The organism is Bradyrhizobium sp. SZCCHNR1015, from assembly GCF_032489875.1.
Taxonomy (GTDB): Bacteria; Pseudomonadota; Alphaproteobacteria; order Rhizobiales; family Xanthobacteraceae; genus Bradyrhizobium.
In genome coordinates, this window is sequence record NZ_JAUEYW010000007.1 from 169893 (window position 1) to 285235 (window position 115343).

Consider the following 115343-nt stretch of genomic DNA (forward strand, 5'->3'; position numbering starts at 1 on the left):
GCTCACTATTCCGGCCTTACCGTGGCTCAGATGCAGAAACTGCGGATGCAGATGAAGCAGGCTGGCGCCTCGGTGAAGGTCTCGAAGAACCGTCTCGCCAAAATTGCTCTTGAAGGCACGGACGTCGTCGGCATCGGTTCCCTGTTGAAGGGGCCGACCGTGATCGCAACTTCGAACGATCCTGTCGCGGCGCCCAAGGTTGCCATCGAATTCGCCAAGGCGAACGAAAAGTTCGTCATCCTCGGCGGCTCGATGGGCTCAACCGTCCTGAATGTCGACAGCGTCAAGGCTCTGGCCTCGCTGCCGTCGCTGGACGAACTGCGCGGCAAGCTCGTCGGCCTGATCCAGGCTCCGGCGACCAAGCTCGCCCAGCTCGCCAATGCACCCGCGGCCAAGGTCGCGCGCGTCATTCAGGCTCATGCCTCAAAGGGCGAAGCGGCCTGACGCCCTTCGCAAACACTCACAACCTGGTTTCGAACCGAACCAAATCAAGGAACTACTTCAATGGCTGACCTGCAGAAGATCGTCGACGACCTCTCGGCCCTCACCGTTCTCGAGGCCGCTGAGCTCGCCAAGCTCTTGGAAGAGAAGTGGGGCGTGTCCGCCGCGGCCGCCGTGGCCGTCGCTGCTCCGGGTGCCGGTGGCGCCGCTGCCGCTCCGGCGGAAGAGAAGACCGAGTTCACCGTTGTCCTGGCTTCGGCTGGCGACAAGAAGATCGAGGTCATCAAGGAAGTCCGCGCCATCACCGGCCTGGGCCTGAAGGAAGCCAAGGACCTCGTCGAGGGCGCTCCGAAGCCGGTCAAGGAAGGCGTCAACAAGGACGAGGCCGAGAAGATCAAGGCTCAGCTCGAGAAGGCTGGCGCCAAGATCGAGCTCAAGTAATCGCTTCGATTACGCGAACGAAGTCCCCGGGCTGCCATGGGCAGGTCCGGGGCTTTCGAGAGATTATGATGGCCGGGTGGTAACATCGCCCGGTCATCATGTGGACAAGGAGTTTTGCAGGGGTATTGGGCGCGGCTCGGAATCACTGCAAAAGGCGTGCAACGGAACCGTCTGTTGTGGGCTGAACACGGAAAAGTGTGGAGATTTGGGGGCTTCGCTCTCGAATCTCGATTATTGTCAACCCATATTGGGTCGGCAGCACGAAAAGCCGGTTGATCGGTGGAGTGGCGTCTCCGTCCGTAAGCCGCTGGGAGATAGGCAATTTCGGGCTTTTGCAGTCCGTGACGAGATGGTTGTGACGAGCGGGTGCGTCCTCGCGCCTCGCGCGTCGTTTTGCGTTTTGCTGGTCTGAAGAACAGATCTGGGACGTTTCCGTTCCGGCTTTGAGCCTCAGATCCTCGAAATGGATCGAAATTCAACCCGAAGGGGCGGTGGCAGCCGCTGTTTCGGAAGGTTCGCCCCTCCGGGCGACGAAATGAGAGGCCACGATGGCGCAGCAGACATTCACCGGTCGCAAACGCGTTCGCAAGTTCTTTGGACACATCAAGGAAGTCGCGGAGATGCCGAACCTCATCGAGGTTCAGAAGGCGTCCTACGACCAGTTCCTGATGGTGGACGAGCCCACGGGCGGGCGGCCGGATGAGGGCCTGCAGGCGGTGTTCCGCTCGGTGTTCCCGATCTCCGACTTCTCCGGCACCTCGATGCTGGAGTTCGTCCGCTACGAGTTCGAGCCGCCGAAATATGACGTCGACGAGTGCCGTCAGCGTGGCATGACCTTCGCTGCGCCGCTCAAGGTGACCTTGCGCCTCATCGTGTTCGATATCGACGAGGAGACCGGCGCGAAGTCGGTCAAGGACATCAAGGAGCAGGACGTGTACATGGGCGACATCCCGCTCATGACCATGAACGGCACCTTCATCGTCAACGGCACCGAGCGCGTCATCGTCTCGCAGATGCACCGCTCGCCGGGCGTGTTCTTCGACCACGACAAGGGCAAGACCCATTCGTCGGGCAAGCTGCTGTTCGCCGCGCGCGTCATTCCGTATCGCGGCTCCTGGCTCGACATCGAGTTCGACGCCAAGGACATCGTGTTCGCGCGCATCGACCGTCGCCGCAAGCTGCCGGTGACGTCGCTGATGTTCGCGCTCGGCCTCGACGGCGAGACCATCCTGTCGACCTTCTACAAGAAGCTGATCTACAAGCGCATCAAGGAAGGCTGGCGCGTTCCGTTCGACGCCAACCGCTTCCGCGGCTATTCGACCGTCAACGACCTGATCGACGCCGACACCGGCAAGGTCGTGCTCGAAGCCGGCAAGAAGCTCACCGTCCGCGCCGCCCGCCAGCTCCAGGAGAAGGGGCTGAAGGCGCTGCGCATGTCGGACGAGGAGCTGCTCGGCAACTACATCGCCGAGGATCTCGTCAACCCGAAGACCGGCGAAATCTACGCCGAGGCGGGCGAGGAGATCACCGACAAGCTGTTCAAGGTGCTGAACGAGCAGGGCTACAAGGACCTGCCGCTGCTCGACATCGACCACGTCAATGTCGGCCCCTACATCCGCAACACGCTCTCGGCGGACAAGAACATGACGCGTGAGGACGCGCTGTTCGATATCTACCGCGTGATGCGTCCGGGTGAGCCGCCGACGCTCGATTCCGCGCAGGCGATGTTCCAGTCGCTGTTCTTCGATGCCGAGCGCTACGACCTCTCCGCGGTCGGCCGCGTCAAGATGAACATGCGCCTCGAGCTGGATGCGCCGGACACCCAGCGCACGCTGCGCAAGGAAGACATCCTGGCGGTCATCAAGACCCTGGTCGACCTGCGCGATGGCAAGGGCGAGATCGACGACATCGACCATCTCGGCAATCGCCGCGTCCGCTCGGTCGGCGAGCTGATGGAGAACCAGTACCGCATCGGTCTCTTGCGCATGGAGCGCGCCATCAAGGAGCGCATGTCGAGCGTCGACATCGACACCGTGATGCCGCAGGACCTGATCAACGCCAAGCCGGCCGCGGCCGCGGTGCGCGAGTTCTTCGGCTCGTCGCAGCTGTCGCAGTTCATGGACCAGACCAATCCGCTGTCGGAGATCACCCACAAGCGCCGCCTGTCGGCGCTTGGACCGGGCGGTCTGACCCGCGAGCGCGCCGGCTTCGAGGTGCGCGACGTGCATCCGACGCATTACGGCCGCATCTGCCCGATCGAGACGCCGGAAGGTCCGAACATCGGCCTGATCAACTCGCTGGCGACATTCGCCCGCGTCAACAAGTATGGCTTCGTCGAGACGCCGTACCGCAAGGTCAAGGACGGCCGCGTTACCGACGAGGTGGTGTATCTGTCCGCCATGGAGGAAGGGCGCTACCGCGTCGCGCAGGCCAACGTGCCGCTCGATGCCAAGGGCCGCTTCACCGAGGACCTCGTGGTCTGCCGTCATGCCGGCGAAGTCGTGCCGATGACGCCCGACAAGGTCGACTACATGGACGTGTCGCCGAAGCAGCTGGTTTCGGTGGCCGCGGCGCTGATCCCGTTCCTCGAGAACGACGACGCCAACCGCGCGCTGATGGGCTCGAACATGCAGCGCCAGGCGGTGCCGCTGGTTCGCGCCGAGGCGCCGTTCGTCGGCACCGGCATGGAAGGCGTGGTCGCCCGTGACTCGGGCGCCGCCATCGCGGCGCGCCGCTCGGGCGTGATCGACCAGATCGACGCCACCCGCGTCGTCATCCGCGCCACCGAGGATCTCGATCCGACCAAGTCGGGCGTCGATATCTATCGGCTGATGAAGTATCAGCGCTCGAACCAGTCGACCTGCATCAACCAGCGCCCGCTGGTGAAGGTGGGCGACATCGTCAAGAAGGGCGACATCATCGCTGACGGTCCGTCGACCGATCTCGGCGAGCTCGCGCTCGGCCGCAACGTGCTGGTCGCGTTCATGCCGTGGAACGGCTACAACTTCGAGGACTCCATCCTGCTCTCCGAGCGGATCGTGAAGGAGGACGTCTTCACCTCGATCCACATCGAGGAATTCGAGGTGATGGCCCGCGACACCAAGCTGGGTCCGGAGGAAATCACGCGCGACATTCCGAACGTGTCGGAGGAGGCGCTGAAGAACCTCGACGAAGCCGGCATCGTCTACATCGGCGCGGAAGTGCGCGCCGGCGACATCCTGGTCGGCAAGATCACGCCGAAGGGCGAGAGCCCGATGACGCCGGAAGAGAAGCTGCTGCGCGCCATCTTCGGCGAAAAGGCCTCGGACGTCCGCGACACGTCGCTGCGGGTGCCGCCGGGCGTGCAGGGCACGATCGTCGAAGTCCGCGTGTTCAACCGCCACGGCGTCGACAAGGACGAGCGTGCGCTGGCGATCGAGCGGGAAGAGATCGAGCGTCTGGCCAAGGACCGCGACGACGAGCAGGCGATCCTGGACCGCAACGTCTACAGCCGTCTCGCCGACATGCTGGATGGCCGCCAGGGCATTTCCGGTCCGAAGGGCTTCAAGAAGGACACCAAGATCACCCGCGCGGTGCTCGACGAGTATCCGAAGTCGCAGTGGTGGCTGTTCGCATCGCCGAACGACAAGCTGATGGCCGAGATCGAGGCCATGCGGAAGCAGTACGACGAGTCGAAGAAGGGGCTGGAACAGCGCTTCCTCGACAAGGTCGAGAAGCTGCAGCGTGGCGACGAGCTGCCGCCCGGCGTGATGAAGATGGTCAAGGTCTTCGTCGCCGTGAAGCGCAAGATCCAGCCGGGCGACAAGATGGCCGGCCGTCACGGCAACAAGGGCGTCGTGTCCAAGATCGTGCCGATCGAGGACATGCCGTTCCTCGAGGACGGCACCCATGCGGACATCGTGCTGAACCCGCTCGGCGTGCCCTCGCGCATGAACGTCGGGCAGATCCTCGAGACCCATCTGGGCTGGGCTTGCGCCGGCCTCGGCAAGCGTATCGCCCAGACGGTCGATGCCTACCTGTCGAAGCAGGACGTCAAGCCGCTGAAGGAGACCTTGAAGCGGATCTACGGCGACGACGAGACCATCAAGTCGCTCAACGACAACGAGTTGATCGAGCTTGGTCACAATCTGAGCCGCGGCGTGCCGATCGCCACGCCGGTGTTCGACGGCGCCAAGGAGGCCGACATCGAGGAGATGTTGAAGCTCGCCGGCCTCGACGCATCCGGTCAGTCGACGGTCTATGACGGCCGCACCGGCGATGCATTCGATCGCAAGGTGACGGTCGGCTACATCTACATGCTGAAGCTGCACCATCTCGTCGACGACAAGATCCATGCGCGCTCGATCGGCCCGTACTCGCTGGTCACCCAGCAGCCGCTGGGCGGCAAGGCCCAGTTCGGCGGCCAGCGTTTCGGCGAAATGGAGGTGTGGGCGCTCGAAGCCTATGGCGCCGCCTACACGCTGCAGGAGATGCTGACGGTGAAGTCGGACGACGTCGCCGGCCGCACCAAGGTCTACGAGGCGATCGTGCGCGGCGACGACACGTTCGAGGCCGGTATTCCGGAATCGTTCAACGTGCTGGTCAAGGAAATGCGCTCGCTCGGCCTCAACGTCGACCTGCACAACTCCAAGCTCGGACCGGCGCCGACGTCGGAAGCTGCCGAGTAGGTCAAGAGGTCAGGCCCGGCCGTCTCGGACGGCCGGGTGCCGGCGCCTTCCCCCGCGGGTCAGGACAAGGCGCCCGTTGAGAGATTTTCGAATTTGCGGCCGACCCCCGATCGGCCCGCGAGGAGAATACGATGAACCAAGAAATTATGAATCTCTTCAATCCGACGACGCCGGCTCAGGTCTTCGACCAGATCCGGATCTCGATTGCGTCTCCGGAGAAGATTCTGTCCTGGTCCTACGGCGAGATCAAGAAGCCGGAAACGATCAACTACCGTACCTTCAAGCCCGAGCGCGACGGCCTGTTCTGCGCCCGCATCTTCGGGCCGATCAAGGACTACGAGTGCTTGTGCGGCAAGTACAAGCGGATGAAGTACAAGGGCATCATCTGCGAGAAGTGCTCGGTCGAGGTGACCTTGTCGCGTGTCCGGCGCGAGCGCATGGGCCATATCGAGCTCGCCGCTCCGGTCGCGCACATCTGGTTCCTGAAGTCGCTGCCGTCGCGCATCGGCCTGCTGCTCGACATGACGCTGAAGGATCTCGAGCGGATCCTGTACTTCGAATACTACGTCGTCCTCGAGCCGGGTCTGACCGCGCTCAAGGACCGTCAGCTGCTGTCGGAGGACGAGTACCTCAAGGCGCAGGACGAATACGGCCAGGACAGCTTCACCGCCATGATCGGCGCCGAGGCCATCCGTGAGCTGCTGCGCGGCCTCGAGCTCGAGAAGCTCGAGCAGACGCTGCGTGCCGAGATGCAGGAGACCGACTCCGACATCAAGCACAAGAAGCTCGCCAAGCGTCTGAAGATCGTCGAGGCGTTCCGCCACTCCGGCAACAAGCCGGAATGGATGATCATGACCGTTGTTCCGGTGATCCCGCCGGATCTGCGGCCGCTGGTGCCGCTCGACGGCGGCCGCTTCGCGACCTCGGACCTCAACGACCTCTACCGCCGCGTCATCAACCGCAACAACCGCCTGAAGCGGTTGATGGAGCTGCGCGCGCCGGACATCATCATCCGCAACGAGAAGCGCATGCTTCAGGAGGCGGTCGATGCGCTGTTCGACAACGGCCGCCGCGGCCGCGTCATCACCGGCGCCAACAAGCGTCCGCTGAAGTCGCTCGCGGACATGCTGAAGGGCAAGCAGGGCCGCTTCCGTCAGAACCTGCTCGGCAAGCGCGTCGACTATTCCGGCCGCTCGGTCATCGTGGTGGGTCCCGAGCTGCGCCTGCATCAGTGCGGCCTGCCGAAGAAGATGGCGCTCGAGCTGTTCAAGCCGTTCATCTACTCGCGGCTCGACGCCAAGGGCCTGTCGACGACCGTCAAGCAGGCCAAGAAGCTGGTCGAGAAGGAGCGTCCCGAGGTCTGGGACATCCTGGACGAGGTCATCCGCGAGCATCCGGTGCTGCTGAACCGCGCGCCGACGCTGCATCGCCTCGGCATCCAGGCGTTCGAGCCGGTGCTGATCGAGGGCAAGGCGATCCAGCTGCATCCGCTGGTCTGCTCGGCGTTCAACGCCGACTTCGACGGCGACCAGATGGCCGTGCACGTTCCGCTGTCGCTCGAAGCGCAGCTGGAAGCGCGCGTCCTGATGATGTCGACCAACAACATCCTGCATCCGGCCAATGGTCAGCCGATCATCGTGCCGTCGCAGGACATCGTGCTCGGTCTCTACTACGTCTCGATCATGCGCGAAGGCATGCCCGGCCAGGGCATGGCGTTCGGCAACATGGCCGAGCTCGAGCATGCGCTGCACGCCAAGGCCATCCATCTCCACAGCAAGATCAAGTACCGCTGGGAGGGGATGAACGAGGAAGGCAAGATCGCCAAGCGCTGGATCGAGACCACCGCGGGCCGCGTGATGCTCGGCAACCTGCTGCCGAAGCATCCGCGCGTGACGTTCGAGGTCATCAACAAGCTGATGACCAAGCGCGAGATCTCGGGCGTGATCGATCAGGTCTATCGTCACTGCGGCCAGAAGGAGACGGTGATCTTCTGCGACCGCATCATGGCGCTCGGCTTCTACAACGCCTTCAAGGCGGGCATCTCGTTCGGCAAGGACGACATGGTCGTGCCGGCGGGCAAGTGGAAGATCGTCGACACCACCCGTACGCTGGCGAAGGATTTCGAGCAGCAGTACAATGACGGTCTGATCACCCATGGCGAGAAGTACAACAAGGTCGTCGACGCCTGGTCGAAGGCCTCGGAAGAGATCGCCAAGGAGATGATGAAGGAGATCTCCGTCACCAAGAAGACGGCGACGGGGGCGGATGCCGACATCAACTCGATCTACATGATGTCGCATTCCGGTGCCCGCGGTTCGCCGGCCCAGATGCGTCAGCTCGCCGGCATGCGCGGCCTGATGGCCAAGCCGTCGGGTGAGATCATCGAGACGCCGATCATCTCGAACTTCAAGGAAGGTCTCTCGGTTCTCGAGTACTTCAACTCGACCCACGGCGCCCGCAAGGGCCTCGCGGACACCGCGTTGAAGACCGCGAACTCGGGCTACCTGACCCGCCGTCTGGTCGACGTGGCGCAGGACTGCATCATCACGCAGGACGATTGCGGCACCCATCTCGGCATCAAGATGCGCGCCATCGTCGATGCCGGCACGGTCGTGGCCTCGCTCGGCTCGCGCATCCTGGGCCGCGTGCCCTGCGACGACGTGCGCGATCCCGCGACCAACGCGGTGCTGGTCAAGGCCGGCACCTTGATGGAGGAAAGCCACATCGACGCCATCCAGCAGGCTGGCGTGCAGGAGGTGAAGATCCGCTCGGCGCTGACCTGCGAGCTGGTCAACGGCATCTGCAAGATGTGCTACGGCCGCGATCTGGCGCGCGGTACGCCGGTCAACCACGGTGAGGCCGTCGGCGTCATCGCCGCGCAGTCGATCGGTGAGCCCGGCACCCAGCTGACGATGCGCACGTTCCACATCGGTGGTGCGGCGCAGCTGAACGAGCAGTCCTTCGTGGAATCGAACTTCGAAGGCAAGGTGGTCATCAAGAACAAGGCGATCGCCCGCAACAGCGAGGGTCACCTGATCGCGATGGTCCGCAACATGGTCGTGACGATCGTCGACCCCGACGGCACCGAGCGTGCGACGCACCGCATCCAGTACGGCGCGCGCATGCATGTCGACGACGGCGACATGATCAAGCGCGGCCAGCGCATCGCCGAGTGGGATCCTTATACCCGTCCGATCCTCACGGAAGCCGAGGGTACGATCGGGTTCGAGGATCTGACCGAGGGTCTGTCGATCTCGGAAACGCTCGACGAATCCACCGGTATCGCCAAGCGCGTGGTCATCGACTGGCGTGGAACGCGCGGTGGCGCGGATCTGCGTCCGGCAATCGTGATCAAGGGCAAGGACGGCAAGGTGCTCAAGCTCGCCCGCGGCGGCGATGCCCGCTACATGCTGTCGGTCGACGCGATTCTGTCGGTGGACGTCGGTTCGACGGTGAAGCCGGGCGACATCCTGGCGCGTATCTCGACGGAAAGCGCCAAGACGCGCGACATCACCGGCGGTCTGCCGCGGGTGGCGGAGCTGTTCGAAGCGCGCAAGCCGAAGGATGCCGCGATCATCGCCGAGATCGCCGGCACCATCCGGTTCGGTCGCGACTACAAGAACAAGCGTCGCATCTCGATCGAGCCGGTCGACAAGACCGAGGAGCCGCGCGAGTACCTGATCCCGAAGGGCAAGCACATCCATCTGCAGGATGGCGACATCGTCGAGAAGGGCGACTTCATCGTCGAAGGCAACCCGGCGCCGCACGACATCCTGGCGATCAAGGGCATCGAGGAGCTCGCGGCCTATCTGGTCAACGAGATCCAGGAGGTCTACCGGCTGCAGGGCGTGCTCATCAACGACAAGCACATCGAGGTGATTGTCCGTCAGATGCTGCAGAAGGTGGAGATCACCGACCAGGGCGATACCGACATGATCTCGGGCGAACAGGTCGACAAGATCGAGTTCGACCTGCTCAACGCGAAGGCCGTGGAGGAGGCGAAGAAGCCGGCCACGGGCACTCCGGTTCTGCTCGGCATCACCAAGGCGAGCCTGCAGACCCGGTCGTTCTTCTCGGCGGCCTCGTTCCAGGAGACCACCCGCGTCCTCACCGAGGCGGCGGTCAACGGCAAGATCGATCCGCTCGAGGGTCTCAAGGAGAACGTCATCGTCGGCCGTCTGATCCCGGCCGGCACCGGCGCCTCGATGGCCCGCATCCGCGAGGTCGCCTTGAAGCGCGACAAGCTGATTCTCGACGAGCGCGAGAAGCAGGCGGCGATCGTGCCGGCGCAGCCCGAGCCTCAGCCGCTCGCGCTGCCGCCGGCAGAGTAACGGACGGTTGCGGCATGACCCTGACGGTGTCGGGGTCTGCCGTGCGTTCATCACGCGTAGAAAAGGCCGGCGTTTGCCGGCCTTTTTTTGACATTTTCTTCTCCTGTTGCCGCGCTGCTGCCCCGTTGTTCATCTTCCCTTCAGGGACAGAGGCGCTTTTGGAAGCATCAGATCCGCTGAGCTGATTTCCGTCGACTCCCGTGGCGATGCGCCGATTTGCTCCGGCGCAAACCTTCTGCGGGCCGGGTACGCTATGGCCGATCGAGCCCCGAGGGTGGCAGGACCCCTGATATGGACGACCGGCAACGTCGCTGACAGCCGGAGATGGCGGAACTTCGATGCTTGACCTTGCGATTGTTGGTGGCGGTCCGGGTGGCCTGATGAGCGCCTGGTATCTGAGGCGCAAACTCGGCGATCTCTGCAAGGTGACGATCTACGAGGCATCCGACCGGCTCGGCGGCAAGATCGTGACGCGCAAGTTCGATACCGCTCCGGCGATGTACGAGGCTGGTGTCGCAGAAATCTACGACTACTCGATGACCGGCCCTGATCCGCTGCGCGAGCTGATCCAGCATTTCGGGCTGCAGACGATTCCGATGGATGCGCTGCAGGTCCAGCTCGACGGCGAGCTGCTCGACGACGTGCCGGGGCTGCGCCGCAAATACGGGCCGAAGACGGCCGCCGCGGTCGAGGCGTTCCGCAAGCGCTGCACCGACGTGATGTCGCCGGTCGAATATTACGAGGGCGTCGGCGCCCACGACAACGAGCACCCCTGGGCCTACAAGACCTGCGAGGAGCTGCTCGATGAGGAGGTCGAGGATCCCACCGCCAAGCGCTTCTTCAAGGTGATGTCGCGCTCCGACCTCGCGACCGAGGCCCACAACACCAACGGCCTCAATGCGCTCAAGAACTTCGTGATGGATATCGACGACTATATCGGCCTGTACTCGATTCAGAACGGCAACGAGCAACTGATCGAGTGCCTGCGCTCCGAGGTCGATGCCGACATCCAGCTCAATCATCGCGTGCTCCGCATCGGCAAGACGGAGGCGGGCCGCTACCGGCTCAACATGATGAACGGCAAGGGGCCGGAGACGCGCGAGTTCGATCTCGTGCTGGTGTGCCTGCCGCATTCCTGGCTGTCGACGGTCGGCTGGGAGGGCGAGAAGCTGCGCCAGTCGATGATCAAGCACATCGCCTATTTCGATCGTCCCGCGCACTACCTGCGCGTCTCGATCCTGTTCGACGAGCCGTTCTGGGGCGAGAAGATTCCGGGCTCCTGGTTCATGTCGGAGGCGTTCGGCGGCTGCTGCATCTACAACGAGGGCTCGCGCCACGATGTCGGCAAGCACGGCGTGCTCAACTGGCTGATCGCAGGCTCGGATGCGCTCGCCTTCGCCAACCTGTCGGACCAGGAACTGATCGATGCCGCGCTGAAGTCGCTCCCGGCGGCGCTCGGCGACGCGCGCGCGCACTTCATGGAAGGCAAGATCCATCGCTGGCTGTCGTCCGTCAACGCGCTGCCCGGCGGTCTGCCGGTACGCGACGTCATGACCAATCACCGGCCTGAGCCGAAGGAGCACCCCGGCATCGTCGTGGTCGGTGACTACCTGTTCGATTCGACCTTGAACGGACTGCTCGATTCCTCGGACGCCGCCACCGACATCATCCTGACCGAAATGATGCGGCTGCGCCGCGTCCGCTCGCAGGCCGAGATGCCGCTGTCGGACAAGATCGACCGGGACTATTTCGACAAATATCGCGGGCAGGGGCCGTACAGCGAAGCGTGGTCGCAGTTCACCGATCCGGACTATCTGACCAGCCTGATCAAGATCGTCTGGAACCGGGCCGGCAAGGGCAAAGGCTACAAGCTCCTGGTCGCCGGCTCCGCGAGCGGTGAACTGGTGGGAGCGCTCCGCGAGCGCGGCATCGATGCCTGGGGCATCGAAAACAACCGCTACATCCACGGCAAGACGCCGAAGGCGCTCAAGAAGTACAACAAGCTCGGCTCGATCACGGACATGCCGTTCAAGACCGGCGAGTTCGATTTCGTGTTCGAGACCAGCCTCTGCCACCTCGGTGACAAGCAGGTTGCGCGCGCGATTCGCGAACTGAACCGCGTCGTCAAGACCGGCCTCGTGTTCGGCTCGATCACCTCGGACATGGCTCCGGCGCTCGTCGACCGCTACGACCTGCTGCGCGGGGTCAAGAAGCTCGGCACCTGGTGGGAGTGGTCGGAGCTGTTCTTCGGCAACGGCTTCGATCTTGCCATGCATCGCCGCGACTGCACCGACGAGGTGTGGGCCGCGACGCTCGCGGCCAACAAAGGCCCGGGCCAATGGTACGCCGACGCGGACAGCCTGCGTTACTCGTTCTTCGACAAGGTCGAGGACGAAGACTGAGGACGCTGGCCGCGGCGCCGTGCAGATGTTAAAGGCCTGACGCGCAAGGCTGGCGCGTCGTCGGCCACGCTGCTTCGGTTGGTTGCATGGCGCCCAAGAAACCAGAGTCCAAGTCAGGGTCGGGTCCGGCCTCCAAATCAGGCTCGAAGCGAGGCTCGAAATCCGGTTCGGCCTCGGCTGCGCCCGGTCAGACCGAAGACGATCGGATCGCTGGCGAACGAATTGCGGCTGCCGCCGGCGCCGCTGCCGAGATCGCAAAGCGGCTTTCCGGAACCGCCGCGACGCCAACGACACCCGAATCGCCGCCGGCAACTCAAGCACCGGCCGCCGCCCTGCCGCCGACCACCGAAGCGCTGCAGCCCTCCGAGCCGTTACTGGCCGGCACGCCGCCGGAGGCGACCAAGGCGGCACAGCCGCCAGAGCCGGCGCCGCCTTCAAAGCCGGCGCAGCCCTCAAAGCCGCCACAGGCCAGCAAGCCTGCGCCGTCGCCTTCCGACGATGATGGCGACGAGGACGGCGAGGACGAGGACGACGATCTCGACGACGACGATGACGACGAGGATCTCGTCGTCTACACCGCGCGGGAGGCCGCCGGCGCGCTCGCGACCATCTACGGCTTCGTCTCGCCGCTGCTCGCGAAATACAAGAAGATGCTGGCCTTCGTGTCGATCGGCGTGCTGATCGAGACCCTGTTCAACGTCATCATGCCGCTCAGCCTCAAGTTCCTGATCGACGATGCGCTCGGCGAAGAGGATTTCGAGGCGCTCTATCGCATCCTCGGCGTGCTGGCGGTTGCAGGCATCGTCACCTCGATCATTGCCGTGCTCTACGAGCGCTGGGATGCGCGGCTGGCGGCCTGCGTCATCTCGGATGTCCGCACCCGGCTGTTCGACCACGTGCAGAACCTGCCGGCGGCCTATTTCCAGCGCACCAAGCGCGGCGAGATCCTGTCGCGCTTCTCGGTCGACATGTCGGCGTTCGAGAACGTCGTGAAGAGCTTCGCCAACAGCGCCGTGCTGCCGTTCCTCGAGCTGATTGCGGGCATCATTCTGATGCTGTTCCTGAACTGGCAGCTCGCTGCGATCGCGCTCCTGGTGTTTCCGATCACCCTGATCGGCCCGCGCATCCTGACTCCGAAGGCGGTTCAGGCCAATTACGAGCAGAAACTGAACGAAGCGTCGCTGCTCGGCGTGATCCAGGAGAACATCGCGGCGCAAGCCGTCATCAAGGCCTTCAGCCTGCACCGCAAGGTGTTCGGCTGGTTCAGCTTCCGCAACGACGCGGCGCGGCGCAAGATGGCCGATGCGATGTTCCTGTCGACCATGGTCGAGCGCACCGTCACGATCTCGGTGCTGCTGCTGCATCTCGTCGTGCTCGCTCTCGGCGCCTATCTCGCCACCAAGGGCCAGATCACGATCGGCACCTTCGTTACCTTCGAAAGCGCATTCTGGGAGGTGTCCTACAACATCGCCCATGTGATGCACTTCGTGCCGGTGTCGATCTCGTCGGCGGCCGCGATCCGGCACATGCAGGAGTTGTTGGACGAGCCGACCCGCGGTGCCGACCGGCCCGGCGCGCCGGATCTGCCCCGCATCAGCCACGACATCACCTTCGAGCGCGTGACCTTCCAGTACGAGGGCAGCCAGACGCCGGTGCTCGACAATCTGAGCCTCAAGCTCGACGTCGGCAAGCGGATCGCGATCGTCGGTCCGTCGGGCTCGGGCAAGAGCACGCTGCTCAACCTGATCCTGCGGCTCTATGTGCCCGATGAAGGCCGCGTCACCATCGACGGCGTCGACATCCGCAAGGTGACGCGCGATTCGTTGCGCGGCAGCATGGCCGTGGTGTTCCAGGAGAACATGCTGTTCAACATGTCGCTGCGGGAAAACATCCGGCTCGGCAAGGAGGGCGCCACCGACGCGGAGGTGGAGGAGGCGGCCAAGAAGGCCGAGATCCACCGCTACATCATGAGCCTGCCGCAGAAATACGACACCATCGTCGGCGAGCGCGGCGACACGCTGTCCGGTGGCCAGCGCCAGCGCATCGCGATCGCCCGCGCCATCATCCGCAACCCGTCCGTGCTGCTGCTCGACGAGGCGACCTCGGCGCTGGACCAGACCACGGAAGCCGCGATCAACCGCACCCTGCTGAAGGTCGCCAAGGGCCGTACCATGATCTGGTCGACCCACCGCCTGACCTCGGTGGTCGAGATGGACGAGATCATCGTCATCTCCGGCGGCCGGGCGATCGAGCGCGGTAGCCACGCCGAGCTCCTGGCGAAGAATGGGACCTATCGCAAGCTCTGGGACGACCAGGGCCATCAGCCGAGCCGGCTCGATCAGGCCGACGACGACAGCGATGATGAGGAGGATGACGACGATGATGAGGAATAGACGTTGAGCGGCGCATTGGTCTTCGTCAGCCGCTGCTGAATCCCGCGGCCGAGCGAGACCGCAAAGCGCGCCCAGCGTTGTGCCTGCCAATAGGGGCTGGCCCCGATCGAGACCGATCGGAAATTCCAGGCCTTGTCGAGCGACCACGCATCGCAGGCGATCTTGACCGGGTCGGCATAGAAGGCCGCGATCTTGGCCTCGCCCATGCCGTCAGTCGCCAGCCAGCGCGGAATGTGGACGTTGCAGAGGCGCTCGACGTCGGTGAACACCTTGTCGGAGCCGGTGCCGGTGACGGGGCAGGTGGTGCAGAAGGCATCGCCGACGAGCACGACGCCCGGCATGCGGTATCCAGTGTTGATGGTGAGGTCGGCGGGGCGGACCTTCACTTCCCCCCTCACGGCGTATGGGCCGGTGATCCGCCGCAGGCCGGGCAGGGCGGCCATCAGCGTTTCGACCGGGGCGCGCCGGATCGCCCGCAGCCAGGGGTCGTCCACCTCGCGATAGGCGAACAGGTTCGCCCGCATGCGCTCGCCGATCGGGAACAGGGTGATGTAGGGCACCCGCGCGTCGGCCCGCTCCTGGAAGTAGGTCATGGCCGGGAACGGGAAGGCGGCGCGGCCGGCCGGCGTCAGGTCGAACCCGATCGAGATCGAATGGGCGGGGCTGGTGATCTTGCGGGTGATTCCCAGCATGTGCCGCAGCCCAACGTTCAGCCCGTTGGCGAGCACGACGAGACGGGCGGAGATCGTCTGCCCGTTGGACAGCACGACCGACTGGCGATCCTCGCCTGGCGTGATCGCCACGGCCTTGGCGACGATTCGCGTCACGCGGCCGCGGATCTCGTCGCGCACGGCCGTCACCAGCGTGTCGTAAAGGATGCCGTATTGCGGGACCGGAGCCCGTTCGAGCACGTAGCCGAATCGGGCGATCCAGTTCTCCGGGGTCAGGGTGGCTTGGGTTAACGCCTTGTCGGCGATCCCGGTGCGACGGAATCGGCCGATCTGCCCGGCACCGGAGATCTTCTCGATTCGAAAGTCGGGCGGGGAGATCGCGTGGGGATCGACCAGAATCGCCGGGATGCCAGCACGCCCGAGCATGGCGGCCGTGATCGAGCCGGCCAAGCCGCCGCCAATGATCGCAATATCGGTATAGTCTGTCACGGGGCGCCTCGTCGTGGGCGCCATCCTTGTCGGCCAAAGCCAAAAAAAGCCTTATCTTCAATGTCTCTGGATATGTCCCTGGGTTGGAGAGGGGCTGGGCCGGCGCGGGCAGGGCTCTGCGGTCTACAGATACCTTAGGATGTAGGGGCGCGGTCGGAGCGGAAACTGCAGCGGCCAGAAGCGCTTCTTTGCGCGTCCTGCGGCGTCGTTTTGCTTGACTTGGATATTCACCGCTTATAAAAGGCCCGCACTCAACGACAGGCGGTGAGCTTCGCCAACGTCGGTACGGATCACCCAGACCACCCGGAACAGGGCGGGACGGGCACCACCCTCGACGAATGCCGCTCAAACGCTGTCGATCATAGCTAGGCAATGCCAAAACGATATTAGATCTCTCGAGCTCGTTCTCCTGAGACCAATTTCGGATGCATGACCTCGGTAGGCCGCAAGCCAGCGCAAGCTGACTGGTGGTGATCGCGGTCCTCTGTGGCGTCAAGCGCTTTCCGTTCAGCGATGAACGGTTGGCGCGATTTCGTTTTGCGTGGGTTTTGATCGCGCGAAACGGCCCGGTGAGGCGGGGAACCTCGAACAGAATTTGCGGAAGCCGGTCGCGGTCTCCGTGCGAACGTTGAGAAGGGTGAAGGCCAAGATGCCGACGATCAACCAGCTGATCGCAAATCCGCGCGAAGTGCAGAAGTCGCGCAAGAAGGTGCCGGCGCTGCAGCAGTCGCCGCAGAAGCGTGGCGTTTGCACGCGCGTCTACACCACGACCCCGAAGAAGCCGAACTCGGCGCTTCGTAAGGTCGCCAAGGTGCGCCTGACCAACGGCTTCGAGGTGATCGGCTACATCCCGGGTGAAGGCCATAACCTGCAGGAGCACTCGGTGGTCATGATCCGTGGCGGCCGCGTCAAGGACTTGCCGGGCGTGCGCTACCACATCCTCCGCGGCGTGCTGGATACCCAGGGCGTCAAGAACCGTAAGCAGCGCCGTTCGAAGTACGGCGCGAAGCGTCCGAAGTAAGACGTTCGAGAGAAGCGGGAACAAGATCACATGTCGCGTCGCCATTCAGCCGAAAAGCGTGAAGTGCTTCCGGATCCGAAGTTCGGGAACATCATCGTCACCAAGTTCATGAACTCGGTGATGTACGCCGGCAAGAAGTCGGTCGCCGAAGGTATCGTCTACGGCGCGTTCGGCATCATCGAGGCCAAGACCAAGCAGAGCCCGCTGACGGTGTTCGAGCAGGCCCTCGAAAACGTCATGCCGACCATCGAGGTCCGCTCCCGCCGCGTCGGCGGCGCGACCTACCAGGTGCCGGTCGAGGTTCGTTCGACCCGCCGGCAGGCGCTGGGCATCCGCTGGCTGATCTCGGCCGCGCGCGACCGCAACGAGAAGACGATGACCGAGCGGCTTTCGGCGGAGCTGCTCGACGCCTCGAACAATCGGGGTAACGCCGTGAAGAAGCGTGAAGACGTGCACCGGATGGCGGAAGCCAACCGCGCCTTCTCGCACTACCGCTGGTAACAGCGGCCCGAACGGAAATCAGGGAACACCTTCATGCCCCGCCAACATGCCATCGAGGACTACCGTAACTTCGGTATCATGGCGCATATCGACGCCGGTAAGACCACGACGACCGAGCGCATCCTCTATTACACCGGCAAGAGCCACAAGATCGGCGAAGTGCACGAAGGTGCCGCGACGATGGACTGGATGGAGCAGGAGCAGGAGCGTGGCATCACGATCACCTCGGCTGCCACCACCGCGTTCTGGAACGGCAAGCGCCTGAACATCATCGACACCCCTGGCCACGTCGACTTCACCATCGAGGTCGAGCGTTCGCTTCGCGTGCTCGACGGCGCCGTGTGCGTGCTCGACTCCAACCAGGGCGTCGAGCCGCAGACCGAGACCGTCTGGCGCCAGGGCGACAAGTACAAGGTGCCGCGCATCGTCTTCGCCAACAAGATGGACAAGACCGGCGCCGACTTCTTCAAGTGCCTGGCCGACATCGTCGACCGCCTGGGCGCGAAGCCGGTTGCGATCCAGCTGCCGATCGGTGCTGAGAACAACTTCAAGGGCTGCATCGACCTCGTGACCATGAAGGCGATCGTCTGGAACGACGAGGCGCTCGGCGCGAAGTTCGACTACGCCGAGATCCCGGCTGATCTGGCCGATCAGGCCAAGGAATATCGCGAGAAGCTGGTGGAAGCCGCCGTCGAGCTCGATGACGACGCGCTCACCGCGTTCCTGGACGGCAAGGAGCCGGACGAGGCGACCCTGAAGCGCCTGATCCGCAAGGCCGTGCTGACCGGTGCGTTCTATCCGGTGCTGTGTGGCTCGGCCTTCAAGAACAAGGGCGTGCAGCCCCTGCTCGACGCCGTCGTCGACTATCTGCCGTCGCCGCTCGACGTGCCCGCGATCAAGGGCACCGACGACAAGGGCAACGAGGTCGTGCGCAAGGCGGACGACAAGGAGCCGCTGGCGCTGCTCGCGTTCAAGATCATGGACGACCCGTTCGTCGGCACCATCACCTTCTGCCGCATCTATTCGGGCATCCTGACCTCGGGTACCGGCGTCGTGAACTCGACCCGCGAGAAGAAGGAGCGCATCGGCCGCATGCTGCTGATGCATGCGAACAATCGCGAGGACATCAAGGAAGCCTATGCCGGCGACATCGTCGCCCTCGCAGGCCTCAAGGAAGCCCGCACCGGTGACACGCTGTGCGATCCGTCCAACCAGGTGATCCTGGAAAAGATGGAATTCCCGGAGCCGGTCATCGAGATCGCGATCGAGCCGAAGTCGAAGGCCGACCAGGAGAAGCTCGGCGTCGCCTTGGCGAAGCTGGCCGCGGAAGATCCGTCCTTCCGCGTCTCGACCGATCACGAGTCGGGCCAGACCATCCTCAAGGGCATGGGCGAGCTCCATCTCGACATCAAGGTCGACATTCTGAAGCGTACCTACAAGGTCGATGCGAACATCGGCGCGCCGCAGGTGGCGTTCCGTGAGCGCATCACCAAGCCGGCCAATGTGGACTACACCCACAAGAAGCAGACCGGCGGCACCGGCCAGTTCGCGGCCGTGAGCCTCGTGGTCGAGCCGAACGAGCCGGGTGGCGGCTACGTGTTCGAGTCCAAAATCGTCGGCGGTGCGGTTCCGAAGGAATACATCCCGGGCGTCGAGAAGGGCATCGAGAGCGTGCTCGGCGCGGGCGTGGTCGCCGGCTTCCCGGTGGTCGACGTCAAGGTGGCGCTGGTCGACGGCAAGTATCACGACGTCGACTCGTCGGCGCTGGCCTTCGAAATCGCCTCTCGCGCGGCTTTCCGCGAGGCGCTGCAGAAGGGCAAGTCGGTTCTGCTCGAGCCGATCATGAAGGTCGAGGTGGTGACCCCGGAAGACTACACCGGCTCGGTCATCGGCGACCTGAACTCGCGTCGTGGCCAGATCCAGGGCCAGGACATGCGCGGCAATGCCAACGTCATCAACGCGATGGTGCCGCTCATGAACATGTTCGGTTACGTGAACAACCTGCGCTCCATGAGCCAGGGCCGCGCGACCTTCACGATGCAGTTCTCGCACTACGCTGAAGCGCCGGCCAACGTGTCGGCCGAAGTCCAGAAGAAGTTTGCCTGATTGTCGTTAGCTCAAGTTAGCGACTGAACGGAGAGTCAAATGGCCAAAGCTAAGTTTGAACGTAACAAGCCCCACTGCAACATCGGCACCATCGGTCACGTCGACCACGGCAAGACCTCGCTGACGGCTGCAATCACCAAGATCCTGGCCGAGACGGGCGGTGCGACGTTCACTGCCTACGACCAGATCGACAAGGCGCCGGAAGAGAAGGCTCGCGGCATCACCATCTCGACCGCTCACGTCGAGTACGAGACCAAGAACCGCCACTACGCGCACGTCGACTGCCCCGGCCACGCCGACTACGTGAAGAACATGATCACCGGCGCCGCGCAGATGGACGGCGCGATCCTGGTCGTGTCGGCTGCTGACGGCCCGATGCCGCAGACCCGCGAGCACATCCTGCTCGCCCGCCAGGTCGGCGTGCCGGCGCTGGTCGTGTTCCTCAACAAGTGCGACATGGTCGACGATCCGGAGCTGCTCGAGCTCGTCGAGCTCGAGGTCCGCGAGCTGCTCTCGAAGTACGAGTTCCCGGGCGACAAGATCCCGATCATCAAGGGCTCGGCGCTCGCCGCTCTGGAAGATTCGGACAAGAAGCTCGGCCACGACGCCATCCTCGAGCTGATGCGCAATGTCGACGAGTACATTCCGCAGCCGGAGCGTCCGATCGATCAGCCCTTCCTGATGCCGGTCGAAGACGTGTTCTCGATCTCGGGCCGCGGCACCGTCGTGACCGGCCGTGTCGAGCGCGGCATCATCAAGGTCGGTGAGGAAATCGAGATCGTCGGCATCCGTCCGACGCAGAAGACCACCGTCACCGGCGTTGAAATGTTCCGCAAGCTGCTCGATCAGGGCCAGGCGGGCGACAACATCGGTGCGCTGCTCCGCGGCACCAAGCGCGAGGACGTCGAGCGCGGCCAGGTGCTGTGCAAGCCGGGTTCGGTCAAGCCGCACACCAAGTTCAAGGCTGAGGCGTACATCCTCACCAAGGAAGAGGGCGGCCGTCACACTCCGTTCTTCACCAACTATCGTCCGCAGTTCTACTTCCGCACGACCGACGTGACCGGCGTCGTTCACCTGCCGGAAGGCACCGAGATGGTGATGCCGGGCGACAACATCGCGATGGAAGTGCACCTGATCGTGCCGATCGCGATGGAGGAGAAGCTGCGCTTCGCCATCCGCGAGGGCGGCCGCACCGTCGGCGCCGGCGTCGTCGCCTCGATCATCGAGTAACAACAGCGAATAGGGAATGGCGGGTGGCGAATGGAGATATCCATTCGCCGTTCGCTACTCGCCACTCACTACTCAAAGAAAGATACGGCAATGAACGGCCAAAATATCCGCATCCGTCTCAAGGCGTTTGACCATCGTATCCTCGATACGTCGACGCGAGAGATCGTCAACACGGCGAAACGGACCGGCGCGCAGGTTCGCGGACCCATTCCGCTGCCGACCCGCATCGAGAAGTTCACCGTGAACCGTTCGCCGCACGTCGACAAGAAGAGCCGCGAGCAGTTCGAGATGCGTACCCACAAGCGCCTGCTCGACATCGTCGATCCGACCCCGCAGACCGTCGATGCTCTCATGAAGCTCGACCTGGCCGCCGGCGTCGACGTCGAGATCAAGCTCTAAGTTTTTGGATTCACGTTCGCCCCATCGCGGACATAGAGAAGAACAGGAAGCACGCCGATGCGCTCCGGAGTGATCGCACAAAAGGTCGGGATGACGCGGGTCTTCACGGAGACCGGCGAACATATCCCCGTGACCGTGCTGAAGCTCGGCAATTGCCAGGTGGTCGGTCACCGCACCACCGAGAAGAACGGCTATGTCGCGCTGCAGCTCGGCAGCGGCAGCCGCAAGACGGTCTACATGCCGAAGGCGGAGCGCGGCCAGTTCGCGGTCGCCAAGGTCGAGCCGAAGCGCAAGCTTGCCGAATTCCGTGTCAGCGAGGATTCGCTGATCCCGGTCGGCGCCGAGATCCAGGCCGACCACTTCGTCGTCGGCCAGTTCGTCGACGTTACCGGCACCTCGGTCGGTAAGGGCTTCGCCGGCGGCATGAAGCGCTGGAACTTCGGCGGTCTTCGCGCCACGCACGGTGTGTCGATCTCGCATCGTTCGATCGGTTCGACCGGTGGTCGTCAGGACCCCGGCAAGACCTGGAAGAACAAGAAGATGCCCGGTCACATGGGCGTCGACCGCATCACCACGCTGAACCTGCGTGTGGTGCAGACGGACGTCGAGCGCGGCCTGATCCTGGTCGAAGGCGCGGTGCCCGGCTCCAAGGGTGGCTGGATCTCGGTGCGCGACGCCGTCAAGAAGCCGCTGCCGAAGGAAGCGCCGAAGCCCGGCAAGTTCAAGGTCGCGGGTGAGCAGGCTGCCGAAGCGCCGGCCGTGCAGGAGGGCGCATAAATGGAACTGAAAGTCACCACGCTTGAGGGCAAGGAAGCCGGCTCCGTCCAGCTGTCCGACGCCATCTTCGGTCTGGAGCCGCGCGCTGACATCATCCAGCGTTGCGTCCAGTGGCAGCTGAACAAGCGCCAGGCCGGCACTCACAAGGCCAAGGGGCGCGCCGAGATCTGGCGCACCGGCAAGAAGATGTACAAGCAGAAGGGCACCGGCGGTGCTCGTCACGGCTCGGCTCGCGTGCCGCAGTTCCGTGGCGGCGGCCGCGCCTTCGGTCCGGTCGTGCGCTCGCATGCGACCGACCTGCCGAAGAAGGTCCGTGCGCTCGCTCTGAAGCATGCGCTGTCGGCCAAGGCCAAGGACGGTGATCTGGTCGTCTTGGAGAACGCCACCCTCGAGGCGGCGAAGACCAAGGCGCTGATCGGCCACTTCTCGGGTCTCGGCCTGACCAACGCGCTGATCATCGACGGCGCCGAGCTGCACAACGGCTTCGCCGCTGCGGCCCGCAACATCCCGAACCTGGACGTGCTGCCGATCCAGGGCATCAACGTCTACGACATCCTGCGCCGTCAGAAGCTCGTGCTGACCAAGGCGGCGATCGATGCGCTGGAGGCGCGCTTCAAATGAAGACCATCGATCCGCGCCACTACGACATCATCATCGCGCCGGTCGTGACCGAGAAGGCGACGTTCGCCTCGGAGCACAACAAGGTTCTGTTCAAGGTGGCCGCAAAGGCGACCAAGCCGCAGATCAAGGAAGCGATCGAGAAGCTGTTCGACGTCAAGGTCAAGAGCGTCAACACGCTCGTCCGCAAGGGCAAGACCAAGGTGTTCCGCGGCAATTTCGGTTCGCAATCGGACAGCAAGCGCGCGATCGTGACCCTCGAAGAGGGCCACCGTATCGACGTGACCACCGGACTGTAAGGCTGAGCTGCCATGGCACTGAAGACATTCAATCCCACGACGCCCGGCCAGCGCCAGCTGGTGATGGTCGATCGTTCGGCCCTGTACAAGGGCAAGCCGGTCAAGGCGCTGACCGAAGGCAAGCAGTCGAGCGGCGGTCGCAACAACACCGGCCGCATCACGGTTCGCTTCCTCGGCGGCGGCCACAAGCAGTCGTACCGCACGGTAGACTTCAAGCGCGACAAGGTCGACGTTCCCGCGACCGTCGAGCGCCTGGAGTATGATCCGAACCGGACCGCCTTCATCGCCCTGGTCAAGTATCAGGACGGCGAGCTCGCCTACATCCTGGCGCCGCAGCGCCTGGCGGTCGGTGACACCATCGTCGCCGGCAACTATGTCGACGTGAAGCCGGGCAACGTCATGCCGCTGGGCAACATGCCGGTCGGCACGATCGTGCACAACATCGAGGTCAAGATCGGGAAGGGCGGCCAGCTCGCGCGTTCGGCCGGCACCTACGCCCAGATCGTCGGCCGCGACCAGGACTACGTGATCGTCCGCCTGAACTCGGGCGAGCAGCGCCTGGTGCATGGCCGCTGCCGCGGCACCATCGGTGCGGTGTCGAACCCGGACCACATGAACACCTCGATCGGCAAGGCCGGCCGCAAGCGTTGGATGGGCCGCAGGCCCCACAACCGCGGTGTCGCGATGAACCCGATCGACCATCCGCACGGCGGCGGCGAAGGCCGTACCTCGGGCGGTCGTCACCCGGTCACTCCGTGGGGCAAGCCTACCAAGGGCAAGAAGACCCGCACCAACAAGTCGACCGATAAATTCATTCTCTTGAGCCGCCACAAGCGGAAGAAGTAAGGAACGACGGACATGGTTCGTTCAGTCTGGAAAGGCCCGTTCGTCGAGGCGTCGCTGCTCAAGAAGGCAGATGCGGCGCGCGCGTCCGGCCGTCACGACGTCATCAAGATCTGGAGCCGCCGCTCGACCATCCTGCCGCAGTTCGTCGGCCTGACGTTCGGCGTCTACAACGGCCAGAAGCACGTGCCGGTGGCGATCAACGAAGAGATGGTCGGCCACAAGTTCGGCGAGTTCTCGCCGACCCGCACCTTCCACGGCCATTCGGGCGATAAGAAAGCCAAGAAGGCTTGAGGATTAAGCGATGAGCAAACCAAAGCGCGAACGGAGCCTCCCCGAAAACGAGGCCAAGGCTGTGGCCCGGATGCTTCGGGTGAGCCCGCAGAAGCTGAACCTGGTGGCGCAGATGATCCGCGGCCGCAAGGCGTCGGCCGCCCTCGCCGACCTGCAGTTCTCGCGCAAGCGGATTGCGGTCGACGTCAAGAAGTGCCTGGAATCGGCGATCGCCAATGCCGAGAACAATCACGAGCTCGAGGTCGACGATCTCGTCGTCTCGCAGGCTTTCGTCGGCAAGGGAATCGTGATGAAGCGTTTCTCGCCGCGCGGCCGTGGCCGTTCGGGCCGAGTTTTCAAACCGTTTTCGCAGCTGACGATCATTGTGCGTCAGGTCGAGGCGAGCGCTTAAAGCAGGCGCTGGGAGAATACGATGGGTCAAAAGATCAATCCGATCGGTCTGCGTCTCGGCATCAACCGGACCTGGGATTCGCGCTGGTTCGCCGGCAAGGCCGAGTACGGCAAGCTGCTGCATGAAGACGTCAAGATCCGTGAGATCCTGCACAAGGAGCTCAAGCAGGCGGCCGTTGCCCGCATCGTGATCGAGCGTCCGCACAAGAAGTGCCGCGTCACGATCCACTCGGCACGTCCGGGCGTCGTGATCGGCAAGAAGGGCGCCGACATCGACAAGCTGCGCAAGCGCGTCGCCGACATCACCTCGTCGGACGTCGTCATCAACATCGTCGAGATCCGCAAGCCGGAGCTCGATGCCACGCTGGTCGCCGAATCGATCGCGCAGCAGCTCGAGCGTCGCGTTGCGTTCCGCCGCGCCATGAAGCGCGCCGTGCAGTCGGCGATGCGTCTCGGCGCCGAGGGCATCCGCATCAACTGCTCGGGTCGTCTGGGCGGCGCGGAAATCGCCCGCATGGAGTGGTATCGTGAGGGCCGGGTGCCGCTGCACACGCTGCGCGCCGACATCGACTACGGTGTGGCCACCGCGTTCACCACCTTCGGCACCTGCGGCGTGAAGGTCTGGATCTTCAAGGGCGAGATCCTCGAGCACGATCCGATGGCACAGGACAAGCGGATGAACGAAGGCGGCGGCGAGAGCTCGCAGCCCCGGTCGCGCCGCGACGCGGCCTGATCGATCAGCCGCGACAAGACAGGTTTGAGGGCTCAAAGCCATGATGCAACCAAAGAAGACCAAGTTCCGAAAGGCGCATAAGGGCCGTATCCACGGCGTTGCGTCCTCGGGCGCGACGCTGGCCTTCGGCCAGTTCGGGCTGAAGGCGATGGAGCCGGATCGCGTCACCGCGCGCCAGATCGAGGCCGCTCGTCGTGCCTTGACCCGTCACATGAAGCGCGCCGGCCGCGTCTGGATTCGCGTGTTCCCGGATCTTCCGGTGTCGAAGAAGCCGGCCGAGGTCCGCATGGGCTCCGGCAAGGGCTCGCCGGAATTGTGGGTGGCCCGCGTCAAGCCGGGCCGGGTGATGTTCGAGATCGACGGCGTGAGCAACCAGATCGCGCGCGAGGCGCTGCTGCTGGCGGCCGCCAAGCTGCCGATCAAGACGCGCTTCGTCGAACGCATTGCGGAGTAATGGTCATGGCCGAGATGAAGATTGCCGACATTCGCGCGATGAGCCCCGATCAGATGGACGATGCGATCGTCAACCTGAAGAAGGAGCGCTTCAACCTGCGCTTCCAGCGTGCCACCGGGCAGCTGGAGAACACCGCGCGGCTGCGTGAGGCGCGCCGCGACATCGCCCGTATCAAGACCATCGCCGCGCAGCAGCGCGCCAAGACGAAGTAAGAGGCTCGACATGCCGAAACGGACCCTTCAGGGCGTCGTCGTCAGCGACAAGCAGGCCAAGACGATCGTTGTGCGCGTCGACCGGCGCTTCACCCATCCGATCTACAAGAAGACCATCCGCCGCTCGAAGAACTACCACGCGCACGACGAGAACAATGAGTTCAAGCCGGGCGACATGGTGTGGATCGAGGAGAGCAAGCCGATCTCGAAGCTCAAGCGCTGGACCGTGATCCGGGGCGAGCACAAGAAAACCGCCTGAGGCGCGAGACGCGGCCCTGTCAAAGGGGCCGGTTTCGCTTTCGGGATCAAACAAGGCGCAGCTTTCCTGCGCAGCAGATGAAGAGGACGAGGTGCATCAATGATTCAGATGCAGACCAACCTCGACGTGGCCGATAATTCCGGCGCACGCCGTGTCATGTGTATCAAGGTGCTGGGCGGCTCGAAGCGCCGCTATGCCACCGTCGGCGACATCATCGTGGTGTCGATCAAGGAAGCCATTCCGCGTGGCAAGGTGAAGAAGGGCGACGTCATGAAGGCCGTCGTGGTGCGCGTCCGCAAGGACATCCGCCGCGCCGACGGCTCGGTGATCCGCTTCGACCGCAACGCGGCCGTCCTGATCAACAACCAGTCGGAGCCGGTCGGCACCCGCATCTTCGGGCCGGTGCCGCGCGAGCTGCGCGCCAAGAACCACATGAAGATCATTTCGCTTGCGCCGGAGGTGCTGTGATGGCTGCCAAGATCCGCAAGGGCGACAAGGTGATCGTCCTGACCGGCCGCGACAAGGGTCGCACCGGCGAGGTGTTCGAGGTGCGTCCCGACGAGGGGACGGCGCTGGTGCGGGGCATCAACCTGGTGAAGCGTCACCAGAAGCAGACCCAGAACCAGGAGGGCGGCATCATCAGCAAGGAGTCGCCGATCCAGCTGTCGAACGTCGCTTATGTCGGCAAGGACGGCAAGCCGACGCGCATCGGATTCAAGATTCAGGCGGACGGCAAGAAGGTCCGCGTTGCCAAGAGCTCGGGAGTAGAGATCGATGGCTGAGACCGCTTACACCCCGCGCCTGCGCGAGGAATATGATCGCAAGATCAAGAGCCAGCTGACCGAGAAGTTCGGCTACGCCAACGTCATGCAGGTGCCGCGGCTCGACAAGGTCGTGCTCAACATGGGCATCGGCGAGGCGGTCAACGACCGCAAGAAGGCGGAGACGGCAGCGGCCGACCTGTCGCTGATCGCCGGCCAGAAGGCGGTCGTGACCTATTCGCGCGTCGCCATCGCGACCTTCAAGCTGCGCGAGAACCAGCCGATCGGCTGCAAGGTCACCTTGCGCAAGACCAAGATGTACGAGTTCATCGACCGCCTGATCAACGTCGCGCTGCCGCGCGTCCGCGACTTCCGCGGCCTGAACCCGAAGAGCTTCGACGGCCGCGGCAACTATTCGCTCGGCATCAAGGAGCACATCATTTTCCCCGAGATCGACTTTGACAAGGCCGGGGAGAGCTGGGGCATGGACATCACGGTGTGCACCACCGCGACGACCGACGACGAGGCCCGTGCCCTTCTGACCGCATTCAATTTCCCGTTCCGGCAGTGAGACGCTGAACAGCCTCTCAAACGCGGATACCCAGGAGCCAAGCATGGCAAAGAAGAGTTCAGTCGAGAAGAACAACCGGCGCAAGCGGATGGCCAAGAACGCCGCCCCGAAGCGCGCCCGGTTGAAGGCGATCATCGCCGACAAGGAAAAGCCGATGGAGGAGCGCTTTGCCGCGACCCTGAAGCTGGCCGAGATGCCGCGCAATTCGTCGGCGACCCGCATCCGCAACCGGTGCGAGCTGACCGGCCGTCCGCGGTCGAACTATCGCAAGAACAAGCTGAGCCGCATCGCGTTGCGCGAGCTCGGGTCCAAGGGCCTGGTTCCGGGCCTCGTGAAGTCGAGCTGGTAAGGAGGATCGCACCATGTCAACGCACGATCCCATCAGCGATCTGATCACCCGCATCCGCAACGCGCAGATGCGCTCGAAGTCGAAGGTCTCGACTCCCGGCTCCAAGATGCGCGCCAGCGTGCTCGAGGTGCTGAAGTCCGAAGGCTACATCCGCGGCTATGCCACGCTGGAGCATCCGTCGGGCCGCAGCGAGATCGAGATCGAGCTGAAATATTTCGACGGCGAGCCCGTGATCCGCGAGATCGAGCGCGTCTCCAAGCCCGGCCGCCGCGTCTACACCTCGGTGAAGAACCTGCCGCGCGTGAACAACGGGCTCGGAATTTCTGTTTTGTCGACGCCGAAGGGAATCATGGCCGACCATAGCGCGCGTGACGCGAATGTCGGCGGTGAAGTTCTCTTCACGGTGTTCTAAGAAGGATTGAGCCATGTCACGTATTGGCAAGAAGCCTGTGGCGGTGCCGTCCGGAGTGACGGCCTCCGTCGACGGACAGACCGTCAAGATGAAGGGGCCGAAGGGCCAGCTTCAGTTCATCGTCCATGACGACGTGGACGTGAAGTTCGAGAACGGCCAGGTCAAGGTTGCCCCGCGCGCCGAGACCAAGCGCGCCCGGTCGCTGTACGGCACCGCGCGCGCCCAGATCGCCAACCTGGTCGAAGGCGTGACCAAGGGCTTCGAGAAGAAGCTCGAGATCACCGGCGTCGGCTACCGCGCCGCGATGCAGGGCAAGAACCTGCAGCTCGCGCTCGGCTACAGCCATGACGTCGTCTACCAGATCCCGGAGGGCATCACGATCGCGGTGCCGAAGCCGACCGAGATCACGGTCACGGGCATCGACCCGCAGCGCGTCGGCCAGGTGGCCGCCGAAATCCGCGCCTACCGGCCGCCGGAGCCCTACAAGGGCAAGGGCGTGAAGTACGCGGGTGAATTCATCTTCCGCAAGGAAGGCAAGAAGAAGTAACGGAGCCGGACATGTCGAGAGCAAAGGTTACGAATGCCCGGCGCAAGCAGCGCGTGAGGCTGTCGCTGCGCCGCTCCGCCGGCGGCCGTCCGCGTCTGTCGGTGTTCCGTTCGTCGAAGCACATCTACGCTCAGGTCATCGACGATCAGAAGGGCGAGACGCTCGCCTCCGCGTCGTCGATGGAGAAGGAGATGCGCTCGGCCGGCAACACCGGTGCCGACATCGATGCGGCGAAGGCGGTGGGCAAGCTGCTCGCCGAGCGCGCGGTGAAGGCGGGGATCAAGGAAGTCGTGTTCGATCGCGGCGGCTATCTCTATCACGGTCGTGTCAAGGCCCTGGCCGACGCGGCGCGCGAGAGCGGGCTGAGCTTCTAACATCAATGGATATGGGCGCGAGAGCCCCTCAGAAGATTGGATAGCACCATGGCAGGTGAACGGGAACGAGGCGGTCGCGATCGCAAGGAGCGCGAGGAGCGCGACAGCGAGTTCGTCGACAAGCTCGTCCACATCAACCGAGTCGCGAAGGTCGTGAAGGGCGGTAAGCGCTTCGGCTTTGCGGCGCTCGTCGTGATCGGCGATCAGAAGGGCCGGGTCGGCTTCGGCCACGGCAAGGCGCGCGAAGTGCCGGAGGCGATCCGCAAGGCGACGGACTCCGCCAAGCGCAACCTGACCCGCGTCGCGCTGCGCGAGGGCCGGACCCTGCACCACGACATCTTCGGTCGTCACGGTGCGGGCCGCGTCTATCTGCGTGCGGCTCCGGCCGGTACCGGCATCATCGCCGGCGGCCCGATGCGCGCCGTGTTCGAGACGCTGGGCATCCAGGACGTGGTGGCGAAGTCGATCGGCTCGTCCAACCCGTACAACATGGTGCGCGCGACCTTCAACGCGCTGAAGCACCAGGATTCACCGCGCTCGGTTGCCGCGCGCCGCAACATCAAGGTGTCGACCCTGCAGGCCCGCCGCGTCGGTGGCGATGCCGAGGCAGCTGCCGACTAACGAACGCGCGCCGCCTCTGGCCGGCGCATCTCGGAGTGAAGACCATGGCTAGCGCCAAGACGATCAAGATCGAGCAGATCGGCAGCCCGATCCGCCGGCATCACTCGCAGCGCGAGACGCTGATCGGGTTGAAGCTCAACAAGATCGGCCGCGTGACCGAGCTGCCGGATACGCCGGCGGTCCGCGGCATGATCACCAAGGTTCATCATCTCGTCCGCATCGTCGACGAGAAGTAAGGAGAAGGGCGATGAAGCTCAGCGATATCGCCGACAACGCCGGCGCGCGCAAGAAGCGCATGCGCGTCGGGCGCGGCATCGGCTCCGGCAAGGGCAAGACCTCGGGCCGTGGCGGCAAGGGCCAGACCGCGCGCTCCGGCGTGCGCATCAAGGGCTTCGAAGGCGGTCAGATGCCGATGCATCGCCGTCTGCCGAAGCGCGGCTTCAACAACATCTTCGCGCTCGATTTCGTCGAGATCAATCTCGACCGGATCCAGCAGGCGATCGATGCCAAGAAGCTCGATGCCGGCAGCGTGATCAACGCCGAGTCCCTCGTGAAGTCCGGTGCGCTGCGCCGCGCCAAGGACGGCGTGCGTCTGCTCGGCCGCGGCGAGCTCAAGGCCAAGATCAACATCGAGGTGCATGGTGCCTCGAAGTCGGCGATCGCGGCGGTCGAGAAGGCCGGCGGCACCGTCAAGCTCCTGGCGCCAGCCAAGGACGAAGGCGAGGCGGCGTAACATCTGCGTCATTGCCCTGCTGCCGGCTTGTGCTGGAGAGGGCAGGGCAATGGACAGAACGCGCTCGCGTACCAGATAATATCCGACGTCTGCCCAAGCCTCGCGAGCCCTCGCGGGGCTGATGCGGTCAAGAAGGGCGGCGGGAGAAAGCTAGACATGGCCTCAGCAGCGGAACAACTGGCGGCAAACCTCAATTTCGGCGCGCTCGCGAAGGCCGATGAGCTGAAGAAGCGCATCTGGTTCACCCTCGGCGCGCTGCTGGTCTACCGCCTCGGCACCTACATTCCGCTGCCCGGCATCGACCCGAACATCTGGGACTCGGTGTTCCGCACCCAGGCCGGCGGCATTCTCGGCATGTTCAACATGTTCGCCGGCGGCGGCATTCACCGCATGGCGATCTTCGCGCTGAACATCATGCCGTACATCTCGGCATCGATCATCATTCAGCTGCTCACCACCGTCTCGCCCCAGCTCGAGGCCCTCAAGAAAGAGGGTGAGGCTGGCCGCAAGATGCTGAACCAGTACACCCGCTATCTGACGGTGATCCTGGCTGCCGTGCAGTCCTACGGCATCGCCGTCGGCCTCGAAGGCGCCGGCAACGTCGTCGCCGATCCCGGCCTGTTCTTCCGCCTCTCGACCGCGATCACGCTGACCGGCGGCACCATGTTCCTGATGTGGCTCGGCGAGCAGATCACCTCGCGCGGCATCGGCAACGGCATCTCGCTGATCATCCTGTCCGGCATCGTCGCGGAGCTGCCCTCTGCACTCGCCAACATGCTGGAACTCGGCCGCCAGGGCGCGCTGTCGACCGGCCTGATCCTGATCGTCATCGTGATGGCGGTTGCCGTGATCGCCTTCATCGTGTTCGTGGAGCGCGCCCAGCGCCGGCTCCTGATCCAGTATCCGAAGCGCCAGGTCGGCAACAAGATGTTCGAAGGCCAGTCCTCGCATCTGCCGCTGAAGCTGAACACCTCGGGCGTGATCCCGCCGATCTTCGCCTCGTCGCTGCTGCTGCTGCCGACCACGGTCGCCAATTTCAACGCCGGCAAGGGACCGGAGTGGTTCCAGTGGATCACCACCCAGCTCGGTCACGGCCGGCCGCTGTTCCTGGTGCTGTATCTGGCGCTGATTCTGTTCTTCGCTTTCTTCTACACCGCGATCGTGTTCAACCCGACCGAGACCGCCGACAATCTGAAGAAGCATGGCGGCTTTATCCCGGGCATCAGGCCGGGCGAGCGCACCGCGGAATATATCGATTACGTGCTGTCGCGGATCACCGTGCTCGGCGCCATCTATCTGGCGATCGTGTGTCTGATCCCGGAAATTCTGATTTCCTACGCTTCCGTCCCGTTCTACTTTGGTGGCACTTCGCTTCTGATCGTGGTCAGCGTTACGATGGATACCGTGGCGCAGGTTCAGGGTTATCTGCTCGCCCATCAGTATGAGGGGCTGATCAGGAAGTCGAAGTTGCGGGGGCGCCGCCGCGGATAGCGGCGGATCGCGGCCCGGGAACCACCAAGCCAAGAACAAGGTGTGCGGGAGGGTCGCTCACCGTGTGCCGGGGGGCGAAATTCGATGAGACTCATTCTTCTGGGGCCGCCCGGTTCGGGCAAGGGGACGCAGGCGCAGCGCCTGGTCCAGCAATACGGCATCGTTCAGCTGTCGACCGGCGACATGCTGCGCGCCGCGGTCGCCGCTCAGACGCCGATCGGGCTCAAGGCCAAGGACATCATGGCGGCGGGCGGTCTGGTGCCTGACGAGGTCGTGGTCGGCATCATCGCGGACCGGATCGAGCAGCCGGACGCCGCCAATGGCTTCATCCTTGACGGCTTCCCGCGCACGGTGCCGCAGGCCGAGGCGCTGGATGCGCTGCTGAAGCAGAAGCAGATGAAGCTCGACGCGGTGATCGAGCTCCGGGTCAATGAGGGCGTGCTGCTTGAGCGCGTCGAGCGCCGGGCCGCCGAGACCCGCGCGCGCGGCGAGGCTGTGCGGGCCGATGATACGCCGGAGGTCCTGACCAAGCGCCTGGCCAGCTACCGCGACCAGACCGAGCCTCTGATCCACTATTATTCGGACCACCGGATGCTGGCGACCGTCGACGGCATGATGCCGATCGAGCAGGTCACCGAGGAGATCGGACGGATCCTGGCCGCCGTCGGTAACACCGGCGGCAGCCGGGCGGCGAAGAAGGCGAGCCCGGCCAAGCGCAGTGCCAAGGCTGCGGGGAAGACCGCGCCGGCCAAATCGGCCAAGAAGGTCGCTAAAAAGGCTCCGAAGGCGCCTGCGCCGACGAAAAAGGCCGCAAAGACAGCCAAAAAGGGAGCAAAGGCGGCCCCCAAGAAAGCCTCCAAGGCCTCGAAGAAGGCTCCCAAGCTCGCTGCCAAGGCGGCCAAGGGAACCCGGAAAACCTCTGCAAAGGCTGCAAAAAAGCGCGCCAAGAGGTGATCGAATCTTGTAGGGGCGGTTGACGACCGCCGTGTGAATCCATTAATAAGCCCGCATCCAAGTCGGATGGTTTTCCAAAGATGCCGGGCCCCACGAATCGAGGGGTGGGCGTCTTGTTCGCGTTTGCGGACGCCTGCCCGAGATAGCGAGAACGAAGGCCGGTCCATCCTGGGATCGGTGACAGGAGAGAAGTCCGTGGCCCGTATTGCCGGTGTCAACATCCCGACCAACAAGCGCGTTCTGATCGCGCTCCAGTATATCCATGGCATCGGCCCGAAGATCGCGGGCGAGATCATTGACAAGGTCAAGATCGCCGAGGATCGTCGCGTCAACCAGTTGAGCGACCAGGAAGTCCTGCAGATCCGCGAAATCATCGACCGCGACTACGTCGTCGAGGGCGACCTGCGGCGCGAGACCGGCATCAACATCAAGCGTCTGATGGACCTCGGCTGCTATCGCGGCCTGCGCCATCGCCGCGGTCTGCCGGTGCGCGGCCAGCGCACCCACACCAATGCGCGCACGCGCAAGGGACCGGCCAAGGCGATTGCCGGCAAGAAGAAGTAATCTGGCGAACTGCTGATGGCGGGTGGCGGATAGGGGTGATCCCTATTCGCTACTCGCTATTCACCATTCGCCTTTCTGGTGTAGCCGCTGGCACTACGGCGGCGTTGAGATCTCGAGAAAGGTACTTATATGGCCAAGGAAGCCGCACGCGTCCGCCGTCGTGAGCGCAAGAACATCGCCTCCGGCGTCGCCCACGTGAATTCGTCGTTCAACAACACCACCATCACCATCACCGATGCGCAGGGCAACACCATTGCCTGGTCGTCGGCCGGCACGATGGGGTTCAAGGGATCGCGCAAGTCGACCCCGTATGCCGCGCAGGTCGCGGCGGAGGACGTGTCCAAGAAGGCTCAGGAACACGGCATGCGCACCCTCGAGGTCGAGGTTGCCGGCCCTGGCTCCGGCCGTGAATCGGCGCTCCGTGCGCTGCAGGCTGCGGGTTTCACCGTCACCTCGATCCGCGACGTGACGACGATCCCGCACAATGGTTGCCGCCCGCGCAAGCGTCGGCGCGTCTAATCTGAAAGAGGCGGACAGCATGTCCGCCTCGTCGTGCTTTTGAGACATTTCGACTGCCGCGATCTGAAGCGCGGTTCTCCAACGCCAGTCAGTCAGATCCCATGACTGGCCCATGGGTGAAACAGTGACGATCCAGAAGAATTGGCAAGAATTGATTCGGCCGAACAAGCTCCAGGTCACGCCGGGCTCCGACGCGACCCGTTTCGCCACCGTGGTTGCCGAGCCGCTGGAGCGCGGTTTCGGCCAGACGCTCGGCAATGCGCTGCGCCGCATCCTGCTGTCGTCGCTGCAGGGCGCCGCTGTGCAGTCGGTGCACATCGACGGCGTGCTGCACGAGTTCTCCTCGATCGCCGGTGTCCGCGAGGACGTCACCGACATCGTGCTGAACATCAAGGACATCGCGATCAAGATGCAGGGCGAAGGCCCGAAGCGGATGGTCGTGAAGAAGCAGGGTCCGGGCGCGGTCACCGCCGGCGACATCCAGACCGTCGGCGATATCGTCGTTCTGAACCCCGACCTGCAGCTCTGCACTCTGGACGAGGGCGCCGAGATCCGCATGGAGTTCACGGTCGCGACCGGCAAGGGCTATGTCGCCGCCGATCGTAACCGTCCCGAGGACGCGCCGATCGGCCTGATCCCGGTCGACAGCCTGTTCTCTCCGGTCCGCAAGGTCTCCTACAAGGTCGAGAACACCCGCGAGGGCCAGATCCTCGACTACGACAAGCTGACCATGACGATCGAGACCAACGGCGCGATCTCGCCGGAGGACGCGGTGGCCTATGCCGCGCGCATCCTGCAGGATCAGCTCAACGTGTTCGTCAACTTCGAAGAGCCGCGCAAGGAAGTCGCTCAGGAGATCATCCCGGACCTCGCCTTCAACCCGGCCTTCCTCAAGAAGGTGGACGAGCTCGAGCTGTCGGTGCGTTCGGCGAACTGCCTGAAGAACGACAACATCGTCTATATCGGCGACCTCGTGCAGAAGTCGGAAGCGGAAATGCTGCGCACCCCGAACTTCGGCCGCAAATCGCTGAACGAGATCAAGGAAGTGCTGGCCCAGATGGGTCTGCATCTCGGCATGGAAGTGCCCGGCTGGCCGCCGGAGAACATCGACGAGCTGGCCAAGCGCTTCGAGGATCACTACTGAGCGGCGGGCGGGTAGGGTCCTACCCGCCACCGTAACCACCCGGGCGAACGCAGGCAGCCCACCTGAGCAACATGTCCGACGAACCGTCGCGGCAGATTGAAATGAAGGACTAACACTATGCGTCACGGCAAGGTTCATCGGAAGCTCAACCGCACCGCCGAGCACCGCAAGGCGATGTTCGCTAACATGTGCGCCGCGCTGATCAAGCACGAGCAGATCGTCACCACGCTGCCGAAGGCCAAGGAGCTGCGGCCGATCGTCGAGAAGCTCGTCACCCTCGGCAAGAAGGGCGGACTCGCGCTGCGCCGTCAGGCGATCGCCGAGATGCGCGACGTCGACCAGGTCAAGAAGCTGTTCGACGTGCTGGCGCCCCGCTACAAGGACCGCAACGGCGGCTACACCCGCATCATCAAGGCCGGCTTCCGCTACGGCGACAACGCCGCGATGGCCGTGATCGAGTTCGTCGACCGCGACGTCGATGCCAAGGGGCAGGATTCCGGCCCGGTGCAGGAGACCTCGGAAGCCGCGTAAGCGGCGATCCGACCCGAGTTTTCAGAATGGCGCCTTCGGGCGCCGTTTTCGTTTGAGGGGGGTCGCTTCTAGGGTGGGCAAAGACGGGTCGACGCCGTCGCCTCGCACGTGCTCTTGGCGGCGCCGCGCCCGCCATCTCACCGAGAATTCGTCGATCGATGGTGGGCCCGCCGCCGCCTTCGGCGGCCGCTTTGCTCACCCTACGGAGGCCGCCGGCGGCATTTGCGCGCGCCATTCACCGTTCTTCTCGAGGATCAGCTCTGCGTTGCGTTGGCGCGACGACGCCCCACATCCGTTGCTTCAGCACAACGGAGAGCTGCTCATGCACATCGACCTCTCGGGAAAGACCGCCCTCGTCACGGGTTCGACCGCCGGCATCGGTTTTGCCATCGCCAAGGGGCTTGCCGCTGCAGGCGCGGAGGTCGTCGTCAATGGTCGCAGCCAGGTCCGTGTCGATGAGGCGGTCGCGAAGCTCAAGCAGGCGGTTTCGGCCGCCAGGCTGCGCGGCGTCGCCGGCGATGTCGCTCAGATCGACGGCTGCAACGCCATCGTCACTGCGCTGCCCGAGGTCGACATCCTCGTCAACAATGCCGGCATCTTCGAGCCGAAGGACTTCTTCGACATTCCCGACGAGGATTGGAGCCGCTTCTTCGAGATCAACGTGATGTCCGGCGTGCGCATGGCGCGCGCCTACATGCAGGGCATGCTGAAGCGCGACTGGGGCCGCATCATCTTCATCTCCTCGGAGTCGGCGGTAAACATTCCGACCGAGATGATCCACTACGGCATGACCAAGACCGCGCAGCTCGCGATCTCGCGCGGCCTCGCCAAGCTGACCCGCGGCACCGGCGTCACGGTCAACGCGGTGCTGCCGGGACCGACGATGTCGGAGGGCGTCGAGACCTTCGTCAAGGATCTCGCCCGCCAGAACGGCCAGTCGGAGGAGGAGGCGGCCTCGTCCTTCGTCAAGCAGCACCGGCCGGCCTCGCTGCTGCAGCGCTTCGCCAGCGTTGACGAGATCGCCAACATGGTCGTCTACGCCGCCTCCAAGCAGGCATCCGCCACCAACGGAGCCGCGCTGCGCGCCGAGGGCGGCATCCTCGACACCATCGCCTGAGGCCGGCCATGGCGGCCTACGTCATCTCCGAGGTCGAGGTGCGCGATGCCCAGGCGATGGAGCGCTATCGCACGCTCGCGGCGCGCTCGATCGCGCAATACGGCGGGCGTTATCTGGTCCGCGGCGGGACCGCGGAGACGGTCGAGGGCAGTCCGCCGGCCAAGACCCTCATCATCGTCGAGTTCCCGTCGATGGCCCGGCTGCGCGAATGGTATGCGTCGGCCGAATACGCGGACGCCCTGGGCGAACGCGGGAAGGCGCTGGACCGCCGGCTGATTTTCGTCGAGGGTGCTGCACCTGCGTAGAGAACGGACTCCGTTGCGCCCATGCTGACCATCACCCCCCGCCGCAAGCGTTGGCTCAAGCTGACCTCGGCGCGCTGGCAGCGGCGGGTGCTGTTCGTGGCTGGCGGCCTGATGGTGGGCGCGGCGGCCGTGGCCCTGGCGGAGCTCGCCGACCTGGCCCAGCTCGCCTTCAACTGGCTGCTGTCGAAATCACGCTACGCCTCACTGATCGTGACGCCCGCCGGCTTCGCGCTGTCGGTCTATCTGACCCAGCGCTTCTTCCCGAATGCGCAAGGCAGCGGCATCCCGCAGGCGATCGCCGCTCGGCACCTGACCGACACGAGCGCGCGAAGCCCGCTGGTGTCGATCCGCATCGCCATCGGCAAGGTGCTCTTGACCCTGCTCGGGTTGTTGTGCGGCGGCTCGGTCGGCCGCGAGGGCCCGACGGTGCAGGTCGGCGCCTCCATCATGTTCGCGCTCGGCCGGCTGTCGCCGCGGCGGCAGCCGGGCTTGATCCTGGCGGGCGCCGCCGCCGGGGTCGCGGCCGCCTTCAACACGCCGCTGGCCGGCATCGTGTTCGGCATCGAGGAGATGAGCCGTGCCTTCGAGACGCGGACCTCGAGCCTCATCATCGCCACCGTGATCGCCGCGGGCCTGACCTCGCTGGCCCTGATGGGCAACTACGCCTATTTCGGCACGACGCCGATCGCGCTCGGCAAGGGCATCGACTGGCTGGCGGTGCCCGTCTGCGGGGTCCTGGGCGGCGCCGCCGGCGGCCTGTTCAGCCGCATCCTGATCACCATGGCGCGCGGACTGCCCGGCGCTGGCGGCCGCCTCATCAAACGCCACCCGCTGCCGTTCGCCCTCGCCTGCGGCTTTGCCGTCGCGCTGTGCGGGCTGGCCTCGGGCGATACGGTCTACGGCACCGGCTATGCACAGGTGAAAGGCGCGCTGGAGACCGGAACGCCGCTGCCGAGCGATTTCGGCGTGCTGAAATTCCTCGCCACCACCTTTGCCGCGATCAGCGGCATTCCCGGCGGCATCTTCGCGCCGTCGCTCGCAGTCGGGGCGGGCATCGGCGCCAACGTCGCCAGCCTGTTCCAGCAGTCGCCGCTGGCGCCGATCATGCTGCTCGGCATGGTCGCCTATTTCGCCGGCGTGGTGCAGGCGCCGATCACCGCCTTCGTCATCGTCACCGAGATGACCGACAACCACGCCATGGTGGTGCCGCTGATGATGGCGTCGCTGATCGCCTACGGCACCTCGCGCCTGATCTGCGAGGAGGGGCTCTATCACGCCCTCGCCAAGGGCTTCGTCGCCAGAGCTGAGACGAAGGCTGAGGCAGCGCAGGAGCCGAAGCAGGTTGCCGCGCCATCCTGATCCCAGCGCTCAAGCAGCGGTTCGGAGCGCGCCGATAACCGGCGTCGGTTCAATCGCTTGATGGCAGATCCTGAGATCTGCCATCGGCTCGAAACGGCAGCGGCCCCGTTGCCGGCACCGCTGCGCAAGCGTCGTCGGTCTACTTCCTGAACGGATCCGGCCGCATCAGGAGCCGGCCGGAGATCGAGTTCGGCACCTCGTAGGGCGAGCCGATCGACAGCACGTGGCTGAGCGCGATCAGCCGGTTCGGCAGCTTGGCCGGCGGCGGCGTCTGGAACGAATAGGACGTCGGGTTGTGGCACAGGAAGCAGTTCAGCACGTTCTTGATCGGCGTGTTGTCGGCGTTCTGCACGAAGGTCTCGGCGGTGGCGTTGGCGAGATTGACCGAACCGACCGCATTGGTCTGGTTGCTGTTCAGATTGTACGAGTTGGGGAGCATCCAGACGGTGCCGTCGAGGGCGTAGTTCGCGAACGTCGATTGCGGGCCCTTCAGGCCGGAGAGAAAGCCCTGGGCTTGCGCCGTGATCGCGAAGATGTTGCCGACGCCGTTGGGCTGGTTCTCGCCGCCGGTCTGGTTCTCGAGCACGACGTTGGTCACCGGCGTCAGCTTCTGGGTCGCCGGATCGAGCCGCAGTTGCGGCCGGTTGGCGCCGGGCTGCGCCGCGATGTTGACCTGCGAGAACGGCGTGCCGCCCTTGTAGAGCGTATAGCTCTTCGGATCCGAGCGGCTTGCCGAGGGCGCGAAGGTGTTGTCCGGCGTCTGCGGTGAGTTGTTCTTCAGCTCGAACGTGCCCCACAGGAATTCAGGGTGGTTCTCGGTGTAGCCGACGACGTGCAGGCCGACCAGCGCCACCGTCACCGTGACGAATTTGCCGGGCGCCGGCCGGATCGTGATCAGGCCGGGGGTGACGTTGTTCTCCAGCACCGGCACCTGTGCCTGGGTCGTATAGGCGCCCGCGGGCGGCGCCTGGCCGGGGTCGAGCCGCAGCCACGTCGCCTTGAACACCGCATCGCCCACGGCGAAGGAGGAATCTGCCGGCTGGCTCTGGTAGCCGCCGGTCGCGATCAGGTTCTTGCGGGCGGTGTTGAAATAGCTCTGGTTCATGTGAACAGAGGCGTAGACGGGATAGCCGTTCTGCGCGACCAGCATGTTGCCGTCGGCTTCGACGATGGCGCCGGCGCCTTCGGTGAAGCCGGCCATGCCGTGGAAGACCTGGGCACGGGCCGCCAAGGTCAGCGGGCGCGGCCGTGGGGCGCCGGCATTCTCGGCGTTGTTGAGCAACTCGTCGGGCGTCGCCAAGGTCATGAACCGCGGCACGGCGGCGCCGGAGCCCGAATCCTTCACCAGAGCCGTCGCCCAGACGAAGGCCTCCCACGACCATTGATGGAAATTGCAGTCCGGCGTCGGGATGGTCTTGGTGTCGGAGGTGGGGAAGGCGGCGTCCGGCTTGAGATAACTGCCAAGTCCCTCCGACCAGCCGAAGGCCGGGCAGTTCTTCGCCGGCGGAGGCGGGGCGGCGCTCGCAGGGCTGAGGGCGCCGGCAAGGCCGCTTGCGGTGACGGTCGTCGCGAAAGTGAGCATGAGCCACTGAATCGTTCTCATGGCCGGTCTCCATGGATGTGCGCGCTGGGATGAGCCGTTGGTCTCGCCGCCATGCGTCGCCAATGATTGTTAAAAATGATTCATTCAAAAGTAGTGCGCGGCGAACATGCACCCAAAGGTGAGATTTGCAAGACCGGCAGCTCACGCAACCCGCAATTTTTTGCGGAGGCCCCCGCGGCGTGACATGCGGCTCCACCCGACGATCGATCACTGCAGCATTCGTCGTCATCGGACGACACGGCCGCGTGTGAGCCCGGGCACGGTCGACACGGCCGATCGCGCGCATCCTGGCGGCCGTTCGCTGGAGCCGTGCGGACAATGACGTCTTCACGCCGGTGGACGACAACCACAGGAGAGTGAAATGAAGTCCATCATGGCCGCTGTGTTGCTGCTCGCGCTGACGTCCGGCGCAAGCCTCGCGGGCACGCCGCTGATCGATGCGCGTCAGCACAACCAGTCACATCGCATCTACAACGGCATCGCGAGCGGGCGGCTGACCTATCCGGAGGCGCAGCAGCTCGTCCGCGGCCAGATCCACGTGCAGAAGCTGGAAAACAAGGCCAAGGCCGACGGCGTGGTGACGCCGTTCGAGCGGGCCCGCATCAACGTCGCGCAATCCGTGCAGGGCGCGCGCATCTTCTGGAAGAAGCATAATTAGCCGCGCACGGCAGCTCGCTGGGGGCAGAGCGCCGCTTCGGCGGCGCTTTGCCAACCATGTGATGCGGCGGCACCGCCGCTTACACCAGCGCGGCCGCGACGCCGGCAATGGCGCTGAACGTCACCACGACGAGCGGCGGCGCGCGCCAGGCGACCAAGAGGACGAAACCGACCAGCGCGATGCCAAAATCTGCCGCGTTATGGACGGTTGTTGTCCAGACCGGGTTGTACAGGGCCGCTCCCAGCACACCGACGACCGCAGCGTTGACACCCCGCATCATGGCCTGGGCGCCGGCGCGCTTGCGGAACGAGTCCCAGAACGGCAGCGCGGCGAGCAGGACCAGCATGCCCGGAAGGAAGATTCCGAGGAGACCGAGCGCGGCCCCGATGATCCCATGCGGCTCCGGAGCGACCACGGTGCCGAGATAGGCGGCGAAGGTGAAGAGCGGGCCCGGGACGGCCTGCGCCGCACCGTAGCCGGCGAGAAAGGCGTCGTCGCTCAGCCAGCCTGGTCCGACGAAGGCTTCGCGCAACAGCGGCAGCACCACATGTCCACCGCCGAACACGAGCGCGCCGGAGCGATAGAACGCGTCGAACAAGGCAAGCGGCGTCGATCCCGTTGAGCCGCGCAGCAGCGGAAGTCCCGCCAACAGGACGACGAACAGCACGAGCGCCATGACCCCCACGCTCCGCGACACCGGGATCGCGACGTGTCCCGACGGCGCCGCCTCGCCGCGGCACAGCCAGAGGCCGGCGAGTCCGCCGAGCACGATGGCCCCGATCTGCGCGGCCGAGGCCGAACTGAGCAGAATGATCAACGTTGCGGCGACCGCGATCGAGGCGCGCGTGCGATCGGGACAGAGCGTGCGCGCCATGCCCCAGACCGCCTGTGCGACGATGGCGACTGCGGTCAGCTTCAGCCCGTGCAGCAGGCCGCTGCCGATCGGTCCACTCAATCGGCCCGCACCATAGGCGAACAGGATGAGCACGGCGGCCGACGGCAAAGTGAAGCCGGTCCAGGCCGCGAGCGCACCGAGATAGCCGGCGCGCATCAGCCCGATGGAGAAGCCGACCTGGCTGCTGGCGGGACCGGGCAGGAACTGGCACAGCCCGACCAGATCGGCATAGGCATGCTCGTCGATCCATTTTCGCCTGACGACGAACTCGTCGCGGAAATAGCCGATATGGGCAATCGGCCCGCCGAAGCAGGTGAGGCCGAGCTTGAGGAAGATGCTGAGGACCTCGAGCGGCGATCCGCTGCGCGGGCCGCGATCGGCGGACGAATGGGTCTCTTGCTCGAGGCTGCTCACGGACGCCGTTCCAGATGCGAATGTCGCGCTTCGTTAAAGGAGATCGGCCCGGCCGGCCAGTCCTCGCCCATCATGGCCTCGCAGCCCTCCGAATTATCGAATGCAGGGCGAATATGCAGCCCCTACATGCCGCGCTATGATCCATGATCAAGATCTGCCTGGAGGTTTCTTGTTTCCGGACCCTTCCATCAAATGGCGTCCTTACCCCTCGATGATCGACGGCATCGAACGACCGCCTGCGGTCTTCGATCAAGGTCTCTGGCGCGGCGTGCTCCACCTGATCGTCGTGGCATCGCCGCCCGGTTTGCGCGCCTACGGCATCGAGATCGCGTGCCAGATCTATGCCGGGTTCGAAGAGGTCGCTTACGCGGTGTCGGCGCATGGCGCCGACACCGTCGTGTACGACGGCGGCGTCTATATCAAGGAGGCCGAGCAATCGGCCTTGTTGAATGCCTATGAGGCGATCGATCCGGTCGGCCGTCGACCCCGGCATTTCAGTTTCGTCGGCAGTGAGTACTGCTACGAGGCGCTCGGCTTTTCCGAGCCGGTGATCAGGGCGTTCAGCACTCCCGATGAGGCCTACGCTTGGGGACCAGCGCGGCAATGAGCGACCGGACGCCGTTGCCGCTTCGCTCTCAATGACGGAAAGCTATGAAGCGCGGGCTTGTTAGTTGAGGGTGGCGGTGCCGTAGGTGGGCAAAGCAGCCGCCGTCAGGCGGCAGCGTGCCACCGTCCGTCAGCGAGTGCACCGGCGAGATGGTGGGCACGGCGCCACCGCGACCTCGAACGTGGAGAGACCTGAGCCACGCCTTTGCCCACCCTATGAGCGCTATTACTTAACTCCACCCCTCCAGCACGATCTTGCCGCGTGACTTATTGCTCTCGATCAGCGCATGGGCGCGCTTGAGGTTGGCGGCGTTGATGGTGCCGTAGTTGTCGCCGAGGGTGGTGCGGATCACGCCCTTGTCGATGAGATCAGAGACATCGTTGAGCAGGTTGTGCTGCGCGATGATATCGGGCGTCGTGAACGAGGAGCGCGTGAACATCGATTCCCAGTGGATCGAGATCGCCTTGCCCTTGAAGGCTGCGAGTGAGAACTCGGCGGGATCGTCGATCAGGCCGAACTTGCCCTGCGGCGCCATGAAGTCGGCGATCGCCTTGTAGTGCTGGTCGGTGTGGGTGAGGCTCGCGATGAGGCTGACCGGCGGCAGCTTCAGTGCGTCGATCTGCGCCTTCATCGGCTTGCCATGGTCGATCACGGCGTGGGCGCCGAGCTTCAGGCACCAGTCGCGCGACTCGGGCCGGGTGGCGGTGGCGAGCACGGTCAGGCCGGTGAGGCGGCGCGACAGCTGGATCAGGATCGAGCCGACGCCGCCGGCGGCGCCCGTGATCAGCAAGGTGCGGTCATCGAGGCTCTTGCCGGGGACGGCGCCGAGCCGGTCGAACAGCAGCTCCCACGCGGTGATCGAGGTCAGGGGCAGGGCGGCGGCCTCGGCGAACGACAGGCTCTTCGGCTTGCGACCGACGATGCGCTCGTCGACCAGATGGAATTCGGCATTGGTGCCCTGGCGCAGGATCGAGCCGGCGTAGAACACCTCGTCACCGGGCTTGAACAGGCTCACGTCCGGGCCGACAGCCTCGACCACGCCAGCGGCGTCATAGCCCAGGATCTTGGTTTCGCCGGCGGGCGGTGCGGCGCGCTTGCGCACCTTGGTGTCGACCGGATTGACCGACACCGCCTTCACTGCGACGCGGATGTCGCGTCCCTTCGGCTCGGGTTTGGCGGTCTCGAAGTCGAACAGCGCGCGGTCCTCGGTGATGGGGAGCGACTGCTGGTATCCGACGGCCTTCATGAACAACCTCCTGGTTGGCTTGGCGATAGGATCTGTTTGTCCTTCTGGCGTCATTTCAGCAAGTACTGTAAAAATGGGGAACTAGTCCCCGTTTGGATACTATTGGGCCAAAACGCGATGAAACGGAAGAATTTCACCCGCCGTCCGGGCTGCGCGGTCGAAGCCACGCTCGATCTGATCGACGGCAAGTGGAAGGGCGTGATCCTCTACCACCTGCAGGGCGGCAGCCGGCGCTTCGGCGAGCTGCGCCGCCTGATGCCCGGCATCACCCAGCGCATGCTGACCAAGCAGCTGCGGGCGCTCGAGGACGACGGGCTGGTGGTTCGCAAGGTCTATGCCGAGGTGCCGCCGCGGGTGGACTATACCCTGTCCGAGGTCGGCGAGAGCCTGCGGCCGGTGATCGAGGTCCTCAGGAGCTGGGGCGAGCGGCACCAGGAACGGCTGTCCTGCGGCCCCGTTGCAGAGACCATCAAAACGCCGCATCAGGCCGCCTGAGCTTGGCCGCGGCGGCCGTTCCGCCTATATCCAAGCCGTCATTTTCCCAGGATTGTTCGCATGACGTTGATTCGCTCCACACTGGTCCTGCTGCTGTCTCTGCTGGCAGCCACTCCGCTCGCGGCGCAGGACCGGCGCGTGCCGCAGTCCGCGGCCGAGCTGCGGCTGTCCTATGCGCCGATCGTGCAGCGCGTGCAGCCGGCGGTCGTCAACGTCTATGCCGCCAAGGTGGTGCAGAACCGCAATCCCTTTCTCGACGATCCGATCTTCCGCCGCTTCTTCGGCCTGCAGGGCGGGCCGCAGGAGCAGATGCAGCGCTCGCTCGGCTCGGGCGTGATGATCGATGCGTCCGGTCTCGTCGTCACCAACGTGCACGTGATCGAGGGCGCCGACGAGGTGAAGGTCTCGCTCGCCGACAAGCGCGAGTTCGAAGCCGAGATCGTGCTGAAGGACAGCCGCACTGATCTGGCCGTGCTCAAGCTGAAGGGCACCAAGGAGCAGTTTCCGACGCTCGACCTCGCCAACTCCGATGATCTCCTGGTCGGCGATGTCGTGCTGGCGATCGGCAATCCCTTCGGCGTCGGCCAGACCGTGACCCACGGCATCGTGTCGGCGCTGGCGCGCACGCAGGTCGGGATCACCGACTATCAGTTCTTCATCCAGACCGATGCCGCCATCAATCCCGGCAATTCCGGCGGCGCGCTGGTCGACATGACCGGACGTCTCGTCGGCATCAACACCGCGATCTATTCCAAGTCCGGCGGCTCGCAGGGCATCGGCTTCGCGATCCCTGCCAACATGGTGCGCGTGGTCGTGGCTTCGGCGAAGAGCGGCGGCAAGGCGGTGAAGCGCCCGTGGCTCGGCGCGCGGCTGCAGGCGGTGACGCCTGAGATCGCCGAGAGCCTCGGCCTGCGCTCGCCGACCGGCGCGCTGGTCGCTTCCGTGGTCGCGAACAGCCCGGCGGCAAAGGCGGGCATCAAGTCGTCAGACCTGATCGTGTCGATCGACGGCCAGACCGTCGATGATCCGAACGCGTTCGACTATCGCTTCGCGACCCGGCCGCTCGGCGGCACGGCGCAGATCGAGCTGCAGCGCGGCGGCAAGCCGGTGAAGGTCGCGGTCGCGCTGGAGACCGCGCCGGACACCGGACGCAACGAGATGGTGATCAACGGCCGCTCGCCGTTCCAGGGCGCCAAGGTCGCCAACATCTCTCCGGCGGTCGCCGATGAGCTGCATCTCGATGCCGACACCGAGGGCGTGGTCGTGCTCGAGCCGGGCGACGGCACCACCGCGGCCAATGTCGGCTTCCAGAAGGGCGACGTGATCATGGCCGTGAACAACCAGAAGATCGCCAAGACCGCCGACCTCGACAAGGCGTCGCGCGAGGCCGCGCGCATCTGGCGCATCACCGTGCTGCGCGGCGGCCAGCAGATCAACGTCACGCTCGGCGGATGAGCCCGAAGCGTCCCCAGCAGGGAGGCCCGAGCCTCTTCGCCGCGGCGGGGATGGAGCACGATGCGCCGCGGCCGCTGCCCGAGCGGCTGCGTCCGCACAAGCTGTCGGATGTGGTGGGACAGGATCACATCCTCGGCCCTGACGGCGCGCTGACCCGCATGCTGGAGACGCGCACGCTGGGCTCGCTGATCTTCTGGGGCCCGCCCGGCACCGGCAAGACGACGGTGGCGCGGCTGCTGGCGGACGCCACCGAGCTGCATTTCGAGCAGATCTCGGCGGTGTTCTCCGGCGTCGCCGACCTGAAGAAAGTCTTCGACGCGGCACGCGCGCGACGCGAGACCGGGCAGGGCACGCTGCTGTTCGTCGACGAGGTGCATCGCTTCAACCGCGCGCAGCAGGACTCTTTCCTGCCGGTGATGGAGGACGGCACCGTCGTGCTGGTCGGCGCCACCACCGAGAATCCGTCGTTCGAGCTCAACGCCGCTCTGCTGTCGCGTTCGCGCGTGCTGGTGTTCCACTCGCTCGACGCCGCCGCGATCGAGAAGCTCTACGGCAACGCCGAGGCGGTCGAGGGCCGCAAGCTGCCGCTCGACGACGAGGCGCGCGCCGTGCTGATCCGCATGGCCGACGGCGACGGCCGCGCTGCGCTGACGCTCGCCGAGGAAGTCTGGCGCTCGGCGCGCAAGGACGAGATCTTCAACGCGGTGCAGTTGCAGGACATCCTGCAGCGCCGTGCGCCGATCTACGACAAATCGGCCGACGGCCACTACAACCTGATCTCGGCCCTGCACAAATCGGTGCGCGGCTCCGATCCGGATGCGGCGCTGTACTACTTCGCCCGCATGCTCGACGCCGGCGAGGATCCGCTGTTCCTTGCTCGCCGCATCGTTCGGATGGCGGTGGAGGACATCGGCCTCGCCGATCCCCAGGCGCTGGTGATCGCCAACGCCGCCAAGGATGCCTATGACTTCTTGGGCTCACCCGAGGGCGAGCTCGCGATCGCGCAGGCCGTGATCTATGTCGCCACCGCGCCGAAATCCAACGCCGCCTACAAGGCGTTCGGCGCCGCCAAGCGCGTGGCGAAAGAGGGCGGCTCGCTGCTGCCGCCAAAGCACATCTTGAACGCGCCGACCAAGCTGATGCAGGGCGAAGGCTACGGCGCGGGCTATCAGTACGACCACGATGCGCCGGACGCGTTTTCGGGCCAGGACTACTTCCCCGACGCCCTCGGCCGCCAGCAGTTCTACGATCCCCCCGAGCGCGGCTTCGAGCGCGAGATCAGGAAGCGGCTGGACTACTGGGCGAAGCTGCGGAAGGAGCGGGGTGGGTAGGAGCCCCGACGCCGCTCGTTCTGTCACCGCGTGTCGCGCTGCTTATGTTGCGTCATGCTCTCTCCACGTCATTGCGAGCGCAGCGAAGCAATCCCGAGTCCTCGCGACGCCCTGGATTGTTTCGCTGCGGGTAATGACGGTGGAGGGAGCGCGCTACTACTTCCCCGTCTTGACGAACTCCGCAATCTCCCGCGTCAGCCGGTCGTCCTCGGTGTTGATCGCATACACCTCCGACATGTGGCTGTGCTGCGGCAGCATCACCGCGCGGGCGCAGCCGGACGGTCGCTTGCAGGCGGCCTGCTTGAGCAGATCGAACTGCTCGACAAAGCGCGGCGGGTCGAGCTCGGCGGAGACGGTCATCAGCGGCAAGGGCGAGGCTTGCAGCCCCTGCAGCGACGAGCGCTCCTTGAAGCGCGAGGGATCGGTGCCGAAATAGGCCATCTCCTGGTCGCCAAGCGGCGTCGCGGTGAGGTCGTAGACGCCCGAGGCCATGATCGCGCCCGCAAGGCCGCCGCCGGCGACCTTGTGGAATTCGGGATGCGCCACATAGGTCGCGACGTGCACCGCGCCGGCCGAATGGCCCATCAGATAGATGCGCGCGGGATCGCCGCCGTTCTCGGCGGCGTGGGCGGCCACCCATTGCACCGCGCTGGCGACATCCTCGACGCCGGCAGGCCAGGGGAATTTCGGCGCCAGGCGGTAGGTGATGTTGACGCCGATGAAGCCGCTCTTCACCGCCCACAGCATGATGTTGTCGTAGAACGGGCCGTCCGGCGTGGTGCGCTTGTTGCCGCCGATGAAGGCGCCGCCATGCACGAAGATCAGCACCGGCCGGGGCGCGGCCGCGGCATCCGGCGTGAAGACGTCGAGCAGATTGCGTTCGGCCGTGCCGTATCTCACATCGCGCTGCACCTTGACGCCGGTGTAGGGTTCCTTGGCCTGCAGCGGCGCGTAGATCGCGGCGGTCTTCGGCGGGGCGATGACCCGGCCGATCTCGATCAGCTTCCAGGCGATGTCGTCGGGCATGGGGCTCTGCTGCGCCTGCGTGGCGGTCGTCGCCAGCGTGGCTGCCAGGATCGCCAGGCCCAGTCGCGTGAGCGTCATTCGAATTCGCTCCGATCAGTCTCGATGGCCCAAGCGGCCGACTCACAAGCGGATTTATCGCGATTTCGCCGTGACTGGCAGGGGCTTTTGCGATACGCAACCTGCCATGAGCCGCCGTATCAAGCGAACCCAGACCCGATCCGATCGCCCGACCGATCGCCGCAGCGAGCGGCCGAAGGCCGAGGCCGCCCGCAGCGCAGGCGCCGCGGCCAAGCGTGAGTCTGCGAAGCGTCCCGATGCCGAGCGGCCGCGGCGCGACCGTTTTGCCGGTGACCGCGAGGCGGCACCGCGCGGCGATTTCGGGCGCGGCAAGGCCGAGCGCAGCCGTGCGCCGCGCGCCGAGGGAGAGGATCGCCGCGACAGCTTCGCCCCGCGCGAGCGGCCGCCGGCCAAGCGCGCCGGTGCCGGCAAGTCCGCGCGGTTCAGCTCGGAGCGTGCCGAGCGCAGGCCTGCGGCGCTGCCGCCGAAGAAGGTCGAGCCGGAGACGCCGCTGCTGCCGACGAAGGTGCAGACCGTGGTGGTCACGGCCGACGAGAACAACATGCGCGTCGACCGCTTCCTCGAGGCGCGCTTTCCCGGCCTGTCATTCTCGCACATCCAGCGCATCGTCCGCAAAGGCGAGCTGCGCGTCGACGGCAAGCGCGCCGACTCCAAGGATCGCCTTGAAGAAGGCCAGAGCGTGCGTATTCCGCCGCTCAAGCTGGACGCGCCGAAGGAGCGCGCCGGCCTCACCGAGGGCGAGCGCAAGACGCTGGAGAGCCTCAAGGCGATGACCTTGTACGAGGACGACGACGTGCTCGTCCTCAACAAGCCGGCCGGGCTCGCGGTGCAGGGCGGCTCCGGCATGACCCGTCATATCGACCAGATGCTGGAGGTGATGCGCGACGCCAAGGGCCAGAAGCCGCGGCTCGTGCACCGCATCGACCGCGAGACCTCCGGCTGCCTGCTGATCGCCAAGACCCGCTTCGCTGCCACGCATCTGACCGGCGCCTTCCGCAGCCGCTCGGCGCGCAAGATCTACTGGGCGCTGGTGGCGGGCGTGCCCAAGCCCAAGCAGGGCCGCATCTCCACCTATCTTGCCAAGGAGGAGAGCGAGGACGACACCATCATGCGCGTCGCCGCCCATGGCGACGAGGGCGCCAGCCACGCCGTGACCTACTACGCGGTGGTCGAGGCCTCGGCCAACAAGCTCGCCTGGGTGTCGCTGAAACCGGTGACCGGCCGCACCCATCAGCTGCGCGCGCACATGGCCCATATCGGCCATCCCATCGTCGGCGATCCCAAATATTTCAACATCGAGAACTGGGCGCTGCCCGGCGGCCTGCAGAACCGGCTGCATCTGCTGGCGCGCCGCATCGTCATCCCGCATCCGCGCGGCGGATTCATCGACGCCACCGCGCCGCTGCCGCCGCACATGCTGCAGTCGTGGAACCTGCTCGGCCTCGAGCACGACCGCTTCGACCCGATCGAGAACGCGCCGGAGGAGTGAGCGGCCTCTCGTAACACGGATATCGCTTCGCTCATCGGGCTACGCAGCGGCTCAATTCCGGAACTGCCGCAAAAACTCCCGCAGCGAATCGTGCGGCGTTTCGACGTCGAGGATGACCCAGCCGTCCGGCCCCTTGACCACGATGAAGTTCATCGTCACGCGGTGGCCCTGGTTGTCGAAGCTGGCGGCGACATAGGTCTTGTCGAACTGCTTGCGCAAGATCGCAATCGCGACCGGGCCGAGCTTCCAGCGTGGGCTCTGCACCAGGAAATCGTAGGGCTCACGCCGCGGCGCCGCCCAGGCCCCGGCGAGGCTCGGATCGAAGAACTGCCGCGCGGTCTCGGCCGTCCGCGGCAGCCCGGCGGAGAGCTCCGGCGCGCCCCGGCCGTAATGCGCATAGACGTTGCGCACCAGCGATTCCGGCGAGCGGAAGCCGGCGGCGGCCTCAACGGCGCTGCCGAGCAGGACGAGGGCGGAGAGCAGCGGACGCATCGGCAGCTCGCATTTCGGGCGGACAGGGCTTATCTACCGCGAAAACAACGGATCCCGTGTGATCATCCCGCGAGAGGGCTGGAATTCTGATGCGTGAACTGTTTGACGAGGTCGTCGGCCGGTCGCCGCTCGATCCGCAGGAATCGGCGCGCCAGGCGATGCGGACGCCGCTGCGCAAGCGCTTCTACAAGGAGGCCGGGACCGCCGCGGCCGAGGGCGGCTTCAACGTCACCCTCGACGGCCGGCCGATCCGCACACCGTCGGGGCGCGTCGTCATCGTTCCCGCTGGGGAGCTGGCGGAGGCCGTCGCCGCCGAGTGGCAGGCCCAGGGTGAGAACATCGATCCCGCCACGATGCCGCTGACGCGGTTCGCCAACAGCGTCGTGCAGTCGGTGGTCGACCGCGTCGATGACGTCCGCGAGGACATCGCCAAATATCTCCAGTCCGACCTGCTGTTCTACCGGGCCGGTCATCCCGAGGGGCTGGTCGCGCGCGAGGCCGAGCATTGGGACCCGGTGCTGGACTGGGCGCGCGACGGCCTGGGCGCGCATTTCATCCTGTCCGAAGGCATCATGCATGTGGCCCAGCCGGAGGCTGCGGTCCAGGCCGCGCGCGCTGCGCTGCCGACCGGCCCGTGGACGGTGGCGGCCGCGCATGTCGTCACCACACTGACCGGCTCGGCGCTGCTGGCGCTGGCGCTGGTGCATGGGGTGCGCGACGCCGATCAGGTCTGGGCGGCAGCCCATGTCGACGAGGACTGGAACGTCGCGCAATGGGGGGCCGACGAGGAGGCGATGAGCCGCCGCGCCGCCAAGCAGATCGACTACCAAGCCGCCGTTCGCATCCTCCGGGCAGTCGACGCCGCGCTCTGAGGCCGGTTAACGCCGGGTTTAGGGGCACCCGCTAGGCTGTGCGCGTAACCCGAGTACGCGCATGGTCCAGAGTGTCACCCCGTCGCCTTCCGTGAGCGCCGTCCGCGGCGTCGGCAGCTCGCCGGCCGGAACCACGGTGGCGGCAGCGACCACGCTGCAGGCCGGCGCACTGGTCAGCGCCAGGGTGCAGCAGGTGCTCGCCGAGAACCTGGTCCAGGTCGCGATCGGAAACCTGTCGATGGAGCTCGCGAGCGAGCTGCCGCTGCAGGCCGGCCAGACCGTGCAGGTCGCCGTGTCGCAGACCGCGCAAGGGCTGCAGCTCGCCATCGTCGGGCAGGGCGGCAGTGCTGCCACTGGCACCACCGGCACCCCGACCCCGGCCGCCACCGTCGTCGACGTCACCGGCCGGCTGGCACCGGCGCTGCCGCCACCGCCGGATCCGCTGACCGGGCTGGAGCGGCTCGCATTGTCGATCGCCAGCGAGGAGGCGGCGACCCGCCAGGGCAGCCAGGGCCAATTGTTCGCCGATCTCCAGGCCGTCGCCGACTCGCCGAACCTTCCACCGGCCTTGCGGGCCGCCGTGGCGCAGGTGCTGGCGCAGCAGACGCCGCTCTCGCCGGCGCTGACCGCGGAGGATGTGCAGACCGCCGTGCAGCAATCCGGCCTGTTCCTGGAATCCTCGCTCGCCAATGGCACTACCGGCACCGGCACGCCCGACCTGAAGGCGGCGCTGATCGTGCTGCGCCAGACGCTGGCGACGGTGCTGCAGACCGCCGAGCCCGGCATGGCGGCATCGGCGCAGCCGTCGCCCGGTGGCTCCTATGCCTCGGTGCTGTCGGAGGCCGGCCGCGCCGCCGCCGCGCAGCAACAGAGCGGCGCTCCCTCGCTGGTGCCCGACATCGAGATCGAGCTGCCGCCCCAGCCCTGGGCCACGGGAATGGGGCGGCCCGACGCCGCGTCTGCCGGCTTCACCGGCTCGGCGCTGATCGAGGCCCTGACGGGCGCCAAGGCGCAGTCGCTCACGCCCGGCACGGTGCTGGCCGTGCTGCAGGAAGCGCAGCAGCAGATTCCGCGCGCCGCGGGCCTCGTTCCCGGACGCAACGCCAACGGCCGCGCCGATATGGTCGTGCGCACCAACACCCCGCCGCCGCCGTTCCGCGGGGCTGCACCGATGCCGCAGGCCGTGGCGATGCCGACGCTCGGTCCCGACACGCCGCTGTCGGCGATCGCGCACCGGCTGCTCGACGAGACCGACCAGGCGCTGTCGCGCCAGACCCTGCTGCAGGTCGCCTCGCTGCCGGATCGCCCGGACGCCTCGACCGCGCGCACCGACCCGGCGCCGCCGCGCTGGAACTTCGAGATTCCCTTCGCCACCCCGCAGGGCACGGCCATGGCGCAGTTCGAGATCGCGCGCGACGGCGGCACGCAATCGCCGGACGCGGCCAAGCGCGTCTGGCGGGCGCGCTTCTCGCTCGACGTCGAGCCGGCCGGCCCGGTGCATGCGATGATCTCATTCAGCGCCGAGCGCACCTCCGTGCGGATGTGGGCCGAGCGTCCGGTCACCGCCGCGCGGCTGCGCGCCGGCCTTGCCGACCTCAGCCAGGCCCTCAGCCGTGCCGAGCTCTCACCGGGCGACCTCGTGGTGCAGGACGGCGCGCCGCCGGCCGTGATGCCGCCCAGGGCCGGCCATTTCCTGGATCGCGCGCTATGAGCATCGAGGTGAAGGCCGCCAACAAGACCCAGCTCGCCGTCGCCTTGCACTACGACAAGGGCCAGGGCGCGCCGCGCGTCGTCGCCAAGGGCAAGGGCACGATCGGCGCCAAGATCATCGAGGTCGCGAAGGCGCACGACATCCCGATCGAGGAGAACGAGGTGCTGGCCGGCGCGCTCTCCAATGTCGAGCTCGGCGACGAGATCCCGGAGGAGCTCTACAAGGCCGTCGCCGAGGTGCTGGTGTTCGTGCTCAACCTGTCGCGGCCGATCCGCTGAGCGCGCCGCATTTGTGATCTCCGTCATGCGTCCGTCGTCACCGCCCTGTGGTAGGGAGGGCGAACGACGACGGAGATTTGCGATGCCCATGATGAGCCGCCGCCACGCGCTCGCCCTGATGACCGGCGCCAGCCTGTTGCCCGCGCGCGCATTTGCGCATGTCGCACCGCCGCGCAACGAGATCCGCGGCGATCTCGCCAAGCGCTTCACCGACGAGAACACCAGGGGCACGTTCCTGGCCTACAAGGTCGAGGAATATCTCATCATCGCCAGCGATGCAGATCGCTCCGGCGAGGCGAAGCTGCCGGCCTCGACCTTCAAGATCGCGAACTCGCTGATCGCGCTGGAGACGGGCGTCGTCGAGGATCCCGACAAGGACGTGTTCAAATGGGATGGCGTCACGAGATCGATCGAGGCCTGGAACAAGGATCACACCTTGCGCAGCGCGATCGCGGTCTCCGCCGTGCCGGTCTATCAGGAGATCGCGCGCCGCATCGGTCCCGAGCGGATGCAAAAATATCTCGAGGAGCTCGACTACGGCAATCACGACATCGGCGGCGGCATCGACCAGTTCTGGCTCACCGGCGCGCTTCGCATCGATCCGGTGGAGCAGGTCGATTTCATCGATCGCCTGCGCCGTGGCGCGCTGACGGTGTCGAAGCGCAGCCAGGATCTGACGCGCGACATCATTCCGACGACCAAGGTCGGCGACGCCGTCATTCACTTCAAGTCGGGATTGCTCGGCAAGGAGCAGGGCTCACTCGGCTGGATGGTCGGCTGGGTCGACAAGGGTGACCAGCCGACCGTGTTCGCGCTCAACATGGACTGCCCGGAGCCGCGCCACGTCGAAGCCCGCATGACGTTGACCCAAGCGTGCCTGAAGGAGATCGGCGCGCTGTGAGCGAATCGTGAGGCGCGCATGCTCTCGCCACCGTCATTGCGAGCGTAGCGAAGCAATCCAGTGTGGTGTGTGGGACTCTGGATTGCTTCGCTGCGCTCGCAACGACGTGGATAGAGCGGCGCGTTGCTACGCGAAGCAACGATATCGTGGCGACCTAGCGTACGTCACCGCCGCGCCAGCTCCAGGTCGACGCCCCTGATGTCCGTGCCGGCCGGGCGGATCGACACGGTCTGCCGGCGTCCCTGCGTCGTCAGCGACAGGCCGGCGGAAAACGTCTGCCCGCGCGCCTGGGCCTCGATGCGGTTGCCGACGGCGCGGCCCTCGATCGTGCCGGACGCGTTGTGGCTCGACTCGCTCCATTGCCCCGAGATCTCGCCGCCGCGATAGGCGACGTCGCTGGAGAGATCGATGTTGTAGCTGTCGCTGGCGCAGCGGATGTTGAGCCGGAGCTGCTCGCCGGCGCCGCCGACGTCATAGGCCGCGCGGCAGCGCAGCCGCTCCTGGTTGCCGTCGGACAGGCTGATCACGCCGCCGCCGGTCCAGGAGCCCTGCAGCCCCCGGAACGGCGCGGCAGGCGCCGCATGGGCCGTGCCGCCCAAGGCGAGGGCGGTCAGCAAAGTGGGGATCGCAAGGCGAGAGGCGCGCATCATCGGGCTCCGTTTCATCGTCGAAAAGCGAGCGACAACGCAGCAAGACCCGATACGTTCGATCTGTCACCTCAAAAATTGATCCAAATCGTTCTATTTTTGCTCACGACAGCTTGAACAGCGCGCGCAGGAAATCCGTCACCGCCTGGCGCGCCGCCTCGGCCGTGGCCGGATTGCCGCCGACATGCGGATCGAACTCGACGCAGGCGTCCTGATAGGTGAAGGGCTGCTGCGTGTCGGCATTGATCAGCATCCCGCCGTCGCTCTCCTTGATGCGGCAGTTGCGCACGGTCTGCGCCTTCGGCGCGACGGCGAGCATGTTGGCGCCGAGCAGGCCGAGATCGAAGCCGTGCGGCGAGTCCGCGTATTCCGTCAGCGCGACGTCGCGGCCCGCGGCCTTCAGCCGCTCGACATAGGCCTTGCAGGTCCGCACCGGATTGTAGTCGTCCGGCCCGCCGTGAAAGATCCGGATCGGCCGCGCCACGACGTCGGTGTCGCCGAGATAGGTCGTCGAGCAGTCGGGATAGAACGGGATATAGGCGGCGAACTGCAGCCCCGAATTGTTCCAGCGCCTGTGGAAGCGCTCGAGGCTCGCATACAGCGCCGCCTGACCGCCGCGTGAAAAGCCCATCAGCACGATGCGCTCGGGATCGACGCGCGGATGCTTCGCCAGCACGTCCAGCGCACGGTAGATGTCCATGATCAGGTTCAGCCGGCCGAGCTGGGCCTGGTTGGTGCTGGTCGCGGTGATGCCGCGCCCGGTGAAGCCGTCGATCGCGAAGGTCGAGATCCCCATCGCATTGAAGGTGCGGCTCCACGCCGCGATGTTGGCGCCGACGCCGCCCGAGCCGTGCATCAGCACCACCACCGGCAGCCTGCCGCTGCCCTGCGCGACGCGCATTTCGCCGACGACGGTCACCGGCTTGCCGCCGTCGTCGCCGGAGAGGAACTGCCGATCGGATAAGGTCAGCGACGGGATCGGATACATCTCGACCCGGGCGGGCATATCCTTGGTGAAGCCCTGGGCGCTGGCGCTGCTGCCGAAGTCACCGGCCAAGGCTGTCAGCAGCATCGTCACGGCCACCACCGCCTGTCGGCAACGGGACCCTCCAACGGCGCGGCGCGGTCGATGCGAGACGGCAACACGAGCGTCCACGGCAAGCGTCGATGAGGCAGCAACAATGTGTCGCTCCATGACCGTCCTCCTGGCTCGCCGCTTGTGGCGCGGCTTTGCAACCAAGTAGAACGAGCGATCGCGGAGCTGTCAAACAGCCGTGCGCGGCGCGCTGGCTGACAGCGGTGGACAACACCGAGCCTGGTGCGCCGCGAAACAAGGGGCCGCGGGCCTCTTTGAGACTCCGGCATCTCGGACCGCGGTGTCAGGGTCGACGAACTCCGCCGATCCGGCCGAGATGGGTGAAGCCGAAGCCGTCGGCATATTTCAGGCCGTAGCCGGCGAGCCGGTCGACGCCGACATGGGCCAGCCAGATCGTGGCGATCTCGACCACCAGTGGCTGTCCGGCCGCCAGCCCGATCGCGAGCAGGGCGGCGGGTGCCAGCGTGCTGTGGACGGCATTGTAGGCCACGGCGCCGATCCGCGGGCCGCCGAGATAGGCGGCGAAGCTGACGTCGGGCGCCAGGAACAGGGCCGCGAACAGCCACCACGAGCCGCTTTGGTGGGCGTAGAAGGCGATCGCGGCGGCCGCCAGCACCAGCCCTTCGAGCCGCAGCAGCAGGCGCAGGCCGCCCTGGACGGCGCCACGCGATGTGCCCAAGGGCTCAGTGACCAGGTCCGGTTGCGCGGCCATATCCATGATTCTGCTTCCAATTCCGAGCTGTGGGAGGAGGGGCGGCACTGCCGAAAGCGGCTTTCCGGCTTCGAAATAGCCGTGTTAGAAGGCCGCCAACAGTCACGACATCGGGAACGGGCGGGAAGCGCATGAAGGACATTCTGGACACCCTCGAGGAACGGCGCAAAGGCGCCAAGCTCGGTGGCGGCGAGAAGCGCATCGAGGCGCAGCATGCGCGCGGCAAGCTGACGGCGCGGGAGCGCATCGAGCTGCTGCTCGACAAGGGCTCGTTCGAGGAGTTCGACATGTTCGTCGAGCACCGCTCCACCGAGTTCTCCATGGAGAAGACCAAGGTCCCCGGCGACGGCGTCGTCACCGGCTGGGGCACCGTCAACGGCCGCAAGACCTTCGTCTTCGCCAAGGATTTCACCGTGTTCGGCGGCTCGCTGTCCGAGACCCACGCGCTGAAGATCACCAAGCTGCAGGACATGGCGATGAAGGCGCGTAGCCCCATCATCGGCCTCTATGATGCCGGCGGCGCCCGCATCCAGGAGGGCGTCGCGGCGCTCGCGGGCTATTCCTACGTGTTCCGCCGCAATGTGCTGGCCTCGGGCGTGATCCCGCAGATCTCCGTCATCATGGGCCCGTGCGCCGGCGGCGACGTCTATTCGCCGGCCATGACCGATTTCATCTTCATGGTGAAGAACACCAGCTACATGTTCGTGACCGGCCCCGACGTCGTGAAGACCGTGACCAACGAGGTCGTCACCGCGGAGGAGCTCGGCGGCGCCTCGGTGCATGCGACGCGCTCCTCGATCGCCGACGGCGCCTTCGACAACGACGTTGAGACGCTGCTGCAGATGCGCCGGCTGATCGACTTCCTGCCGAGCAACAACAGCGACGGCGTGCCGGAATGGCCGAGCTTCGACGACATCGAGCGCGTCGACATGTCGCTCGATACCCTGATCCCGGACAATCCGAACAAGCCCTATGACATGAAGGAGCTGATCCTGAAGGTCGTCGACGAGGGCGATTTCTTCGAGATCGCGGACGCCTTCGCCAAGAACATCGTCACCGGCTTCGGCCGCATCGCGGGCCGCACGGTCGGCTTCGTCGCCAACCAGCCGATGGTGCTGGCCGGCGTGCTCGACTCGGATGCCTCGCGCAAGGCGGCGCGCTTCGTCCGCTTCTGTGATGCCTTCAACATCCCGATCGTCACCTTCGTCGACGTTCCGGGCTTCCTGCCGGGCACCGCGCAGGAATATGGCGGCCTGATCAAGCACGGCGCCAAGCTTCTGTTCGCGTACTCGCAATGCACGGTGCCGCTGGTGACGGTGATCACCCGCAAGGCCTATGGCGGCGCCTTCGACGTCATGGCCTCGAAGGAGATCGGCGCGGACATGAACTACGCTTGGCCGACGGCGCAGATCGCGGTCATGGGCGCCAAGGGCGCGGTCGAGATCATCTTCCGCGCCGACATGGCGGACCCGGACAAGATCGCCGCGCGCACCAAGGAATACGAGGACCGCTTCCTGTCGCCGTTCATCGCCGCCGAGCGCGGCTATATCGACGACGTCATCATGCCGCACTCCACCCGCCGCCGCATCGCGCGTGCGCTCGCGATGCTCCGCGACAAGAAGATGGAGATGCCGGCGAAGAAGCACGACAATCTGCCGCTGTAGGCATCGGCTCGAGCCGTCGTCCTCGCGGGCGGCGGCGACAAAATCATTGCGAGCTGCCGCGTGGCCCTGGATTGCTTCGCTTCGCTCGCAATGACGGAGAACGCGGCGCGCGCGCCGGGCGCCGTCGCCGTCCTGCTGCGTCGGCCGGGGGATGACAGCCCGCCGCACCCATCGTCATTGCGAGGAGCGCAGCGACGAAGCAATCCGGGGGCCTCGTGCCCGGCTCTGGGTTGCTGGTCGCATTGCGGGAATTGCGGCAATCCGGAGCCGGGTCGGGCCCTGGCGTTAAGCCTGTCGCTTAACTAACCTTTAACGATGGGTTTGCGGGAACTGGGCCGCTGGCCTAGCCTTGTCGGGTGGGTCGGAAGAGTAGGGTCGCGTATCATGGCTGACAGAACATCGGCATTTCGGAATTCGGGCGTTTTCGTCGTCTGCGCGGCGGCCGCTGCGCTGATCTTCTCGACCGAGGCCGCATCGGCCCGGTCTGGCGCCGCGGTGGCTGCCGGTCCCGTTGGACCGAGCCAGGTCGTCCGGCCGGCGCCTGGGATCAGGCCCGGCCTGCGTCATCACCATCATTATCGCGGCGCTCGCGCCTATCTGCCGGCCGCCGGCGCCTTCGCCTATGGCGGTTATGACGAGCCCGTGCCGCAGCAGATCCCGGAGCGGACCTCGGCCGACGAGCGTTACACCTATACCTACGACGTCCCGTGGGACTGGGCCCACCGCTTTCCACCGAACGTCGTGCCATCCGATCGCCCCTACGTATCGAGCTGCCCGATGCAGACCGTGACGGTGCCGGGACGCCGCGGCGGCGATCACACCGTCACGATCACGCGCTGCTACTGACGTCTTGAGCCAGCTCAATGCGATCGGCGTGATCGGACGCTAGACATTGTCAAATACCGACCGGCTTCGCTCGCGCGAGGTCGCGAGGTGACGAGGCCCGGACTCCTAGGCACTCCGGGCCTCGTTGATTTCTGATAGCCTCCCGCGGCAGCGCGAGTCCGCGCGGGGAGGCTCCGATGATCAGACCGGCGAATTGGATACGTATCTGGCTGGCAGTTGCGATGTCGGCTGTCGCAGCCGGAGCAGCCTTCGCCGATGAGACCGTGACGATCGGCGGCTCCCGCGTCGCGCTGATCAGGCCGGCCTCGGTGCGCGCCAGCGTGATCCTGCTGCCCGGCGGTGACGGCGCCATCCATGTCGGCGAGCGCGGCGACATTCACGGCCTGCTCGGCAACCAGCTGGTGCGCACGCGCAACGCTTATGCCGCACGCGGGCTCGCCGTGATGGTCGCGGACACCAGTACCGATCTGAAGGCCGCGGTGGACTACATGGCCACGATCAAGCGGCCGGTGACGGTGATCGGCACCAGCCGCGGCACGTTGCGCGCCGCGGAAGGCATCGCGCGCGGTGCCCGGCCGGATGCGTTGGTGCTGACCTCGGGCTTCCTCAGTCCGGAGTCGGGGAGCTCCTCGAACGTGATGTCGATCCTCGGCTCGCCCTCGGCCTTGCCGCGGACGCTGGTCATCCATCATACCAGCGACGCCTGCAAGTTCACGCTGCCGGCAGGCGTCGACCCGTTCATCAGATGGTCCGGCGGCCGGGCGCGCGCGAAGTGGCTGTCGGGCGGCGCGGAAGAGGGGGATCCCTGTCAGGCGCGCGGCCATCACGGCTTCAACGGGCTCGACGGGCAGGTGGTCGGCCTGGCCGCGGGGTTTCGCTGAGCTGCGGATTGCGGGTCGACTCCGGAACAACACCAACGTGGTCCGGAGGAAACTCGATGCCGTCAGCCATCTTCGTCGTGCGCGCGACCGTGCCTGATCCCGCCCGGCGCGATGCGTTCGATCGCTGGTATCGCGACGTTCATCTGCCCGACGCGATCAGGAGCTTCGGCGTGCGCAAGGCGTGGCGGGTGTGGAGTCTCGCTGATCCCAGGGTGCATCAGGCGATGTATCAGTTCGATGCCATCGCCGCGGTGGAGCGTGCGATCGGCGGCGCGAGATGAAACGCCTGACCGCCGATTTCAATCGCGACTGGCCCGACGTGACCCGGACGCGCGAGAGCTTCGTGCTGGCGCAGACCGTCGAGCTGTAATCGGCGGGCGGCTCGTCCGGTATCGGCGAAGGCGAGGCGGAGTCGTGGCCGTGCCGCGCCGGTCAGGCACGCACCAGTTCAGCTCATGTTCAGGTGATCGTCCGAATACTCGCTCCATGCTCTGGCTCGCGGATCATGGAGGCGTGCGATGGAACGACGGAATTTCCTTAAGCTGGCATTGGGGTTCGGCTGCGCGGCGGCGGCCGGCGCCGTGCTTCGCACCAGCGATGCGGTCGCCGCGCCGCTCTCGCCGTCGCCGCTGAACGAAGCCGCGCCTTCAGCCAGGGATCAGCACGTCGAGCGCGCGGTCGGCTCGCAGGACGAGGCCGATCGGCTCGCGCCGGAGCAGGTGCGCTGGGGACATCACGGACATCATCACGGACATCACGGCCACGGCCATCACTGGGGCTGGCGCCGGCGGCATTGGGGTTGGCGGCGCCGCCATTGGGGCTGGCGTCACCATCATCGGCACTGGCGCCGCCATTGGCATCGGCGCCACTCCTGGTGATCGGCCCGGCCGCGTTGCGGCCAGGCGCCGTTTCGGACTCGTGATTGCGGCACGGCAGGGATCGGCGCGATCCCTGCCGGTCGTGTCCGTTTGAACTACCTGCCGAGGAAGTCCAGCAGCAGCGCGTCGTATTTGTCCGGCGCGTCGAGGAAGACGAGGTGGCCGGCATTGGCGACCACCTCGGCGCGGGCATCGCGCATCCGGCTGGCCAGGTCCTTTGCCAGCTCGGCGTTCTGGCCCATCTTCGCTCTCAAGGCTTCCGGCGCGTTCGGCCGTCCCGGCGCGTTGTGATCGTCCGCGCCCATGATGAACAGCGTCGGCTGCGTCAGCAGCGGGATCTCGTGCACCACCGGCTCGCGGTAGATCATCTGATAGGAGCTGACGAAGCTCTTCAGCCAGCGCGGATAGTCGGCGCTTTGCTTCAGGTTGAAGCGGGCATCGATGAACGGCGTGACCTGCTCCGGCGGCAGCTTCAGCGCGTAGTTGGTCTCCAGCTGCTTGCGATAGCCGTCCGACGTCAGCCGGTCCTCGCTCTCGCTGATCTTTTCCGACGGGACCGGCGGCACGTAGGCGCGGTAGTCCTCGAGCCCGATCGGCGCGGTCAGCACGAGATGCGCGACCCGGTCGGGATAGGCGCGGGCGATGCGGACGGCCAGCATGCCGCCCATCGAATGCGCGACGATGTCGGCCTTGGCGATGCCGAGGTGATCGAGCAGCGTCATGGTGTTGCGCGCCAGCGTGTCGAAATGCAGTTCGCCCGACGGCTTGGTTGATTTGCCGAAGCCGACCTGGTCGGGCACCACGACGCGGAAGCCGGCGTCGGTCAGTGTCTTGATCACGGGCGCCCAGTAGCTCGAGGGGAAGTTGCGGCCGTGGAGCAGCAGCGCAACGCGGCCGTTCGGCTGCGCCGGCGCGACATCCATGTAGGCCATGCGCAGCTGCTCGCTGTCGTTGACCAGGGGCAGCAGGCTGACCGGGTAGGGATAGGCGAAGCCTTCGACGTTGATGCCATAGGGCTCGCGCGGCATCTCCGCAGCGCGGGCGGCGATCGGCGCGACGGTGAGCAGGGCAGCGCAGAGCGCGGCAGCGAAACGGGACATGGAGACTCCGGGAGCGAGATGGGGTCGTCAACCGTCTCGCCGTGCCCTGCGTTCGCTCTGGCCGCAATGCACGAAGGCATTGCTGCGATAAACAGCACGTGATCGTCAGTCCTCGGCCGGACCGAACAGCGCCGCGAAATGCCTTTCGCCGGCGCGGCTGAAATTGACCACGCGACTGCCTGGAGTGGCATCGCGCGCCGCCCATTTCAGCTCGGTGAAGCGCTTCATCAACGCTGCGCCGAGCGTGCCGGCGAGATGATGCCGCCGCGCGCTCCAGTCGAGGCAGGCCTTGCAGACGGGCCGGCGCGGATGCGCCAGCATTTCCGGCGAGATCCGCAAATGCTGCGCCAGGAAATGTTTGCCGTCCTCGGTCAGCACGATCTCCTGCTTGCGCCGGCGCACCAGCTTCTGCCGGGTCATGCTATCGAGCATCTGCACGCCGAGATCGCCGGCAAGATGATCGTAGCAGATGCGCGCCCGCCGCAGCTCCGGCTCCTTCGGCCCGGTGCGCACCCGCATGTGGCCGGCGCGCGCGGCAAGGCCGGCGAGCTTCTCCACCACGTCGGCGACGTCCGGATCGGCGAGCCGGTAGTAGCGGTGACGGCCCTGTTTTTCCGGCTCGACCAGGCCGCCGCCTTCGAGCTTGGCAAGATGCGAGCTCGCCGTCTGCGGCGTCACGCCCGCTTCCTGGGCGAGCTCGGTCGCGGTCAGCGCCCGGCCCGAGAGCAGCGCCGTCAGCATGTTGGCGCGGGCGGGATCGCCGACCAGCGCCGCCACCATCGCAATGTCCGGACCTGATTTCATAGTTCGATGCTAGCCGAAGCATTGTCGCCGGGCAAGCGGATAGTGTCGATGATATCGAACTTACCGGAGGTTGTCATGACCATCACCGTCTTCATCCGCTATCGCATCGATCCGCATCAGCGCGACCTGTTCGAGGCCTATGCCAGGCGCTGGCTGTCGATCATTCCCCGCTGCGGCGGCGATCTGATCGGCTATTTCATGCCTCATGAGGGCACCAACGACATCGCCTACGGCCTGATTTCGTTCGACGGTCTCGCGGCTTACGAGCGCTATCGCGCAACCTTGCGCGGCGATGGCGAGGGACGGGCGAACTTCGCGCTGGCGGAGGAGCACAAACTCATTCTGGGCGAAGAACGAACATTTCTGCGCAATGTCGTGGCGGCGCCTTGAGAGCAGGACTATCCTGGTGCAACGAAGAGATGCATGGGAGGATGACATGACGGTGACCAGCACGGCGGAGAAGCGCGCGGCCTTTCGCAAATTGCACGAGGCCGGCTGCTTTATTTTGCCGAACCCGTTCGATGCCGGCACGGCGAAAATGCTGCAGCATCTCGGCTTCAAGGCGATCGCCTCGACCAGCGCCGGCTTCGCGTGGTCGATTGGCAAGGCCGACACCGGCACGACGCTCGACGAGATGCTCGCGCATCTGGCGGCGCTGTCAGCGGCGGTCGACATTCCCGTCAATGCCGATTTCGAGGGCGGCTTCGCCGATGCCCCCGAGGGCGTGGCCGCCAACGTCACGCGTGCGGTCGCGACCGGCGTCGCGGGTCTGTCGATCGAGGACTCCACGGGTGACAAGGATGATCCGCTCTACGAACGCGAACTGGCGGTGGCGCGCATCCGCGCCGCGCGCCAGGCGATCGATGCCAGCGGCGGCGATGTCCTGCTGACCGGCCGCTGCGAGGCTTTTCTCTGGGGCAAGCCCGACCTCGCGCTGGTGACCGAGCGTCTCACGGCCTATGCCGAGGCTGGCGCGGATTGTCTCTACGCCCCCGGGATCAAGTCGGTCGAGGAGATCATGGCGGTCGTCAAAGCGGTGGCGCCAAAGCCGGTCAACCTGCTGATCGGGGCGTCCGGTCTCTCACTCAGCCAGGCCGCCGAGCTCGGCGTGCGCCGCATCAGCGTCGGCGGTTCGCTGGCTCGGATGGCCTGGGCCGGCTTCATGCGCGCGGCCAGGGAGATGGCCGAGCAGGGCACCTTCACCGAGCTGGCAGGCGGCTATCCCGGCGGCGAGCTGAACAAGCTCTTCGGTTGAGTTGGGCCACGCATGTAGAAAAGCCGCGGACTTGCCGCGGCTTTTCCAATCCGTTCGCTACGACTGTTCAGTAGCGGTCCGTTCCGATGCCGACGCTCACGCCGGGGGCGCGGATGCCGATGCCGTCGCGGTGTTCATAGGTGCGACGCTCGATGTAGCGCTCGCGCGGCGCATAGGCGTAGGAGTCGCGGTCTTCGTGAATGATCACACGGCGCTCATGGCGCTCGCGCCAGCAATGGCCGTCCTCGTTGCAGACCATGCGGACGGTCTGGACGTCGCGCTGGGGGACGGCCGACACGTCGACCGAGAGCGGCGCAGCCTGTGCTGCGGTCATCACGAGCGTGCCTGCTGCGGCCGCGAAAACGAAAGCCTTCATCACGAATCTCCTCCAATCGGTGTGGGTCAAAGTGCCGCACAGGCAATCGGCAAGCGCGCAGATCGTTCCACCTTGAAACTCGTTTGTTGGCGCCATGACGCGCGCGCCGATATCAGCCTTGCTGATGAGCGGGCGCAAAAAGGCGGCGGATGATCGCTCATCCGCCGCCCGAGTTGAGAACGGCGGCATGCCGTTCGTGGGATAGTTGACGAATTACTTCGCGTTGTTGGTGTTAGTCGGAGCCTTCGGGGCCGCCGGCGGCGGCGTGGTGCGGTCGCCCGCGGCGCCGGTGGTCACGCCGGACGAGCTGTTGCTGCTGCCATTGCTCGTCGACGCCGACTGCGAGGCGGGCGTCGTGCTCGCCTGGTCGCTCCGCATCGACATGTTGTTGAGGCCGTAGAAGACGGCGCCGAGCAGGATCGCGATGCCCAGGGCGTAGGCGGCAATACGCCCGGTCGAGGCGGAGCCTTCCCTCAGCTCGGGATCGGGCTGCAGCTGGCTGTCCATCCGCGCCGTGCGCTCGTACTCGGCAGCGGTCATGTCAGCACCGGCCATGCCGGGGCGCGTGGTCATGTCCGGCCGGTTGATGCCGTCGGGATAGCGTTCGTTCGGGAGCCGTTCGTTGGCCATGATGTCCTCCTTTGCGATTGTCACCCGACAACCAGCGCAGCCCCGGCTCTGTTCCGCGAAACCTTGCGAATTCCCCAGTCGATCCGTTGCGTGCCGCGCTAAGGTTCCTCGCCTACTTTGCGATTCTCTGTCCAGCTGGAGCCCCCTCGATGTGGAACCTGCCGCCCGGTGACAGCGTGCTGCATCTGTTGACCTGGGTGGCGCTGGCGGCGCAGGCGATGACGGCCGCGCTCGCGGCGGGACGCCGCAGCATGGACTGGATGGGCGTCTGTTTGTTGGGGGCGATCACCGCGCTCGGCGGCGGCACCTTGCGCGACGTTCTGCTCGGCCACTATCCGCTCGCCTGGGTCGAGCGGCCGTCCCTGCTGCTGCTCACCGTGCTGGCGCCGTTCGTGACGATCGCCATGGCGCGCCTGGTTCACCGGCTGACGATGGCGTTCCTCGTTCTCGATGCCGTCGGCCTCGTCGTGTTCACGATGACCGGCTGCGACATCGCCTGGCAGATGAACGTGCCGATCGGCATCGTCATCGTCGCCGGGATGATCACCGGCTGCGCCGGCGGCGTGCTGCGCGACATCCTGTGCAATGACGTGCCATTGCTGTTTCGCGCCGAGCTCTACGCCAGCGTCTCCCTCGTCACGGGCCTGGTCTATGCGACGGGGCTGTCGCTCGGCATCGCCAGCGGATGGTGGACGGCGCTGACCTTCGCGCTCGGACTGTCGTTCCGGCTGCTCGCGATCCGCTATAAATGGAACATGCCGCGCTTCGTCTTTTCAGGTGAGGAGCGCGGCTGAACGGCGGCGGTCCTATCGCATTGCACAATTCGTTGGGGCCAGAATCGCGCCGCTACAACGGTTCAGTCACCGTCCGCCGAGCCGCCAAAGCCATCGCGCGCATCATCCCATTTCGCGGCAGCCGCCGTTTTCGACACAAACCGCAAAAGCCGCAGCCGGCTGCCGCCATGAAATTGCGATTTCGGTTGGCTGCCCTGCGCGGACGAGATTTGTGATGCGCATTCTTCAAAAGCAGACATAAATGATTGGCAGAACGCGCGCTTCCGCCGTCCGGCGGCAGCGGCGCACCCCTGATAAAGCACGGCAAGAGGGCGGAATGGGCATCAACGAGAGCGAGATCAATCTCGACCAGAAATACACCGCAAGCTCCGGCCACATCTTCCTGACCGGCATCCAGGCGCTGGTGCGGCTGCCGATGGCCCAGATCCGGCGCGACCGCGCCGCCGGCCTCAACACCGCCGGCTTCATCTCCGGCTATCGCGGCTCGCCGCTCGGTGGCTACGACCAGCAGCTGTTCTCCGCGCGCAAGCATCTCCAGCAGTACAACATCAAGTTCCAGCCCGGGGTGAACGAGGACCTGGCAGCGACCGCCGTGTGGGGCTCGCAGCAGCTTCATTTGTCGCCCGGCGGCAAGTATGACGGCGTGGTCGGCATCTGGTACGGCAAGGGCCCCGGCGTCGACCGCTGTGGTGACGTGTTCCGCCACGGCAATGCCGCGGGCTCCGCCAAGAACGGCGGCGTGCTCTGTCTCGCCGGCGACGACCACGGCGCCAAGTCCTCTACCGTGCCGCACCAGTCCGACCACGCCTTCATGTCGGCGCTGATGCCCTATCTCTATCCGTCCTCGATCCACGAGATGATCGAGATGGGCCTGCTCGGCATCGCCATGTCGCGCTACTCCGGCTGCTGGGTCGGCATGAAGGTGATCACCGAGACGGTCGAGACGACCGCGGAGATCAACCTCAACGACGAGATGACGCCGTTCGTCATCCCCACCGACTTCGAGCTGCCGCCGGGCGGCCTCAATCTGCGCTGGCCCGACGATCGCTTCGACCAGGACCGCCGGCTGCAGGACTACAAGGGCTTTGCCGCGATCGCCTTCGCCCGCGCCAACAAGGTCAACCGCATCACGATGGACTCGCCGAACGCCCGCTACGGCATCATGGCGTCGGGCAAGAGCTACGAGGACATCCGTCAGGCGCTGCGCGAGCTGGGGATCACCGAGGAGGTCGCCGCCAAGATCGGTCTCAGGCTCTACAAGATTGGCATGCCCTGGCCGCTGGAGCCGGAGGGCGTGCGCCAGTTCGCGGTCGGGCTCGAGGAGATCTTCATCGTCGAGGAGCGCCGCGAGATCGTCGAGAACCAGGTCAAGCAGGAGCTGTTCAACTGGCGCGATGACGTCCGCCCGCGCATCGTCGGCAAGATGGACGACCACGACAAGCGCTTCCTGCCGTTCGCGACCGAGCTCTCCGTCGCCTCGCTCGCGACATCGCTCACGGAGCGGCTTCTTCGCCTCGACCTCAATCCCGAGATCAAGGCGATGCTGCGCGCCAAGGCCGACTGGTTCAACGGCCGCGACGCCTCGCAGATGCAGCTGGTCTCGCCGGTGGCGCGCACGCCGTATTTCTGCTCCGGCTGTCCGCACAACACCTCGACGAAAGTGCCCGAGGGCAGCCGCGCGCTCGCCGGCATCGGCTGCCACTTCATGTCGCTGTGGATGAACCGCAACACCGAGACCTTCACGCATATGGGCGGCGAGGGCGTGCCGTGGGTCGGCATCGCGCCGTTCACCAATGAGGAGCACATCTTCGCCAATCTCGGCGACGGGACCTATTTCCACTCCGGCAGCCTCGCGATCCGCCAGGCGGTCGCCTCCAAGGCCAACATCACCTACAAGATTCTCTATAACGACGCCGTCGCGATGACCGGCGGCCAGCGCCATGACGGCGATCTGTCGCCGCAGCAGATCACCTTCCAGCTGCATTCGGAAGGCATCCGCGAGATCTACCTGGTCTCGGAGAATCCAGACTCGTACCCGAGTGACAGCATCGCGCCCGGCGTCAAGCTGGCGCATCGCGACGAGCTCGACAACGTCATGAAGACGCTGCGCCAGACCAAAGGCGCTTCCGCCATCGTGTTCGTGCAGACCTGCGCCGCCGAGAAGCGCCGCCGCCGCAAGCGCGGCACGATGGAGGATCCGCAGCGCCGCGTCTTCATCAACCCGGCCGTCTGCGAAGGCTGCGGCGACTGCTCGGTGCAGTCGAACTGCATCTCGGTCGAGCCGCTGGAGACCGAACTCGGCCGCAAGCGCGTCATCAACCAGTCGTCCTGCAACAAGGACTATTCCTGCGTGAAGGGCTTCTGCCCGTCCTTCGTGACCATCGACGGCGGCAAGCCGCGCTCGCGGGCTCCGGCCGAGCTCGGCGACATCGGCGTGATGCCGGAGCCCCTGACCAAGCCGTCGCTGGAGCGGCCCTACAATGTCGCCGTCGGCGGCGTCGGCGGCACCGGTGTGCTGACCATCGGCGCGCTGCTCGGCATGGCCGCCCATATCGAGGGCAAGGCCTCGATGATCCTCGACATGTCGGGCCTCGCGCAAAAGGGCGGCGCGGTGCTCAGCCACGTCCGCCTGTCGGAGAACACCGCCGACGTGACCTGCTCGCGCATCGTCACCGGCACCGCAGATCTCGTCATCGCCGCCGACGAGGTGGTCGCGGGTGCCAAGGAGACGATCACGCTGTGCGATGCCGAGCGCACCCATGGCGTCATCAATAGCCATCTCATTCCCACCGCCGACTTCGTGCTCAACCGCGACTTCAACTTCCAGAACCGCAAGGTGACGAGCCTGCTGGAAACGGCGCTGCGCAAGGACTCGACGTTCTTCGACTTCACCAAGCCGGCAGAGGCACTGCTCGGCGACTCCATCGCCACCAACATGATGATGATGGGCTATGCCTATCAGAAGGGCCTGCTGCCGCTCTCGGCCGAGGCCATCGAGAAGGCGATCGCGATCAACGGCGTCGCGGTCAAGATGAACACCGAGGCATTCCGGCTCGGCCGCCTCGTGGTGGTCAACCCCGAGCGTGTCGCCGGCATGATGACCGGACAGGACGAGACGGTGCCGCCGAAATCGCTCGACGCGATGACGCTGGACGAGATCATCGCCCATCGCATGACCTATCTCACGGCCTACCAGAACGCCCGGCTCGCCAAGCGCTACCGCAAGCTGGTCGACCAGGTGCGCGAGGCCGCCGACAAGGGCGGCTACGGCGAGGCACTGCCGCGCGCCGTTGCGATCAACTACGCCAAGCTGCTCGCCTACAAGGACGAGTACGAGGTGGCGCGGCTGTTCTCCGACGGCACCTTCGAGAAGCAGCTCCACGACGCCTTCGAAGGCGACTACAAGATCTCCTTCAACCTGGCGCCGCCGATCTTCAATTCCGGCCTCGATCCCCAGGGCCGGCCGAAGAAGAAGAGCTATGGCCCGGGCATGATGAAGATGTTCCGGCTGCTGGCCAGGCTGAAGGGCCTGCGCGGCACGCCGCTCGACATCTTCGGCTACTCCGCCGAGCGCAAGATGGAGCGCGACCTGATCGCCGGCTACGAAAGGGACGTCGCGACGGTGCTCAGCCTCTTGTCGCCCGCCAATGCCGACATCGCCGTCGAATTCCTGTCGCTGCCCGACAAGATCCGCGGCTACGGCCCGGTGAAGGACAAGGCCGTGCAGGACGCCAAGGCGCGCTACGCCCAGCTCGCCGCCGATTTGGCGAACCCGCCGCCGGCACCGCGCCAGATGGCGGCGGAGTAGGGCGCTCTCTCCGTCATCGCGAGGAGCACAGCGACGAAGCTATCCAGAGCCATCGCGGGACTCTGGATTGCTTCGCTTCGCTCGCAATGACGCGGAGAGAGCCGTAGCCCGCATGAGCGAAGCGATATGCGAGACGGCTGTCCCGGGTGTCGCTGCGCTCACCCGGGTGACAGGCCTCGTTCAAATTCTGATTTACAGATTTATATTGACGAATATCGGAAATCATGCTTTATTGCCGCCATCCCGCCTCACTCGGAAGGGGCGTTGCGCGCGATCGTCACGACACGCGGGGCGGGGAGCGATGGCCGCGATGGAGCCGCAGCGTGTCCTTGAGGGATGCGCGGACGAACGGTTCGGCGCGGACGTGAAGTCGCAGCGTGCTGGCACCCCGACGCTGGTGTCACGTTCGTGACGGCGCTGACGCGCCGCGCGGATCATGGTGGCCAACAAGCCCGGCGCACCAGGCAGACTGCGTATAAGCGTGAAGACCATCGCGCAGGGAAGGCCGGGTGTTCTCGGCTGCACCTGTGGTACCTGCCGCCTGCATTTTTTTCGCAGGCGGGCCGCAGGCGTCAGCCGACGCCTGGCCTTCCCTGCGCCCTCCGATTCGACGAGGGCGAACAAGATCAGCATGACCCGGGCAGTGATGTCGCGGGAGTGCTGGGTCACGTGTAGTTCGATATGTGCTCGCTCGCGCCACACGATCGCTGTCGTCCCGGGCTTGACCCGGGACCCATAACCACCGGCGGGTGTGAGAGGGCACGCGGGGCGACCATCGAGTCCAACAAGATCCGCCGGTGGTTATGGGTCCCGGGTCAAGCCCGGGACGACGGCGGAGTGAAGGGCGAGACCATGCGTCATCTCCACCGCGCGGAATATTTTCACCGCTTGCCAAGCCTCATGCGAGGGTCCAGAAAATCTCCAACCATCGGGCAGGAAACGACGACAAGCGGAGACGGAATTGACCATCAAGGGCAAGGCCTACATTGCCGGGATCTATGAGCATCCGACCCGGCACGCACCGGACAAATCGACCGCACAACTGCATGCCGAGGTCGCCAAGGGGGCGCTGGAGGATGCCGGGTTGAGCGCGAAAGATGTCGACGGCTATTTCTGCGCCGGCGATGCGCCGGGCGGCGCGTGGCCGATGGTCGACTATCTCGGTTTGAAGGTGCGGCACATCGATTCCACCGAGACCGGCGGCTGCTCCTATCTGATCCACGTCGGCCACGCCGCTGAGGCGATTGCCGCCGGCAAATGCTCGATCGCGCTGATCACGCTGGCCGGCAAGCCGCGCACCGGCCCGATGCCGCCGCGCGCCGCCGGCGCGGAAGCCGACTTCGAGATGGCCTATGGCGCCACCACGCACAATGCCTACGGCATGTGCGCCATGCGCCACATGCACGACTATGGCACCACGTCGGAGCAGCTCGCCTGGATCAAGGTCGCGGCCTCGCATCACGCGCAGTACAATCCGCATGCGATGCTGAAGGAGGTCGTGACGGTCGAGGACGTGATCAACTCGCCGATGATCTCCGATCCGTTGCACCGCATGGATTGCTGCGTCGTTACCGACGGCGGCGGTGCGCTGATCGTGACCACGCCGGAGATCGCCAAGAGCCTGAAGAAGCCGCTGGTGCGGCTGATCGGCCATGGCGAGGCGATGAAGGGGCCGCGCGGCGGCAAGGACCTCGATCTCACTTATTCCGCCGGTGTGTGGTCCGGCCCGCGCGCCTTCGAGGAGGCGGGCGTGACCCCGAATGATATCAAATACGCCTCGATCTATGACAGCTTCACCATCACGGTGCTGATGCAGCTCGAGGACCTCGGCTTCTGCAAGAAGGGCGAGGGCGGCAAGTTCGTCGCCGACGGCAACCTCATCTCCGGCGTCGGCAAGCTGCCGTTCAACACCGATGGCGGCGGCCTGTGCAGCAACCATCCGGTCAACCGCGGCGGCATGACCAAGGTGATCGAGGCCGTGCGCCAGCTGCGCGGCGAAGCTCATCCGAAGGTCCAGGTGCCGAATTGCGACCTCGCCATCGCCCATGGCACCGGCGGCCTGCTCGGCGTGCGCCACGCCGCCTCGACCTGCATTCTGGAGCGCGTCTGATGTCCGAAGCCAAGAAACTTCCGGCCCCCGTCACCAATCCCGAGACCAAGGCGTTCTGGGATGCCGCCGCCGAGGGCAAATTCATGATCAAGCGCTGCACGGCATGCGGCGAGGCGCATTATTTCCCGCGCTCGATCTGCCCGTTCTGCTTCTCCGACCAGACGGTGTGGGAGCAGAGCGCGGGCGAGGGCGAGATCTACACGTTCTCGATCATGCGCAAGTCGCCGACCGGGCCCTATGCGATCGGCTACGTGACCTTGAAGGAGGGGCCGTCGCTGCAGACCAATTTCGTCGATTGCGATTTCGATGCGTTGAAGATCGGCCAGAAGGTGAGGGTTGTGTTCAAGCCCACCGACGGCGCCCCGCTGCCGTTCTTTACACCGGCGTAGGTGAGTGAGCACGGATGCGGCTCCACGTCATTGGAGCGAAGCGACGAAGCAATCCAGAGTCCTCGCGCAGCCCTGGATTGCTTCGCTCCGCTCGCAATGACGATGGGGCATGCATCTGCGTGCTCCAACAATGGTGTACCCTCTCCCTTTGTGGGAGAGGGTGGCGAGATCGAGCGAAGCGAGATTGAGCCGGGTGAGGGGTCTCTCTCCGCGCAGACAGTGCGGCTGTGGAGACAACCCCTCACCCGAGTGAGGTCGGAATTGATAGTTGCGCTGCCCTCTCCCACAAGGGGAGAGGGCGCAGCAATGGGCATCGGAAGACGTGCGTAGGGTGGGCTAAGGCGCGGAGCGCCGTGCCCACCGATATACAACAAGAAAGGCGGTGGGCACGCTTCGCTTTGCCCACCCTACAAGAGAACGAAGTTCGGGGAGGCGACATGCCGATCAACTACGATGAGCTGATGGCGATGAAGGCGATCGGGCAGCCCTATGCCTACGGTGATCGCGAGGTGATGCTGTACGCCTATGGCATCGGCATGGGGGCCGATCCCATGGATGAGAAGGAGCTCGCCTTCGTCAACGAGGCCACCGCCGAGCCGCGGCCGCTGAAGGTGGTGCCGACCTTTGCCTCCGTCGCGGCCTGGGGCGCCGGTCCCGGCGACATGAAGCTCAACCGCGTGCTGGTGGTCGACGGCGAGCGCGACATCACCTTTCACAAGCCGCTGGCGGTGGCCGCGAAGATCACGGCCGACTCCTCCGTGCTCGCGGTGTCCGACAAGGGCAAGGACAAGGGCGCCGTCATCCGCCATCAGACCATCCTGCGCGACGAGGGCGGCGCGCCGCTGACGACGCTGGTCGCCTCACGCTTCGCCCGCGGCGACGGCGGCTTCGGCGGTCCGTCTGGCGGCATTCCCGAGCCGCACCCGGTGCCGACCCGCGCACCGGATCGCAGCGTCGACATCTCGACACGGCCTGACCAGGCGCTGATCTACCGCCTGTGCGGGGACCGCAACCCGCTGCACTCCGATCCCGAGTTTGCCCGTCGCGCCGGTTTCCCACGGCCGATCCTGCACGGCATGTGCACCTACGGCCTCACCTGCCGCGCCGTGCTGCAGACCTATGCCGACTACGACGCCTCGGCGTTCCGCCAGCACGCCGCGCGGTTCTCGTCGCCGGTGTTCCCCGGCGAGACCGTGACGGTCGATCTCTGGAAGGATGGCGATGTGATCTCCTTCGAAGCGCGCGTGAAGTCGCGCAACGTCACGGTGATCAAGAACGGCAAGACAGTGCTGGGATGATCCTCGTGATGTGAGGCACAGCTGTTAGTTATCGTCATGCCCGGGCTTGACCCGGGCATCCATCCTCTTCTGGTGATGGATGGACGGTTCAGGAGATGGATGGCCGGGTCAAGCCCGGCCATGACGGAGAAAGCAAGAACATAAGCGGAGGACGCACCCATGGGACTGCTCGACGGCAAGGTGGCGCTGATCACCGGCGCAGGTGGCGGCCTCGGCGAGGCCTACGCCAAACTGTTCGCGCGCGAGGGCGCGGCGGTGGTGGTCAACGACCTTGGCGGGCCGCGCGACGGCTCCGGCTCCGACCTGTCGATGGCCGAGCAGGTGGTGGCCGCGATCAAGGCCGAGGGCGGCCACGCCGTCGCCAACGCCGCCGACATCTCCACCATGGCCGGCGGGCAGTCTGTGTTCGACGACGCCATCCGGCATTTCGGCCGCGCCGACATCCTGGTCAACAATGCCGGCATCCTGCGCGACCAGACCTTTGCCAAGTCGAGCGAAGCGGATTGGGACAAGGTGATCCAGGTGCACCTCAAAGGCACCTTCTGCTGCACCCTGCCGGTGTTCCGCTGGATGCGCGACAATGGCGGCGGCGTCATCGTCAACACCTCATCGACCTCGGGCCTGATCGGCAATTTCGGCCAGTCCAACTACGGCGCCGCCAAGGGCGGTATCTGGGGCCTGTCCAACGTGCTGGCAATCGAGGGCCGCAAGTACAACATCCGGGTGTGGACCCTGGCGCCCGGCGCGCTGACGCGGATGACGGCCGACCTGCCGCGCTACAAGGAGAACCCGGGCGCGGCGCTGACGCCCGAGGGCATTGCGCCGGCCGTGCTCTACATGGTCAGCAGTCTCTCGGGGGATCAGACCGGCAAGGTGCTCGGCGTCTCCGGCCCACGCGGCGTGCGCGAGTTGCGCATGATGGAAATGGACGGATGGAAACCGCCGTCGTCGGCCTGGAAGGCCGAGGACATCGCCGCCCATGCAGGGGAGATATTCTTTTCGGAGGCCGAGATAGCCAAGTCCGCACGGCGGTTTTGATGTATTCAGGTCGTCATTCCGGAGCGCTCGCGACGGCGAGCGAACCCGGAATCTCGAGATTCCGGGTCTCGTCCTGCGGACGATCCCGGAATGACGCCAGAGAGATTGGAGACAGATGATGAAGCTCACCGCCGCCGCCAAGGGCACCTTCGCGATCGCGCCGACCCCGTTCCATGATGACGGCCGCATCGACGACGCCTCGATCGACCGGCTGGTCGATTTCTATGCCGAGGCAGGCTGCGACGGCATCACGGTGCTCGGCATCATGGGCGAGGCGCCGAAGCTGGACGCGGCGGAATCCGAGCAGGTTGCGGTGCGCTTTGCCAAGCGCGCCAAGAACCTGCAGATCATCGTCGGTGTCTCCGCGCCGGGGTTCGCGACGATGCGCGCGCTGGCGCGCGCCTCGATGGATGCCGGCGCTGCCGGCGTGATGATCGCGCCGCCGCCGACCCTGCGCACCGACGATCAGATCACGGGCTATTTCAAGCAGGCCCAGGAGGCGATCGGCGAGGACATTCCGTGGGTGCTGCAGGACTATCCGCTGACGCTGAACGTACAGTTCACGCCGGCGGTGATCCGCAGGATCGTCATGGACAGTCCGTCCTGCGTGATGCTCAAGCATGAGGACTGGCCGGGCCTGGAGAAGATCTCGGCGCTCCGCGGCTTCCAGAAGGACGGCTCGCTGCGGCCGCTGTCGATCCTGTGCGGCAATGGCGGCCTGTTCCTGGACTTCGAGATGGAGCGCGGCGCCGACGGCGCGATGACCGGCTACGCCTTCCCGGAAATGCTGGTCGACGTCGTCAAGCTGTCGCAGGCCGGCAAGCGCGACGCCGCGCACGACCTGTTCGACGCGCATCTGCCGCTGGTCCGCTACGAGCAGCAGCCCGGCGCCGGCCTTGCCGTGCGCAAATACGTGCTGCAGAAGCGCGGCGCGATCGCCTCCAGCGCACAGCGCAAGCCGGGCTCGGCGATCACGGCGGCCGCCAAGGCCGAGGTCGACTATCTGCTGTCGCGTGTCGCCCGCACCGACGCCCGCGCCAATCTGCAACCCCGAGCCACCGCCGCGGAGTGACCATGGCTGACGCTGCCGCCGTCCGTCCCGCCTCGACCGTGCTGCTGCTGCGCGACAGCGCAGCCGCACGTGAGATCGAGGTATTCATGATGGTGCGCCACCATCAGATCGAGTTCAACTCGGGCGCCCTGGTGTTTCCAGGCGGCAGCGTCGACAAGGGCGATCAGGAGATCGCCGGCAGGCCGGAGCTCTATGCCGGCGACGATGGCCTGGACGCCGAGGCGCTCGGCTTCCGCATCGCCGGGGTGCGCGAGACCTTCGAGGAGAGCGGCATCCTGCTGGCGCGAGCGCGCGGCGCGCGCACGCTGATCGAGGCCGCGGCCGCCCGCGAGATCGAGGCTGCGCATCGCCTGGCGTTGTGCGAGGGCAAGACCAGCTTTCTCGAGGTCATCGAGGCGCACGGCTTGGTGCTGGCGCTCGACACGCTCATCCCTTACGCGCATTGGATCACGCCCGAGGGCATGCCGAAGCGCTTCGACACCTGGTTCTTCCTGGCGGCCGCGCCGCCGGACCAGCTGGGCGCCCATGACGGCCGGGAATCGACCGACTCCGTCTGGGTCTCGCCGCGCGAGGCGCTGGCGGGCGGCGAGGACGGTCGCTTCAAGCTGCCGTTCCCGACCACCCGCAACCTGATCCGTCTGGGCAAACAGCCGGCCGTGGCCGGGGCATTGGCGGCGGCGCGCGACATGGACATCGTCACCGTGATGCCGGTGATGACCAAGACCGCCGAGGGCGGCCGTCAGCTGCGCATTCCCCGCGAGGCAGGCTATGATGGGGAGGTATTCGAGTTCGGTGCGGCCGGTTAACCGCACAGGCTATTTTTCGTCCGGCGGATGATGCGCGGACGGGATTGTTCCCTATCTGTTCATTCAGCCGCGCGGCGGCTCGTATATAGTGCGGTTCCGACCATCGGATCCCATGAGTAGATTACCGGACCTCGACACGGCCTGCAGCAGCCTCCGATCGATGACGATCGGGCGGATGATCTTTGGCAGCTTTTTGCTGCTGCTGGCCGTCATCACCGCGACCAGCATGGCGAGCGTGATTGCCATCCGCCATATCGATTCGACCTTTGCCGAATTGCAGCGGCTGCAGGGCGTCGGCGATCTCGCCGAGGAGATCGACCAGCGCATGAACGAGCTGCGGCTCGCGGCGCGTGATTTCGTCACCGATCCCGGTTCGCGCTCCGACCGTGCCATGGAGGCGGCGACCGAGCTCAGCGCGCTCCTGAAGAAGACGCGCCTGCAGCTCGCGCCGGAGCAGCAGGCGACCATCGATGGCGTCGCCCAGCGGCTCGCCAATTACCGCGAGGGCATCGACCGGATCAGCGCGCTGATCGCCCGGCGTGCCGAGCTGCTGTCGGGTTTGCCGGCGGCGCGCGAGAGCTTCGAGGACGCCATCGCCGGCTTGACCGATCGCGGCACGGCGCGGGCGCTGTTCCAGGTGCAGAACCAGGTCGGCGCGGCGCTGCTGGCGCGCGACCCGGCCGGCGCCGAGCAGGCCGCCCGCAGCATGCGCGCAATGCCGATCGAGGACAGCGCGCTTCGCGCGGCCGCCGACCGCTATGCCGAGGCGATCATCGCCATTGCCGGCACGGAGGACGAGATCGCGCGCCTCGACAAGGAGGTGCTGGGCATCGAGGGGCGGCTGATCGGCCGGGTCACCGAGTTGCTGCGCGCCTTGAGCGCGAGCCAGGGCAAGGTGCTGTCGCGCGACTTCGCCCGCACCCTGGCGGAGACGAAATGGCAGAGCATCATCTTCGGCACGGCGGGCGTTCTGATCGGCATCTTCGCTGCGTCTTTCGTGGTCCGGCGCACCGTGCGGCCGCTGGCCTCGATCGCGCGCTCGATCAGGGCGCTGGCGGCAGGCGAAAAGGCGGCGTCGATCCCGCAGACCGACGTTCAGAACGAGATCGGCGACATCGCGCGGGCGGCGGAGGTCTTCCGGCAGACTTTGCAGGACGCCGACGCGGCGCGCGAGGCGGCGGTCCGCGCGCTGGCCGAGCAGCGGCTGGCCGAGGAGAGCTACCGCAAGCTGTTCGAAGCTTCGATCGACGGCATCTACGTGACCACACCGAGCGGTCTCGTGCTCAATGCCAATCCGGCGCTCGCCCGCATCATGGGCTACGAATCCGCGAGCGAGCTGATCCAGAGCGTCAACGACATCGCGGATACGATCTATGTCCATCCCCTGGCGCGCGAACGCTATCAGCGGCTGATGCGGCGCGACGGCATGGTGCGCGAGTTCGAATACCAGGTGCGCCGGCGCACCGGTGAGGTCCGCTGGCTTTCCGACAGCGCCACGGTGGTGCGGGACGAGAGCGGCGAGGTGGTTCGCTACGAAGGCGTGGTCCGCGACATCACGGATCAGAAGCGCGCCGAGGATGCGATCGCGGAAGGCCGGCGATTGCTGCAGCAGGTCATCGACACGGTGCCGGCGGTGATCAACGTCAAGGATCGCGAGCTGCGTTATGTCCTGATGAACCGCTACATGGCCGGCATCTTCAACGTCGAGCCCGAGGATGCGCTCGGCCGCACCACGGGCGAGCTGATGTCGCGCTACGGCGCGAACAAGACCGACTCGAACGACAAGCGCGTGCTGGCGACGAAGGCGGGCCTCGGGTTCTACGAGGAGGAATACCTCGATTCATGCAACGTCATGCGGCAATGGCTGGTCAACAAGCTGCCGCTTCTCGATGCCGACGGCGAGGTCGACAAGATCGTCACGGTGGCGCTCGACATCGGCGAGCGCAAGAAAAGCGAACTGGAGATGCGCAAGGCCAAGGAGGCCGCCGAGACCGCGCTCCGGAACCTGCGCGAGACCCAGGCCTCGCTGATCGAAGCCGAGAAGCTCGCGGCGCTCGGGCGCATGGTCGCCGGCGTTGCTCACGAGGTCAACAACCCCGTCGGCATCAGCCTGACGGTCGCTTCCGCGCTCGAGCGCAAGACCGAGCGCTTCAGCGAGGCGGTCACGCGGGGCGAGCTGCGGCGGTCGAGTCTCACTGAGTTCATCGAGATGAGCCGCAGCGCCGCGGGACAGCTCGTCGCCAATCTCAATCGCGCGGCCGAGCTGATCCAGTCGTTCAAGCAGGTGGCGGCGGACCGCAACTACTCCGACCAGCGCAGCTTCGATCTCGCCGATCTCACCGAGCAGGTGGTGATGAGTCTGCGCCCGGGCGTGCGCAGACAGAACCTGACGGTGAATGTGGATTGCCAGCCCGATCTGGTGATGAACAGCTACCCCGGGCCATACGGCCAGGTCCTGACCAATCTGTTCCTCAATGCGGTCGCGCACGCGTTTCCGGACGGCAGGAGCGGTGTGATCGAAATCAGGGCTCGGGAGTCCGGCCGCGACAATGTCGAGATCATCTTTTCCGACAATGGCTGCGGCATGTCGCTCGACGTCCGCCGCCGCGCCTTCGATCCCTTTTTCACGACGCGCCGCGACCAGGGCGGCACCGGCCTCGGCCTGCACATCGTCTACAGCATCGTGACCAGCCGGCTCGGCGGCCGGCTTGATCTCGACTCCGAGCCGGGCGCCGGCACGCGCGTCCAGATCATTCTGCCGCGGGTCGCACCTCTCGAGCAGGCAGCCGAGTAGGAGATCTGCGTAAACCCCCGGATTGACTCTCACGAAGCCGAGATCGAATCGAAATCTGGCCCGGTTGATGCATTTCTATCCGCACACCCTGGGGTGGTGCAGGAGCCAGATGGACCAGATGGAAATGAGCAAATGGATCGTGTCCCGCGGCCATGGGCCGCATCGAGCTGATCGTGCCGACATCAGCAACACGGGTTCGAAGCGGCAGGCGGCCGCGCGATGGAAGCCACCTGTCCAGGTCGGCAGTGCGGCGCTGCTGATCGCACTCGCCGCGCCGCCGTCACTGGCGCGCGATCGCGGCCAGTACGCGAACTCGTCGCCGGAGATGAAGGCATGGTTCGACGGCCTGCGCAGCGGCAAGGGCCCGTGCTGTTCGGACGCCGATGGCAGCGCCGTCAGCGATGTCGACTGGGAGAGCAGGGGCGGTCACTACCGCGTCCGCATCGAGGGTGAATGGCTCGACGTTCCCGACGACGCTGTCATCACGGAGCCCAACCGGGTCGGCCGCACGATGGTGTGGCCGATGCGCGGCTATCAGGGCCTCCAGATCCGCTGCTTCATGCCGGGTAGCATGTCGTAGCCGGGCGGGGCGGCGCTCAGGTGTATTTCTTGTCGCGCTCCAGCAGCTCGATGGAAATGCCCTCCGGCCCGCGGATGAAGCAGATGCGAACACCGGGGCGGATCGTGGTCGGCTCGGTCGTGAAGGTGACGCCCTTCGCCTTGAGCTCGGCGGCCGCGGCGTCGATGTCCTTCACGGTGAGGCCGAAATGATCGAGGCCCTGGTGCGGCGTCACAGGCGGCGCGTTGACGCCGTCGTTCGGCTCGACCTTGGCGACGAACACGCTGGCGCCGCCGAGCCTGACGTCGATGCGGCCGGGATTGCGGATGATCTCGCCGCCGAGAATGTCGTGAAGCCAGGTAGCGGTGGCTTCCGGGTCCGGGCTGCGGAGATGGATGTGGTCCCACATGACATTCAACATCGTCGAGATCTTTCGAAGGAGTGAACCGCCTGCGGCGCGGCGGCGTTTCTTGAGGTGCCGGCAACGGGTCGGATGTTTACCGGCCCGTCACCGGCCGCGCCAGCCCGGCATACCGACCGGTATCCGGGCCTGCCCTCCAATTGTCGGCTTTGCATGCAACCCTATCGATGTTTGCCGATTGAAGCTTCCAGATGCCCCCGCCGGGCAGCCGATGGTGCAGACATGAGCGCGGGTCTCTCTCGTTTGCTGGGGCGCAAGCCCGATGCCACGGCGTCGCTGGCCATGCGCCGAAGCGACGGAGCGTCCATCCCATTGGGAGCTGCGGTGTCGGGGTTGGCGATCCTCGCGCTGATCATGTTCAGCGTCGTCGGGTGGCTGATCATGTCGGTCGAAGAGGAGGAGGTGGCCGACTCCAGCCTCACGCGGGTCGGATCGGCCTCCCCGAGCAGCGGCTATGAAGGGGATGAAGACGGGACGGAGACGTCGCGTGGACTCTCCTTGGTGGTGCCCAGCCCGGCGGCCAAGTCCAGCGCGCACCCCGATTCGTCCCCGGTGGTCGGCTCCGGCCGGACCGTCATGGACGCCAATGCCAGCCTTTCGCCGACGATGACGCCTGCTTCATCCCCTGCGCTCGACCCGGCCGCTCTGTCCGGCCTGCGGATCAGTTCCCAGTCCTGGCGGCGCGGCGGTCTTGGGTCGAGGGCGCTGGTGACCTTCACGGTACGGAATGCCAACAGTTTCGCAATCAAGGACGTCGAAATCACCTGCGCCTTCAGCCGGCGGGACGGTAGCCATGTCAGCGACCGCCGACGGATCGTGCCTGGCCAAGTCGGGCCGCGCAGCCGGAAGACCTTCGCGGCGGTCCATGTCGGATTCGTCAACGTTAACGTCAGCGCGGCCAAATGCGCGCTGGTTGCAGCGACGAAAATCTAATTATGTCGCGCTAGTCTCCCACGGTTTTTGAACCCGAGCGTTCGACGCGGGAACATACTGTCATGATCCTCCGTTAGGTGGATGTCGGCGCAGGTGCCGACGGAGCGGTAAATTATGCCCATTCTGCGTTACTTTCTTTTCGTCGGTGGAACTCTGCTGGCGCTGCTGGTCCTGGCGGATGCCGTGCTTCCCAGCGTACCATTGCCTGCAAGCCTGTCGTCTGCGTCGGACCTTCCCCCGGTGCGCATTCAGTCCACCAGAAAGTGGCCGGAGCGGATCGTGATGGACACCTCGATCGCCACGCCGGCTCCGGTGAAGCTCGCGAAGGCGGAGCAGCCTGCGGCAGAAGTGGCCAAGCCCAGTGCCCGCGACGCCTTCGCGCAGATGAGCGCCGTCGAGACCAACCCGCAGGTTGCGGCCGTGAAGTCCGCCGAGAAGCCTCGCGCGACGCGGATTGCCGACACGGGCAAGCCGGCTGCAGAGGCGAAGAAGCGAAGGACCGCAAAAGCTCATCCGGGCAGACCGATGATTCTGGTCGCGCAGCAGCCGCATGTCGGCTCTCTCGATTGGACTTGGTAGTATCGATCGCCCGCGGTCCCTGGTCGATCCAAGCGGTCCCGCTGCAATCGCGCTCGGGGGCTCGCGCGGGGTGCTGCGCCGGTTTTCACGCCGCTACGCTGCCTTGATCTTGCGCAAAGTGCGCTCCTTCCGGAACGCCTAGCGTCTCTGCACGGGACCTGGGGGCGTTTGCCCGGGGACCCAGGAGACGCTGAATGACGACTACCACGCCCACCCTCTCGATCTCGCCGGAGAAGGTCGCCTTCGTCGTGACCAAGATCCACCAGCACGAAATGGAAGCGGCCGAACCCGAATTGCTGGCAGATTTGGCAGATGACGACACGGCGCCCGGTACCGGTGGGCGAGGCCTGAAAACGGACCGGTCGGAGCTCGTCAGCTTCATCAGGGGCCTCAATGTCGACGAACAGATCGATCTGGTCACGCTGATGTGGCTGGGCCGGGGCGACGGCTCGCTGGACAATTGGGATGAGCTTCGTGCGCAGGCCGCTCAGGCGCACAACAATCGCACGGCGACGTATCTGATCGAAACGCCGATGCTCGGCGACTATCTGGAGGAGGCTCTCTCGGAGTTCGGCCTTTCCTTGGAAGATTTCGAAGAAGGCATATAGCTGCGGCGGCTTCTCCCGATGAGCTCGCTGGCACATTCTTCGCTGTAATTCGGATGATGGAGTAATCTCATGGACAAGATGAAGGTCGGAACCGGTGATTGGATCGTAGTGTGCGACGGGCGCAAGGCGCTGATCCTCGAGAACGTCGGTGACAGCATGTTTCCGAACCTGCACACCAAAGAGGTCCGTGAACAGGAGAACGACCGCACGAGCGCTCAGGGCACTGACGCTCCCGGCTCGGTGCAGCCGTCATTTGGCAATGCTCGGAGTTCAGTGGATCAGACGGATTGGCATGATCAGGCTGAGCGTATCTTTCTCAAGCAGCTTGCCGATCGCCTGCATCATGCTGTCATTTCAGGCGAAACCAAAGCCGTCACGATGGTGGCGTCGCCGCGCGCGCTCGGGATCATCCGCGCCGACTATTCCGACGCGGTACGAAAGGCGCTGCATGGCGAGGTCCACAAGGATCTGGTCAAGCTTCCGGTCTACGAAATCGAGAAGCAACTGCTTGCCTGAGCCAGGCTGTCTCATGCCAATGAGTGTCCGGAGACCCCGTTCGCGGTCTCGGTGATCGCGACGGGATCAATGTGTGCTTTCATGCGACGGTGTCGATTCCGGCGCCGCAGGCACGAGGCTTGCGCCCACATGCGCAGCTCCTTTTTCGACGATCTCGTAGCCGCAATCGTCCAGCCAGGCGATCAGGCGATCGGCCATGGCGTAATCCCAGGTCGGGTAGGAGCGTGCGATGACCTGGCGTGGCGTGAGCTTGCGAGACATTGGTGATCCTTCGCTGATCTCATGGTGCTCGATGAAACGTCGAGCGTTGGTCTTGTCATCCTGAACCCCAGGACGGGATGCACAGTTCCTGCGGCGCCCGAGCGCTGCCGCTCAAGGAGCGCTGATCGTTCACCGCGCCCCGGCGAAAGGCGCTCAATTCATCAAGCGCCGATCACGTGTGGCCGCGCGTCATCGGTCACGAGAGCCGCGGTGCGCTCCGGCTTCTTCTCCACGATCTCGTAACCACAATGATCGAGCCATGCGATCAACCGATCCGCCATGGCATAGTCCCAACTGGGATAGGATCTGGCAATGACTTCGCGGACTGAAAGCTTTCGTGTCATGATGTCGATCTGTCGCTCCCTGCATTCGCCACGGGCCCGTCCGGCATACATCCGGACGATCCAAGGCTGGCCGGCAGTTCGTGCCGCCGGTTCTTGATGTTGTTTGGCTCGTCCCGCTTCTAAGCGCGCGCCCCAGCGCCTCACCACGATCAAACTGGCGTGGAGAGGTGACTTTTCCGCTTCCGGCTCGCCCAGGCTGCGCAATCATCGCCCAACATGGTGAAAACCTTCTCGCTACGATGGTTTCCCATTCCCGTGCACGGATATGGCGCAGTCGTGCGCGTAGTGGGGCTGGAGTGTGGTGGCGGCGCGGTGTTTCGTCACAGGCTGGCGGCGACGATCTCCGACGAAAGCAGCTCGAGCAGGCTGCGACAAACTGAGGAACGGTTTGGCACGTTCATGGTTTCAGCTGGGGCGCAGTCGCATGGGCTCGTCGTCTCAGAGGCAACGGAGCGAAGCGATGAGGCTGATGTTCTCGGTCGTGCTACTGACCGGCCTTGCGGCAGGGGCCGGCCGGATGGACGCCAATGAGTCCTGCGGCCCAGGGTGCCACGTCGCGCCGAATGGCGGCTGCGTCGTGAATGGCTGGGAGGTGGGAGCGCCGGTGTGGAACGAATGCCCCGCGGGCGCTCGGCCAAGACCGCCGTGCGGAACCGCGTTCAAATGGAGCAGACAGGCGAAGGCCTGTGTCAGCAGGTGAATATGCGAGGGCTGATCACCGGCGCGAGAACGTGGGTCGGACCGACGGCTGTCGCGAGCCGTGCCTTGTATCAGGAGCAAGACGAAGCTCCGGCGCTCAGACCGGCCTCGCATGGATCACGTCGCGTGGTGCGCTGGTGCGGAAGGCTCTCCGTAACCATGCCCGCGACGGTGCCTCGATGAGCATGTAGGTGATCCAGGCCATCGCCGTCGCAATCGCAACGAACAGACCGAGCCGCAGTGCGAGCTCAAGAGCGCCAGGAGCATCTGACTTTCCGATCATCGCAAGCCGAATGAGAAAGGGATGCAGCAGATAGATCGAATAGCTGCATTCGCCACCAATGATCAGGGCTCTGGACGACAGCCAGGGGGCATGGCCGTATCGACTGGCGGCGACGAAGACGATCGAAAATCCCGAGATCTCGATGAGACGTACGGCAAGTTCGATCGCGAATGACCAGCCGGGCAGACGAGGCTGCAGAAACAGCAGCACAGGCGCACAGATGAGGCTCACCAGCGAAAGCCAGAACAGGAGCCTCACGCAGCGCCGCTCCCCGTCACCGACGCTGGCATCGGCGCGGTTCCTGTAGATCATGGCGGCAAGGCAGCCGGCCAGGAACTGAGCGATGTGAAGATAGGGAGAGTAGTAGGTGAGCCACTGCATCCCGTTTTGCGTCAGGCTCGGCGCGACGGCCCGCAGCAACGCATCCCCGAAGGTGAAGGCGGCCGCGATCGTCAGCGCGAACGTCACGATGTTCACCAGCGCGATCCAGATGATCGTTTGCAGCCGGACGACGGCTGCAAACAGCAGGCAGACGAATGGAAACAGCAGGTAGAAGAACAGCTCCACGCTAATGGACCAGAGGTGCTGCAGCGATGGCACGACTGCGACCAGCATGGTGCCGTTCTGCACGGGAAACCAGGCTTGCGTCATCGTGAGGATGAAGCCGAGCGACGGGGCCGAAAGACCTCGCGCAATCACGATGTATGCGACGACTGCGAGCGCAATCACGGCGTACATGGGGTAGAGCCGGGCGAAGCGCGCGACGGCAAATTCGCGAAGAGCGCTTCCGAGCGGTTGCGACTGGAAGCGCTCGGCGTAGTTGAGCCACAGGACGAATCCGCTCAGCACGAAGAACATCGTCATTCCGATGCTGCTGATTTGTGCGATGAGCTCCGGCAGCGGGCCTTGCGCCAACGACGGGGCGCCATGGCCGATGGCGACCGTTGCGGCCGCGACGAAGCGCAAGCCGGTCAGCGAGCCGATGAAGCGTTGCTCGTTCACTTTTGGGGATGGTCCTGATGCTTGGGAGGCGCTCCGGCTGTTGTAGAAACAGCAGGGCCTGGAGGCAACCCGACGCACGCCGCCGGAGACGGGATTGCCGCCCGCCGAGCGACGATCAGGCGTCCAGGCCGGAGATGATTCTGCGCCTGATCATTCCGGCGTCTGCCGCTTGCGACGTCCGCCGCGGCGGCATCTCACGTTGCAGTCACGACAACGGATTGAAAAATATGGAAAAATCAACTTTGCCGTCAGCAGCGTCCGACCACCGGTCGAGGCGTTTCCCGGCGCGCGGCATGCGATCGGCGGGAGGGGGAAGGAGCGGGCAACAGGGCTGCTAGAGTTTGAGGACACCCGGGAAGAGCAGCTCTTGCAGCGGATCGGGCCGGTTGCGAAAAGCCGCCTGGACTCCTCGATCCGCGGGACGTGACGGCCAGGGGCATGGTCGCCCCTGCGTGAGTTGCGGAGCCCCCGTCCGGACTGGTGCAGGGGCCGGATTGCAAATGGACTCGCAAACCGACCACAGCTAGTTATTTGTTGCCCTCTAGCGGGTCATTTTGCACGACGCTGAGCGCCTGAAGAGAACGGGAGTCGCCTTGCTCGCTGCGCCATCTCAGCTCACCGATCAAACCGTCAACACCCAGCTGACGACGAATTGCAATGCGCAGGTGGCTGCAACGTTCGACACGAATGACAGCACCTGGGTGACCTTCTTTTTCAACGGTACGATCCCGTGCTGGAGAGCGCTGGTGTCGATTGGCGAAGTGGTGGTCGAGCTGACCGAGGACATTGCCATTGCAGGCATCGTCCTGCGCAAGGGACTGACCGTGACCATGCACCCGATGGGGCGCTACTACACGGTCACGATGAGCGGGGAGATTGTCGATTCCGGAAAGGAGAGCAGCTTTACCGGATTCGTGCTCGGCTCGTTCATCCGGTCCGCAGCGATGAAGCGTGCGATGCAGATGCTCCGGAAACAAGTCAGCCGCTGAGCGGCGCCCGGCTTCGCCTGAAATGTAAACACCAGAATGTGACCGGGCGTGGGGGGAAGACTGTGATCTGGCCCGATTGACCACCGCGGCGAACCCTGTTACACGCCACAACCTCTGATAGATTTCAATCATTGGTAGCTTAGTTGATTTTCCATTCGTTTCAGCCGCGCCGGCGGTTGCGTACTGCGGGTTTCAATCTGTGTTTTAGAAAAGGAGATAGCCATGGCTCATCATGAAGGCCTTCGTTTTTCGGCTCCCGCCGTTGTCACCACCCCCACAAGCCCCAACACCGAGGTCGTCGCGACGCCGACGGGCGATCAAAACAACACGACGCAGCTCGTGTTCGAGTATCAGGGGCGCATTCCGGTCTGGACGCCGGTTGTCTCGCAGGCGCAACCTCAGGTCGTTTTGGCGACTGACATCACGATCGGCGCAACGACTTGGCGCAAAGGCATTACGATCCAGTATGCGGCGCTGGGATCGACCCAGTACACCGTGACCATCATCTCGGGCGAGATCGTGGACGACCGTGGGCTCTACCTGCTCCAGGGCGTGACGCTCGGCATCTTCCCGATCGGTTTGGATGTCAAGGCAGCGCCGCCCGCGACCACGCGGACCGAAGAGTATCCACGCGCCGCCTTCACGGCGCTGCCGACGGTGAATACGCCGACCAGTCCGAACAGCAACGTGGTGACGACGCCAAGCGGCGACACCAACAACACGACCTACGTTTCGTTCCAGTACCAGGGCCGCATCCCGGTCTGGACGCCGATCGTCTCGCAGTCCCAGATCACCGCGGTTCTCGCCGCGGATATCACGATCGGCGCGACGACATGGAAGGCGGGCATCACGGTGCAATATGCTGCGCTGGGCTCGGCGCAATATACGGTGACCATCATCAAGGGCGATATCATCGACGATCGCGCTCTCTATTCACTGGCGGGCACCTTGCTCGGCATTTTCCCGATCGGGTGATACGAGCATGGACGCGTCCGCGTCAGCGCAGTTCGAGCAGGTCGACTCCTCTGCGATTTACGAGACCAGGGTTGCCGGCTCGGTTGGCTGGGCCGGCTACCTTCTCGGCACGGGCTCGTCGCTGCCACCGTTCATCAACTACGATGACTCGCTGAAGAAGTACGGTGGCAGCTATATTTTCGCGACGCAGCGGCCCGCCGATCTTGATCGTGATCCCGGCGGGTTCGCCGAGCGTGTGCGGACCTATATCAGCAAGGCGACGCGCAACCGCGCCGTCGTCTGGCTGGCCTCGGCCAATCCGGTCAGGTTTGGCGACTTCGAGAGTTACGGCATCTCCTTCATCAACCTGCCGCCGGTCTACCAGGTCTCGGGCAACCTGAACCTCTGGTTCGCCCGCAACGCCAAATTCTACATTCTCGATCAGACCCGGATCGAGATCGATGGTGGGGCGCTGCGCCTGTCGGGCTCGGCGCTGAGCTCGCCTCCGTTCGTCGGCTTCTCGGGCAAGGGCGACAACCCGCTCGGCATTCGGCTTGCGCGGACCTCCAACAATCGCATCTACGCCTACGTGCCGTTCGGCGGTGCCAACACCGGTTGCGTCACCTTTGATGGGCTGCTCGATTCGAAGCAGGCGTTCGTCAGCCAGGGCTTGGAGCAGGGCGTCCGCTACGTCATCAACAACAACGCGACGACGTCGCCGCAAGCTGCGCAATATGCCGCCATTACGGTGGCGGCGTTGCCGTCGCAGCTTTCGATCGCAGGCGCCTTCGACCTCGGCGATCCGGCCAACCGCGCGATCGGCCGAGAGCAGCTCGAGCAGGGCTATCTGCGTTCGGGTTTCGCCATCAAGGGGGCGCCGGCGCTGACCAGCGAATTCCGTACGACCGGCGGGCGTGTCGTGCAACTGACGCCGCTCGGGGCTGGCAGCACGGATACGGCGCCGGCGCTCGGGGCAGGGGGCTTCGCCTTTGCGACCAGCGCCGCCAAGACGGCCGCGGTCGAGACAGGCACGACCTATCTGAGCCTGGCCGGCCACTACGCGCTCGGCGCCGATGGCAGCTCGGCGGGGCAGCTGGCGAAGCTGATGGGCGGACTGTTCGGATCGGAAGCGCTGAGCTTCAAGGCGTACGACGTCAGCCTGCCTGCAGCCCAGAACGATCGTCTCAACGCCATTCCCTCGAAGCCGGGCTACGCGCCGGTGTTTCCATTCGAGACGGCGGACCTCAACCGTCCCACGAGCGGTGCCGTCGCGGCGCGCCTGACGGACGAGCATCAGACCTCCTGGGTGACCATCGTCTCCGGAGGCGGCGCCGTCGACTATCTCGCAGAGCCCGAAGGCAGCGCGATCTACGCTGCGGCTGAGGCCGGCGCCGGCGCCGAGGACGTCGCGATCCTGCAATCGGCGCCGCCATTCATGCCGCTTGCCCAGGGCAGCGACAAGACGTTTCCGCTGGTGCCTTATGGAGCTGCTGCGAGCAGCGGCCTCGATGGCGCTACGCTCGTCCAGTTCGAAAGCCAGATCGTGGCCGCGACCCGTAAGTCGCTGATCTCGAGCTATGGCAGCAAGACGTGGTCGGCGCGCGTGCAGGCGGCGCGGGCTCACGCGCTGCGCGGCACGCTGCCGGACGGCCCGAGCACCGATGGGACGACGCCGCAGGGCTTCATCATCGCGGGCGATCCGACGACGGGTGCCTATCTGAAGGTCAGCATGGCGCAGTCGATCGACCGCGACGGCAACACCCTGCCATTCGCGCTATCTGCTCCGACCCAGGCGATGCAGGACGCCTTGCAGACCAACCAGCTCTTTCTCGTCGCCGTCAATCCGGAGCCGTTCGGCACCGGCGCGCAGTTCGCCAACACCGTCAACATCGCGGGCTGGACCATGACCGCGGCGGTCGGCGCCGGCGCGTCGGCGACCGCCTACCGCAACGTTGTCATCATGAAGTTCTGCTCCGGTTCGTTGCTGGAGCGGGTCACGAATGCCAATCGCTGGACGTCGGCGGAGCAGTTCTCGCTGTTGCCCGGCACGCCGCCGGTCACCGCCGCGCTGTCCTACACCGGCCTGTCGCAATGGCTGCAGGACTACATCGCGGAAGCCGTCGTGCGTTCGAAGGGAGCGTCCGGCCCATTCTACGAGAATTTCGCGCGCATCGCGCAGGATCCGAACTGGACCGGCGTCATCGTGCTCGCGGCCGATCTCGGCCAGCGCGACATGCCGCCGGAGATTGCGGGGCTTGCCGCCGGCATCGACTTCACCCGCTTCAACGCCCATCATTTCGGCTTCACCGTCAGCCGCGTCACGGTCGATGGCCGGAGCGGCCGGATCACGATGCCCCCGGGCAATTCGAGCCTGTTCGGCCTGATCGACTACGAAGATCCGCGCTATGCAATGAACATCTCCAACGGCGTTGCGCCTGACGTGCCGGTGGCGGTGCAGATGAGCGGTGAGTTCGACTTCACCGTGCTGCAGTTGCAGTCGTTGTTCGAGAACGCCAGGCTGACGCGGTTCGACAGCCACGTCCAGCTCTCGGTCGCGGCGCTGTTCGGCGCGCCGGTCTCGCGGCTGTACTCGCGCCGCACGCCGCAGCCCTTCACGGGAATCGTGCTCAAGGGCAGCTATGTCGACCAGGGCGGCCGCGGCGCCTATGTCTTCGAGCAGAACACGACCAACGTGCTGACCAGCCCGTCGAACGTGCTACCGGCCGTTGCCTTCGACCGCGTGCAGTTCAACACGATTGGCACCCAGGACCAGGGCGCCACGGTGGCCAGCAACTTCCTGGTCTGGGGACAGTTCGATTTCACGGCGCTTGAGAGCACCATCGGAGAGACGCTCGACCTGCTGTCGTTCGGCAGCCCGCCCGACACGCCGGAGGAAGCGCTCGGCGTCGGGCTTGCCTTCTCCGGCCTCGTGATCGGCATGACCTATCCGCAGGCGACGCCCGGAGCCAAGCGGTTCCAGGTCGCGACCGGCAACCTGGCCTGGAATCTCAACGGCTCGAGGATGCGCGACACCAGCCTGTTCCGCGGCTTCGCACTGCAGCTCAAGAGCTTCGTCAACGCGACCGGCGATCAGAAGCCGTCGGATCTCGGCTTCCTGCCGGTGACCTCGCAGCTCAACCTGACCGAGCTGGAGGGACCCTGGTTCGGCGTCGTCTACGACATCACGCTGGGCGGCCCGGGAGCGCTCGCCTCCGGCGTCGGCTTCCAGTCGCAACTGCTTGCGGCATGGTCGCCGGTCACCACCGGCTCGGACGCGCAGGATGCGGTCTTCATCGGCATGAGCCTGCCGGGCGCGGCGCCCGGCGCCAGCCTGTTCAGCATCCAGGGCGTCATCAAGGTTGCGGTCGGCGCGATCTCGATCCTGCGCCAGCCGGTGCCGACCGCATCGGGACGCAAGCTGCCGGAAGACGGGCCGAAGTGGTTCTACTGCCTGCGGATCGACGATATCGCGATCAAGATCTTCGGCATCGCCAAGCTGCCGCCGTCCGCCAATATCCAGTTCTTCCTGTTCGGCGATCCCGACAACACCGGCAGCCTCGGCTGGTATGCCGCCTATGTCGCCGACGACAATCCGGGCTGCGAGCAGTCGCTCGCATTTGCCGCCCGCAAGCCCGAGCTGCAGGAGCCGTCAACATGACGCGGATCCTGTTCTGGAACATCGAGAACTTCTCGATCAACAAGATCTTTTCGGCCTCGATCAAGCGGCAGCGCGGGCATGGCGGCCTCAACGACATGCAGAGCGCGATCCAGCGCCGCGCGGTGATCAATGCCGTGCTGACGGCCACCCAGCCGGACATCATCGTCATCATCGAGGTGAGCTCCGGCGACAATGCGCCCAACGCGCTGGCGAGCCAGACCGGCGGCATCAATGCGCTCGCCATGGTGCAGTTCGGGCTCAACAACCCCGCCACCATGGTGGCGGGCGGATGGAACGCCGTGCCGCCGCTCTACACCGGGGTGGGCGGGCGCGCCGAAACGGTCGGTATTCTCTATCGCCGCACCAACACTGCGGGCACCCTCAACCGCTACTTCACCGGGCCCAACATCTGGACCGGCGGGCATGGCGGCATGTCGGTGCCGCCGGGCGGCGGCGTCGCCACGCCGTACAACGGCATGCTGGTGCCTCTCGGTGCCGTCAACGTCAACGGAATGCTGGTCCCCCCGGGGCTTGGTGGCGTCCGGCAGATTCCTGCGGCCGCTCAGCACAATGGCGGGCTCAACGAGGACGTCGTGGCCGCGCGCATCGCCTTCACGACCACGCTCGGCGCGCCCGTTGCCTTCGCCGGGTTGCGCGAGCCGTTCATGGCGACGTTCACTGAGGTCGACAATCTCGGCAACGTCCAGCGCGACCTCACCATCTTCGGCATCCATTCGCCGCCGAACAACCCCGCGGCGGCGAACTACATCACCACGATGTCGACGATCAACGACGTCGTCGGCGCCCTGGGTGTGAACGAGACGCGGGTGATCGGCGGCGACTTCAACGTCAATCTGTTCGCCGTCAACGGAACGGCCTCGGGTCTCTACAATCCGCTCACCGGCGGACCCGGTGCCTACACGCTGCTCGTCAGTCCGACGGCGGTGGGCGTTCCCGTCAATCTGGACCAGTACAAGGGCTATTTCTCCACCCATATTCGCGGCAAGGACAAGACGGCGGCGTCCAAGTTTCTCTGGTCCAACGGCGGCGGGCCGGGACAGAGCTTTTATCCCGGCTACGGCTATGTCGGCTCGAACTTCGTCGCCGCGCCGTTCTACTCGATCGACAACGTCCTGGTCTGGCCGCACAACGGCATGCACAACTATCAGACCACGATCATGAACACGGTGACCGGCACGCCGATGAACGGGGTCATGGCGCCGCCGGACAATCCTCCCCTCGGCACCGTCGCGTTGGCCAACCAGTTCACCGCGGCGCCGATGGGGTGGCCGGGCGCGCCGACGGCGGCGAACTATCCCGGGATCGGCGGCGCCGGAAATCTGACCGGCTGGAGCAACTACGGGCGCGTCCGCAACACCAGCGATCATTTCGGCGTCTTCGCCGACATCTGAAGGGAGCGCCGGCTGATGAGCGCTATCGACAATCTCCGCGCCGCTGTCGAAGCCGCCGCCGGCGAGACCGCCTTCGCGCTCGATGCCGCCTTCCTGACGGCGGGCCTCGCCGATCCCGCCGTGAAGGTCCCCGCCGACTACGACACCTGGCTGAGCCAGGCCTTCTTCCTCAAGACCGCGGCCGATTTCAAGGTCACGGTGGAAAAATCCGACGTCGGCCCCGTGGAAGGGGCGGCGTTCACGGTGCAGTCGGCGACGATCCCGTTCATCGGCGCCACCGCTCCGCTGGCCGCGAAGGCCACGCTCGTGTTCACGGTGGACGGCGACCAACTGATCGTGCAGGCCGAGGCGACGCCGTCGAACTGGACCTGGACCAGCAGCTTCGCCTTCATGGGCGGCTTCCCGTTCAATCAGTTCGGCACGCTGAAGAACGTCAGCTTCGTGTTCTCGACGGCGACCGGCAGCTATCCGTACGGTGACTCCGCGGGGCGTGCCGTGAGCGGCGGCGCGGTGCAGAATTTCGACGCCAAGGTCGCGCTGCCGGACGTCGCCAAGCCGTTCCTGCTGCTGTTTCCGGGGCTCACCGCGCCGACCGGCGACCTGCTGCTGAGCGGCGCCCTCAACATGGGCATCTTCAACGGCGAGACCGTTCTGTTCCCGCCGGGGCAATTGCGGGCGGCGATCCAGGACGGCACATTCAAGCTAGCGTCGCAGTTCACGGTCAAGGATCCGAGCCTGGCCCTGACCATTCCTGTGCCCGATGGCGCTGACGAGGTCGATGGCGTCCTGGTGCTGGCCGATCTCGTCGATCCGGATGCGGGCGACCAGGCGCCGACGCTCGCGATCTCCTCGCAGTTCGACATCGGCGGTACCGGTTCCTATCAGCTCGACGTCGAGATCACGCCCGGCGCGGATGCCAACTATTCGGTGGCGCTCGCCGTGGTCACAGGCGGCGATCCGCTGACGCCGGCGACGGTGATCGAGGTGATGGGCGGCAATGGCGGCTATCTCGCCGCGACTCCCGACGTGCTGCAGCAGTTCCTCGCCTTCGTCGGTCTCAACGGCTTCTCGATCGCCGGCACGCTCGGCAGCTCGCCGACGATCACGGCCGTCTCGATCGAGATCGGCAGCTCAAAGGACACGAGCTGGCAGATCCTGCCGGCGACCGGCGTTCTCGACTTCAAGATCACCAGCTTCTCGCTGCAATGGTCGATGGCGTATCCGTTCGACGGCACCAAGCGACAGCAGACCTATGATTTCACCACCGAGTTCGTGCTGGCACCGAGCGTCTTCAAGGGACCGGACGGCGAGGGCGACGGCGTGTTCACCGTCCAGTTCACGTCAGCCAAGCAGTTCTACGCGTCCTTCGCGGGCACCGCCAAGCTGAGCGACTTCCTGACGGCGCTGTCCAGCGGCGCGGTTGTGCTCGACGTGGAGAATGTCGGGGATTTCGAGCTCGGCGACATCGCGGTCGCGGTCGACTACGGCGCGCAGAGCTTTCAGTTCGATGCCGGCTTCAGCCTCACGCTCAATCTGCTCAAGATCAACGATCAGCCGATCCTTGCCGTGCGAGAGGGGACGGTCTCGATCGCGGCGCAGACTCCGACGCAGACGCCGGACGGGGGCAACGCGACGACGCTGCTGCGGGCGGCGCCGCTGCCGATGCTACGGACCTCGCGAGGAGGCGCGCTGCAAACCGCCTCGCAGACGCAATGGAAGTCGAGCGTCGGCGGCTTCCTCGATGTCGGCCCGTTGCACACCAAGGTCAGCGTGACCTATGACGGGTTCGAAACGCCGAAGCGGTGGGATCTCGCCGCCTCGCTGGAGGAGTCGCTCGAGGTCTCGGACCTCATCAACCAGTTCTTTTCGCCCGGCAGCGCCTACGGTTTCCCGAGCTTCCTGCCCGGCGACCTCACCATCTCCGAATTCGCGATCACCGCGACCATTCCGGCGGAGCAGGGCGAGCTGGAGACGAGCTACGACATCACCGTCGGCTTCGAGTGGACATTCGCGTTCGGCGATCAGACCGTCGGCATCGATCCGGCACGGCTCGGCGTCAGTTATGACGGCAACAAGCCGGCCCAGCAGCAGTTCTCCGGCTTCGCGCAAGGCACCTGGGTCTACTCGGCGATCAATCTCAAGCTCACCATGGGCTATGAGTTCAAGACGACCGAGGCGGGCTCGAACAACATCCTGTTCGTCGAGTGGGAAGGTTTCCGAGCCGCCTGGGAGAGCGACAAGGAACTGGTCACGTTCAGCCTCAAGGGCTGGAGCATCGGCTCGCTAATCCAGGCGCTGGTCCGCACGCTCGGAAATCCGTACTTCACCCTCGACTCGCCGTGGGATCTCCTCAACCAGATCTCGCTCGATGCGCTACGCGTCAACGTCTCGCTCAAGAACGGCGAGAGCTTCTCGCAACGCCTGTCGGCCACTTACGAGCTGTCGAGCCCGATCAACCTCGGCTTCATCAGCATCACCGCGCTGACCTTCCGTCGCGACACCGACGGCAAGGTGACGCTTGCTATCGAGGGATCGAGCCCGCTCGTCGCCGACGATCCGGCGTTCAAGAATCTGCTCGATCCGGCCAAGGGGCAGGACGTGAAGGACCTGCCCTCGGTGCCCGGCCGGGGCGAGGAATGGTTCAAGCTGTTCCTGCTGGTGCTCGGGCAGCGCATCGGCATCACCGGTCATTCCAGCTTCGAGAGCACCAAGGAGGTGATCTGCGCGCTGCAGTCCGTCCCCAGCACGACGGGCAAGATGAATCCGGTCGATCCCAATGCGGACGACGGCGGGACACCGGGGCTGCCCTATTACGACCAGTCCAACAACTGGCTCATCGCCGGGCATCTCGGCCTGATGAAGGTGGCGGGCGCCTGGTCGATCGATGCGATGCTGGTGTTCAACGACCCCAATCTCTATGGTCTGCGGCTGGCACTCGCCGGCGAGAAGATGGGCGGGCTCGCCAATCTCGTCGTCGACATCCTCTACAAGAAGATCACCGACGACATCGGCGTCTACCAGATTGATTTCACCTTCCCGGACATCATCCGCAATCTCAATTTCGGCGCGGTGTCGATCACGCTGCCGCAGCTCGGGATCAAGGTCTATACCAACGGCGATTTCTTCATCGACATCGGCTTCCCCTACAATCTCGATTTCCGCCGTTCCTTCTCGATCTCGGTGATCGTCTACGGCGTTCCGGTGCTGGGCGCCGGCGGCTTCTACATCGGCAAGCTCTCCAACGCGACCTCAACAAGGATCCCGAAGACCAATCTCGGCACCTTCGATCCGGTGATCGAGTTCGGCATCGGGCTGCAGCTCGGCCTGGGCTACAATTTCGAGAAGGGGCCGCTGAAGGCGGGTTTCGCGCTCACGGTGTTCGGCATCGTTGAAGGCGTCGTGGCGCCGTGGCATCCCTATAACGCCACGCGCACGCTGGCGTCGCGCGCCAGCAGCGGTGCGCTGCAAAGCGATTATTACTTCAAGCTGTCGGGCACCGTCGGTATCATCGGCCTGCTCTATGGCAGCGTCGATTTCGCGATCATTTCAGCCTCGGTCAATGTCAAGATCGTGCTGTCGATCCAGCTCACCTATGAGAGCTATCGCGAGATCCCGGTGGTCGCCAGCGCGAGCGTGACGATCAGCCTGAAGGTCAAGATCAACCTCGGCCTGTTCTCGATCTCGATCAGCCTGTCGTTCTCGGCCCAGGTGTCGGCAACCTTCGTGATCGGACAGACCAGCACGGCGCCGTGGGAGGTTCAGGGGGCACGCGCCGACGCGCTGCTGATGCAGCGGGCGCATGCCCGCGGACCGGACGCGGCGATGCGGCTGGCGCGCAGCCTGAAGCCGCGACCGAAGCGGCTCGCGCCGGCCGCCGCTCATCGCATGGGCCTTGCCGCCGTCGAAGGCAACAAGCCCAAGCTGTCGCTGATGGCGGGGGCGCAGTACACCGTACTTGCTCCGGAGAAAGCCGCCGACGCAGCCTCGAACCAAGGGGCATTCGTACTCCTGCTCGCGATGGACGCGCCGGACGCCGCGGCCAGCGCGCCGTCCGCCACCAAGACGTCCTTCGACGTGCTGGCCGAGGTCTACTTCCCCTGGATCATTGATGCACTGGGGAACGAGAGCGGGGATGCGGCCGAGCTCGCCGAGACGCTGGCCACGTCGGTGACGCTTACCCAGCTCGAGGCCTATGTCGCGCGCCTCGCCGACACGGCCGATCCGTTCCTGTCGATCAAGGGTCTGTTGCAGTTCCTGGCCGACGCCTTCACGCTCGACATCTTCAATCCGGCGACGGCGCAATCCTCGGGGCTGAAGACCAAGCTCGATGCCGGCTCGGTGCTGTTTCCGGTGTTCGACGGATTGAAGCTGCAGGTCCCCGGCGTGTCCGGCGGCCAGACGTCGTCGATCGCGTTCGAGACCTACACCACGGCAACGCCCGGCTATGCGACCGCGGTCAGCAAGCTGTTCGCGCAGGTAGCTGCGGACATCCAGGCCCAGAACAAGGAAGCGCGCCGGCTTGCCGCGGAGAGCGATGCGAACTCGGCAGGGTCGATGGCGGCCCTGGTGTTCGTCGACACGTTCACGCTGATCGCGCGCCAACTGCTCCAGGCCGCGGCCGACGCGCTGCAGAGCTACGCCTATCCGCTGTCTGCGACGAGCAGCATCGGTACTATCCTGGACGAGTTGAACGGGATCGCCGGCAACGCCTTGACCATTGCCGATATCGTCCAGCCCAACGTCGATCATGCCTTGGGAGCCGGGCTGTCGCTGCATATCGACGACCTCGAATACGTCGTTCAGGCCGGCGACACCCTGCAAAGCATCGCTGGCCGCTATTCCGACGCGGCACCGGCGCCGCGCTGGACCACGACGCCGGACCGCCTGATCGTGGCCAACCGGTCCCGCCACATGCTGCAGGGTGGCGTCGTCCTGCTGCTCACCAACAGCCAGGGCAAGGAGCAGATCTATGTGACGCGGCAGGGCGACAGCTTCGACGAAATCGCGCTGCAACTCGGCGCGATCTCGATCGACGCGCTCGCCGCGCAGAGCGTGCTCTACGGCGCCGCCGGCCTGCTGCAGCCGACCTTGCCGCTCGCGATCTGGCCGATCACCTACAGGACCGCCGGGACATCCGGCCCGTCCTCCGATACGCTGGCGACGGTCGCGAGCCTGTTCCAGACCACCGCGGTTGCGGTCGCAGACGCCAATCGCGGTGTCGCCGGACTGTTCTCGGTGCAGGCGGAGCGCGGCCTGCTCACCGTCGCTAATCTTCAGGCTCTGTCGGTCGGCGCATTGTGGTCGGCGATCGCGGCCACGGGCCAGGTCGGCCAGACCGCCGGCATGGTCTCGCGCTTCCTGGTCTATGGGTTGCGGCTGCCGGTCCAGGACGGACTGACGCTGTCGCCTGCGTTCCTCTATCCAAGGACGCAGTCGGGCTACGGTGTCTATCAGCTCACCGGCCAGCAGTTCCCGACGCCCAGCTCTGCCAGCGGCTACAAGATCGACTTCGCGCGCGAGACGCAGAGCCACGGTGTCCTGCTCGACTTCATCATGCTGAATGCCGGCACCGGCCTCAGCATGGAGGTTGATCTGAGCCAGGCCTTTGCCGCGTTGAACGTCGTCGTCAGCTGGGCCAGGACGCCTGGCAATTTCGTTCCGAGCCCGACGTTCGCGGCGCTGCCGCTTGCCGAGCGCCAGCCGCGGCCGTTCACCGCCAGCGGCTATGCGCGTTGGTCGAGCGGATCCGTCGCGAGTCTGCTGGCGCTGACGAAGCGCAGCGGCGTGGCCGCGGCCGCCGATGCCGGTGCGCAGACGCAGCCGACGCTGTGGAGCCTGCCGCCGGCGCAGACCAATCTGGTCGCCACGCGCGAGCAGTCGATCCGCGCCGTCATGCCGGATCTCCGTTCGACGTTCGCGCTGCTGCCGAAGTTCCAGCCGCAGATCGGGCGCAGCAATCCCGCGACCGCACGCACCGACTATGCTGACCTGGGGCGCTGGGCTTGGTGCACGCGGCTCGACATTGAGATCAAGCGTCTGCCGGATGCGGCGGCGCTGGCTGCTCAGGGCACGGGCGCAGGCGATCTGCCGAGCGGTCCGGCATCCGCGCCGTCGCTGCCGTTCGTCTATGAGCTGGTCGGACCCAGCTCGGAGGATGCGGTCCGGCTGCAGCGCATCCTGACCGCCATGGATGCGCTGGGCGAAGGCATCGCCTCGGCCGTCTTCCTGCTCTACAACCAGTCCGGACCCGGCGCGCCGATGCTGGTGACGCCGGCGGACGCCAACTTCCTCGCCTTCATCACCCAGACCAACCTGTCGACCGAGACCAATCCGGCGGCGGCGCTGCGGCTGATGCTGAGTGCCGAGGATGCTCCGCCGCGCGGCATTGCCAATTCTCCGGCGCAGTTCATCCGCTTGATGTGGGAGCTCAGCACGGTCCGCAGCGGCGGCTACTATCTCTACTACGAGAACGTCGAAAGCGAGGAGGGCCTGCCGGCGGCCGTGTTCGATTCCTCGGGCTCCGGCATCGTGACGATGGTCGTGACGTTCGCGGCGCAGGGCAGCGAGTCCTTCGGCACCACGCTTCCCGATTTCGTCAACGCCTTCGTGACGACCGACGCCGTCGATCCGCAGAGCGACCTGGTGCAGACGGTGTCGCTGGCCTCGACCGGCCCAACGGCGCCGGTCGCGGCAGGAGCATCGCTCGACGCGCTCGCGGCGATCTACGGCCCCGGGCCCGGACGGATCGCCGAGGTCAACGCGACCAGGCCGCTCGCCGCGGACGCACTGGTGCCGATCGTGGGCGCGGTCCGCCAGCTCACCGACGCGGATCTGGTCCGCGGCACTGGCGGGGCGATCGATGCGCAGGCTACGCTCGACAAGCTCGCCAGGCTGTTCTCCGCCGGTGCAGTCCGTCCGATCACCGGCCAGGACATCGCCGCATTCAATCCGCAAGTCGCCGTTGCGCTCGCGGCGGTGTTCTACATCCCGCCGCTGACCTATCAGGTCAATTCCTCGGCCGCGCCCGGAATGAGCTTTGCCAGCATGGCCGTCTATTACGGCTTGGACGTCGACCTGATCGCCCGCGGCGCCAGCGCTGCGCCCGGACTGTTCCCGGTCAATGCCGTGCTCGATCTCGATCCTCAGCTGTTCTCGCTACGCGACCAGTTGCCGCCGCAGAACATCGGGTTCGCCCTGACGCGCGACAATTTCGGCCTCCCGCCGGACGATCCCGCCGCGCCGGACTTCGCCAAGAAGACGATGTATCAGCTCTACACCTCGCTTGCTGCCGGGCTCGCCGGCAACGTCTTCTACAAGGTCAGTCCGCTCGGCATGCCGTTCGGTCCGCAGGATCACGACGACAACGAGGCCAGTGCGTTCGAGAGCCATGCCCGCTCGGCGACGACGCGCGGCAACCGGCTGGCGCAGGTCGCTCTTGCCGATTTCGACTATCGCCAGTCGATCGGCATCGGGGCGCAGTTCGCGCTGGTCAACGCCGCGCCCGATCCGTCCGATTCCAATCTGCCGCCAAAGGCGGCCAATCCCTATCTCGGTGTCGGCACCATGGCGCAGGTCGCGCTGCAATGGCGCGATATCTTCGGCAACACCACGGTGACGCCGTTCGAGGCGCCGCCGCAACGGTATCGCGGCGCGCTCAACGGGGCTGCGGTGCCGATGCTGTACCGCGACGAGCTGATCGGGCTCGGGTCCTGGATCAATACCAACGCCAGCTACACCTATGAATCCGCGAGCGGTGCGGCGTTCAAGCTTGCATTGTCGCTCAACGCCGCCGCCTATGCAGGGCCGGACGGTGCGGCGCGGGCCGCCGACGATCTCTCGCTCTACACCCGGATCTACTATCAGCTGCATCAGGACTATTCCGCCAATGTCTCCGTGAAGGTGCCGGGCGTTTCCGGCAACGCGGTGGCAATGCGGCTGTCGAATTCGCTGCTAGCCAAGCCCGACGTGGACCTCACCGATACGCAGGCGGACATCATTCGCGGCTATGTGCGCGCCTGCTTGCTGTATCTGAAGCTCGTGACGCAGGGACAGGCGCCCGCAGCCCCCGCTGCGACGCTGTCGCTTCCTGTCGACATCAATGCGATCGCTGCGGGCAACATCCTCGAGCTCGACGTGACGCTCGCGCTCAGCCGCAATCCGCTGCTGGTCGATCCGGCCGTGGCGGCGTTGCAGGGCGGCACCGGCGTGGTCGCGGCGATCCTGCCGCGGGCCGACGGCGACGGCAACGTGTCCTATACGGTGTTCAGCACAGCGGTCGAGGCGATTTTCGCCACGGCCGATTGGTATCTCAAGGTCGGGCAGGGCCTGTCGCGCGACGGCGAGGATGCGGCCGACGGCGCGCAGCAGCTCTGGGCGGTGCGCTTCGGCAAGACGGCCGGGCAGGGCATCCATTTCAAGCTGGGCACGTCGCCAAGCTATTTCGCGCCGAAGCCGATCGCCAAGGCGCTGGCCAGCAGCGATGCGACGATCACGCGCTACGACAGCGGCGAAATCGACACGCTGCATCTCGACGGCGTCGACCTGAACCAGTGGTTCCAGAGCGTGCTGGATGCCATCGATCAGTTCCTGTCGGCCGACTACGCCCCGCACGCCTTCATCCTCGACCGGATCGACGGCGTGACCGATCCGCTCAAGGATGGGTCGCTGGGAAGCGTGCTGTCGACCAAGGAATCGCTGGCGGATACGATCAGCCTGAAGACTCTGCCGGTGCTGTCGACCAGCGCAGGCGATCCCTCGACCGGATTTGCCGCGGCCGAGAAGCTGCGCCAGCAGCTGCTCAATCAGCTCGGCGCAGCCTATCGGGCCGGTGCGGCCGTCGTGTTCGGGCTGACCGAGGTGACCGGCGGCGGTGACGACAATCCGGCCGGTCCGCCGAATCTCTACGGCCAGCCGGCAGGCAGCATCGACGGCGCCACGGACAACCAGAATTTCACGCTCACGCCGACGCGCATCCCGCTCGGCGAGGTCTACGATCCCGCCAGCAAGACCTGGTACGATCCGCGGCTCGCCTTCGTGTTCGCGACCAAGAACGTCATCGATCAAGCCTATGTGCCGCTGAAGCTTACGCTGTCGCTCACCCATCTCGAGTTCGAGCGGCGCACCGTCCCCGGCATCTACGGCTATGTCGGTTCGCGATGGCTCGCCTTTGTCAATGGACCGTTCGATTATCCGTTGGGAACGCAGGTCGCTAACATTCCGGTCGTCAATCGCGACCTGCCGACGCCGCCCACGGTCTCCGCCCAGCAGGCGCTGCAGCTCACCGGCGAGGGCGCGACCGATCCGTCGAAGCTGAGCGCCTGGTGCTATTCGTTCGACTATCTCTATCAGCAGGCGGCAGCAGACGCGGTGTCCTGCACGGTGGAGTTCAACCGTCCGACCATGCCAACGCTGCGCCGCTCGGCCAGGCTGAGCGGGGAGCCGGATCTGTTCACCGCGCTGGCGCAGTTCGTGACCAACTATCCGGCGATCCTGCGCGATCTCAACCAGTATCTGGTCGGCATCGATGGCGCCGAACCCGATCCGGCGACGCTGGCGGCTGCGCGCAAGGCGACCGCCGCCTTTGCACTGGAAACCAGGCAGGTCGCGGATGCCTACGCGCGGGAGAGCGTGGGAGCTGCAAGACTGGCGGCCGCACCGGCACATGTGATCGTGAAGTTTCTGTCGACGCTCGACGGCACTGCGGAAGGACACGCGCGCACCAATCTGGTCAACATCACCATCGATGGGATGGCGGCGAGCTGGAATGCGGTAGCCAATACGATCTCGAACGGCACCACCACGCTCCCGGCGCCGGTCATCGCAATCATCGCGCCCGAGCTCTATACGCCCCAGGCGGTGCCGCCGGCGGAGCTGCCCGCAGGCGTACAGATCGCCTACGTCTATACGCGTCAGGTCGACGGCAAGACGGTTTATCTCGGCGAAGCGGAGGCACGTGGTTTGCCGGCCCGGACGGTGTCGGTCGCGACGCTCGACGTCCTGCTGTATCAGAGCGGCTGGGCCTCGGTGTTCGTGCAGCGCAATCTCGCGCTGTTCCCGCTGGCCGATCTCAAGACCACCAGCACCAACCCGGCATTCCTGTTCCAGACGCCCGAGGTGCGGTTCGCCTCCACAGTGGTTCCCCAGCTGAATTATACGTCGTTCCCGCTCGACGCGATGCCGGGCGCATCCGGTGACCTCGACGCGCGCCTGACGAAGTTCTTCGCCGCGCTCTATGCCAACGGCAATGGCAGCACCAGCGACGAGGTCGCGATGCAGGGCATGTACAGCTATGAGATCGTGGCCGGCCAGCCGGCGATCCCGCGCGTCCGGGTGCCGATCAACCTGCTGACGCCGACCCCATCGGTGGTCGATCCCGGTGTGAAGCCGACCTTCGTGGCCCCGTTCGCGCAGATGATCGATACGTGGCGCGGGACGACCAGGCCAACGACCGCGGGCCATGCCCGTGTCGAGATCGAACTGAAGGTCTTCGGCGGAATCGGCGATGCGACGCAGCCGTTGATCCAGGTCGGCCGGCTCACGCACGACGTCGCGACCGCCTGAGCCCGTCTGTCCCGGCATCGAAACTGCGGCCGTCCTGGGAGGTCATCTGGACAGGCTGACCGGAGGGTCGGATCGCACTGGAGCAGGGCGCAGGCTGGTCAATGGCTCTGGCGCGCTCGGAGAGATTCGAACTCCCGACCCTCGGAATCGAAATCCGATGCTCTATCCAGCTGAGCTACGAGCGCGCGATGCGGGCCAAATCTCCCGCGTGACCGGGATACCAGACTTGGATGGGCAAGGCCAGCCTCCGTCGGATATCAACGGTCGTTTGCCGAAGCTGGCCGGGCGTCCTTGGATGGCGTCAGAAGCAGGGATGCCGGCGTCGGTCCTGGCCGATATAGGCGGCCGAGCTCTGGTAGCAGTGGTTGGTGGAAGGACCGTCATAGAACGCAAAGGTGCCGGGCAGCGGGCCGGGGCCATAATTGTGCAGGAAGCTGACGGTGTAGGGCAGCCCGTAGTGGTGGCGGTGATGCCGATGATGGCTGCGCGCCTCGGACGTGGTGGGCACCAGGGCGGCAATCGACACGATCAAGGCGGCGGCGAGGGATGCGAGCTTGCTCATGACTTTTCTCTTCTCCGGAAAACGATGTCAAGGCCGGCCGTCCGGCTGATAGCCTAACGCGGAAGTGGCGGAAAGGGTGCGCAAAAGGCGACAATCCGTCAAATTTTTGGCCTTTTCCGCGTGCTTAAGAAGACCATGACAAGGTCCGGCAAGTGCCGTCGCGCATTGGGCCCGAGGCGTTGTCGCGACAGCGCCAGAAAAGACCGGGTTTGCCGTCCTGTCCATGAATCGCCTGATCCCAAGCGTCTTGCTCCTGCTGGTCGCCGCTAGCCCGGCGCGTGCGGATTTGCACATTACGCGCGATCACGGTGGCTACATCGAAGAGTACAAGGCCAAGTACAAGCGCGTCAGGGAAACGCGTCAGCGCGTCATCATCGACGGCATCTGCAATTCCGCCTGCACGCTCGTCTTCGGCTTTGTGCCGCTCAACAGGATCTGCGTCACGCCCAGGGCCAGCCTCGGCTTCCACCAGGCCTATTACGACAAGGCGTTCACGTTCGGCATCAAGGTCACCAGCGTGGAGGGGACGTCCGAGCTGATGTCCTATTACCCCGATTCGGTGAAGGACTGGATCCGGCGCAACGGCGGGCTCACCACCGAGATGAAGCGGATCAAGAACGGCATCGAACTCTGGAAGATCGTCGACCCCTGTCCTGACGTCTGGTGAGGGCGCCGCCCGCACGGAATCTCTCTGTCCAAGCAGACCTCCGCCGGCAATCCGATCGCAAGCCGGTCCCGCGTCCGCGCGGCATCACCGTTTGCTGCGCCGCGCCGCGGATGCCAGGTCCCGGCTCCCAACCGAACGGCGACAAACGAAACAATCCAGCGCCAGATCGTCCCCACTACCGGGCACTGGATTGTTTCGCCGAGACCATCAGCGAAGGTGACGAGTCGCCTTCGGTCCCGAGCCAGGCAGAATCAGCGCTTGGCCTTCTTCTTCTTGGCCGCTTTCTTGGTGGCCTTCTTGGCCGTCTTCTTCGCAGCTTTCTTGGCCGCCTTCTTCACGGTCTTCTTCGCAGTCTTCTTGGCGGACTTCTTGGTCGCGACCTTCTTGGCCTTGGCGGCGGCCCGCTTGGGTGCAGCCTTCTTGGAGGTCTTCTTCGCGGTCTTCTTGGCCGCTCGCCGGGCCTTGGGTGCCGTCGCGGTCACCGGATCCTTCGGCGCCTCGGCGGGCACGCTGGTCTCGGTCACGGTCGGATCAGAGAGTGGAGTGTCGTCCATATCGGGTCCCCCGATTTGTTGGAAACCCTGCGACGATAGCTGGATTCTCCGTGCTGTCAAAGCGCGCCCCAACTAATCACTTGTGCGCAAGCTCGCGTAGGCTGCCAGCGCGCGCTCCCGCCCGGGCTTGTGATCCACGATCGGCGCCGGGTAGGTGCGGCCGAGTGCAACCGCGGCCTCGGCGAGCTCGAGCGGCTTCGCCGCCCAGGGCTGGTGGATCAGCGCGGCCGGCAGGCGTGCCAGCTCCGGGACCCAGCGCCGGACATAGGTCCCGCGAGAATCGAATTTTTCGCCCTGCAGCACGGGATTGAAGACGCGGAAGTAGGGCGCGGCATCGGCGCCCGATCCCGCAACCCATTGCCAACTTGCCGGATTGCTGCCCGGGTCGGCGTCGACCAGCGTGTCCCAGAACCACTCTTCGCCGCGCCGCCAGTCGATCAGCAGGTGCTTCACGAGCAGCGAGGCTGCGACCATCCGGACGCGGTTGTGCATGCTCCCGGTATGCCAGAGCTCGCGCATCCCGGCGTCGACAATCGGATAGCCGGTTCGCCCGCGCTGCCAGGCCTCCAGCGCTGCATCGTCCTGGGCCCAGGGAAAGGCATCGAAGGCCGGCTGCAGGTTGCGGGTCGCGAGGTCGGGATTGTTGGTGAGCAGGTGGCGGCTGAACTCGCGCCAGCCGAGCTCGCTCAGGAACTTGTCGATGCCGGCGGCGGAGGCCGGGCGCTCGGCGGCGGCAAATCGCGCCGCATGCCAGATCTGGCGCGGACTGATCTCGCCGAAGCGCAGATGCGGCGACAGCCGGGAGGTCGCCTCGATGTCGGGTCGGTCGCGATTGGCGGCATAGGTCTGCACGGCCGTTTCGAGAAAGCTGGCGAGGCGCGCCTGCGCCGCGCGCTCGCCGGCTTGCCACGTCGCACGCAGTCCGCCGGCCCAGTCCGGCTTGCTCGGCTCGAGGGCGAGCTCGTCGATCGCTAGGCTTGCGACCCCCGGCGCGTGCGACAGCCGTGCCGGCCGCGGCAGCGGCTTCGGCGGATCGCCCAGAGCGAGCACGCGCTTCCAGAACGGCGTGAACACGCGCGGGCCGCGTCCATCCTTGCCGCGCAACTCGGCGGGGTCGACCAGAAGGTCGTCGGGAAACACGCGTGAGGAGACGCCGATCTCGGCGAGTGCTGCTTCGACATCGGCAGCCACGGCGCGCGGTGCGGCCTGCGCGACATCGTTCCAGTACACCGCGCTCGCGCCGCTCTGGCGTGCCAGCTCGCCGAGCGCGGTGGCCGCGGATCCGCGCCGGATCACGAGTTCGGCGCCGAGCGCATGTAGTTCGGCCTGGAGTGCACGCAACGATTGCGCGAGCCACCAGCGCGACGCGCCGCCGAGCGGACGCAACCCGGGGCTTTCCTGATCGTGGACGTAACTACAAACGATCCGAGCGCCCGACTTCGCGGCTTCATACAACGCGGGGTGGTCAGACAGCCGCAGGCTCTCGCGAAACCATACGATGATGGGGGAGGAGGACATGATCAGGTATCTTATTGCCGTTTTTATAGTGAGTTCCGGTATTCTACGTTCCGGAAAATAACTGCTTTGAAACCAACTACGGGCAGTTTGAGATTCAGTTGCAGTTCCCCTGGAAGGTTTATGACGTGTCCGTCCAATTGAAGCTCGGCACCAAGGCGCTGATCGGCGCCGTTGTCGTGATCGCCCTGAATACCGCCCTGGTCGTCGGCGCAGCGTACTGGTCGCTGTCCTCCGATTTCACCGATCGCGCCAAGCGCGACATCGAAGGCAATCTGCGCACCTTTGCGCTGACGTTCACCGAGACGTTCAAGGACGCGAAAGTCAGCGTGCAGAACGGCGTCGTTACGCGCATCGAGATTCCGGCGATTCCCGAGATCAAGGATCATGCGATCGTGGATCGCGCGGTGTCCTATGTCGGCGGCAGCGCCACGCTGTTCGTGGTCGATGACAGCGGACAGTTCGTCCGCCGTTCGACCAACGTGAAGAAGGAGAATGGCGACCGCGCCGTGGGCACTCAGCTTGCCGCGGATCATCCGGCGCAGGCGCTGCTGCGCCGCGGCGAGGCTTACAAGGGCCCCGCGACGCTGTTCGGCAAGTCGTTCATGACCGCTTATTTTCCCGTCACCAATCCGGCGGACAAGGTGATCGGCATTCTCTATGTCGGCGTGCCCATGGCCGAGCTCGACGCCATGCTGTCGCAGGCGATGCGGACCATGGTCGTCGCCGCGGCGATCGCTGCGCTGCTGGTGCTCGGCTTGACCATGCTGGCGGTGCGACGTGTCACCAAGCCTCTCGCCGCCGTGACCGACGCGCTCACCGCAATCGCTGAGGGGCGCGAGGACGTTGCGATCAAGTCCGATGACCGCAGCGACGAGATCGGCGAGATCGCCCGCAGCCTGGTCGTCTTCCGCAGTGCCGCGAGCGAGCGGCGCCGGATGCGCGAGGAGCAGGCGGCCGCGGCCACTGCGGCCGTCGAGCAGCGCAAGGCCGAGCTGCAGCGTTTCGTCGATTCCTTCCAGGCCAGCATCGGCGGCATCATCGAGAACGTCTTGACGTCGTCGGGCGAGTTCGAGCGCGAGGCGCGCCAGCTCACCCAGACCGCGCGGACCACCGCCGACCTGTCCGGCCATTCGGCCGGCGCTTCGGAAAGCGCTTCCGAGCACGTCCGCACCGCGGCCGTTGCCTCGGACGAGCTGTCCGGCTCGATCGCCGAGATCATCCGTCGCGTGCAGGAGTCCAACGCCATCGCCGCCGAGGCGGTCAACCAGGCGACCGCGACCGACCAGCGCATCAAGGAGCTGTCCGACGCCGGCAACCGCATCGGCGACGTCGTCAAGCTGATCACCTCGATCGCCGAGCAGACCAACCTGCTGGCGCTCAACGCCACCATCGAGGCCGCCCGCGCGGGCGATGCCGGCCGCGGCTTCGCGGTGGTCGCCCAGGAGGTCAAGACTTTGGCCGGCCAGACCGCCAAGGCGACGGAGGAGATCTCCAGCCAGATCGCCAACATGCAGACCGTGACCCAGGAATCCGTCGACGCCATCAAGGCGATCGGCTCGACCATTGAGCGCATCAACGGGATCGCTGCCTCGATCTCGGCCGCCGTCGAACAGCAGCGCGCCGCCACCCAGAACATCACCCAGAGCGTCCGCTCGGCCGCGACCGGGACCGCCGAGGTGGTCGAGAACATCCGCAGCGCGGCGCGTGGGGCGGGCGAGACCGGCGAAAGCTCCAACCGGATGTTCGCCTCGGCCCAGGCGCTGTCCAGCGAAAGCCTGCGGCTGAAGGCCGAGGTGCAGAAGTTCCTCGACGGAATGCGCGCCGCCTGACATCGCGGCTCATCCGTAGAGCAGCCTTGGCAGGATCGTCACGATGCCCGGGAAGAGGGTGAGCAGCAGCACGAAGGCGACCATGATGGCGAGATAGGGGGCGGTCACACGGGCGATATAGCCGAGACCGTCCTCCGTCAGGCCCTGGATCACGAACAGGTTGAAACCGACCGGCGGCGTGATCTGGGCCATCTCGACCGCGAGCACCAGGAAGACCCCGAACCAGACCTCGTCGAAGCCGGCGCCCTTCACGATCGGCAGCACGATCGGCAGGGTCATCACGATCATCGAAAAGCCGTCGAGGAAGCAGCCGAGGATCAGGTAGAACACGATCAGGACTGTGATCAGCATGAACGGCGACAGGCCGAGACCCTTGACGAAGGTAGCCACGGCTTGCGGAATGCCGAGGAAGGCCGCGGCGTTGCCGAGGATCGAGGCGCCGAGCACGATCAGGGCGATCATCGAGCAGGTGATGACCGAGCCGATCATCACGTCGCGCACCACCTGCCGCGACATCGCGCCCTGGAAGTAGGCCACCAGCGCTGCGCCGAGCACACCGACGGCGGCGGCCTCCGACGGCGTCGCCAGGCCGCCATACATCGAGCCGAGGACGCAGGCGATCAGGAACAGGGCGGGGGCGAGATCCTTCAGCGCCGCGAACCGCTCCGCCCAGGGCACCTGCGACAGTTGCGCCTCCGCCTTTGGCACCATCGAAGGCGTCAGCGTCGTGTGCAGCATCACCCAGCCCATGAAGGTGCCGGCCAGCAAGAGACCCGGCAGCACGCCCGCGGTGAACAGCTTGAGGATCGAGACGTCGCCGAGCACGCCATAGATGATCATGATGTTGGACGGCGGGATCAGGAAGCCGAGCGTCCCCGCGCCGGCGAGCGAACCGACCGCGATGTCGCGCGAATAGCCGCGGCGCAGCAGCTCGTTGAGCGACATCCGGCCGATCACCTGCGTCGTTGCGGCGGACGAGCCTGAGATCGCGGCGAAGATGGTGCAGCCGATGACGTTGACGTGGAGCAGGCGTCCCGGCAGCAGCCCGGCCCACGGCGCCAGCCCCTGGAACAGCGAGCGCGACAGCCGCGTCCGGAACAGCAGCTCACCCATCAGGATGAACAGCGGCAGCGCCAGCAGCTCCTGGGTGGTCAGGATGTTCCAGGCGTATTGCGGAAGCAGCTTGTCGAGCGGGATCGACCGGAACATCGCCAGCAGCAGGGTCGCGGTGAAGGCGAGCGTGAGCCCGATCCACAGGCCGCCGGCCAGCAGCGCGAACAGGATGGCGAACAGGGCGATGACTTCGATGGTCATGGGAAGGGGGAGTCCGCGGTGAGGGAGGCGGGCGGGATGGGGCCTGCGAATCCCAGACTGGTGGGATCGTCGCGAATGGCATCGCCGTGATGCGCGATGGTCGTGCCGCAGGCGCGGTTCGACCTCGCCCCGCTTGCGGGGAGAGGTCGGATTGCATCGCAAGATGCAATCCGGGTGAGGGGGTACAGGTCTCTCCGCACGCACTTCCCGCGCGGCTGCCCCTCACCCCGACCCTCTCCCCGTAAGGACGGGGAGAGGGGGCGCACCGCGTGCGGGGTGAGAGTTCGCCTATCAGTTGATGGACAAGAACTGCGTAGTTCGGCGGCCGCTGCTCGCGGCGAACCGATCGTCGCGACGTGGGCACGCTCTCTCATTCGACCGGCGACGCCTTCATGCGGTGATCCTCCAGCGGCAGTCCCAGCGCGGCCTGAATGGCGCGGGCGAGGAATTGCAGGGTCAGGAGCAGCATGCCGAAGGTGACGACGGCCTGCGGAAACCACAGCGGGGTGTCGCTGGAGGTCGAGACCTGGCCGCGGACGAAGGAGCTCCAGGCGAACTTGGTCATCGCCGACGTCAGGAACGCCATGAAGGCGAAGCCGGCGGCGGCGGCCAGCACCTCCAGCGCGCGCTGCAGCGGCGCCGGCACGTTCTTGAGCAGCAGCACCACGCGGATATGGCCGCCGACGCGCAAGGTCATGGCCGCGCCGAAGGTGAACGAGGCCGCCATCAGATAGGACGAGTATTCCCAGGCGATCGAGATGGTCGGCGGGAAGAACGGCAGCACGTTCGACAGCGCCCGCGTCGTCACCTCGGCCAGCATCAGCGCCGTCAAGGTCAGCAGACAGCCGCCGCCGATCCAGCCGTCGAGCCGGCCCAGCCGGTCGATGACATCGAGCAGGATGCGCAGCGGCGCGGGCGCCGCTGCATTGAGGCTCGCCCGTTCGCCCGGCGACGGCTCCACGATCGCGTCAGCCACGCTTCATCTCGGCAAGATAGGACTTCACCGGTTGATCGGCAGCGGGCACGCGCTTGAGGAAGGCTTCCATCTGTGGCGCGGTCTTGGCCCGGATCTCGGTCATCATCGCATCCGAAACCGGCACCACTTCCATGCCGCCTTCCTTGAGCCGGTTGAGGCTGTCGACATCGGCCTTGAGCGAATTCGCCCAGAAGGTCGGCTCCATCTTGGCGGCGATGTCGCTGACGGTCTTCTGCTGCTCGGGCGTCAGCGCCTTCCAGGAATCCAGGTTCACGTTGAGCATCTGCGACGACCACACATGATTGGTCGGGTAGACGTATTTGAGGAATTCCCAGAACTTGCCGTCGACCCCTGAGACCGAGGAGGTCGAGACGCCCGCCACGGCGCCGGAGGCCAGTGCCGGGATCGTCTCGCCCCAGGGGATCATGACCGCGGCCATGCCGATGGCGTTGAGCATGTCGACCGCGTTCTTGTCGGGCACGCGGATCTTGATGTTCTTCAGGCCGGCGACGTCTGATGTCTTGACCTTCAGGTGCAGATACTGCGTCGGCCACGGCACGATGTAGAGGATCTTCTGGTTATTGCGCGCGGCGATCTTCTCATATTCAGGCCGCACGTATTTGTGCAGCACCTTGAGCTCGTCCATCGAGCCGGCGAGGAACGGGATGCTCTCAACGCCCATGAAGGGCTCGTCGCCGACCTGCTGGATGTTGAGCACGTCCGCGAGCGGGACGAGACCGTCGCGCACCGCGCGCAGATGCTCCGGGCCCTTGAAGCCGAGCTGACCGCCTGCCTTCACGGTGATGTTGACGGCGCCGTTGGTCTGCTTCTTCACCTCCTCGGCGAAGGCCATCGCGTTCTGGGTGTGAAAGTTGCCCTCGGGCCAGACCGTCGACATGTCCCAGTTGGTCGTCGCCGCGTGTGCCCTTGTCGAGACCTGGCTCGCCGTGAGCAGCGCCGCTGCACCTGCCGTGAACGTCCGTCGCGTGATCATCAGTGTCTCCGCTTCGTTGCTGAGCTAAGGGAAATGGAAGAGGTTTGGCGAGCCGTGTGGTCGTGGCCATCCTTCGAGACGCCCGCCTGCGGCGGGCTCCTCAGGATGAGGGCTCGTTGCGCGGCCAGATGCTGATCCTCTCCATGAGGACGCCCCTCATGGTCAATGTGCAGCACCGATAGCGGTGCTAAACCCTCATGGTGAGGAGCGTCGCTCTTGCGACGCGTCTCGAACCATGAGGCCACCAATGTTTCGACTGGCATGAGATCTCACCGCGCCTGCCCGTAGACCTTTGCCGCGTTGTCCGCCGACACCAGCCCGCTCTCGACATCGCTCTGCACGAGCTCCGCCGCGCGTTCGCGGGGATCGCCGATGCCTGCACCGCCCGGCGTCAGCACCACCAGCCGGTCGTCCGGCGGCACGGTCTGAAAACCCTTGCCACGCAGCTTCTTGCCCGACGCGAGCCCGACATAGCCGGCTTCGCCATGGTGGCCGCCGTCGCGGCCGCGCGGCGGGTGGTCGATGCGGTCGAAGGCGGCGAGGATGTCGAACGGCGCGTCGACGCCGCTGCCGACCTCGATGATCTGGCCGAGGCCGCCGCGGGTGCGGCCGGCGCCGCCGGAATCCGGCCGCAGCTCCTTGCGCCAGAAGATCAGCGGCGTCTGCGTCTCCGCGATCTCGACCGGCGTGCCGCGCACGCCGGAGGGATAGGCGGTAGCCGACAGCCCGTCCTTGTCGAAACGGGCGCCAGTGCCGCCGTTCGACGTCACCGCCATCGAGAACCCGTAATTGCCGCCGGCGCCGGAGCGGGTCTGGCCGCGGACGTTGAGATTCCACAGACACGACGTGCCTTCGGCGGGCACGCGCTCGGGGATGATCTGGCGCAGGCAGCCGAACACCACGTCGGGCAGCATCTGGCCGATGACATGACGCGAGGCGACCGGCGCCGGCTTCGGCGCATTGAGGATCGCGCCCGATGGCGCCGACACGGTCAGCGGCGACAGCGAGCCGGCATTGTTGGGGATCGCGGAGGCCACGACGCAACCGAGCCCGAACACCGTGTAGGCCGTGGTGTAGGACAATGGCACGTTGATACCGAATTTCGAGGCGGGCGAGGTGCCGTCGAAGTCGACGTGGATGCCGCTCTCCGAGATCGTCAGCGCCGCCTTCAGGGTGACAGGCGCATCATAGCCGTCGACCACCATCTCGTTGCGCCAGGTGCCCTTGGGCAGCTTGGCGATCTCGGCCAGGACGGCGTCGCGCGAGCGGTCGCAGATGTAGTCGCCGAGCGTATCGAGCGAGGCGATGCCGAACTCGGTCATCATCTCGACCAGGCGCTGGCAGCCGACATCGTTGCAGGCGGCGAGCGAATAGGTGTCGCCTTCGGTGTCCACCGGCAGCCGGGTGTTGGCGCGGATCATGGCCATCAGCGTCTCGTTGACGACGCCCTGGTCGATCAGCTTCAGCATCGGGATGTACAGCCCCTCCATGAATACGTCGGTGCCGTCGGGGCCGAAGCCGATGCCGCCGATATCCATCAGATGGCTGGTGCAGGAGAACAAGGCGACCGGCTGGCCGTCCTTGAAGCAGGGGGTGGTGACGACGAAATCGTTGAGATGCCCGGTGCCCATCCAGGGATCGTTGGTGATGTAGGCATCGCCGGGCTTCATCGTGTGGATCGGAAAATGCGCGATGAAGTGCTTCACCGACTCCGCCATCGAGTTGACGTGGCCCGGCGTGCCGGTGACGGCCTGCGCCAGCATGCGGCCGTTCAGGTCGAACACGCCGGCGGAGAGGTCGCCGCATTCGCGCACGATCGGGCTGAAGGCGGTGCGCAGCAGCACCTGGGCCTGTTCCTCGACCACGGCGATCAGCCGGTGCCACATGATCTGCAAGTCGATCAGGCTGCTCTGTGATGGACTCATTGTCAGGCCGCCTTCCGTTCCATGACGATGCTGCCGGCACCATCGATATGCGCGTCAAAACTGTTGGAGATGAAAGTCGAGGTCTCGTCCTCGGCGATCACGGCGGGGCCGGCGATGACCGCGCCCGGCGCCATCTGCTCGCGGCGATACAGCGGGATCTCGACGAAGCGTCCGGCGCGGCCGTCGAAGAACTTGCGGTGCCCCGCAGCCTTGCCCGCAGGCTTGCGTTGCACCTCGGTGACGGCGGGCGGTTGGTGCGCATCCGTCGTCGCGAGCACCGACCAGCTCAGGACCTCGATCGCCGCACCGGGGATCGGGCGCTCGAACAGCGCGGCGTAGCCGGCCTCGAAGGTCGTACGCAGGGTGGGCAGGTCGTCCGCCGTCAGCGGGCGGTTCGGCAGCTCGACATTGATCTCGTGGCCCTGGCCGACATAGCGCATGAAAGCCGAGCGGCGCTCGCGCAACGGTGCGCCGGCCGCACCAGGCTCCACCAGCGCGCGGGCCTCATCGGCCATCTCCTGCAGCAGAGTGGAGACGAGCGCCGTGTCGAAATCGTCGAGCCTCGCATGGCGGCTGCGCACCAGCTCATAGGCGATCGGTGCGGCGAGGAAGCCGACCGCCGAGCCGACACCGGCATTGGACGGCACGATCACCCTGGCGACGCCGATCTTCTCGGCGACGCGCGCGGCATGCAGCGGCGCTGCGCCGCCGAAGGCGATCAGCGTGTGCTGGCCGATGACGGCGCCGCGCTCGACGGCATGGACGCGCGCCGCGCTCGCCATGTTCTCGCAGACGACCTCGTGCACCGCGTAGGCAGCGGTCTCGGCGTCCAAGCCGAGCGGGGCGCCGACGTCGCGGAGCAGGGCCTGTTTCGACAGTTCGGGATCGAGCCTGATGGTGCCGCCGGCAAACGCGTCGGGATCGATCATGCCGAGCGCGACATCGGAATCGGTGACCGCCGGGCGCTGGCCGCCGCGGCCGTAGCAGGCCGGACCCGGCTCGGAAGAGGCGCTCTCCGGGCCCACGGTGACGCGCTTCATCGCATCGATGTGCGCGATCGAGCCGCCGCCGGCGCCGATCTCGACCATCTCGATCACGGGGATGCGCACCGGCAGGCCCGAGCCTTTGAGGAACCGCGCGGCACGGTCGACCTCGAACACACGCGAGCTCTCCGGCTCGAAATTCTCGATCAGGCAGATCTTGGCGGTGGTGCCGCCCATGTCGAACGACAGCACCTTGCGCTCGCCGAGCCGAGCGGCGATCTGGCCGGCGAAGATCGCGCCGCCAGCGGGACCGGATTCGACGAGCCGCACCGGGAAGCGGCGCGCCGTGGCGATCGAGGTGACGCCGCCGCCCGAGGTGACGAGATAGATCGCGCCGCGGAACTGCTCGATTTGCAGCGCCCGCTCCATGCGCGCGAGATAGCTGTCCATCAACGGCTGCACATAGGCGTTGGCGACCGCGGTCGAGGTGCGTTCGTATTCCCGGATTTCGGGACAGACCGCCGAGGACAAAGTGACCGAGACATCAGGCATCGCCTCGGTCAGGATCTCGGCAGCGCGGCGCTCATGCGCGGGATTGGCGTAGGCGTGCAGGAAGGCGATGGCGATGCTGGCGACATCGAGCGTGCGGAGCTGCGGCACCAGCGCACGCACCGCCGCTTCGTCCAGCGGCAGCCTGACGTCTCCGTGGGCATCGACGCGCTCGGGCACGGTGAAGCGCAGGGAGCGCGGCACCAGCGGTTTCGGCTTGTCGATCGAGAGATCGTACTGGTCGTAGCGGCTCTCGGTTCCAATATCCAGAACATCACGGAAGCCGTCCGTTGCGATCAGCGCGGTCCTGGCGCCGCGGCGCTCGATGATGGCATTGGTCGCGAGCGTGGTGCCGTGAATGAAGACATCGATGTCGCAGATGCGCGCCTTCGCGTCGGCGAGAATCAGACGGGTACCATCCAGCACGGCCTGCTCCGGCTGCGTCGGCGTGGTCAGCAGCTTGCGTGTCCGGCGCTGCGTGCCGATGTCGAGAACGATATCGGTGAACGTGCCGCCGATATCGACGGCCAGCCGGACTTCGGCTCCTTCAAGCATTCCAGGGTCTCCGCAAGCGACGAGTTGATGTGCGAGTTGAGCAAGTCCCATGCCATTGCGCCAGCGGAGATGCAGCTTGCTGCTCTGCGTTTTGTGCGATGCGGATTTGAGGTCGCGATGTCGTGCGGGCTCAACCTTGCTGATCGACATGCGACCGTTGCCTGCTCCAGCGTTATGCTGTTGCGCGAAGCCAGCTATGTGAGATGTACGATGTTTCCACACCGTCATTCCGGGTCGCCCGGAGGGCGAGCCCGGAATGACAGCGTG

104 protein-coding genes, 1 tRNA gene and 1 pseudogene (1 of these 106 only partly in view) are annotated in these 115343 nt (G+C 65.6%); 79 read left to right on the top strand and 27 right to left on the bottom strand.

The genetic code is table 11. The features are described 5' to 3' along the window. The 6 genes from rplJ to QX128_RS14150 form a co-directional block, all read left to right on the top strand. Window positions 1–444, top strand: the 3' portion of a protein-coding gene (gene rplJ / locus QX128_RS14125) for a 50S ribosomal protein L10 (protein WP_315801370.1). The gene continues 75 nt to the left of window position 1, outside the view; 444 of the gene's 519 nt are visible here — the last part of the coding sequence; its start codon lies off the left edge, out of view; it ends in the stop codon at window positions 442–444. A 60-nt stretch (window positions 445–504) separates the two neighbouring features. Continuing rightward, window positions 505–882, top strand: coding sequence for a 50S ribosomal protein L7/L12 (rplL, locus tag QX128_RS14130; RefSeq protein WP_172108050.1), 378 nt, complete (start codon window positions 505–507; stop codon window positions 880–882). Between the two features lie 548 nt (window positions 883–1430). Further along, entirely contained in the window at window positions 1431–5549 is a 4119-nt protein-coding gene (rpoB, locus tag QX128_RS14135) for a DNA-directed RNA polymerase subunit beta (protein WP_315800977.1), read from the top strand. 131 nt (window positions 5550–5680) lie between these two features. Next, window positions 5681–9880, top strand: a complete 4200-nt coding sequence (gene rpoC, locus QX128_RS14140; RefSeq protein ID WP_315800976.1) for a DNA-directed RNA polymerase subunit beta' — start codon at window positions 5681–5683, stop codon at window positions 9878–9880. 338 nt (window positions 9881–10218) lie between these two features. Further along, window positions 10219–12282 (top strand): FAD-dependent oxidoreductase, encoded by a 2064-nt coding sequence (locus QX128_RS14145; protein WP_316237730.1) that lies wholly within the window; start codon window positions 10219–10221, stop codon window positions 12280–12282. 86 nt (window positions 12283–12368) lie between these two features. Continuing rightward, the gene (locus QX128_RS14150; protein WP_316237731.1) at window positions 12369–14675 is read left to right on the top strand and encodes an ABC transporter ATP-binding protein; all 2307 of its coding nucleotides are present in this window, start codon (window positions 12369–12371) and stop codon (window positions 14673–14675) included. Here QX128_RS14150 and QX128_RS14155 read toward each other — a convergent pair. After that, on the bottom strand, window positions 14621–15835 hold the full coding sequence (locus QX128_RS14155; protein WP_316237732.1) for an NAD(P)/FAD-dependent oxidoreductase: 1215 nt from the start codon (window positions 15833–15835) through the stop codon (window positions 14621–14623). The genes QX128_RS14150 and QX128_RS14155 overlap by 55 nt on opposite strands. Window positions 15836–16484: 649 nt before the next feature. Between QX128_RS14155 and rpsL the strand changes: the two genes are divergently transcribed. The 34 genes from rpsL (at window position 16485) to QX128_RS14325 (ending at window position 38323) form a co-directional block, all read left to right on the top strand. Continuing rightward, window positions 16485–16856 carry a 30S ribosomal protein S12 gene (rpsL, locus tag QX128_RS14160; protein ID WP_006611834.1) on the top strand — a complete coding sequence of 124 codons (372 nt, stop codon included), beginning with the start codon at window positions 16485–16487 and terminating at the stop codon, window positions 16854–16856. Window positions 16857–16886: 30 nt separating this feature from the next. Beyond that, a complete protein-coding gene (gene rpsG / locus QX128_RS14165) occupies window positions 16887–17357 on the top strand; it encodes a 30S ribosomal protein S7 (protein WP_006611835.1) in 471 nt (156 codons plus the stop codon). Between the two features lie 33 nt (window positions 17358–17390). Then, a complete protein-coding gene (gene fusA, locus QX128_RS14170; RefSeq protein WP_316177107.1) occupies window positions 17391–19463 on the top strand; it encodes an elongation factor G in 2073 nt (690 codons plus the stop codon). Between the two features lie 39 nt (window positions 19464–19502). Further along, window positions 19503–20693 carry an elongation factor Tu gene (tuf, locus tag QX128_RS14175; protein ID WP_006611837.1) on the top strand — a complete coding sequence of 397 codons (1191 nt, stop codon included), beginning with the start codon at window positions 19503–19505 and terminating at the stop codon, window positions 20691–20693. 90 nt (window positions 20694–20783) lie between these two features. Next, window positions 20784–21092 carry a 30S ribosomal protein S10 gene (gene rpsJ, locus QX128_RS14180; protein ID WP_002712302.1) on the top strand — a complete coding sequence of 103 codons (309 nt, stop codon included), beginning with the start codon at window positions 20784–20786 and terminating at the stop codon, window positions 21090–21092. A 57-nt stretch (window positions 21093–21149) separates the two neighbouring features. Continuing rightward, window positions 21150–21869 carry a 50S ribosomal protein L3 gene (gene rplC, locus QX128_RS14185; protein ID WP_006611838.1) on the top strand — a complete coding sequence of 240 codons (720 nt, stop codon included), beginning with the start codon at window positions 21150–21152 and terminating at the stop codon, window positions 21867–21869. After that, complete coding sequence (rplD, locus tag QX128_RS14190) at window positions 21870–22490, top strand: 50S ribosomal protein L4 (RefSeq protein ID WP_006611839.1); 621 nt, start codon at window positions 21870–21872, stop codon at window positions 22488–22490. After that, on the top strand, window positions 22487–22786 hold the full coding sequence (locus QX128_RS14195) for a 50S ribosomal protein L23 (protein ID WP_172108066.1): 300 nt from the start codon (window positions 22487–22489) through the stop codon (window positions 22784–22786). The genes rplD and QX128_RS14195 overlap by 4 nt, the downstream gene beginning before the upstream one ends. 12 nt (window positions 22787–22798) lie before the next feature. Next, a complete protein-coding gene (gene rplB, locus QX128_RS14200; protein ID WP_006611841.1) occupies window positions 22799–23632 on the top strand; it encodes a 50S ribosomal protein L2 in 834 nt (277 codons plus the stop codon). Between the two features lie 12 nt (window positions 23633–23644). Further along, complete coding sequence (gene rpsS, locus QX128_RS14205) at window positions 23645–23923, top strand: 30S ribosomal protein S19 (RefSeq protein WP_006611842.1); 279 nt, start codon at window positions 23645–23647, stop codon at window positions 23921–23923. Window positions 23924–23933: 10 nt separating this feature from the next. Continuing rightward, window positions 23934–24314, top strand: coding sequence for a 50S ribosomal protein L22 (gene rplV, locus QX128_RS14210; RefSeq protein WP_315714562.1), 381 nt, complete (start codon window positions 23934–23936; stop codon window positions 24312–24314). 21 nt (window positions 24315–24335) lie between these two features. Continuing rightward, complete coding sequence (gene rpsC, locus QX128_RS14215) at window positions 24336–25046, top strand: 30S ribosomal protein S3 (protein WP_012045041.1); 711 nt, start codon at window positions 24336–24338, stop codon at window positions 25044–25046. A 40-nt stretch (window positions 25047–25086) separates the two neighbouring features. Continuing rightward, window positions 25087–25500, top strand: a complete 414-nt coding sequence (rplP, locus tag QX128_RS14220; protein ID WP_008963467.1) for a 50S ribosomal protein L16 — start codon at window positions 25087–25089, stop codon at window positions 25498–25500. Between the two features lie 5 nt (window positions 25501–25505). Further along, window positions 25506–25712, top strand: a complete 207-nt coding sequence (gene rpmC / locus QX128_RS14225; protein WP_006611846.1) for a 50S ribosomal protein L29 — start codon at window positions 25506–25508, stop codon at window positions 25710–25712. A 10-nt stretch (window positions 25713–25722) separates the two neighbouring features. Continuing rightward, entirely contained in the window at window positions 25723–25971 is a 249-nt protein-coding gene (rpsQ, locus tag QX128_RS14230; RefSeq protein WP_015667612.1) for a 30S ribosomal protein S17, read from the top strand. Window positions 25972–26070: 99 nt separating this feature from the next. Next, window positions 26071–26439 carry a 50S ribosomal protein L14 gene (gene rplN, locus QX128_RS14235; protein ID WP_006611848.1) on the top strand — a complete coding sequence of 123 codons (369 nt, stop codon included), beginning with the start codon at window positions 26071–26073 and terminating at the stop codon, window positions 26437–26439. Further along, on the top strand, window positions 26439–26753 hold the full coding sequence (rplX, locus tag QX128_RS14240; protein WP_315714561.1) for a 50S ribosomal protein L24: 315 nt from the start codon (window positions 26439–26441) through the stop codon (window positions 26751–26753). The genes rplN and rplX overlap by 1 nt, the downstream gene beginning before the upstream one ends. Continuing rightward, window positions 26746–27303, top strand: a complete 558-nt coding sequence (gene rplE / locus QX128_RS14245) for a 50S ribosomal protein L5 (protein ID WP_315800971.1) — start codon at window positions 26746–26748, stop codon at window positions 27301–27303. Before rplX ends, rplE begins: the two co-directional genes overlap by 8 nt. Before the next feature lie 43 nt (window positions 27304–27346). Then, on the top strand, window positions 27347–27652 hold the full coding sequence (gene rpsN, locus QX128_RS14250; RefSeq protein ID WP_315800970.1) for a 30S ribosomal protein S14: 306 nt from the start codon (window positions 27347–27349) through the stop codon (window positions 27650–27652). Window positions 27653–27665: 13 nt separating this feature from the next. Then, window positions 27666–28064: a 30S ribosomal protein S8 gene (rpsH, locus tag QX128_RS14255; RefSeq protein WP_315714559.1), complete on the top strand. Its 399-nt coding sequence runs from the start codon at window positions 27666–27668 to the stop codon at window positions 28062–28064. Window positions 28065–28077: 13 nt separating this feature from the next. Continuing rightward, window positions 28078–28611: a 50S ribosomal protein L6 gene (rplF, locus tag QX128_RS14260; RefSeq protein ID WP_172108074.1), complete on the top strand. Its 534-nt coding sequence runs from the start codon at window positions 28078–28080 to the stop codon at window positions 28609–28611. Window positions 28612–28622: 11 nt separating this feature from the next. Continuing rightward, window positions 28623–28985, top strand: coding sequence for a 50S ribosomal protein L18 (rplR, locus tag QX128_RS14265; RefSeq protein WP_006611854.1), 363 nt, complete (start codon window positions 28623–28625; stop codon window positions 28983–28985). Between the two features lie 48 nt (window positions 28986–29033). Next, on the top strand, window positions 29034–29606 hold the full coding sequence (gene rpsE / locus QX128_RS14270) for a 30S ribosomal protein S5 (RefSeq protein ID WP_006611855.1): 573 nt from the start codon (window positions 29034–29036) through the stop codon (window positions 29604–29606). A 44-nt stretch (window positions 29607–29650) separates the two neighbouring features. Next, the gene (rpmD, locus tag QX128_RS14275) at window positions 29651–29842 is read left to right on the top strand and encodes a 50S ribosomal protein L30 (protein WP_006611856.1); all 192 of its coding nucleotides are present in this window, start codon (window positions 29651–29653) and stop codon (window positions 29840–29842) included. 11 nt (window positions 29843–29853) lie between these two features. Beyond that, window positions 29854–30339, top strand: a complete 486-nt coding sequence (rplO, locus tag QX128_RS14280; protein ID WP_009031841.1) for a 50S ribosomal protein L15 — start codon at window positions 29854–29856, stop codon at window positions 30337–30339. Between the two features lie 156 nt (window positions 30340–30495). Continuing rightward, window positions 30496–31830 (top strand): preprotein translocase subunit SecY, encoded by a 1335-nt coding sequence (gene secY, locus QX128_RS14285; RefSeq protein ID WP_315714557.1) that lies wholly within the window; start codon window positions 30496–30498, stop codon window positions 31828–31830. Between the two features lie 84 nt (window positions 31831–31914). Continuing rightward, a complete protein-coding gene (locus tag QX128_RS14290; RefSeq protein ID WP_316177111.1) occupies window positions 31915–32784 on the top strand; it encodes an adenylate kinase in 870 nt (289 codons plus the stop codon). Window positions 32785–32979: 195 nt separating this feature from the next. Next, the gene (gene rpsM / locus QX128_RS14295; protein ID WP_315714555.1) at window positions 32980–33348 is read left to right on the top strand and encodes a 30S ribosomal protein S13; all 369 of its coding nucleotides are present in this window, start codon (window positions 32980–32982) and stop codon (window positions 33346–33348) included. A 129-nt stretch (window positions 33349–33477) separates the two neighbouring features. Then, on the top strand, window positions 33478–33867 hold the full coding sequence (rpsK, locus tag QX128_RS14300; RefSeq protein WP_006611861.1) for a 30S ribosomal protein S11: 390 nt from the start codon (window positions 33478–33480) through the stop codon (window positions 33865–33867). A 112-nt stretch (window positions 33868–33979) separates the two neighbouring features. Continuing rightward, window positions 33980–35011, top strand: a complete 1032-nt coding sequence (locus QX128_RS14305; protein WP_315800968.1) for a DNA-directed RNA polymerase subunit alpha — start codon at window positions 33980–33982, stop codon at window positions 35009–35011. 117 nt (window positions 35012–35128) lie between these two features. Then, a complete protein-coding gene (gene rplQ, locus QX128_RS14310; protein ID WP_006611863.1) occupies window positions 35129–35542 on the top strand; it encodes a 50S ribosomal protein L17 in 414 nt (137 codons plus the stop codon). Between the two features lie 322 nt (window positions 35543–35864). After that, complete coding sequence (locus tag QX128_RS14315) at window positions 35865–36659, top strand: SDR family oxidoreductase (protein ID WP_316237733.1); 795 nt, start codon at window positions 35865–35867, stop codon at window positions 36657–36659. 8 nt (window positions 36660–36667) lie between these two features. Continuing rightward, complete coding sequence (locus QX128_RS14320; protein ID WP_316237734.1) at window positions 36668–36964, top strand: DUF1330 domain-containing protein; 297 nt, start codon at window positions 36668–36670, stop codon at window positions 36962–36964. 21 nt (window positions 36965–36985) lie between these two features. Beyond that, window positions 36986–38323: a chloride channel protein gene (locus QX128_RS14325; RefSeq protein ID WP_316237735.1), complete on the top strand. Its 1338-nt coding sequence runs from the start codon at window positions 36986–36988 to the stop codon at window positions 38321–38323. A 139-nt stretch (window positions 38324–38462) separates the two neighbouring features. Here the strand turns inward: QX128_RS14325 and QX128_RS14330 are convergent, their stop codons facing one another. Continuing rightward, a complete protein-coding gene (locus QX128_RS14330; protein WP_316237736.1) occupies window positions 38463–39926 on the bottom strand; it encodes a hypothetical protein in 1464 nt (487 codons plus the stop codon). Between the two features lie 361 nt (window positions 39927–40287). Between QX128_RS14330 and QX128_RS14335 the strand changes: the two genes are divergently transcribed. After that, complete coding sequence (locus QX128_RS14335) at window positions 40288–40584, top strand: hypothetical protein (protein ID WP_316237737.1); 297 nt, start codon at window positions 40288–40290, stop codon at window positions 40582–40584. A gap of 79 nt (window positions 40585–40663) precedes the next feature. Here QX128_RS14335 and chrA read toward each other — a convergent pair whose 3' ends face one another. Next, complete coding sequence (gene chrA / locus QX128_RS14340; RefSeq protein WP_316237738.1) at window positions 40664–41893, bottom strand: chromate efflux transporter; 1230 nt, start codon at window positions 41891–41893, stop codon at window positions 40664–40666. Between the two features lie 211 nt (window positions 41894–42104). On the opposite strand from chrA, the gene QX128_RS14345 reads away from it, so the two are divergent. Continuing rightward, on the top strand, window positions 42105–42500 hold the full coding sequence (locus tag QX128_RS14345; RefSeq protein ID WP_316177125.1) for a hypothetical protein: 396 nt from the start codon (window positions 42105–42107) through the stop codon (window positions 42498–42500). 229 nt (window positions 42501–42729) lie between these two features. On the opposite strand, the gene QX128_RS14350 is transcribed toward QX128_RS14345, so the two are convergent. Beyond that, the gene (locus QX128_RS14350; RefSeq protein WP_315800960.1) at window positions 42730–43746 is read right to left on the bottom strand and encodes a zinc-binding alcohol dehydrogenase family protein; all 1017 of its coding nucleotides are present in this window, start codon (window positions 43744–43746) and stop codon (window positions 42730–42732) included. A gap of 117 nt (window positions 43747–43863) precedes the next feature. Here QX128_RS14350 and QX128_RS14355 point away from each other — a divergent pair, with 117 nt between their 5' ends. From QX128_RS14355 to QX128_RS14365, 3 genes are read left to right on the top strand one after another with little or no spacing between them, the layout of a single operon-like run. Further along, complete coding sequence (locus QX128_RS14355; protein WP_315800959.1) at window positions 43864–44241, top strand: helix-turn-helix domain-containing protein; 378 nt, start codon at window positions 43864–43866, stop codon at window positions 44239–44241. A gap of 60 nt (window positions 44242–44301) precedes the next feature. Beyond that, on the top strand, window positions 44302–45696 hold the full coding sequence (locus tag QX128_RS14360; RefSeq protein WP_315800958.1) for a DegQ family serine endoprotease: 1395 nt from the start codon (window positions 44302–44304) through the stop codon (window positions 45694–45696). Then, a complete protein-coding gene (locus tag QX128_RS14365) occupies window positions 45693–47027 on the top strand; it encodes a replication-associated recombination protein A (protein ID WP_316237739.1) in 1335 nt (444 codons plus the stop codon). The genes QX128_RS14360 and QX128_RS14365 overlap by 4 nt, the downstream gene beginning before the upstream one ends. A gap of 156 nt (window positions 47028–47183) precedes the next feature. Here the strand turns inward: QX128_RS14365 and QX128_RS14370 are convergent, their stop codons facing one another. Beyond that, window positions 47184–48131, bottom strand: coding sequence for an alpha/beta hydrolase (locus QX128_RS14370; RefSeq protein ID WP_316237740.1), 948 nt, complete (start codon window positions 48129–48131; stop codon window positions 47184–47186). Window positions 48132–48237: 106 nt separating this feature from the next. On the opposite strand from QX128_RS14370, the gene QX128_RS14375 reads away from it, so the two are divergent. Then, window positions 48238–49620, top strand: a complete 1383-nt coding sequence (locus tag QX128_RS14375; protein ID WP_316237741.1) for an RluA family pseudouridine synthase — start codon at window positions 48238–48240, stop codon at window positions 49618–49620. Window positions 49621–49671: 51 nt separating this feature from the next. Here QX128_RS14375 and QX128_RS14380 read toward each other — a convergent pair whose 3' ends face one another. Next, entirely contained in the window at window positions 49672–50112 is a 441-nt protein-coding gene (locus QX128_RS14380; RefSeq protein WP_316237742.1) for a hypothetical protein, read from the bottom strand. 89 nt (window positions 50113–50201) lie between these two features. On the opposite strand from QX128_RS14380, the gene QX128_RS14385 reads away from it, so the two are divergent. The 4 genes from QX128_RS14385 (at window position 50202) to blaOXA (ending at window position 53874) form a co-directional block, all read left to right on the top strand. Then, a complete protein-coding gene (locus QX128_RS14385) occupies window positions 50202–50984 on the top strand; it encodes an ATP12 family chaperone protein (RefSeq protein WP_315800953.1) in 783 nt (260 codons plus the stop codon). Window positions 50985–51045: 61 nt separating this feature from the next. After that, window positions 51046–52695, top strand: coding sequence for a flagellar hook-length control protein FliK (locus QX128_RS14390; RefSeq protein WP_316216051.1), 1650 nt, complete (start codon window positions 51046–51048; stop codon window positions 52693–52695). Further along, complete coding sequence (locus QX128_RS14395; RefSeq protein WP_316237743.1) at window positions 52692–52973, top strand: EscU/YscU/HrcU family type III secretion system export apparatus switch protein; 282 nt, start codon at window positions 52692–52694, stop codon at window positions 52971–52973. The genes QX128_RS14390 and QX128_RS14395 overlap by 4 nt, the downstream gene beginning before the upstream one ends. 82 nt (window positions 52974–53055) lie before the next feature. Continuing rightward, on the top strand, window positions 53056–53874 hold the full coding sequence (blaOXA, locus tag QX128_RS14400) for an OXA-1091 family oxacillin-hydrolyzing class D beta-lactamase (RefSeq protein WP_316237744.1): 819 nt from the start codon (window positions 53056–53058) through the stop codon (window positions 53872–53874). 164 nt (window positions 53875–54038) lie between these two features. Here the strand turns inward: blaOXA and QX128_RS14405 are convergent, their stop codons facing one another. The 3 genes from QX128_RS14405 to QX128_RS14415 all read right to left on the bottom strand — a co-directional run bounded on the left by QX128_RS14405 (window position 54039) and on the right by QX128_RS14415 (window position 56335). Next, entirely contained in the window at window positions 54039–54524 is a 486-nt protein-coding gene (locus QX128_RS14405) for a hypothetical protein (RefSeq protein ID WP_316177142.1), read from the bottom strand. A 100-nt stretch (window positions 54525–54624) separates the two neighbouring features. Continuing rightward, a complete protein-coding gene (locus QX128_RS14410) occupies window positions 54625–55593 on the bottom strand; it encodes a dienelactone hydrolase family protein (RefSeq protein WP_316177144.1) in 969 nt (322 codons plus the stop codon). Between the two features lie 307 nt (window positions 55594–55900). Beyond that, window positions 55901–56335 carry a DUF4260 domain-containing protein gene (locus QX128_RS14415; protein WP_316177145.1) on the bottom strand — a complete coding sequence of 145 codons (435 nt, stop codon included), beginning with the start codon at window positions 56333–56335 and terminating at the stop codon, window positions 55901–55903. A 125-nt stretch (window positions 56336–56460) separates the two neighbouring features. On the opposite strand from QX128_RS14415, the gene QX128_RS14420 reads away from it, so the two are divergent. The 5 genes and pseudogenes from QX128_RS14420 (at window position 56461) to QX128_RS14440 (ending at window position 60598) form a co-directional block, all read left to right on the top strand. Next, window positions 56461–57993 carry an acyl-CoA carboxylase subunit beta gene (locus tag QX128_RS14420; protein WP_316237745.1) on the top strand — a complete coding sequence of 511 codons (1533 nt, stop codon included), beginning with the start codon at window positions 56461–56463 and terminating at the stop codon, window positions 57991–57993. 384 nt (window positions 57994–58377) lie between these two features. Then, window positions 58378–58839 carry a hypothetical protein gene (locus QX128_RS14425; RefSeq protein WP_316237746.1) on the top strand — a complete coding sequence of 154 codons (462 nt, stop codon included), beginning with the start codon at window positions 58378–58380 and terminating at the stop codon, window positions 58837–58839. A 176-nt stretch (window positions 58840–59015) separates the two neighbouring features. Beyond that, the gene (locus tag QX128_RS14430; protein WP_410051913.1) at window positions 59016–59720 is read left to right on the top strand and encodes an alpha/beta hydrolase; all 705 of its coding nucleotides are present in this window, start codon (window positions 59016–59018) and stop codon (window positions 59718–59720) included. 56 nt (window positions 59721–59776) lie between these two features. After that, window positions 59777–60090, top strand: a pseudogene (locus QX128_RS14435) (hypothetical protein). Window positions 60091–60238: 148 nt separating this feature from the next. Further along, window positions 60239–60598 (top strand): twin-arginine translocation signal domain-containing protein, encoded by a 360-nt coding sequence (locus QX128_RS14440; protein WP_316237747.1) that lies wholly within the window; start codon window positions 60239–60241, stop codon window positions 60596–60598. Window positions 60599–60693: 95 nt separating this feature from the next. Here QX128_RS14440 and QX128_RS14445 read toward each other — a convergent pair whose 3' ends face one another. Further along, window positions 60694–61698, bottom strand: a complete 1005-nt coding sequence (locus QX128_RS14445) for an alpha/beta hydrolase (RefSeq protein ID WP_316237748.1) — start codon at window positions 61696–61698, stop codon at window positions 60694–60696. A 105-nt stretch (window positions 61699–61803) separates the two neighbouring features. Further along, a complete protein-coding gene (locus QX128_RS14450) occupies window positions 61804–62502 on the bottom strand; it encodes a winged helix-turn-helix domain-containing protein (RefSeq protein ID WP_316237749.1) in 699 nt (232 codons plus the stop codon). A gap of 75 nt (window positions 62503–62577) precedes the next feature. On the opposite strand from QX128_RS14450, the gene QX128_RS14455 reads away from it, so the two are divergent. Together QX128_RS14455 and QX128_RS14460 are read left to right on the top strand one after the other, a co-directional pair. Continuing rightward, the gene (locus QX128_RS14455; RefSeq protein ID WP_316237750.1) at window positions 62578–62892 is read left to right on the top strand and encodes an NIPSNAP family protein; all 315 of its coding nucleotides are present in this window, start codon (window positions 62578–62580) and stop codon (window positions 62890–62892) included. A 46-nt stretch (window positions 62893–62938) separates the two neighbouring features. Next, entirely contained in the window at window positions 62939–63757 is an 819-nt protein-coding gene (locus tag QX128_RS14460; RefSeq protein ID WP_316237751.1) for an isocitrate lyase/phosphoenolpyruvate mutase family protein, read from the top strand. Window positions 63758–63824: 67 nt separating this feature from the next. Here QX128_RS14460 and QX128_RS14465 read toward each other — a convergent pair whose 3' ends face one another. Further along, window positions 63825–64133, bottom strand: a complete 309-nt coding sequence (locus tag QX128_RS14465) for a hypothetical protein (RefSeq protein WP_316237752.1) — start codon at window positions 64131–64133, stop codon at window positions 63825–63827. 213 nt (window positions 64134–64346) lie between these two features. Continuing rightward, window positions 64347–64763: a hypothetical protein gene (locus QX128_RS14470; RefSeq protein WP_316237753.1), complete on the bottom strand. Its 417-nt coding sequence runs from the start codon at window positions 64761–64763 to the stop codon at window positions 64347–64349. Between the two features lie 149 nt (window positions 64764–64912). Here QX128_RS14470 and QX128_RS14475 point away from each other — a divergent pair, with 149 nt between their 5' ends. After that, window positions 64913–65557 (top strand): trimeric intracellular cation channel family protein, encoded by a 645-nt coding sequence (locus QX128_RS14475; protein WP_316177159.1) that lies wholly within the window; start codon window positions 64913–64915, stop codon window positions 65555–65557. Window positions 65558–65619: 62 nt separating this feature from the next. On the opposite strand, the gene QX128_RS14480 is transcribed toward QX128_RS14475, so the two are convergent. Continuing rightward, entirely contained in the window at window positions 65620–65796 is a 177-nt protein-coding gene (locus QX128_RS14480) for a hypothetical protein (RefSeq protein ID WP_316237754.1), read from the bottom strand. A 77-nt stretch (window positions 65797–65873) separates the two neighbouring features. On the opposite strand from QX128_RS14480, the gene QX128_RS14485 reads away from it, so the two are divergent. The 9 genes from QX128_RS14485 (at window position 65874) to QX128_RS14525 (ending at window position 79452) form a co-directional block, all read left to right on the top strand. After that, a complete protein-coding gene (locus tag QX128_RS14485; RefSeq protein WP_316237755.1) occupies window positions 65874–69365 on the top strand; it encodes an indolepyruvate ferredoxin oxidoreductase family protein in 3492 nt (1163 codons plus the stop codon). Between the two features lie 961 nt (window positions 69366–70326). After that, entirely contained in the window at window positions 70327–71475 is a 1149-nt protein-coding gene (locus QX128_RS14490) for a thiolase domain-containing protein (protein WP_316183709.1), read from the top strand. Next, the gene (locus QX128_RS14495; RefSeq protein WP_315800936.1) at window positions 71475–71864 is read left to right on the top strand and encodes a Zn-ribbon domain-containing OB-fold protein; all 390 of its coding nucleotides are present in this window, start codon (window positions 71475–71477) and stop codon (window positions 71862–71864) included. The genes QX128_RS14490 and QX128_RS14495 overlap by 1 nt, the downstream gene beginning before the upstream one ends. A 437-nt stretch (window positions 71865–72301) precedes the next feature. After that, entirely contained in the window at window positions 72302–73162 is an 861-nt protein-coding gene (locus QX128_RS14500) for a MaoC family dehydratase (RefSeq protein ID WP_316183707.1), read from the top strand. A 159-nt stretch (window positions 73163–73321) separates the two neighbouring features. Further along, window positions 73322–74200: an SDR family oxidoreductase gene (locus QX128_RS14505; RefSeq protein ID WP_316182076.1), complete on the top strand. Its 879-nt coding sequence runs from the start codon at window positions 73322–73324 to the stop codon at window positions 74198–74200. Window positions 74201–74318: 118 nt separating this feature from the next. Then, window positions 74319–75272, top strand: a complete 954-nt coding sequence (locus QX128_RS14510; RefSeq protein ID WP_316237756.1) for a dihydrodipicolinate synthase family protein — start codon at window positions 74319–74321, stop codon at window positions 75270–75272. A gap of 2 nt (window positions 75273–75274) precedes the next feature. Next, window positions 75275–76078: an NUDIX hydrolase gene (locus QX128_RS14515; protein WP_316237757.1), complete on the top strand. Its 804-nt coding sequence runs from the start codon at window positions 75275–75277 to the stop codon at window positions 76076–76078. Between the two features lie 112 nt (window positions 76079–76190). Beyond that, entirely contained in the window at window positions 76191–78872 is a 2682-nt protein-coding gene (locus QX128_RS14520; protein ID WP_315804958.1) for a PAS domain-containing protein, read from the top strand. Between the two features lie 118 nt (window positions 78873–78990). Beyond that, window positions 78991–79452, top strand: coding sequence for a hypothetical protein (locus tag QX128_RS14525; RefSeq protein WP_316237813.1), 462 nt, complete (start codon window positions 78991–78993; stop codon window positions 79450–79452). Window positions 79453–79468: 16 nt separating this feature from the next. Here QX128_RS14525 and QX128_RS14530 read toward each other — a convergent pair whose 3' ends face one another. Then, window positions 79469–79852, bottom strand: coding sequence for a VOC family protein (locus QX128_RS14530; RefSeq protein WP_316237758.1), 384 nt, complete (start codon window positions 79850–79852; stop codon window positions 79469–79471). A gap of 222 nt (window positions 79853–80074) precedes the next feature. Between QX128_RS14530 and QX128_RS14535 the strand changes: the two genes are divergently transcribed. The 4 genes from QX128_RS14535 to QX128_RS14550 all read left to right on the top strand — a co-directional run bounded on the left by QX128_RS14535 (window position 80075) and on the right by QX128_RS14550 (window position 82488). Further along, window positions 80075–80785, top strand: coding sequence for a hypothetical protein (locus tag QX128_RS14535; protein WP_316237759.1), 711 nt, complete (start codon window positions 80075–80077; stop codon window positions 80783–80785). 114 nt (window positions 80786–80899) lie between these two features. After that, window positions 80900–81364 carry a hypothetical protein gene (locus QX128_RS14540; RefSeq protein ID WP_315804851.1) on the top strand — a complete coding sequence of 155 codons (465 nt, stop codon included), beginning with the start codon at window positions 80900–80902 and terminating at the stop codon, window positions 81362–81364. 194 nt (window positions 81365–81558) lie between these two features. Then, window positions 81559–81972 carry a DUF3775 domain-containing protein gene (locus QX128_RS14545; protein ID WP_315804852.1) on the top strand — a complete coding sequence of 138 codons (414 nt, stop codon included), beginning with the start codon at window positions 81559–81561 and terminating at the stop codon, window positions 81970–81972. A 69-nt stretch (window positions 81973–82041) separates the two neighbouring features. After that, window positions 82042–82488, top strand: a complete 447-nt coding sequence (locus QX128_RS14550; RefSeq protein WP_315804853.1) for a host attachment protein — start codon at window positions 82042–82044, stop codon at window positions 82486–82488. Window positions 82489–82554: 66 nt separating this feature from the next. Here QX128_RS14550 and QX128_RS14555 read toward each other — a convergent pair whose 3' ends face one another. The 3 genes from QX128_RS14555 to QX128_RS14565 all read right to left on the bottom strand — a co-directional run bounded on the left by QX128_RS14555 (window position 82555) and on the right by QX128_RS14565 (window position 85077). Next, a complete protein-coding gene (locus QX128_RS14555) occupies window positions 82555–82749 on the bottom strand; it encodes a hypothetical protein (RefSeq protein WP_315804854.1) in 195 nt (64 codons plus the stop codon). A 161-nt stretch (window positions 82750–82910) separates the two neighbouring features. After that, on the bottom strand, window positions 82911–83093 hold the full coding sequence (locus QX128_RS14560) for a hypothetical protein (RefSeq protein ID WP_315804960.1): 183 nt from the start codon (window positions 83091–83093) through the stop codon (window positions 82911–82913). A gap of 796 nt (window positions 83094–83889) precedes the next feature. Continuing rightward, a complete protein-coding gene (locus QX128_RS14565) occupies window positions 83890–85077 on the bottom strand; it encodes an acyltransferase (RefSeq protein ID WP_316237760.1) in 1188 nt (395 codons plus the stop codon). Window positions 85078–85171: 94 nt separating this feature from the next. Between QX128_RS14565 and QX128_RS14570 the strand changes: the two genes are divergently transcribed. From QX128_RS14570 to QX128_RS14595, 6 genes are all read left to right on the top strand, one after another. Beyond that, window positions 85172–85504: a hypothetical protein gene (locus QX128_RS14570; protein WP_316237761.1), complete on the top strand. Its 333-nt coding sequence runs from the start codon at window positions 85172–85174 to the stop codon at window positions 85502–85504. A 166-nt stretch (window positions 85505–85670) separates the two neighbouring features. Then, window positions 85671–86066 (top strand): hypothetical protein, encoded by a 396-nt coding sequence (locus QX128_RS14575; RefSeq protein ID WP_316237762.1) that lies wholly within the window; start codon window positions 85671–85673, stop codon window positions 86064–86066. 222 nt (window positions 86067–86288) lie between these two features. Further along, entirely contained in the window at window positions 86289–87041 is a 753-nt protein-coding gene (locus tag QX128_RS14580) for a hypothetical protein (protein ID WP_315804858.1), read from the top strand. A gap of 7 nt (window positions 87042–87048) precedes the next feature. Beyond that, the gene (locus QX128_RS14585) at window positions 87049–90678 is read left to right on the top strand and encodes a hypothetical protein (RefSeq protein WP_316237763.1); all 3630 of its coding nucleotides are present in this window, start codon (window positions 87049–87051) and stop codon (window positions 90676–90678) included. Beyond that, window positions 90675–92090, top strand: a complete 1416-nt coding sequence (locus QX128_RS14590) for a hypothetical protein (RefSeq protein WP_316237764.1) — start codon at window positions 90675–90677, stop codon at window positions 92088–92090. The genes QX128_RS14585 and QX128_RS14590 overlap by 4 nt, the downstream gene beginning before the upstream one ends. 15 nt (window positions 92091–92105) lie before the next feature. After that, a complete protein-coding gene (locus QX128_RS14595; protein WP_316237765.1) occupies window positions 92106–102650 on the top strand; it encodes a LysM domain-containing protein in 10545 nt (3514 codons plus the stop codon). 108 nt (window positions 102651–102758) lie between these two features. Here QX128_RS14595 and QX128_RS14600 read toward each other — a convergent pair. Together QX128_RS14600 and QX128_RS14605 are read right to left on the bottom strand one after the other, a co-directional pair. Continuing rightward, window positions 102759–102835 (bottom strand) — tRNA-Arg (locus QX128_RS14600). 116 nt (window positions 102836–102951) lie between these two features. Next, a complete protein-coding gene (locus tag QX128_RS14605; protein WP_316182112.1) occupies window positions 102952–103212 on the bottom strand; it encodes a hypothetical protein in 261 nt (86 codons plus the stop codon). A gap of 223 nt (window positions 103213–103435) precedes the next feature. Here QX128_RS14605 and QX128_RS14610 point away from each other — a divergent pair, with 223 nt between their 5' ends. After that, the gene (locus QX128_RS14610; RefSeq protein ID WP_315804890.1) at window positions 103436–103879 is read left to right on the top strand and encodes a hypothetical protein; all 444 of its coding nucleotides are present in this window, start codon (window positions 103436–103438) and stop codon (window positions 103877–103879) included. A 251-nt stretch (window positions 103880–104130) separates the two neighbouring features. Here the strand turns inward: QX128_RS14610 and QX128_RS14615 are convergent, their stop codons facing one another. Further along, complete coding sequence (locus tag QX128_RS14615; RefSeq protein WP_316237766.1) at window positions 104131–104433, bottom strand: histone; 303 nt, start codon at window positions 104431–104433, stop codon at window positions 104131–104133. Window positions 104434–104505: 72 nt separating this feature from the next. Then, window positions 104506–105951 (bottom strand): deoxyribodipyrimidine photo-lyase, encoded by a 1446-nt coding sequence (locus QX128_RS14620; RefSeq protein ID WP_316237767.1) that lies wholly within the window; start codon window positions 105949–105951, stop codon window positions 104506–104508. A 125-nt stretch (window positions 105952–106076) separates the two neighbouring features. Here QX128_RS14620 and QX128_RS14625 point away from each other — a divergent pair, with 125 nt between their 5' ends. Further along, window positions 106077–107780 (top strand): methyl-accepting chemotaxis protein, encoded by a 1704-nt coding sequence (locus tag QX128_RS14625; protein ID WP_315804893.1) that lies wholly within the window; start codon window positions 106077–106079, stop codon window positions 107778–107780. A gap of 9 nt (window positions 107781–107789) precedes the next feature. Here the strand turns inward: QX128_RS14625 and QX128_RS14630 are convergent, their stop codons facing one another. From QX128_RS14630 to QX128_RS14650, 5 genes are all read right to left on the bottom strand, one after another. Then, entirely contained in the window at window positions 107790–109094 is a 1305-nt protein-coding gene (locus tag QX128_RS14630; protein WP_316237768.1) for a TRAP transporter large permease subunit, read from the bottom strand. Window positions 109095–109464: 370 nt separating this feature from the next. After that, window positions 109465–110070: a TRAP transporter small permease gene (locus tag QX128_RS14635; RefSeq protein ID WP_315804895.1), complete on the bottom strand. Its 606-nt coding sequence runs from the start codon at window positions 110068–110070 to the stop codon at window positions 109465–109467. Then, window positions 110063–111064, bottom strand: coding sequence for a TRAP transporter substrate-binding protein (locus QX128_RS14640; protein WP_316237769.1), 1002 nt, complete (start codon window positions 111062–111064; stop codon window positions 110063–110065). Before QX128_RS14640 ends, QX128_RS14635 begins: the two co-directional genes overlap by 8 nt. Before the next feature lie 269 nt (window positions 111065–111333). Beyond that, window positions 111334–112989, bottom strand: coding sequence for a hydantoinase B/oxoprolinase family protein (locus tag QX128_RS14645; RefSeq protein ID WP_316237770.1), 1656 nt, complete (start codon window positions 112987–112989; stop codon window positions 111334–111336). A 2-nt stretch (window positions 112990–112991) separates the two neighbouring features. Further along, window positions 112992–115076, bottom strand: a complete 2085-nt coding sequence (locus QX128_RS14650; RefSeq protein WP_316237771.1) for a hydantoinase/oxoprolinase family protein — start codon at window positions 115074–115076, stop codon at window positions 112992–112994. Between the last annotated feature and the right edge of the window lie 267 nt (window positions 115077–115343).

Bases quoted from the DNA above. Each gene is read 5' to 3' on its own strand.
- rplL (WP_172108050.1), top strand. From the start codon at position 505: ATGGCTGACCTGCAGAAGATCGTCGACGACCTCTCGGCCCTCACCGTT.
- rpoB (WP_315800977.1), top strand. From the start codon at position 1,431: ATGGCGCAGCAGACATTCACCGGTCGCAAACGCGTTCGCAAGTTCTTT.
- rpoC (WP_315800976.1), top strand. From the start codon at position 5,681: ATGAACCAAGAAATTATGAATCTCTTCAATCCGACGACGCCGGCTCAG.
- QX128_RS14145 (WP_316237730.1), top strand. From the start codon at position 10,219: ATGCTTGACCTTGCGATTGTTGGTGGCGGTCCGGGTGGCCTGATGAGC.
- QX128_RS14150 (WP_316237731.1), top strand. From the start codon at position 12,369: ATGGCGCCCAAGAAACCAGAGTCCAAGTCAGGGTCGGGTCCGGCCTCC.
- rpsL (WP_006611834.1), top strand. From the start codon at position 16,485: ATGCCGACGATCAACCAGCTGATCGCAAATCCGCGCGAAGTGCAGAAG.
- rpsG (WP_006611835.1), top strand. From the start codon at position 16,887: ATGTCGCGTCGCCATTCAGCCGAAAAGCGTGAAGTGCTTCCGGATCCG.
- fusA (WP_316177107.1), top strand. From the start codon at position 17,391: ATGCCCCGCCAACATGCCATCGAGGACTACCGTAACTTCGGTATCATG.
- tuf (WP_006611837.1), top strand. From the start codon at position 19,503: ATGGCCAAAGCTAAGTTTGAACGTAACAAGCCCCACTGCAACATCGGC.
- rpsJ (WP_002712302.1), top strand. From the start codon at position 20,784: ATGAACGGCCAAAATATCCGCATCCGTCTCAAGGCGTTTGACCATCGT.
- rplC (WP_006611838.1), top strand. From the start codon at position 21,150: ATGCGCTCCGGAGTGATCGCACAAAAGGTCGGGATGACGCGGGTCTTC.
- rplD (WP_006611839.1), top strand. From the start codon at position 21,870: ATGGAACTGAAAGTCACCACGCTTGAGGGCAAGGAAGCCGGCTCCGTC.
- QX128_RS14195 (WP_172108066.1), top strand. From the start codon at position 22,487: ATGAAGACCATCGATCCGCGCCACTACGACATCATCATCGCGCCGGTC.
- rplB (WP_006611841.1), top strand. From the start codon at position 22,799: ATGGCACTGAAGACATTCAATCCCACGACGCCCGGCCAGCGCCAGCTG.
- rpsS (WP_006611842.1), top strand. From the start codon at position 23,645: ATGGTTCGTTCAGTCTGGAAAGGCCCGTTCGTCGAGGCGTCGCTGCTC.
- rplV (WP_315714562.1), top strand. From the start codon at position 23,934: ATGAGCAAACCAAAGCGCGAACGGAGCCTCCCCGAAAACGAGGCCAAG.
- rpsC (WP_012045041.1), top strand. From the start codon at position 24,336: ATGGGTCAAAAGATCAATCCGATCGGTCTGCGTCTCGGCATCAACCGG.
- rplP (WP_008963467.1), top strand. From the start codon at position 25,087: ATGATGCAACCAAAGAAGACCAAGTTCCGAAAGGCGCATAAGGGCCGT.
- rpmC (WP_006611846.1), top strand. From the start codon at position 25,506: ATGGCCGAGATGAAGATTGCCGACATTCGCGCGATGAGCCCCGATCAG.
- rpsQ (WP_015667612.1), top strand. From the start codon at position 25,723: ATGCCGAAACGGACCCTTCAGGGCGTCGTCGTCAGCGACAAGCAGGCC.
- rplN (WP_006611848.1), top strand. From the start codon at position 26,071: ATGATTCAGATGCAGACCAACCTCGACGTGGCCGATAATTCCGGCGCA.
- rplX (WP_315714561.1), top strand. From the start codon at position 26,439: ATGGCTGCCAAGATCCGCAAGGGCGACAAGGTGATCGTCCTGACCGGC.
- rplE (WP_315800971.1), top strand. From the start codon at position 26,746: ATGGCTGAGACCGCTTACACCCCGCGCCTGCGCGAGGAATATGATCGC.
- rpsN (WP_315800970.1), top strand. From the start codon at position 27,347: ATGGCAAAGAAGAGTTCAGTCGAGAAGAACAACCGGCGCAAGCGGATG.
- rpsH (WP_315714559.1), top strand. From the start codon at position 27,666: ATGTCAACGCACGATCCCATCAGCGATCTGATCACCCGCATCCGCAAC.
- rplF (WP_172108074.1), top strand. From the start codon at position 28,078: ATGTCACGTATTGGCAAGAAGCCTGTGGCGGTGCCGTCCGGAGTGACG.
- rplR (WP_006611854.1), top strand. From the start codon at position 28,623: ATGTCGAGAGCAAAGGTTACGAATGCCCGGCGCAAGCAGCGCGTGAGG.
- rpsE (WP_006611855.1), top strand. From the start codon at position 29,034: ATGGCAGGTGAACGGGAACGAGGCGGTCGCGATCGCAAGGAGCGCGAG.
- rpmD (WP_006611856.1), top strand. From the start codon at position 29,651: ATGGCTAGCGCCAAGACGATCAAGATCGAGCAGATCGGCAGCCCGATC.
- rplO (WP_009031841.1), top strand. From the start codon at position 29,854: ATGAAGCTCAGCGATATCGCCGACAACGCCGGCGCGCGCAAGAAGCGC.
- secY (WP_315714557.1), top strand. From the start codon at position 30,496: ATGGCCTCAGCAGCGGAACAACTGGCGGCAAACCTCAATTTCGGCGCG.
- QX128_RS14290 (WP_316177111.1), top strand. From the start codon at position 31,915: ATGAGACTCATTCTTCTGGGGCCGCCCGGTTCGGGCAAGGGGACGCAG.
- rpsK (WP_006611861.1), top strand. From the start codon at position 33,478: ATGGCCAAGGAAGCCGCACGCGTCCGCCGTCGTGAGCGCAAGAACATC.
- QX128_RS14305 (WP_315800968.1), top strand. From the start codon at position 33,980: ATGGGTGAAACAGTGACGATCCAGAAGAATTGGCAAGAATTGATTCGG.
- rplQ (WP_006611863.1), top strand. From the start codon at position 35,129: ATGCGTCACGGCAAGGTTCATCGGAAGCTCAACCGCACCGCCGAGCAC.
- QX128_RS14315 (WP_316237733.1), top strand. From the start codon at position 35,865: ATGCACATCGACCTCTCGGGAAAGACCGCCCTCGTCACGGGTTCGACC.
- QX128_RS14320 (WP_316237734.1), top strand. From the start codon at position 36,668: ATGGCGGCCTACGTCATCTCCGAGGTCGAGGTGCGCGATGCCCAGGCG.
- QX128_RS14325 (WP_316237735.1), top strand. From the start codon at position 36,986: ATGCTGACCATCACCCCCCGCCGCAAGCGTTGGCTCAAGCTGACCTCG.
- QX128_RS14330 (WP_316237736.1), bottom strand. From the start codon at position 39,926: ATGAGAACGATTCAGTGGCTCATGCTCACTTTCGCGACGACCGTCACC.
- QX128_RS14335 (WP_316237737.1), top strand. From the start codon at position 40,288: ATGAAGTCCATCATGGCCGCTGTGTTGCTGCTCGCGCTGACGTCCGGC.
- QX128_RS14345 (WP_316177125.1), top strand. From the start codon at position 42,105: ATGATCGACGGCATCGAACGACCGCCTGCGGTCTTCGATCAAGGTCTC.
- QX128_RS14350 (WP_315800960.1), bottom strand. From the start codon at position 43,746: ATGAAGGCCGTCGGATACCAGCAGTCGCTCCCCATCACCGAGGACCGC.
- QX128_RS14355 (WP_315800959.1), top strand. From the start codon at position 43,864: ATGAAACGGAAGAATTTCACCCGCCGTCCGGGCTGCGCGGTCGAAGCC.
- QX128_RS14360 (WP_315800958.1), top strand. From the start codon at position 44,302: ATGACGTTGATTCGCTCCACACTGGTCCTGCTGCTGTCTCTGCTGGCA.
- QX128_RS14365 (WP_316237739.1), top strand. From the start codon at position 45,693: ATGAGCCCGAAGCGTCCCCAGCAGGGAGGCCCGAGCCTCTTCGCCGCG.
- QX128_RS14370 (WP_316237740.1), bottom strand. From the start codon at position 48,131: ATGACGCTCACGCGACTGGGCCTGGCGATCCTGGCAGCCACGCTGGCG.
- QX128_RS14375 (WP_316237741.1), top strand. From the start codon at position 48,238: ATGAGCCGCCGTATCAAGCGAACCCAGACCCGATCCGATCGCCCGACC.
- QX128_RS14380 (WP_316237742.1), bottom strand. From the start codon at position 50,112: ATGCGTCCGCTGCTCTCCGCCCTCGTCCTGCTCGGCAGCGCCGTTGAG.
- QX128_RS14385 (WP_315800953.1), top strand. From the start codon at position 50,202: ATGCGTGAACTGTTTGACGAGGTCGTCGGCCGGTCGCCGCTCGATCCG.
- QX128_RS14390 (WP_316216051.1), top strand. From the start codon at position 51,046: ATGGTCCAGAGTGTCACCCCGTCGCCTTCCGTGAGCGCCGTCCGCGGC.
- QX128_RS14395 (WP_316237743.1), top strand. From the start codon at position 52,692: ATGAGCATCGAGGTGAAGGCCGCCAACAAGACCCAGCTCGCCGTCGCC.
- blaOXA (WP_316237744.1), top strand. From the start codon at position 53,056: ATGCCCATGATGAGCCGCCGCCACGCGCTCGCCCTGATGACCGGCGCC.
- QX128_RS14405 (WP_316177142.1), bottom strand. From the start codon at position 54,524: ATGATGCGCGCCTCTCGCCTTGCGATCCCCACTTTGCTGACCGCCCTC.
- QX128_RS14410 (WP_316177144.1), bottom strand. From the start codon at position 55,593: ATGCTGCTGACAGCCTTGGCCGGTGACTTCGGCAGCAGCGCCAGCGCC.
- QX128_RS14415 (WP_316177145.1), bottom strand. From the start codon at position 56,335: ATGGATATGGCCGCGCAACCGGACCTGGTCACTGAGCCCTTGGGCACA.
- QX128_RS14420 (WP_316237745.1), top strand. From the start codon at position 56,461: ATGAAGGACATTCTGGACACCCTCGAGGAACGGCGCAAAGGCGCCAAG.
- QX128_RS14425 (WP_316237746.1), top strand. From the start codon at position 58,378: ATGGCTGACAGAACATCGGCATTTCGGAATTCGGGCGTTTTCGTCGTC.
- QX128_RS14430 (WP_410051913.1), top strand. From the start codon at position 59,016: ATGATCAGACCGGCGAATTGGATACGTATCTGGCTGGCAGTTGCGATG.
- QX128_RS14440 (WP_316237747.1), top strand. From the start codon at position 60,239: ATGGAACGACGGAATTTCCTTAAGCTGGCATTGGGGTTCGGCTGCGCG.
- QX128_RS14445 (WP_316237748.1), bottom strand. From the start codon at position 61,698: ATGTCCCGTTTCGCTGCCGCGCTCTGCGCTGCCCTGCTCACCGTCGCG.
- QX128_RS14450 (WP_316237749.1), bottom strand. From the start codon at position 62,502: ATGAAATCAGGTCCGGACATTGCGATGGTGGCGGCGCTGGTCGGCGAT.
- QX128_RS14455 (WP_316237750.1), top strand. From the start codon at position 62,578: ATGACCATCACCGTCTTCATCCGCTATCGCATCGATCCGCATCAGCGC.
- QX128_RS14460 (WP_316237751.1), top strand. From the start codon at position 62,939: ATGACGGTGACCAGCACGGCGGAGAAGCGCGCGGCCTTTCGCAAATTG.
- QX128_RS14465 (WP_316237752.1), bottom strand. From the start codon at position 64,133: ATGAAGGCTTTCGTTTTCGCGGCCGCAGCAGGCACGCTCGTGATGACC.
- QX128_RS14470 (WP_316237753.1), bottom strand. From the start codon at position 64,763: ATGGCCAACGAACGGCTCCCGAACGAACGCTATCCCGACGGCATCAAC.
- QX128_RS14475 (WP_316177159.1), top strand. From the start codon at position 64,913: ATGTGGAACCTGCCGCCCGGTGACAGCGTGCTGCATCTGTTGACCTGG.
- QX128_RS14480 (WP_316237754.1), bottom strand. From the start codon at position 65,796: ATGTCTGCTTTTGAAGAATGCGCATCACAAATCTCGTCCGCGCAGGGC.
- QX128_RS14485 (WP_316237755.1), top strand. From the start codon at position 65,874: ATGGGCATCAACGAGAGCGAGATCAATCTCGACCAGAAATACACCGCA.
- QX128_RS14495 (WP_315800936.1), top strand. From the start codon at position 71,475: ATGTCCGAAGCCAAGAAACTTCCGGCCCCCGTCACCAATCCCGAGACC.
- QX128_RS14500 (WP_316183707.1), top strand. From the start codon at position 72,302: ATGCCGATCAACTACGATGAGCTGATGGCGATGAAGGCGATCGGGCAG.
- QX128_RS14505 (WP_316182076.1), top strand. From the start codon at position 73,322: ATGGGACTGCTCGACGGCAAGGTGGCGCTGATCACCGGCGCAGGTGGC.
- QX128_RS14510 (WP_316237756.1), top strand. From the start codon at position 74,319: ATGAAGCTCACCGCCGCCGCCAAGGGCACCTTCGCGATCGCGCCGACC.
- QX128_RS14515 (WP_316237757.1), top strand. From the start codon at position 75,275: ATGGCTGACGCTGCCGCCGTCCGTCCCGCCTCGACCGTGCTGCTGCTG.
- QX128_RS14520 (WP_315804958.1), top strand. From the start codon at position 76,191: ATGAGTAGATTACCGGACCTCGACACGGCCTGCAGCAGCCTCCGATCG.
- QX128_RS14525 (WP_316237813.1), top strand. From the start codon at position 78,991: ATGGAAATGAGCAAATGGATCGTGTCCCGCGGCCATGGGCCGCATCGA.
- QX128_RS14530 (WP_316237758.1), bottom strand. From the start codon at position 79,852: ATGTTGAATGTCATGTGGGACCACATCCATCTCCGCAGCCCGGACCCG.
- QX128_RS14535 (WP_316237759.1), top strand. From the start codon at position 80,075: ATGAGCGCGGGTCTCTCTCGTTTGCTGGGGCGCAAGCCCGATGCCACG.
- QX128_RS14540 (WP_315804851.1), top strand. From the start codon at position 80,900: ATGCCCATTCTGCGTTACTTTCTTTTCGTCGGTGGAACTCTGCTGGCG.
- QX128_RS14545 (WP_315804852.1), top strand. From the start codon at position 81,559: ATGACGACTACCACGCCCACCCTCTCGATCTCGCCGGAGAAGGTCGCC.
- QX128_RS14550 (WP_315804853.1), top strand. From the start codon at position 82,042: ATGGACAAGATGAAGGTCGGAACCGGTGATTGGATCGTAGTGTGCGAC.
- QX128_RS14555 (WP_315804854.1), bottom strand. From the start codon at position 82,749: ATGTCTCGCAAGCTCACGCCACGCCAGGTCATCGCACGCTCCTACCCG.
- QX128_RS14560 (WP_315804960.1), bottom strand. From the start codon at position 83,093: ATGACACGAAAGCTTTCAGTCCGCGAAGTCATTGCCAGATCCTATCCC.
- QX128_RS14580 (WP_315804858.1), top strand. From the start codon at position 86,289: ATGGCTCATCATGAAGGCCTTCGTTTTTCGGCTCCCGCCGTTGTCACC.
- QX128_RS14585 (WP_316237763.1), top strand. From the start codon at position 87,049: ATGGACGCGTCCGCGTCAGCGCAGTTCGAGCAGGTCGACTCCTCTGCG.
- QX128_RS14590 (WP_316237764.1), top strand. From the start codon at position 90,675: ATGACGCGGATCCTGTTCTGGAACATCGAGAACTTCTCGATCAACAAG.
- QX128_RS14595 (WP_316237765.1), top strand. From the start codon at position 92,106: ATGAGCGCTATCGACAATCTCCGCGCCGCTGTCGAAGCCGCCGCCGGC.
- QX128_RS14605 (WP_316182112.1), bottom strand. From the start codon at position 103,212: ATGAGCAAGCTCGCATCCCTCGCCGCCGCCTTGATCGTGTCGATTGCC.
- QX128_RS14610 (WP_315804890.1), top strand. From the start codon at position 103,436: ATGAATCGCCTGATCCCAAGCGTCTTGCTCCTGCTGGTCGCCGCTAGC.
- QX128_RS14615 (WP_316237766.1), bottom strand. From the start codon at position 104,433: ATGGACGACACTCCACTCTCTGATCCGACCGTGACCGAGACCAGCGTG.
- QX128_RS14620 (WP_316237767.1), bottom strand. From the start codon at position 105,951: ATGTCCTCCTCCCCCATCATCGTATGGTTTCGCGAGAGCCTGCGGCTG.
- QX128_RS14630 (WP_316237768.1), bottom strand. From the start codon at position 109,094: ATGACCATCGAAGTCATCGCCCTGTTCGCCATCCTGTTCGCGCTGCTG.
- QX128_RS14640 (WP_316237769.1), bottom strand. From the start codon at position 111,064: ATGATCACGCGACGGACGTTCACGGCAGGTGCAGCGGCGCTGCTCACG.
- QX128_RS14645 (WP_316237770.1), bottom strand. From the start codon at position 112,989: ATGAGTCCATCACAGAGCAGCCTGATCGACTTGCAGATCATGTGGCAC.
- QX128_RS14650 (WP_316237771.1), bottom strand. From the start codon at position 115,076: ATGCTTGAAGGAGCCGAAGTCCGGCTGGCCGTCGATATCGGCGGCACG.